This window comes from Aeromonas sp. 102P, assembly GCF_051920345.1.
Taxonomy (GTDB): domain Bacteria; phylum Pseudomonadota; class Gammaproteobacteria; order Enterobacterales; family Aeromonadaceae; genus Aeromonas; species Aeromonas veronii.
In genome coordinates this window covers 2,067,815-2,183,157 of the sequence record NZ_JBQBCZ010000001.1, presented here as the reverse complement: position 1 = coordinate 2,183,157, position 115,343 = coordinate 2,067,815, and the positions used below count along the sequence as shown (strand labels likewise).

Below are 115,343 nucleotides of genomic sequence, written 5' to 3'. Positions count from 1 at the left end.
AGTGATGTGTATCCCGACAATCTGCCTCCCGGCGAGAGCATTCACCTCGAGATCAACCGACAGAAGGCCGAAGCCATGGGACTCTCGTTCGCCAGCGTGAGCAGTACCCTGTCGGCCGCAATGGGGTCGCTCTACGTCAACGACTTCCCCAACGGCGGGCACATGCAGCAGGTCATTCTGCAGGCCGACGCGTCGGCGCGCATGCAGCTCGATGATGTGCTCGGCCTGCGGGTGCGCAATGCCAGCGGCGGCATGGTCCCCCTGCGGGAGGTGGTGACACCGGAATGGCGCGAATCGCCGCAACAGATGATGCGCTTCGATGGCTTCCCTGCCGTGCGTATTGCCGGGGGGGCTGCGCCCGGCATCTCCAGCGGAGCGGCGATGGCGGAGATGGAGCGTCTGGTGGCGCAATTGCCGCCAGGCTTCGCATTGGCCTGGACGGGACAGTCGTTGCAAGAGCGCCAGTCGGCCGAGCAGGCCCCCCTGCTGATGCTGTTGTCCGCGCTGGTGGTCTTCCTGGTGCTGGCGGCACTCTACGAGAGCTGGTCGATCCCGCTCTCGGTGATGCTGGTGGTGCCGCTGGGCCTGCTCGGTGCCGTCGCGGCCGTGATGCTGCGCGGTATGCCCAACGACGTCTTCTTTAAAGTAGGCATGATCACCATCATCGGTCTGTCGGCCAAGAATGCCATCCTCATCGTGGAGTTTGCGCGCCAGTTGCACAGAGAAGGGCGCTCACTGCTTGATGCGGCTGTCACTGCTGCCCGCCTGCGCCTGCGCCCCATTCTGATGACCTCACTGGCCTTCACCCTCGGAGTGGTGCCCTTGATGCTCGCCAGTGGCGCCAGTGCGGAGACCCAGCACGCCATCGGCACCGGCGTGTTTGGCGGCATGATCAGCGGCACCCTGCTGGCCATCTTCTTCGTACCGGTCTTTTTTGTCTTCATCATCGGGGCGCAGCAGCGCCTGCACTCCTGGCAGGCACGGCGAGCATCCAACAGCATTAATCCGGCTCGATGACCACAGATACACAGGCGGCCGGATAGTCCCTCAGCACATCACCAAAAGAAAAAGCCCAACCTGCTAAACAGGTTGGGCTTGGTATGTGGCGGAGAGACAGGGATTCGAACCCTGGGTGGCATTGCTGCCACAATTGATTTCGAGTCAATCCCGTTCGGCCACTCCGGCATCTCTCCGTGGGATGAGATTTTTACCCGAGCTGGACCGAGGATGCAATAAAAATTTCTTAGATATCAAATGGCTGAATCAGATATCTGGGAGCAGGCTCACAATGTGGCGCGTGCTGTTCGCGTTGCCAGGCCACCCTGCATCCACCCGACATTAACCCTCTCGCACACCCGGCCATTATCCATATCGTGACATTCCACCATTGCCATCAGGCGTCTATTTTTCCTGCTCGGCGCTCAAATTTATGGGTGATGCCGATTTTGGCCGGTTTCCTATGTATCCCCACATCATTGCGGGTGCGCAGCAAGCTGGTAATCATGGGCTGATTGAGGAACAATCGCGCCATTCTGGCGGCTGTGTTGATGATTTTCCGCCCCGATTGAACTGATGGATCTTCTTATGCGATTGCCGAAACTCAAGCCCCTACCCTTAACGCCCGCCCTTTCCATGCTGCTGGCAGCCATCCTGCTCTGCGCCGCGCCGGCAGAGGCCAAACGCTACCCGCTGCCACCTGCCGGGAGTCGCCTTATCGGTGAGCTGGAGGATTACATCATCCAGCAGAATGAACATCTGGAACTGGTTGGCAAAAATACGCAAATTGGATTTTTGGCGCTGCTTGAGGCAAATCCGGGTGTAGATCCCTATTTACCCAAGCCGGGCACCCGTTTGACGCTGCCCACCCAGATGCTGCTGCCTGATGTGCCTCGCGAGGGGATCGTCATCAATCTGCCCGAACTGCGCCTCTACTACTTCCCCAAAGGGAAGAATGAGGTCATCGTGCTGCCCATCGGGATTGGCGATATCGGCCGCGAGACTCCGGAGATGACCACGACGGTCATCGAGAAGAATCCCAACCCGACCTGGGTACCCGGCCCCATGGTGCGCAAATCCTGGCTGGAGCAAAAAGGGATCACCCTGCCCGCCGTGGTGCCCCCCGGCCCGGAGAATCCCCTTGGCAAGTTCGCCATGCGCCTTGGCTATGGCAAGCGCGACTACCTGATCCACGGCACCAACAAGGATTTTGGCGTTGGCCTGCGGGTAAGTGCAGGCTGCATCCGGCTGCGACCTGACGATATCGAGGCCCTGTTCAAGATTGTGCCGATCGGCACGCCGGTGCGGGTCATCAATCAACCGGTCAAGGTCGCCATCGAACCGGATGGTCGGCGCTGGCTGGAGGTACACTCCCCGCTCTCCCGCACCGAAGAAGAGCTTGAAAATGGCGCCCCGCTGGTGCTATCTCCGGCCATAGAGAGCTTTATCAGCGCACCTGACGTGATGCAGGATGAGGTGACGGCTGCGCTGGAGAGCAAAAATGGCCTGCCCCGCCCCATCAGCAGCCAACTTGTCAGTGGCTAAGTCACCAGCGCCCGAGTCGCACCGGAGTCACCTTACCTCATGAAATTCCTGCCCCTCCTATTCCTGTTGGCCTGTCACTCCTTGTGGGCCAAGGACATTCTCTGGATGAACAATGGCGATCGTCGACCGGTAACATCGAGGAGGTGACCGAACAGTCGATGCGCATCGCCCTGCCCTACAGCGGCGCGGTGACCGTCAAGCGGGAGGCCATCAAACGCTGGCGCATTGATAAAGAGGACAAACCCAAGGCAACGGCAAAGGGTGGGCTCAAGCTGTTCGAGGATGACCAGGATGAACGCAACGCCTGGCTCTGGACCGGCAGCGGCGATCTGAATGTCAAACTCAAACAGAATGACAAGCAGACCAACAACGTCAACCTCAAGTGGAAAAGCGAGCTGGCCAATCTGGACTGGCGTTACAGCTTCTCCGGTGAATATACCTATGAGACCGCTGACAACATCACCGACAGCCATGATTATCAGCTCAACCCTACGCTGGACTACTTCTTCAACCAGCAGTGGTTCTTGCGCACCTCACTCGATGCCGAATATGACATGCTGGATAAAGATCGCTATCTCTATATGGACTATGGCTCGGGGCCGGGCTACCGCTTCTGGAACGACAAACGCCGCCGACTGGAGCTGATGGCCCAAGGGGGATTAAGCCGACTCTACTTCCGTGAAGATAGCGAGGTTCCCAAGATTTTTCTGGGTGAACGGGTCATTGACTACCCCTTCGCCGGTTTTAACTGGGATTATCGCCAACCTTTCTCCCTCTGGCAGGAGAAAATGGAGCTGTTCAGCCAGGGGCGCTATCTGAAATATCTGGCACAAGCCTCCCCCTATTTCACCCGTAATCAGGATCTGAAAGGCAGCATAGGATTGCGCTACTACTTCAACGACCATCTGCGCCTCTCCTGGTCGAGTGAGCTGGATTGGGAAGATGCTGACATCCTTGTCGACACAGGCAGCCCGGAACCCCGGGAGAGCGAATTAAGACACCTGCTCAGCCTTGGCGCCAGTTTCTGAGTCAACCATACCTGAATGGTCGAATTGCCCTGAATGCTATATCGAGATTGTGCTTGTTGGCAGGTTAGCTCGCCTTTTTCAATCTGCTCGACCAACGCCAGTTTCAAAGTCAGCGAGTAATCGCGCTGTGTCCGTTTCACACCTTGTCCCATCGAGCTCTCGATTTATTGGGGGAAAAAGTGCAAACCATATTCAGGACGGGACACACGAACACTAAAAGCCTACCTCAGCCATGGCAGGCATAGCCGAATCTTCCTGCTCCCCGTCGGACTCGCCGCGGGTGCAGTCGATGATGGAGCGCTTGGGGTTGTTGGGATCGCGCAGCAGCAGGGGCGCCAACCCCTCGTCATGCTTCGGCTCGTCGCCAAACTCGCTGCCGTAGGCGTTGTGGGTCAAGCGGCGGGCATTGGCGATGGGGGTATCAACAAAGAGGGCGTGCACTTCGAAGCTGGAGGCTGGCACGATAAAGCCGACCACCGGCAAGCCGTGCAGCTCCTCGTGCACCTTGTACCAGGCAAAGCCGTCGCTCACCTTGTAGGGAGTGTAGTTGGCCAGTTGTAGATTGGCGGGCCTGCCCGTCTCATCCACATAGAGATCGGTAAATTCACAGGTCGCCAGCCCCTGCCACATCCGCTCGAATGGCGTCGCACAGCCCGTCAGTTGCAACCCGGCCAGCAGCACCAAGCCTCTCTTCCACATTCCCCGCCCCTTCTTGCAAAAATGAACCGGCGCTCAGTCAAACGCCCGCAGCCGCGCCACCAGCAGATCGATAAAGCCCGGACGATCCAGCCCCAACAATACCAGCGCATTGGCTTGTTTGCCGGAGAGACCATAACGATCCACCACCGTCATCCCCACGGTATGCTCACCCCGGGTCTCGATATCGACTCGGCACTCGACCCCGTGGAACAGCTCGGGAGCCAGCAACCAGGCAATGGTACAGGGGTCATGGAGCGGTGCACCAGCAAATCCCCACTTGGGGTCCCGATGGTAGATCATGAAAAAGTCGAGCAGCCCGGCCACGCACTGGGCCACCGGATTGGTGATGGCGCGCACCCGTTCGATATCCTCGTCCATCACCTGCGCCTCATGAGTCACATCGAGGCCGCACATGGTGATGGGGATGCCCGACTTGAAGACCATATCGGCCGCTTCCGGGTCCACATAAATATTGAATTCCGCCGCCGGCGTCCAGTTGCCAGCCCCTGCGGCGCCCCCCATCAATACGATGCGGGCAATCTTGGGTTTGAGCTCGGGATGAGCCGCCAGCAGCAGGGCGATATTGGTGAGCGGCCCGGTCGGCACCAGAGTCACGGGCTGCGGGCTCTCGCGCAGACATTTGGCCATCAGCTCGATCCCCGTCATCCCCTGCGGTGCAAAGGCGGGATCCGGCAACTTGGGGCCATCGAGGCCCGATTCGCCATGGACGTTGTCGGCGATGATAAGCTCCCGGGCCAGCGGTTTCGGTGCCCCCGCCGCCACCGGAATATCGTCCCGCCCCAGCAAGGTGAGGATGCGCAGGGCATTGTTGAGGGTCTTGTCCGGCGTCTGGTTGCCCGCGCTGGTGGTAACCGCCAGCACCTTCAGTTCAGGGCTGGCCAGCGCCAGAATGAGGGCGATGGCGTCGTCGTGGCCGGGATCACAATCAAGAATAACGGGCAGTGCCATGGGATGAGTCCTTACAACATAACAGGGAGCCATACCTTAACAAGCAAGCCTCGGATGAACTCGGGAAGGGGTCACAAAACGGGGCCTTGTTGCTGACCTGGGCGGTTTGCACGGCACACCGCCTAGCTCAACACGGCTCACTATCAAAAGTTTGCATGGCGTCATGCCGTTCATTTTCCGAGGCAGCGCACCACCCATTCGCCTGGCCGCGCCGGTTCGGGTATGATCGCCCCCCGTTTCCAGCCTGTGCCACCTATGTCCGTTATCGTCGACACCTTTATCGCCCCGCCCTGCAGTGCCGCAATCGAGACCCTGTTCGAAGATGAGCACCTGCTGCTCATCAACAAGCCGAGCGGCCTGCTGAGCCTCTCGGGCAAGAATCCGCAGAACCTCGACTCGGTTCACTATCGACTGGTACAGGATTACCCCGGCTGCACCCTGGTGCACCGCCTCGATTTTGGTACCTCAGGTCTCATGGTGGTGGCCAAAAACAAGGCCATCAATGCCCAGCTCTGCCAGCAGTTCAGTCAACGGGCGGTGAGCAAAGCCTACAATGCCCTGCTGTGCGGTCATCTGGCCAGTGATGAAGGGATTATCGACGTCCCCATCGCCAAGGATCCGGCCCTCTTTCCGCTGATGAAGATCTGCGCTGCCAGCGGCAAACCCGCCCGCTCCCGCTATCGGGTGACTGAGCGGCTAACACAGCAGATGCAGGGGCAAACCGTTCCCCTGACCCGGGTGAGGTTGGTGCCAGAGACCGGCCGCACCCATCAACTGCGCATCCACAGCCAGCTGCTGGGCCACCCCATCCTCGGCTGCGATCTCTATGGTGGCCTGCTGCCACCCGGCTGCGAACAGGCGCCGCGGCTGATGCTGCATGCCAGCGAGCTGGATTTTGCTCATCCGGTGAGCGGCGAGCCGATGCAGATCCGCTGTGCAGCGCCTTTTTAGGAGCAATAAGTAGAGACAACCAGCGCGAGTGCAACGGGATCAGTGAAAGGCGTGACGGGAGAGGAAAAGCGGCAAACGGCGGATAAAGATAGGGGCCGCGCTTTCGCAACGGCCCCCACCCCCCACTCGGTACTCTTTGTTACAAAGAGGGCTATCAGATCAGCTTGCGGGCAGCGCCCAGTACGATCTTGATGGCATCAGATTCGGTTTTCGCCATGGTCTCGGCGTTCGGGATTTCCTGCTGGGTACGGTTGACGATAACGCCAGCCACCATACCGGCACGCAGGCCCTGGCTGGAGCACATGGTCAGCAGGGTTGCAGATTCCATCTCATAGTTCAGCACGCCCATGGCTTGCCACTCTTTCATGGAACCCTGGAAACGGCTCACTACGCGGCCGGATACGGTGTCGTAACGCTCCTGACCCGGGTAGAAGGTGTCAGAGGAGGCGGTCACACCGATGTGCAGCTTGGAGCCCATCTCTTTGGCGGTGTTCACCAGTGCAGTAGTGCAGTCGAAATCGGCAACAGCCGGGAACTCCATCGGTGCGAAGTGCAGGCTGGCACCGTCGAGGCGCACGGAACCGGTGGTCACGATCACGTCACCCACGTTCAGGTGCGGCTGGATGGCGCCAGTGGTACCGATACGCAGGAAGGTGCGGATACCCAGCTGGGCCAGCTCTTCTACCGCGATGGAGGTGGACGGGCCACCGATACCGGTAGAGCAGATGATCACGGCCTTGCCGTCCATCTCGCCGCGCCAGGTAGTGAATTCACGATGGCTGGCCAGGTGCACCGGGTTATCCAACAGCTCTGCGATACGCTTCACGCGCTCGGGGTCACCGGGGACGATCGCCAGGGTGGCGCCTTGCAGATCCGCTTTCTTCAAACCCAAGTGAAATACATCAGACATATTGGACTCCTGGTTGCCCCCTGCCAGCATGGTCAGGGCACAAGTTAAGATGATTCTTTATGATACTTTCAAGCCTTTACCCCCTCTTCGGGGAGGCGCCAACTATGGTCGAAAGCGCTTTCCAATTCCTTGAAGCGCCTCACACTTCCACGCATTGACAGTGACAAACATTGCGCAAAACGTTTGCTAACTCAATGAAATAATTGACAAACGTTTTTCTGCTAATCGAGTCAGATGCGGGAAAGTCAAGCCTGGTTCAGCGCTTAATTAACGACTCGTGATCGACCCCGTAAAGTTGTAAACAAGATGCTTTTGTATCCCTTTCTAGATGGTAGCCTAACTCTCAACTACCACTTAATGGCTAACTATAGGAAGTCCATCATGGCTACATTCAAATTCTATATTCCCGCAATCAACCTGATGGGTGCCGGCTGTCTGCAAGAGGCAGCCGCCGATATCAAGGGTTACGGCTATCGCAAGGCGTTGATCGTCACCGACAAAATTCTCAACCAGATCGGCGTGGTCGCCAAGCTCACCACCCTGCTGGCTGAACATGGTATTGAAAGCGCTGTTTTCGATGAGACCAAGCCAAACCCCACTACCAGCAACGTCGAAGCGGGTCTGGCCATGATCAAGGCCAACGGCTGCGATTGTGTCATCTCGCTGGGTGGCGGCTCGCCCCACGACTGCGCCAAGGGCATCGCGCTGGTCGCCGCCAACGGTGGCAGCATCAAGGATTACGAAGGGGTGGATCGCTCCGCCAAGCCGCAGTTGCCGCTTATCGCCATCAACACCACCGCCGGTACCGCCTCCGAGATGACCCGCTTCTGCATCATCACCGACGAAGCGCGCCACGTGAAAATGGCCATCATCGACAAGCACGTTACCCCGCTGATGTCGGTCAACGACCCCGAGCTGATGCTGGCCAAGCCAGCCGGTTTGACCGCCGCCACCGGTATGGATGCCCTGACCCACGCCATCGAGGCCTATGTCTCCACCATCGCCACCCCGGTAACCGATGCCAGCGCCGTGATGGCCATCGAGCTGATTGCCAAGCACCTGCGCACCGCCGTTCACCATGGCGATGACCTGCATGCCCGCGAGCAGATGGCCTACGCCCAGTTCCTGGCCGGCATGGCCTTCAACAACGCAAGCCTGGGCTATGTGCACGCCATGGCCCACCAGCTGGGCGGTTTCTATGACCTGCCCCACGGTGTCTGCAACGCCGTGCTGCTACCCCACGTTCAGGCGTTCAACGCCCAGGTGAGCGCCGCTCGTCTGAAGGATGTCGCCCGCTACATGGGTGTTGACGTGAGCGCCATGAGCAACGAACAGGGCGCCGCCGCTGCCATTGCCGCCATCAAGCAGCTGGCGCTGGATGTGAAGATCCCGGCCGGTCTGGAGCAGCTCGGCGTCAAGGCCGATGACTTCGATACCCTGGCCAGCAACGCCCTGAAAGATGCCTGCGGTTTCACCAACCCGAAACAGGCCAGCCACGAAGAGATCGTCGCCATCTTCCGCGCGGCGATGTAACAGCAGCCGGATTGCCAGAAAGGGTCGCAGTGCGACCCTTTTTATTGGCTGATGGATCAATGGCTTTTTACTTCCGTGGAGGGAGTCGGTATGATTTGCCGAGCCAAAAAGACTGTATGGATGATCTGAACTCGATATGCGGATGAAACACCTGATTGCCGCGGCTTTGACCGCCCTCACCCTCTCCGGTTGCAGCCTGGTCTATCGTATCGATATTCCCCAGGGCAACTATGTGGAACAAAAACAGGTCGACAAACTGCGCCAGGGGATGACCCGCGAGCAGGTCAGCTATGTACTGGGGACCCCCATGCTGCGTGACGGCTTTGACCCCAACACCTGGTACTACCTCTATGAATTCCAGCCGGGCCACGGCGACAAGGAGCGCAAAGAGCTCACTGTCACCTTCGCCAACGACAGGCTGACCACAGTGACGGGTGACTTCCCGCTGCCAGCAGCCTTCAATACCCCGCTCTGATATCCCGCAAAACCGGCCTCGCGCCGGTTTTGTTTTATCCAGCCCCGCGTAATTCATCCTGCCCGTGATCCTGTCAGGGGATACAGTGTCATCTCCCCCATTGCAGCTGCTCGCAAATTGCCTGATGCTGATGAACAGCCACCATGACATCAACACCATCGAATGACACAGGGAGAATCCCCATGAGCCGGATCCTGATTGCCGGAGCCAGCGGCCTGATCGGTCGCGAACTGGTGCAGCAACTGCCTGCCGAACATGAACTGACCCTGCTCTGTCGCAAGCCGGGCAAGGAGGCGCACCAATGGCTGCCGGTCAATTTTGATGATCTGGCCAGCGTTACCCTCTCCCGCCCGGTGGATATCGCCTTCTGTGCCCTCGGCACCACCCGTAAGGAGGCAGGCTCTGCCGAGGCGTTTCGCCGGGTCGATCTCGACTATGTGGTCGCCTTTGCCGAACTGGCCCGCCGCCACGGCTGTCAGCGGCTGATCGTGGTCTCGAGCATGGGGGCCAGTGCATCGTCCCTGGCTCTCTATCCGCGTACCAAGGGAGAGATGGAGCAGGCCCTGCTGGCCCAATCCTGGCCACGGCTCGCCATCGTGCGGCCCGCCATGCTGCTCGGAGATCGCCAGCCACCGCGCCTCTCCGAGCAGATTTTTCAGACCATCTACCCGCTGTTTCGGCCGCTGCTGGTGGGCAAGCTCGCCCGCTGGCGCGCCATCGAGGCCAGTCAGGTGGCTCGCGCCATGATCGCCCTCTCGAAACTGCCCGCCGGGTGCGAGATTGTCGAGAACGAGCAGTTGCTGACCCTCTGAACCCGGCCTTCCCCACTACTTACGCACAGTGCTGCAAAAACAGAGCCGCAAAAACAGCAGGGCAAGCCAACCGGCTTGCCCTTTGTCTATCTGTTGGCGTGATACACCCCAACCACCTCTTGCCACCATTGACCGCGCTCGGCAGTCAGGGCAACCGCCCTCAACCGCGAATATGGTCGATAAAGGCGTCGATCTGCTCGCGAGTGCAGGCAGGATTCATAAAGACTGCCTTTTCCCCAGCGATATAGGAGTACTTGCCACGGGCGTCATAGTCGGAATGGGCCACCGCCTCCACCCAGTTGGTGTAGAGCCCCACCTTGCCGCGCCCCTTGAACAGGCTGCGGTGGTAGTCGGTGTTGCGCTGCAAGCGGGTCTTGTAGGCGGGATCGCTGGAGCGGGCCAGCTCGAAGGCAAACTCGGCCTCCGGGTCGCTCACCCACTCGGAGTTGTAGATCTTGAAGCCGACGCTCGGCCCCTGATTCTCCTGCGCCACCAGTTTGACGTTGCCCAGCTGGCTTAACCGGAAGCGGAAGTAATTGGCATTTTGCAGGCAGTGGGCCAGCACGGTGCGATACCCCTCGACCCCCATATAGTTGAGCGCCGCATAGGCACCGAACAGGCCGCTCGCGCCGCGGGAGCACTCGATGGTGGATTGCAGGTGGGTCTGGCCCTGAATGTCCCGCTCGAAGTAGGAGAAGTTCTCCGGGTCATTCTCCATCGCCTTGAGGTCATCCTGCTCTTTAATCATCACCAGACTGGAGGTGTAGGGCACATACCCCCACTTCTGGAAGTCGACGGTAAAGGAGTCGGCATATTTCAGCTCGGCAAAGCGCGCCACGTTGCGCTCGATCCCCGCCAGAGTGGCGCTGTTGATGGCGAGCGGATTGGCAGCAAAGTCGTAACCCAGGAAGAAGATCATCGACCAGCCGATAGCTGCATCGACGTGGATGTGCGGCTTGACCGTCACCTCGAACTGCTCGCAGAGGCGATTGCGCAGCTCGAACACGGGTTTCACCTGATCGACCCCGAAGGTATCGGTGGTGCCCATGGTGAGCATGATGGTGGGCACCACGTGCTTCAGGGCAAAACAGGCGGTCAGGGTGCGCTCGAGGTGGTCGAGATCGATGTCATTGTTCTCGCCGACCTGAATGCGGATGGTCTTGTTCTCGATATCGACCCCGAGCAGGGAGAGGTTGGTGATGTTGGAGTAGTGACCGCCCTGGGAGTTGATGATGCGGTAATCCTGATAGTGGCCTAGCCCCTTGTGCTTGGCCTCCGGCAAGGTTTTGCGAATGCCGAGCAAGTAGCCATAGAGGTTACAGAAGGTCCCCCCCTGGGTGAAGATGCCGGTGGCGCGAGCCGGGTCGTAACCCGCCAGCAGCGCAATCTGGCGCACTACCTTTTTCTCCAGCTCCTCGGCCACTCCGGCATATTCGGAGTAGACCAGATTGGGGTTGGCCAGAATGCCCAGCTGGGCGCCATAGATAGCGGGATCCGCCGACATGGTGATGACGTTCTCGACGCTGGAGGGGTTCTCCCAATCCTTCGATAGAGCAGCGGCAAACAGCAACTCGGCCATCGGCTCGCCCGGGGTGCGCATGGTGGCGGGCACCGGCATGGTCTCGCAGAGATCGGCCAGGCGGGCACGGCCATCAGGCCAGGCATTCAGGCGGGCATCGGGGGCCAGGCCACGGGCCCGAAATTCGTTGAGGGTGGCAAATCCGGGTTCGCGAAAAACGGGCCAGAGATCGGGATTGCGCGAGAAAAAGTTGGTTTTGACGGTGGCGAAACGGGCGGAGAAATCGGGATGGACGGCATTGACGCTTTCGTCTTGCAGATAAACTAAGTCACTCATTTTTATACCATTAGCACAGCAAATGTGCGGCCGTTATACCCCTGTACCAGCGGGGCCGACAGTGACAATATCTAATGGCCTACCCTACTTTTTGTCATGTATCAGCCATCACAAGGGCTGGCAAAAAGGCGCCTTTGAGGCGCCTCTTTATATTTCGTGATCTTGCTCCCATCCTGGCTGACAGCGCCCTCACTAACGGACCGCCATCAGTGCAGTGCCCCCCCTCAACGCAGGGAGGTCAACAGCCACCGGGCAAACTCCGCCAGCTCGCTCTGCTGCTGCGGGAAGGCCGCCAGCCAGGGCTGCAGGCGCGCGGAAACCGCCTCCGGTCGATAGCCACAACCCGCCAGCTCGGCCGCCAGCAGATCAAACGGAGCCGGCTCCAGAGTATCGCTAAAGAGCTGCGCCCGGGTGATGCCCCCTTTCTCCACATCAAAGTGCAGCTCCACCCCGCCCCAGCTGAACCGCTCCTCCAGCAGATGGCTGAACGCCGGAGCATGGCCATAGTTCCACTCCCAGCTGCGCTGGCGGGCGAAGGTCTCGGCAAAACCGGGCAGATCCGGCATCTGCTCGGGGGAGATATGCTCGGGCTCAACTCGCGCACCGTAATGGTGGAAGAAGGCCTCGACCAGCGCCTCGTTCACCTGTTGATGGTCGATCCCCGGCAACAGTTCGCACAGATTGGCCACCCGGCTGCGCACCGAGGTGATCCCCTTGGCCGCCAGCTTCTTGGGGTCGGGGTTGAGGTAGTTGGCAAGGCGGCCGAGATCGGCGTCCAGCAGCAGGGTGCCGTGGTGGAACCCGCGATCCAGTGTCTCCCTGTAGGCGGACCCCGATACCTTGCGCTCCCCGTCCGGGGTCGCTACCAGCAGATCGTTGCGACCGGAGGCAAACGCCTCGATCCCCAATCGCTTGAGCCCGTACAGCACGATGGCGGTGGAGACGCTCTTGTCATACTCCGGCTTGCCCGCCATGAAGGTGAAGCAGCTGTTGCCAAGGTCGTGGAACACGGCGCCACCGCCACTGCTGCGACGCGCCAGGGTCACCCCGTCCTCTTCCATGCGACGGGTGTTGCACTCCTTCCACGGGTTCTGGGCACGGCCAATCACCACGGTATTGGCATTGCGCCAGAGGAACAGCACCCGCTGGCCGGGGTCCATCTGGCGGAAGATGCACTCCTCGACGGCCAGATTGAACAGGGGATCGTGAGAGTCGGAGAGAAGCAGACGCAAGCGGGACATAAAAAGACCTTATCCGGAACTGGGGGCAGCATGATAACACTGACGGGGTACCATCACTGAGCCGTTGCACATTAACCGGTGCGCAGCAGCCGCGACACATTTGCGTCACACCTGACCGCCCCATAAAAGTATCTATTGATATAACGACACAGCTTGACGTGCAACCACGGAAAAAATGCAGTCAAGCCACAATGACAACGATAAAAACGGGAAAAAGTGGCTAGAATGCGACCACTTCGATAGGCCATATGACTCTCTTATTGGTCACATAACTTGCAAAAAAACGGCATGTATCCATCCCGTGTGATGAATGACACAAAAATGACTTTCCAACCCCCCTATACCCTATTGCAAACGCCTTTTCTCCCCTTGCAGGTGACACAAAATTGCTTGAATCTAGCCTAGACATCGCTCCCGAGAGAAACGTTGTATGACGGAGAACGCAGCCCCCCGCCAGCCCCTCAGCTGGTTTATGCCAATGCTGGTCAGTATGGTCATCGCGACCCTGACCTCTCCCCCCGTGCGAGCCGGCGAGCAGGTCATCGTCCAGTTGCCGTGGCAACACCAGTTCCAGTTTGCCGGTTACTACGCGGCCATCGCCAAAGGGTTTTATCGGGAGGCCGGTCTGCATGTCACCCTGCGCGAAGCGGACTCCCGCACCGATGTGGTCAGCGAGGTGATCTCGGGAAAGGCCCAGTTTGGCATCAGCGGCAGTGATCTGCTGCTGGATCGGACTGCCGGTCGTCCGGTGGTGGTGCTCGCCGCCCTGCTGCAGCACTCGCCGCTGGTTCTGCTCACGCTGGATCGGCCAGATATTCGCAACCCGGCCGATCTGGCCAACAAGCGACTGATGCTGGAGCCTGGCTCCAACGAGCTGCTGACCTACCTTTCCCACCATACCCGCAGCCGCAACTGGGTCACCCTTCCCTACAAACAGGGGATAGAGGCACTGCTGGTGGGCAAGGTGGATGCCATCAGCGCCTACAGCACTACCGAGCCCTTCTATCTGCAACAAAAAGGGATCCCCTATCGGGTCTTCAGCCCGCGCACCATCGACTTCGACTTCTACGGCGACAACCTGTTTACCTCCGAGAGGGAGCTGATCACCCGACAGGATCGGGTCTACGCCTTCCAGCAGGCCAGCCTCAAGGGGTGGCGCTATGCGATGGACCACCCCGAAGAGATGATCAACCTCATCATGGAGCAGTACCCGACCGGGGCTGGCCGTGAACAGCTGGAGTTCGAGGCTCGCGAAACCAGAGAGCTGATGCAGCCCGACCTTATCGAACCTGGCTACATGCAGCAGGAGCGCTGGCTGCAGATCGCCAAAACCTATCTGGAGGCGGGCATGCTCACGGTATTGCCCAACCTCGACCGCTTTATCTACGACCCGGCGCAGGAGCGGCTGCGCCAGCAACGGCAACTGCTCGACAAGAGCGTGGCGGTGGCCATGCTCATCACCTTTACCCTGATGACCCTGCTCGGCATCTTCTTGCACCTCTATCTGCGCCTGCGCCAGGAGGCGCGGGATCGCCAGCGGCTGACCCGTGAACTGGCCCAGAGCGAGCAGCACTATCGCTTCGTGGCGGAGAACAGCGCCGATGTGATCTGGACCATGGATGCAGCCAGCTTGCGCTTTCGCTACGTCAGCCCGGCCATCACGCCTCTGAGCGGCTACGAGGCCCCCGAGCTGTTTGCCCTGCCCCTCAAACAGCTGCTACCGGATGCCTCAAGGCAACTGCTGCGCGAGGAGATCTCCGCCACCCTGGAGGCCTGGCAGCGGGGGGAACATGACCAGACCCGCCGGGTCATTCGCACCCAGCTGCGCCACAAGGATGGCCATCTGGTGGCGACCGAGACCATCACCACCCTCCATGGCAACCACAATGCCCAGCCGGAGGCGATCCTCGGGGTCACCCGGGATATCACCGAGCGGGCAGCGCGAGAGGAGATGATGCGCCGCCTCGCCTTCTACGACCCCCTCACCGGGCTGCCCAATCGCCGCTTGCTGCAGCAACGGCTCAAGGAGCTGATGGAGCAGGAGACGCCCCGTCCGCTGGCATTGATGTTTATCGATCTCGATCACTTCAAGCCGATCAACGACACCTTCGGCCATGAGACCGGGGATATTCTGCTCAATATGGTGGCCGAGCGGATGAGCCACTGCGTGCGCAAACAGGATCTGGTGGCACGGCTGGGGGGCGACGAGTTCGTTATCTTGCTGCCGGAGAGTGGCGACGAAGTGCTGGCGGTGGCCGACAAGCTGCACCAGCAGCTGCGCCATCCGTTCCAGCTGGAGGGGCAGGAGCTGCTCATCTCCAGCAGTATCGGGCTGGCGCTCTATCCCGAGCACGGGGAGGATGCCAAGACGCTGATGCACCACGCCGATCAGGCCATGTATCAGGCGAAGAATCGCGGCCGCGGCCGGGTCTGCCTCTATACCGAAGGCCTTGATCCCGAGCAGGGAGCACTGCTGTGGCAACCCGGCCACGAGTGCGGTCACCCGCGCATCGATGCCGAGCATCGCCAGCTCTTCGTATTGACCAACCGGCTGCTGGAGCGGATGAAAGATCAGCACGAGGATCCGGCCCCGTTTCTGGAGAGTCTGGAGAGCCTGTTCGACATGGCCCGCCATCATTTCGCCTTTGAAGAGCAGATGCTGGCGGAGATCGACTATCAAGAACTCGTCAGCCACCGTCAGGATCACCAGCGCCTGCTCAACAAAGCAAGCCAACTGCTGCACGCTGCCAAAGCGGGGACGCTGGGCAACGACGAGCTGCTCAACTTCATCATTCAGGAGCTGGTAGTCGGCCACATGAGTCAGGCGGATCGCCGCTACTTCCCCCTATTCAGATCTGAGCGCAGCGTGCCGGTTGCGGAGGTGGTCACCTAGTCCCCCCTGTTCAGACCCGAGCGCAACGCGCCTCTTGCGGAAGGGGCGATCTAGTCACCCCGCAGGGCAACTACTGGGTCGAGACGCACAGCCCGCAGCGCAGGAGCGACCCCGGCCAATAGGCCAACCAGGGCGCTGCAACCGAGCGCCAGCAGCAGATAGAGAGGATGGAGGGTAAGCGGCAAGCCGGCCGCCAGCAGGGTGAGCAGCAGTTTTAGCCCGCCGAGCAGGGCCAGCCCCATGGCCCCGCCCAGCAGCGCCAGCACCACGGCTTCGAGCAGGAACAGCAATAAAATACGCCGCCGCGGGCAGCCCAGCGCCATCAGCAAGCCCACTTCAGGGATCCGCTCCTGCTGGGCGATGCTCATGATGCTGAAGATGCCGACCGCCCCGATCAGCAGCGAAATAATGCCGAGCCCGCCAACCGCCAGCTTGATGATGGAGAGTATCTTGTCGAGGCTGGTCAGCATGTCCTGCTGGGAGGTGAGGGTGAAATCCTCGGCGCCATGGCGGGCGATCAGCACGCGCCGGATCTGGGCGGTGATGTCGGCCTCCGTCTGCCCGGCGCGATAGATGACGTCGATCTCCTGCAGCCCCTCCTTGTTGAACAGCGCCTGGGCGTGGGCGGCGGGCAGATAGATCATGTCATCCAGATCAAAGCCGAGAAATTGCCCCTTGGGCGCCAGCACCCCGGCCACCCGAAAACGGCGATCACCAGCGCGCAATAGACTCCCAGGCGCATCGCCACCGGGAAACAGCTCAGCCGCCACCTTGGCCCCCAGCACCGCATAGGCTCGGGGCATGGCACTGTCGTCCGCGGGCAGAAAACGTCCCTGCACCAGGGTGAGTCGCCAGCCGGAGAGCGCCGCCGAGCCTGTGCCCAGAATAGCGGTACTGCGGGTCAGTCCGCGGCTGCGCACCTCCCCCTGCCCCTGCACCACAGGGAGCGCCGCCTCTACCCCTGCCAATCTGGCGAGGGCATCGGCATCCTCCAGCAGCAGGGGACGGCTGCTGGAGAGGATACCGGGGGGGCCGCCGGCAGTTTCGGTTTTGCCCGGGGTCACGGCGATCAACCGGGTGCCAAATTGGGAGAAGCTGTCGAGCAGATAGAGCCTGAGCCCCTCGCCGATGCCGGTGAGCAGGGTCACCGAGGCGATCCCGATGGCGATGCCGAGCGCCGACAGCAGGCTGCGACTGCGCCCAGCCAGCAAGGCGCGCCAGAGCCAGAATAGCAGATCAGCGGCGCGCATCAGCCACCGCTCCACTGCCCGCTGCGCAGGCTGCTGACCGGATCTTGCCGTGCCGCCCGGGAGGCGGGCAGCCAGCTAAAAAACAGCCCGGTCAGCACAGCCGCCGGTATGGTGCAGAAAGTAGCGAGCAGAGGGACCGCCGCCGGAAATCCGGGCCAAATCACTCCGGCGAGGGCAACCAGGGCATAGCCCAACACAGTGCCAAACAGCGCGCCACTGCCGCTCAACAGCAGCGCCTCCCACAAAAACAGCTGGCGGATCTGGCGACTGTCGGCCCCCAGCGCCTTGAGCAGGCCGATCTCGCCGGTGCGCTGGCGGGTGCTGATCAGCGCCAGATTCATCATCATGATGCCGGAGACCAGCAGGCTGATGGCGCCGATGCCGGCAACTGCCAGGGTGAGGGTCGAGAGAATGGTGGAGAAGGTAGCCAGCATGGCGTCACGGCGCACCACTGTCACATCGAGCACCCCATGGCGCCCCTGCATCAGCTGCTCCAGTCGCTTGACCAGCGGCGGCACCGCTTGCCCCGCCAGCGGCTGGATCAGTAGCCGAAACAGCCCCTCGGTGTTGAACAGCCGCATGGCGCTACCGACCGGGATCAGCGCCGCCTCGGCCATATCCATCCCCAGATTGCTGCTCTGGCTGGTGAAGACCCCCACCACCCGAAAGCGGCGATTGTCAAAACGCAGCCACTGTCCGACCGGATCGACCTGACCGAACAGCTCACGGGCCACCTTGGCCCCGAGCAGGACGGCCGGGCGATCCTCTGCGGCATCCCCCGGCAGCCAGCGGCCGGAGAGCAGCTCCAGCCCGTGGGTATCGCGCAGCCCGTTGCTGCTGCCAAGCAGCATGGTCTGGCGCAGCCGCGCCCCCTGTTTGGCCTCGGCAAAGCCCATCACTAGCGGCACCAGCCGCACGTTTGGCTGATGCTGGCCAAGGTAGTGCATATCATCGAGAGTGATCTGCCGCAGACTGTTGCCGGTAACCGGCGGCAGCCCGCCGGTGCTCCTTGCGGCCCGGGAACATCACCAGCAGATCCTTGCCAAGGGAGCTGAACTGGTCGGCCACATAGCGCCTCGCCCCCTCCCCCAGCGCGGTGAGCAGCAGCACCGAGGTGACGCTCAGACTCACCGCCAGGATCAACACCAGCGCTCGGGAGCGTTGACGCAGCAGGGCCACGGCGGCAAAGCGGATCACATCGGGTCGCCGCATTCAGCCACCGCCGCTATCAATGTTGATGCGGCCATCGTTCATCAGGATCCGCCTGCCCGCACGCTCACCGAGGCGCGGATCGTGGGTCACCACCACCAGCGTGATCCCCTGCTCCCGGTTGAGCCCCTCAAGCAGGGTAATAACCTCCTCCCCGGAGCGGGAGTCGAGATTGCCGGTGGGTTCGTCGGCCAGGATCAGCCGCGGCGCCATTGCCATGGCCCGGGCGATGGCTACCCGCTGACGCTGACCGCCGGAGAGTTCGGCAGGGCGGTGTCCGGCCCGGTTCTCCAGCCCCAGCTCCCCCAGCAACTGCTGACTGCGGCGATGGCGCTCGGCGGGGGCAATCCCGCACAACATCAGCGGCAGCTCGACGTTTTCACGGGCGGTGAGGCGGGAGATAAGGTGAAACGACTGGAACACAAAGCCGATACGATGGCCGCGCAGCTGGGCCAGCGCAGGTTCCGACAGGGTGGCGGTGTCCTCTCCCCCCAGCCAGTAGCGCCCCTCATCGGGCCGATCCAGCAGCCCCAGCACATTGAGCAGGGTCGATTTGCCGGAGCCCGAGGGGCCCATCACCGCCAGATACTCCCCCTCGGCAACTCGCAGAGAGACGCGATCGAGGGCGGCCACCTCGCTCCCCCCAGAGTGAAACGTCGGCTGACGGCCTCAAGGCGAATGAGATCACTCATCCGTCTGCTCCGTGGCGGCGCTGAAAGGGCCCTCCCCGACAATCTGTCCGGGCTGAGCTGCCAGCCGATCACCGGCAGCGAGCCCCTCGGCCACCTCAATCCAGTTCCAGTTCTCCACGCCCCAACGGGGCACCACCCGCACCAGCTTATCCCCTTCCAGCCGCAGCACACTGCCATCGTCGGCCCGGCTGCTGGCCGCTACCCGCAGCACATCGGTGGCGCGGGTCACCTCGACCTCAAGATCGGCGCTGTAGCCGATAAGCAGGGGCACATCGGTGGGCAGGGCCGTGAGCGCCGCCTCCACCTCGACGGTGCGGGCCTGTTTCTCCAGCTCCTTCACATAGGGGGCGATACGGGTGACGGTGGCGGCAAAATCGCGTCCGGGCATGGCGTCGAGCAGTACCCGGGCAGACTGACCCACCTTGAGGCGGGCAGCATCCACCTCATCGATGGGGGCTGAGACATAGAGACAGCGATCGTCGATGAGATCGATCACCGGGGGCATGGCTACTCCGGGCGGTGAGGGGGTCATGTATTCGCCCAGCTTGCTGTTGACCTCAGCCACCACTCCGGCAAACGGCGCCAGCAGGCGGTGCTCGCTCAAGCGGGCCTCTACCTGGGCGACCTGCGCCTCGTCGACCCGCTCCTGCTGACGGGATGCCTGACAGACATAGCGGCGGGTATCGGCCAGATTCTGGGCCTGCTCGGCGAGGGTGCGGGAGGTGAGGTTTTTGGCCAGCAAGGTGGCCAGCCGGTTGGCCTCCCGCTCGTAGTAGGCCGCCTCGCTGCAACGCTCCTCGCGCTGGGTCTTGCCAAGGGCCTGCTGGGCGCGGGCCCGGGCGAGATCGGCGTGAATGTCGTCACTCCAGAGGGTCAGCAGCAGATCTCCCTGCGCCACCCGCTCCCCAGCCTTGACGGCGATCTGCTCCACCACGCCGCCACCGGGCAGACTGAGTCCGGCCCGCTGACACGACTTGATGGTGCCAGCCCGGGTGTTGACCACGGTGACCAGCACATCCCCCCGCCCGACTTCAGCCAGCCTGATCGGCGTCGGCTGCGGTCGCCACCACCATGCCACAGCAGCCACCGCCACCACAACGCCACTTCCCCACCACAACCAACCTCTCTTCATCGCGCATCCTTTCGCTAGTGACTCCCGTCATGAGCGTCGGGAGAGCAGGGCATAATAGAGCAAGGGTATCACCACCAGGGTGAGCAAAGTGGAGACCAGGATCCCGAAAATCAGGCTGATGGCCAGTCCGTTGAAGATGGGATCATCGAGGATAAACAGAGCCCCGATCATCGCCGCCAGCGCCGTCAGCATGATGGGTTTGGCCCGCACCTGCGCCGCTTCGATCACCGCCTGCTCGAACGCCACTCCGGCGCTGCGCTGCTGCTCGATAAAGTCCACCAGCAGGATGCTATTGCGTACGATAATCCCGGCCAGGGCGATCATCCCGATCATCGAGGTGGCGGTAAACTGGGCCCCCAACAGGGCGTGGCCCGGCATCACCCCTATGATGGTGAGCGGAATGGGAGCCATGATGATGAGCGGCACCAGATAGGAGCGGAACTGGGCCACCACCAGCAGATAGATGAGGATCATCCCCACTCCGTAGGCTAGCCCCATGTCGCGGAAGGTCTCGTAGGTGATCTTCCACTCCCCGTCCCACAACAGCGCCACCTCTCCCAGTTTATCGGGCTGCTGTACGTAATATTGGGGCAGGTCGATATCGGCACCGGCGGCAAACATGCCGTAGAGCGGGCTGTCGGTATGGCCGCCCATGTCGGCCACCACCATCACCATGGGCTGCATGTTCTTGTGCATGATATAGCTGGGAGCCAGCTCATCACGGCGACTCACCAGCTCGGAGACCCGCACCAGCTGACCGCTCTGGCTGCGCACCTTGAGGGCCAGTACGCCCGCCAGATCCCGTTTGTCACCGGGAGCCAATTCGATACGGATCGGCACCGGATACTTGGCGCCGTGCCCCTGCAGCCAGCTGGCATCCTGATAACCCACCCCGCCATTGAGGGTGTTCACCAGATCCCCGAGATCGACCCCGAGCAGGGCCGCCTTGCTGCGATCCACCACCAGCCGCCACTTGGGCTGCGGGTCGGTCAGATAGATATCCACATCCACCAGATCCGCCGTGGCCACAAAACGGGCCTGTACGGCACGAGCGGCCGCTTCGCGGGCGGCCTGAGTCGGGCCATAGATCTCGGCAACGATGGGGGACCAGACCGGCGGGCCGGGCGGCACCTCAACGACTTTCAGGTTGCCCCCTGCCGCACTGGCGATGGCCTGCAGCGGCTCCCGAACCGACTGAGCAATCTGGTGACTGCTGCGATCCCGCTCATGCTTGTCCACCAGATTGACCTGAATATCCCCCACGTTGGCGCCGCTGCGGATAAAGTAGTGGCGCAACAGCCCGTTGAAATTGATGGGGGCGGCGGTGCCGGCGTAGATCTGGTAATCCTTCACCTCAGGCACTTTGGCAAGCTCTCGTCCGACCGCCAGCAGGGTGCGCTCGGTCTGCTCCAGGGTCGCCCCCTCCGGCATATCGAGCACCAGCTGAAATTCCGACTTGTTGTCAAAGGGAAGCATCTTGAGCACCACCCACTGCACCACCGGCATGGCGGTGGCGGCCCCGACCAGCAGCAACACCACCAGCCAGAGCTTGCGTCTGGCACGCTTGGCGCCATCACCAATCAGGAAAGGAGTCATCAGCCGGTGAAAAAGACCAGCCTTGGCCTCGCCGTGGGCACCGTGCACCTCACCCTTGAGCAAATGGCTCGCCAGCCAGGGGGAGAAGACAAAGGCCACCAGCAGGGAGATGAGCATCCCCATGCTGGCATTGATGGGGATGGGGCTCATGTAGGGGCCCATCAGGCCACTGACAAAGGCCATCGGCAGCAGGGCCGCGATAACGGTCAGGGTCGCCAGTATGGTCGGCCCTCCCACCTCATCCACCGCCCCCGGTATCAGATCCTTGAGCGCCCCCTTGCCCAAACCGCGATGGCGGTGGATGTTCTCCACCACGACTATGGCGTCATCCACCAGAATGCCGATGGAGAAGATCAGCGCAAACAGCGACACCCGGTTGAGGGTAAAGCCCCAGGCCCAGCTGGCAAACAGGGTCAGTGCCAGGGTGATAACGATGGCAACGCCCACCACCAGCGCCTCTCGCCAACCCATGCTCACCAGCACCAGAAGCACCACCGCTGTGGTGGCAAAAATCAGCTTGCCGATCAAGGTGTTGGATTTGGTCTCGGCGGTGACGCCGTAGTCCCGGGTCACCGTCACCTCGACCCCGGCAGGGATCAGTCGGTTCTGCAAACTTTCGACCCGCGCCTCCACCCGCTTGGCCACATCGACCGCATTCTGGCCCGGCTGCTTGCCGATGGCCAGGGTCACCGCCGGATAACTGGCCTGTCCCAGCCCCATCCGGCTGCGCTTGGTCGGGGTCTCCTGACCCAGAGAGACCTTGGCCACATCCCCCAGATAGACCGGCTTGCCGTCGTGCAGCCCCACCACCAGCTCTCTAGCCTCCTGCTCACTTTGCAGAAACTGCCCCACCTGCACCTTAATCTCACTGTTGCTCTGCTCGATAGCCTGTGTGGTGCCCACCTGATTGGCGGCCGCAAGTCGCTGGCTCAGCTCGCCCCAGCTGATGCCGTGGGCACTGAGGGCCGCCGGATCCGGCATCACCCGCAGCACGGCGCTCTGGCTGCCCAGCGTGTAGATATCGCGGGTACCGGGAATGCGCTTGAGTTCGGTCTCCAACTCATGGGCGACCCGGGTCAGCTCGGGTGCCCCCAGTTGCTTGCTCCCCTCTTTGCTCCATAAGGTCAGACTGACGATAGGGACATCATCGATCCCCCGGGGTTTTACCAGCGGCTGACCGACCCCGATCCCCTGTGGCAACCAGTCACGGTTGGAGTCGAGCTGGTTGTTGAGATCGACGATAGCCTGCTCGCGGCTCACCCCCACCTTGAACACCACCACCAGCAGGGCGCCATCGGGTTGGGAGAAAGAGTAGAGGGTATCAATTCCCTTTATCTGGGAGACCACCTGCTCGGCAGGGGTGGTGACGAGAGAGGCCACTTCAGCCGGAGTGGCTCCCGGGAAGGGAATGTAGACATCAGCGAAGGTGACATCAATCTGCGGCTCCTCCTCCTTAGGGGTCACCAGCACTGCAAACAGGCCGAGCAGCAGCCCCACCAGCGCCAGCAGCGGGGTGATAGCCGAGCCCTGAAACAGCGCAGCCAGCCGACCCGCGGGCCCCAGCCTCTCCTTGTTGCCGTTCAGCTCGCTACTCATGGGCCACCTCCTGCTGCTGCGCCCAGCCATCGGGAGCCAGCTTGTCACCGGCTTGCAGCCCGGCCAGGATCTCGCACTGCCCTTCAAAGCAATGGCCGACCCGCACCGGCGTCAGGGCCCAGCCAGCAGGCTGCTGCAGATAGACGCCGTTGAATTCCCCTTGCCGCAGCAGGGCGCGATCCGGCACCTGCAACACCTGACGCTCACCCTGCTTGAGCTGCACCTTGAGCCACATGCCGGGCAATACCCCGGCGGTTTGCGGCGGCAAGTCGAGGCGCAACCTGAAGGCGTGGCTCTGGCTGTCGGCATAATTGAAGCGGGTCAGTTTGACCGGGGGAACAAGCTTGCCATCCGGCAGCAGCACCTGCACATCCGCAGGCTCACGAGCCAGCGTCAGGGCGGATTGGGGCAACTCCACCTCCACCCGCAGTGTGTCTAGAGAGAAGCCGGAGAGCAGCGGGGTACCGGGGGCGACAGTCTCCCCCAGCTCTACCAGCCGTTTGGTCACCACTCCGGCGTAAGGGGCCAGAATGCGGGTATAACCGTAGGCCTCGCGGGCCTGAGTGAGGGCCGCATCGGCAGCGTTCACCTCGGCGCGGGCGGCGCGATCCGTCGCCTGGGCATTGTCGAGCTGGGCGCGGGTGATCACCCCCTTGGCAATCAGCGCCTGAAAACGGGCAAGCTGGCGCTCGGCTTCCACTTGCTGAGCCTGCGCCCGCGCCAGCCGCGCCTCGGCCCCCGTGACGGCGGCAAACTGCTCCTTGCCGCTGATCTCCAGCAGCGGCTGCCCCGCCTGCACCTGATCGTTCACATCCACCAGCATGCGGGAGACCCGGCCGCTGGTCTGGGCCGCCACCGTCCCCTGATTGATGGCACTGACGGTGCCATCCAGCGTCAGCCAGTCGGTCACCGCCTGTGGCGCCACTGTCAACAAGGGCTCTGGCTCCCCGTCCGCGGCAAAGGCCCGGGGGGATGTCATGGCCTGCGATGTCATCACCAACAAGGTGATCCCCAGCAACCGGATCTTTTCCATCATTACTCTCCTTCCCTGGCGTAATCTGTCACTTCACGGGATCAGGCGGTATGGGACTGGCGCACCTTATCTACTCCCCGAACTGGCGCCTTGGTCAGCACCCTGGCCAGCCCTCTGTCAAACAGCAAGATCCCGGCCACCATGGCCGCTATAAACAACATTATCATGGGCTGCCCGCTGGAAATGAGACTCAGAGCAGGCCCCGGGCAGATACCCACCAATCCCCAGCCGATGCCAAACAGCGCCGCCCCGCCGATCAGCCGGCGCTCCAGTCTGGGAGCCGGTACGGCGACGATGGGCTCCCCCAGCACACTCTGGCGACGGGGTTTCACCAGCAGAAAATAACCCGGCATAAAGACCAGCAGGGCCCCTCCCATCACGAAGGCGAGGCTGGGATCCCAGGCCCCGGCCAGATCGAGAAATCCGGTGACCCGGGCGGGATCCACCATGCCGGAGATGGCCATCCCCAGTCCAAACAACAGGCCAGCAAACAAGCTTGTCAGCAACTTCATGGCGAACAGCCTCTTACAACAGATGATGAGTAACGAAGACGGTGATAAAGCCCGCCGCCATAAAGGTCAGGGTAGCGACGATGGAGCGCAGGGAGAGCCGCCCCATGCCACAGATGCCGTGGCCGCTGGTGCAGCCATTGCCAAGACGGGTACCGACCCCGATCAGCAGACCGGCCAGTAGCACAACGGGCCAGCCGGGCAAGGTGGTGAATGCGGGCATGCTGGCCCAGCCCAAGGTCAGCGCCAACCAGGCACCCGCCCCCAGTCCCAGCAGAAACAGCACCCGCCAGGGCGCACGGTGTTGCAGCGCACCGGCCAGAATGCCGCTGATCCCGGCCACCCGGCCGTTGAACAACATCAGGATCAGGGCCGACAGCCCCGCCAGCATGCCACCGCCCAAAGAGAGCAGCCATTGGCTTTCCATCATCAAGATTCCTTATTTTCTGAGTGACAAAAATGGGTTTGCAGCGCTCCCAGCACATCGGCGGCCGCCTCACTCACCAGCGAGTAGTAGATCTGCTGGGAGACCTTGCGCGAACGGATCAGGCCGTAGCGCTTCAATACCGAAAGTTGCTGGGAAAAGGCCGACTGCCCGAGTTGGCTATGGGCCAGCAGCTCCCCGACCCCCTTCTCCCCCTCCACCAGCTGGCAGAGCACCATCAGGCGTTCGGGATGAGCCAACGCCTTGAGCAGGGAGGCGGCGGCTGTCGCATGTCTGTTCATCTCGTCGAATTGGCTCATAAGAGTAAATTAGCAATTGCTGATATTTGTTCTATTGTATAAAACAACACTAAATTAGCAACATCTAAAGTAGATAAGGAGAAGGACCATGACAGTAGATAACGGAGTCAGAATCGTCGCGGGTTGCATGTTGCTGCTCTCGCTGATCCTTACCATCTGGGTTCATCCGGGCTTTGTCTGGTTGAGTGCCTTTGTCGGGGTCAACCTGATCCAGAGCGCCTTCACCGGTTTCTGCCCGGCAGCGATGATCCTCAAACGGATAGGATTTAAATAACAGGGTCGGATGACCCAGGCTCATATGAGCGTGTAATAAACGCAGGAGGCTGAACATGGCAACGGTAATCGTCATCGGCGCGGGTCTCGGGGGCATGTCTGCCGCCTACGAACTCAAGGCCGAACTGGGCAAGCAGCATGAGGTGATCCTCATCAATGACAAGCCGGACTTTGAATTTACCCCCTCCAACCCCTGGATTGCCGTCCAGTGGCGGGAGCGCAAGGAGACCTCGATACCCATCGAACCCCATGTGAAGAAAAAGGGGATCCGCTTTATCCATGCCGCCCTGACCGAGCTGCAACCGGCGGCGCAGCAGCTCACCCTCTCCGATGGCCAGACCCTGCGTTACGACTTTCTGGCGATCTGTACCGGTCCGGCCCTAGCCTTTGACGAGGTGACGGGGGCTGGCCCCGAATCTGGTGGCACCACCAGCGTCTGTACGCTCTCCCACGCCGAAGAGTGCCGCCACAGCGTCAGTGCCCTGGTCGATGAGCCCGGCCCTGTGATTGTCGGCGCCATGCCGGGTGCCTCCTGCTTCGGCCCCGCCTACGAGTATGCGTTCATCCTCGATCGTCACCTGCGCGACAAGAAGGTGAGAAAAAATGTGCCCATGACCTTTGTCACCAGCGAGCCCTACATCGGCCATCTGGGTCTCAACAGCGTGGGCGACTCCAAGGGGATGCTGGAGAGCGAACTGCGAATGCGCGACGTGCAGTGGATCTGCAATGCCCGCACCGTGGCGGCACAAGATGGCCAGATGACGGTGGAGGAGCTGGACGATGAGGGCAACATCAAGCGCACCCACACCCTGCCCTACAAACATGCCATGATGCTGCCCGCCTTTGTCGGCATTGCGCCGCTGCGGGGCATTGAGGGGCTGGTCAATCCCCGCGGCTTTGTCATCGTCGACGAACACCAACGTAATCCCGCCTTCCCGCAGATTTACGCCGCCGGTGTCTGCATCGCCATTGCACCGCCGCACAAGACGCCGGTACCGACCGGGGTGCCCAAGACCGGCTACATGATTGAGGCGATGGTGCGCACCCTGAGCCACAACATCAAGGCGGAGCTCAGCGGCCAGCCGCCAGTGACCAAGGCAGTGTGGAATGCCATCTGTCTGGCAGACATGGGGGACACCGGTGCCGCCTTCGTCGCCATGCCGCAGATCCCGCCGCGCAACGTCGCCTGGTTCAAGAAAGGAAAGTGGGTCCATCTGGCCAAGATCGCCTTCGAGAAGTACTTTCTGCACAAGATGCAGGTGGGGGATACCGAGCCCATCTACGAAAAACTGATGCTCAAATACCTCGGCATCGACAAGACCGAATGACCCCGCAGACCCGGCCCTCGCCGGGTCTGCTTTTGGCGGCCCTGCACGGCAAAACGGGGCTTTCGATTATGTTTCAAGATGTTGCTGCGGGCAGCGCGGGGTTTACCCTGCCTGCCGCCTCGGCTATCATTCGAGCCTCTTATCAATAGCGGAGACCATCAGTGGGCAACTCATCAAGTGACAGTTGTAGACCGACCCTCATCGTCGGTACCAAGGTCGCGAGCTAGCCGCAGGTCTTTCTCTGCCGCATGCTCGCAACCCTGCGAGAAGCGGAAATCCACTCCCCTCTTCTCCCTTTTTACACTTGACGTCTGGTGACCTGTGGCCAACCGCCACGGTCGCCATGCCTGCATAGTTTCTGCTTCCCACAAGGAGGCTGCTATGCGTTTTATATCAATCAAACCGGCTGCGGATCGCGCGGTCGCAACAGGTTCTGTTGCTACCCGGGTTCACCCCCTGTTGAGCCGGCTCGGCCGTGGCATGCTGCCACGCTGGCTGGGCGGCAAACAGCGTCAACACCACTACCGGCTGCAGATCCGCTGTGAGGATCGCGCCGATATGGAGCAGGTGCTGGATATGGTGAACCACACCTTGCAACCGGCGGGGCTGCAACCGATGCAATCGATGAAGCCGGGTCGCGGCGGCGGGCGAGAGCTGGTGCTCAACCTGCAGTGCACCCCGCCCCAGCGCCGCTATCTGGTGCAGTTTGTTCATCAGGTCGGAGTAGCACATCCGGTGCGCTGGCAACTGCGCCCGCGCATCGACTGCGATCCCGAACTCAACTGACCGCACACCTGCGTTAACAACAGTGAAAGGGGCCAGCCACGCTGGCCCCGCTTGTTGCGTCCTCTCCGAGCGTCAGGGCATCTGATGATGCTCGCGCCCCGGGACGCCGCGTTTTGTTTGTCTGCTGGCCATCCGCGCAATCATCCCCTGATCCATCAGCCTCCCGGCGTTTCATCATGGATTGCGCCAAGCCAGCGCTTATCGGAAGGAGTACGCCATGAAGATGTGGCAACAAATTGACATGATCTCCCTGCTCGACACCCTGGCCAGCCTGCTGCTCGCCTTTGTGCTTGGCAGTCTGGTCGGGCTGGAGCGCCAGTACCGCCAACGTACCGCAGGCCTTCGCACCAACGTGCTGGTCGCCGTGGGAGCCGCCCTGTTCGTCAGTCTGGCCCAGCGTATCTATGACCTGCACGGCGGCAACTACAACGTGGTCCATGTGGTGGCCTATATCGTCTCCGGCATCGGCTTTCTCGGCGCCGGCGTCATCATGCGTGAATCCGGCAACATCCGCGGCATCAACACCGCGGCCACCCTGTGGGGTGTGGCAGCGGTCGGCGCCGCCTGTGGTGCAGGGCTCGCCATGGAGGCAATTCTGGGCGCCCTGTTCGTGCTGGCCGCCAACACCCTGCTGCGACCGCTGGTCAATCAGATCAACCGTCGCCCGGTGGACAATACCGACACCGAAGTCACCTACAAGGTGACGGCCCTGACCCAGCGCGAGCATCAAAAAGAGGTGCTGCACTGGCTGGAAGAGATGCTGGAGCAGGCCAACTACCCCCTGAGCGAGCTCGACATCGAGCCGTTTGGCGCGGGGGATCTGGAGATCTCGGCAGTGTTGCTGGCTACCTCCATCGATGGCGACGAGCTGGATGCCCTGATGCAAAAGCTGGCCATCCACCCCCATATCAAGCAGGTGTTCTGGCGCACCAGTACCACCGACTGAGCTGCAGGTCAGAGGAACGAGCCACCCGCCAACAGCAAAAAGCCCCGCCAGCAATGGCGGGGCTTTTTCATATGGATGGGCGAAGAGTGGCTAGCGGCGACTACGCCAGCGCACCCTGGGGGTGATCACCTGGGCGGTCTGCGCCGGGGGATTGCCCGCAATCAGTTGCTGCATCAGCTCGAAAGCGGCGAGGGCCAGCGCCGGACAATCCTGCGCCACCGAGTCGATACGCATGGGAATGCAGTCGAGCAGGTCATGATCATCGAAGGTACACAGGCGCATCCCTGTCTCCATCAGCCCCGCCTCGTTGAGGTAGCGCAGCACCCCCTCCAGCAGGGTGAAGGAGGCGGTGAAGAGCCCCCTTGGGGGCGCCCCCAGCTCGGCCACCAGCTCGGCCATCAGCTGATAACCGGAGCTCGGCTGATAGTCGCGATGACGCACCCGGGCTACATCGGCTTCAAAACCGGCGCGATGGAGCCCCAGCTCATAGCCCGCCAGCCGGTGACGACTGGGGGAGAGATCCAGCAGGCCGCCGAAGTAGTAGATCTGCTCGCCGCACTCGCTGGCCATGTCCCGCACCAACTCGGCGGTCGCCTTGCAGGCATCGGAGATCACCATGGGCAAGCGCGACTCGCCAATATGGCGGTCGAGCTGTACTACCGGCAGGCGGTCGTGGATGCGGGCATAGATGTCATCGCTGTGGCCGCTGGAGGCGACAATCAGCCCATCCACCTGACGGCTGATGAGGTTGTCCACCACCCGCTGCTCGAGGGCGGGATCATCCTCGGAGCAGGCGATCAGCAACTGGATGCCCGCCTCCCGGCAGTGAGCCTCGAGGGCGCGGGCGATGCGGGCAAAACCGAAGTTGGTGAGATCGGGGATCACCAACCCCCAGGTGTAGCTGCGGGTCTCGCGCAGGGAGCGGGCGTGAAAGCTAGGCAGGTAGTGACACTCCTCCGCCACCGCCTGAATGCGCTTGCGGGTATCGTCGGCAATCCGGTACTCCGCACTCTTCCCGTTGAGCACCAGACTGGCGGTTGCCTTGGACACCCCCGCCAGTTCGGCGATCTGGGCAATCGTGATCCGTTTCTTCTTCTCCACCTGGCCTCCCGGCTGACTAGAACCGGGCTATTGTACTAGGCACGCCGACAGCGGCCAGTGATTGAGGCAAATTTTGCAGCCATCATCGCCGTTACCTGATGAAAGTTGCGGCTTGTCCCCAGGGAAGTAGCGCGCCGACAGGCTGTGTCGCCCCTCATCGATGAAACACTCCAGACTGGAGCGATCGCACAGCACGGTGATCCGCCCGCCAGCCCATGGGCTGCTGCGGGTCTCCCACGCTCCGCTCTGCCAGTTCTGGCGCCGCAAGGTGAGGCGCCCCGGGTGCCACACCAGCTCGGCCACGGCACCGAACCAGAGGCTCCCCTCACCGCAGAGATCCAGATCGAGCCAGGCCGAGTCGATGGCCAGCCCCGGAAATTCGCCAAGCGTCCCCTCGAAACGGGTCAACTCTCCCTTCAATGCCGCGAGCTCGGCCACCGGCCGCTGGCAGAGCCACTCATCCTGCCAGAACAGCTCCCGCGGGCAGCTCATCTGGTGGAGCCAGCCGTGAGCGATCGTAGGCTGGCTCATCTCGTTCTCCTCCGGCAGCCCCAGCCAACCGAACAAGAGGCGGCGCCCCTGACTGTCTCGGGTGGTTTGCGGCGCATAGAACTCGAAGCCCCGATCCAGCTCGTGAAAAGCCCCGTGCTCGAAGCGCTCGCCGTCGAAGTTGCCCGCCAGCCAGCCGCACTGGTAGAGGTTGCGGTAATCCTCGCCTGCCGGGGCAATCCCCTGCGGGCAGCTGATCAGCACATGCTGATCCCCCAGCGGGAAGAGATCCGGGCACTCCAACATATAGCCAAACTCACCCAGCCCCCCTCGCCCGCTACCGGCGATGGGGCCCACCCGCTGCCAGCTTTGCAGGGTGTCGCCGCGATAGAGCAGCACTTCGCCCTTGTCATCCAGGGTGCGGGCCCCCAGCACCATCAGCCACTGCTGGCCGTCATGCCACACCTTGGGGTCGCGCACGTGGCCGCTGTAGCCTTCGGGCAGATCCAGCACAGGCCCCAGCTTGGCAAAACTACCCTCACAGTCGGCGCGGGCCAGACACTGATAGGCGGTACGACTGCCATCCGGGTATTTGACATTGCCGGTGTAGATAAGAGTCAGGCGCCCCTGCTCGTCGCTCACCGCCGAGCCCGAATAGCAGCCGTGGCTCTCATAGGCTTCGGTGGGCAACAGCGCCACCGGCTCGTGCTGCCAATGCAGCAGATCGGTGGAGGTGACATGGCCCCAGCCCTTGTTGCGATGCTCGCAGCCCAGCGGATTCCACTGGTAGAAAAGGTGGTAGCGCCCGTCGTGCTCGATAAAGCCGTTGGGATCGTTGAGCAGCCCCACCGGGGCTGCCAGATGCCAGCGGGGCCGATGGGGATCGGCCGCTGCCTTGAGCTGTCCGGCCAGCAGCGACCGGACAATCTGGTTAAGAAGATCGCTTTCCTTCATCACTCCACCTTGTACTTGAGCAGGTAGGAAGCGGCGAAAGCGGCGCCAAAGGCGATCACCAACCCGATGATGTAATGAATAAGGCTCATGGGCTGGACGATGGCCATGCCGGGAATACCGGTCAGCCCCACCGCCGTCATCCCCACCTTGGCCGCCACCACGTAGGCGCCGCCGCAGGCCCCGCCAAACAGACCGGCGAGGAAGGGTTTGATATAGCGCAGGTTGACACCAAAGATCGCCGCTTCCGTGATGCCCAGCAGGCACGACATGGCCGCCGGCACGGTAATGGCCTTGATCTTCACATCGCGGGTCTTGAAGTAGACCGCGAGGCAAGCCCCGCCCTGTGCCACGTTGGCCATGGCCCAGATGGGCAGCAGGAAGTTGACGCCAATTTGCGGATTGGCCAGCAATCCCGCCTCGATGGCGTGGAAGCTGTGGTGGATGCCGGTGATGACGATAAGCGAATAGGTGCCGCCGAACACCAGCCCCGCCAGCCAGCCCGCCTGCTCATAGAGGGCGCTCAGACCGAACGAGATGCCATCCCCCAGCACCCGCCCGGCGGGACCGATGAAGAGCAGCGCCACGAAGCCGGTGATGATGACGGTCAAAAACGGGGTGAGGATGAGATCCAGCGCATCCGGAATGCGCTTGCGCAGCTGTTTCTCCAGATGGGACATAAACCAGACCGCCAAGAGCACCGGGAAGACGGTGCCCTGATAGCCGATCATCGCCACATCCAGCCCGAAGAAGTCCATAGTCTTGAAGCCACCGGCCACGCCCCAGGCGTTGGTCAGCGCCGGATGGGTGAGGATGCCACCGAGGGTCGCCCCGAGATACGGATTGCCGCCAAACTCCCGCGCCGCCGTAAAGCCGATGAGGATCGGCAGTATGATAAAGGCCGCCGAGCTGAACATGTCGAGCATCACAAACAGGGCGCTGTCGGCATTGACCCAACCGTAGGTGCGCACCATGCCGAGCAGCCCCATCAGCAGACCCGAGGCGACGATGGCCGGAATGATCGGCACGAAGATGTTGGAAAGGGTTCGCGCCAGCCGCTGGGCCACGTTGAGCTTGGCCGCCGCCATGTCGGTCAGCTCCGCCTTGCTGGCGGTGCCGGTACCGGTCAGCGCCACAAACTCCGCATAGACCTTGTTGACCAGACCGGTGCCGAAGATCACCTGAATTTGGCCCGCGTTGCTAAAGCACCCCTTGACCCCCTCCAGCTTGTCGATGGCGGCCTTGTTCACCTTGCTGTCATCGGCCAGCACCAGCCGCAGCCGGGTGGCACAGTGGGCAGCGCTGACGATGTTCTCCTTGCCCCCGAGCAGGGGCACCAGATCCTTGGCTATCGCACTGATATTCATATTCTTCCTCTTATGACTCGCCACGCTGGCGAGTCCTTGTCACATGAGAGTAGGGGCTGTCGAGCCGGGCTTCTAGCCGCAGCTCAACAGCCGCTTGCGCCTGATCGCAAAAAGGCATCCAGTTCGGAGCGGGTCGGCAGCGCCGTCATGGCCCCCTTGGCGGTGGTGGCGAGCGCCCCGCAGCCGTGGGCCTGAGCCAGAATGGCGGGTAGCTCGGCCAGACTGGGCAGCGAGGTCCGCCCGGCCAGCGCCGCCAGCAGACCGGCGACGAAGGCATCTCCCGCCCCCGTGGTGTCGATGGGCGTCACTTTCTGCCCCACCCACTCCAGCAACTCGCCATCAAGGCGAGCCACTACCCCGGCCGCCCCTCTGGTCACCAGCACCAGCGCCGGGCCAGAGAGCGTCGCAAGCCCAGCGACCAATTCATCCTCGCCACTCAGCAGTTGCAGCTCCTCGATGGAGAGCTTGACCACATCCGCCTGCGCGATAGCTTCGCGCACCAGCGGCAGCATCTCGGCGGGGTTGCCCCACACCTCGGGGCGCAGGTTGGGGTCGAAGCAGACCCGCCCGCCTGCCGCCTTGATGGCCACCATGGCCTGCAGGCAGCTGGTGCGCACCGGCTCGTTGGCGAGCGCGATGGAGCAGGTGAGCAACCACTGATCGGCATCGAAGCGGGGCAACTCATCTGGGGTGAGGAACTGGTCGGCACTGGGGCGCACCATAAAGGTGAAGCTGCGCTCCCCCTCGTCATCCAGTGCCACCAGCACGGTAGAGGTGCGATGGTCAGGATCGAGCCGCAGCGCACCGATATCCACCCCCTCCCCGCGCAAGGTGTCGGCCATAAAGCGGCCGAACGGATCGGCACCGACCCGGCCGATAAAGGCCGCATCGCCACCCAGCCGTGCCACGCCAACCGCCACATTGGCGGGCGCGCCACCCGGACACTTGAGGTAGTGCAACGCCCCTTCCGGGATCAAGTCCACCACCGCATCCCCCATTACCCACACACGATTCGTCACCTTGCTACTCCACTGCTGCATCGGATCCACGGTCAAAGCCGAACTCTGTTCTGTTGGCTGGCATTATCAGCTAAACCGTTTTAGTCAACCAACAGATCTCGGCACCGGTTGCCATTTTTGTGATCGGGATAACGAACTAGAACCAGGTTTCCATCTGCACGCCAAAGTTCCACTCGCCACCGGCGGTGAAGTTGCTCTGGCCCATGGCATCGTCGCTGGCGTAGTTGTCGAGCTCGGAGGACCAGTCCATCCAACTGGCGAACACCCGCAGCTCGGGACGTTCAAAGAAACCGGCGGTCTGCGCCTTGAAGGTGGGGGCGAAGGTGAGCTTGGTGAAGTTGCCGTTCACCGCCTGGCGTCCCTTGTAGCCCTTGGGATCGAGATCCATGTATTGCCAGGCCGCCTCGTAGACCAACTCGACGTTCTGGCTCAGCACCTGCGCCACTCGGGTATTGAAGGTAAGCCAGCGGTACTCATCCCCTTTCACGTAGCGATCCTGACTCTGCTCGGCCAGCAGGGCCGGGGCAAAACGCCAGCGCGAGTTGAGATCGGTGGCGCCAAACACGGCGACCCGCACCGCATCGGCGTCCGGCAGCAGCTCGCTGTCAGAGCCCAGCCCCTTGACCTCGGCCCCCAGCCCATGACCGTACAGCACTGCCGCCTTGGCAAAACCGGGGTTGATGCCAAAGAAGCTCTCGCCGTGGTAGGCCAGCAGGGTGTGGGCCCCCTTGTCCCCCGCCTCGCTGCCCGCCCCCTTGTCATTGATGCGGGCGTCATTGTCCTTGGCCGAGAGGCCGTTCACCATCCACTGCCAATTACCGATGCGGTTGTTCATGGTGAGGATGTAGCTCTCGATATCGGAGAGACCGCTGGCGCTGATGTCGCCGTAATCGCGGCCATAGAGAGAGAAGTTGGCCTTCCAGCTGTCGGCCAGCTGCACGTCGTAGACACCGCCGCCGGTACCGGCCAGGAATACCACGTCGGAATCGAGCCAGTGGATGTCGAAGTTGTCGCGGTCAAAGCGCTTGCCCGCCCACAGCACCGCATTCTTGAAGGGGCCGTCGAAGCTCGCCAGATTGCCGATCTCGGCAAACACCTGACGGGTATTGAGGCTCGAATCACTGGCAGTCCAGTCGTTGCTGGTCTCCACCCCGTCTGCCAGCATCAGCTTGTAGCGGGCCCAGCTGCCATCCTCGAAGGTCTGGGTTTTCAGCAGGTTGGCCTCCATGTAGGTGTCATCCTCGTTGCCAAGGCGACCGACGGCCCCCCCCACCGAACCGGCTGGCGTGATGTAGGGGCCGCCGCGCCCACCATTGCCATTGCTGTTGACCAACAGGCCCGAGCGGGCATAGCCGTGAAACTCGAAGCCCTGGGCACCGACGGTCTTCTCATCCACCTTCTGGCTGCGGTTGTTGGCCACCTGAGCCTGCTCGCTGGCCGAACTCGCCTTCACTTCCGCCTGACTGGCACGGCTCTCTGCTGCCTCGGCTCTCGCTTCAGCCGCCTGTACCCGCGCCTCCAGCGCCGCCAGACGGGCCTCGATACCGCCATCCGCCGCCCACAGCGGGCTGATCATCCCCAATCCCAGCGCTACCGCCAGCGCCAACTTGCTCTTGAACATCATCATCTTCCTCACCTGTCATCTGTGGCCCGAACGGGCGCTGTTGTTATCGACAGCCAGAGCATAGCTAAACCAATTTAGCCAGCTCAATATGGCAACTAAACCGTTTCAGTAACAGTGTGAGCGGGATAACATTTGTACAGCAGGAATTGGCGGGAGTTGTGAGGAGGATCCCTCATCAGGATCCACTCAATAAGGCGGATCCTGGCGAAATGACAGGCAAAAAAGAGCCGGCACAAGGCCGGCTCTGTTTATTCGGGTCGCTGAAATCAGCTGGTCAGATCGTCGAAGAAGCGTTTCACCCCTTCGAAGAAGCCTTCCGATTTCGGCTTGTGGGTCTTGGCAGCGGCACCGCTGAAGGATTCGTCCAGCTGGCGCAACAGCTCTTTCTGCTGCTCGGTGAGGTTGACCGGCGTCTCGATCACCACCTTGCACATCAGATCCCCTACCTGACCGGAGCGTACTGACTTCACGCCCTTGCCGCGCATGCGGAACATCTTGCCGGTCTGGGTCTCCGGAGTGACCTTGAGCTTGACGCGGCCATCCAGGGTAGGCACTTCAATCTCGCCACCGAGGGCGGCGGCGGTGAAGCTGATGGGCACTTCGCAGTAGAGGTTGTTGCCGTCACGCACGAAGATCTCGTGCTCTTTGACGTGCACCTGTACGTAGAGATCCCCTGCCGGTGCCCCTGCTTCCCCCGCTTCCCCTTCGCCGGAGAGACGGATGCGATCGCCGGTATCGACGCCCGCCGGAATTTTCACCGACAGGGTCTTGGTGCGCTGGTAGCGACCTTCACCGTGGCACTTGCGGCACGGATCCTTGATGATCTTGCCGCGGCCGTGACAGTGCGGACACGCCTGCTGCACCGCGAAGAAGCCCTGACGCATCTGCACCTGGCCGGAGCCGTGGCAGGTCGGGCAGGTCTGGGCGCTGCTGCCGGTGTGGGCACCGGAGCCGTTACAGACTTCACAGTGAACCAGAGTCGGCACCTTGATCTCCTTGGAGACCCCGCGTACCGCCTCTTCCAGCGTCAGCTCCATGGTGTAACGCAGGTCGGAGCCACGGGCCGGGCCACGACGGGCACCACCACGGCCACCGCCGAAGATGTCACCGAATACGTCACCAAACATGTCGGCGAAGTCGGCACCGCCGCCAAAGCCACCGTGGCCACCGCCACCCTGGCTCGGGTCGACACCGGCATGGCCGTACTGGTCGTAACGGGCACGCAGGTTGGCATCGGTCAGGACCTCGTAGGCTTCCTTGACCTCTTTGAACTTCTCTTCGGATGCGGCATCACCCTGGTTACGATCCGGGTGATACTTCATGGCCAGGCGCTTGTACGCCTTCTTGATCTCGCGATCGTCGGCATCTTTCGCCACACCCAGTACTTCGTAGAAATCGCGCTTCGACATACTCATCCTGTGGTTACGCAGACGGGCGTTGGTTACCCAACGCCCGTGAATTCATTGACCAAGCCGATGGGCGAAGCGGACTTCGCCCATCTGGGTAGGGCTTACTTCTTGTCGTCTTTCACTTCTTCGAACTCGGCGTCGACTACGTCGTCGTCAGCCTTGGCAGAAGAGGAGGACTGACCGGCATCAGCACCGGCTGCACCCTGGGCCTGAGCCTGCTGCTGGGCAATTTCCATCAGCTTCTGGGACGCTTCCAGCAGAGCCTGCTGTTTGGCTTCGATAGCAGCCTTGTCGTCACCCTTGATGGCCGCTTCCAGCTCGCTCAGAGCAGCTTCGATCTTGGTCTTGTCGTCAGCAGGCAGGGCTTCACCGGCTTCGGTGATCTGCTTGCGTACGGAGTGGACCAGACCATCAGCCTGGTTGCGAGCCTGTACCAGCTCTTCAAACTTCTTGTCCTCGGCCGCGTTGGCTTCGGCTTCGCGTACCATGCGCTCGATCTCGTCATCAGACAGACCAGAGGAGGCCTGGATGGTGATCTTCTGCTCTTTGTTGGTCTCTTTGTCTTTCGCAGAGACGTGCAGGATACCGTTGGCATCGATGTCGAAGGTCACTTCGATCTGCGGCAGACCGCGCGGTGCCGGACGGATGCCTTCCAGGTTGAACTGGCCCAGAGACTTGTTGTCGCTGGCGCGCTTGCGCTCACCCTGCAGCACGTGAATGGTCACGGCAGACTGGTTGTCTTCTGCAGTGGAGAACACCTGAGACTTCTTGGTCGGAATGGTGGTGTTCTTCTCGATCAGCGCAGTCATCACGCTGCCCATGGTTTCGATACCCAGGGAGAGCGGGGTAACGTCCAGCAGCAGTACGTCGGTCTTGTCACCGGACAGTACGGCGCCCTGGATGGCAGCACCCATGGCCACGGCTTCGTCCGGGTTAACGTCTTTACGCGGCTCTTTGCCAAAGAACTCGGCAACGGTCTTCTGAACCAGCGGCATACGGGTCTGGCCACCAACCAGGATCACGTCGTCGATCTCGCCAACTGCCAGACCGGAGTCTTTCAGGGCAACACGAACCGGCTCCAGAGAGTCTTTCACCATGTCTTCTACCAGGGATTCCAGCTTGGCGCGGGTCACCTTGATGTTCATGTGCTTCGGACCGGTGGCATCTGCAGTGATGTACGGCAGGTTGACGTCGGTCTGCTGGGCAGAAGAGAGCTCGATCTTGGCTTTCTCGGCGGCATCTTTCAGACGCTGCAGAGCCAGCTGGTCGTTACGCAGGTCGATGCCTTGCTCACGCTTGAACTCGTCTACCAGATAGTTGATGACGCGGTTATCGAAGTCTTCACCACCCAGGTGGGTGTTACCGTTGGTCGCCAGTACTTCGAAGGTGGTTTCGCCTTCAACTTCGTCGATCTCGATGATGGAGATATCGAAAGTACCGCCACCCAGGTCATATACGGCAACCTTGCGCTCGCCCTTGACCTTGTTCACGCCGTAGGCGAAAGCTGCTGCAGTCGGTTCGTTGATGATGCGTTTTACATCCAGACCGGCGATGCGACCGGCATCCTTGGTAGCCTGACGCTGGGCGTCGTTGAAGTAGGCCGGAACAGTGATAACTGCTTCGGTTACCGGCTCACCCAGGTAGTCTTCGGCGGTCTTTTTCATCTTCTTCAGCACTTCGGCAGAGATCTGCGGCGGTGCCATTTTCTTACCCTTCACTTCAACCCAGGCGTCGCCGTTGTCAGCTTTGGCGATGGTGTACGGCATGATTTTCAGGTCACGCTGCACTTCTTCATCTTCAAAACGACGACCGATCAGACGCTTGATGGCGAACAGGGTGTTTTTCGGGTTGGTGATGGCCTGACGCTTGGCCGGCTGACCAACCAGGATCTCGCCATCATCGGCATAGGCAATGATGGACGGAGTAGTACGATCGCCTTCTGCGTTCTCGATCACGCGAGCAGTGTCGCCATCCAGAATAGCGACGCAGGAGTTGGTAGTACCCAGGTCAATACCGATGATTTTACCCATTTGACGAATCTCCAAATACTTTGAATAAACTGGCGAGGAACTCGCCTTAATGCGTTAACGGCTAGGTGGGGGCTGCCAATCTGGCTTTCAAGCTCCCGGCATCAAATTTTTTGTGCCGCCGCGGCCTTGCTACCTATATGGGGTCGCCAGACGCAGCTTCAAGCCCCAACCCTAAAAAACCACACCCTTTGTCATGGTTGCGCGGTCACGTTGAGCCGTAAAACCGGGCAAGATGAGCAGGTGCTGCACTGCGAAACAAAAAGCCCGCCATGGGGCGGGCTCGGGCACCCACAGCCAATCAGTCGACCGCTTTGGCGATCATCACCATGGCCGGACGGATCACCCGACCGTTGAGGTCATAGCCCTTCTGCATCACTGCAATGACGGTGTTCGGGGCCACATCGGCACTCGGCACCATGCTCATCGCCTGATGGGCGTTGGGGTCAAACGGCTGGTTGATCGGGTCGAGCGCCACCAGACCAAACTTGGCCACGCCGCTCTGCATGGATTTCAGGGTCAGCTCGACACCTTCGATCATCGGCTTGAGGGCTTCGTTCTCCTTGTCGGCCAGTTCGATGGCACGCTCAAGGTTGTCCAGCACCGGCAGCAGTTCGTTGGCGAACTTCTCCAAAGCAAACTTGTGCGCCTTCTCCACATCCAGCTCGGTACGACGGCGCAGGTTCTCCATCTCGGCGGCGGTACGCAGGGCGCGTTCACGCTCTTCCGCCGCTTTTTGGATGGCGGTTTCCAACTGCGCTTCCAGTTCGGCAATGCGGGCCTGCTCGGCTGTCACTTCACTGTCTACATCGGTCGGCTCGACTGGCTGGGCTTCCACTTGCTCCATCGCTTCAACCTTTTGCTCTTCGTGGTTCATGACATCTCCAATTCCGGGGTTACTTATGAGGGCCCTGACGTCTGGTTGAGCGACCGGACGACAACAGACCGACTATGTTGGCGCTATTATGGGGATGCATCCCCGGCTTTCAAGGGGTAAAGGGCAATCTGGGTTGCTGAATAGCCGCAACCGTCGGTTTATCCGGGTTGCCGCTCACCGTTTAACCAGTAGCCTCAAGGGGATAGCCACCTCCGTCACACGGGAGAGCGCCACAAGCGGAGCAAAGCACTGTATACTGGCCCGCAATACCCATCCCAGATCTGACTGACTATGGATTCTCCGTTCAAAACCATCGCCCTGATTGGCAAACCCCACCATGAGGGGGCCAACCAGACGCTGACCGGCCTGCATCAATACCTGACCGCCCGCGGCTTTCGGGTACTGGTGGAGAGCCGGGTCGCCCAGACCCTGAGCATCCTCGATGAAAACGTGATGGATCTGGTTCAGCTCGGCCAACAGGCCGATCTGGCCATCGTGGTCGGCGGCGACGGCAACATGCTGGGGGCGGCGCGGGTACTGTCGCGCTTCGATGTAGCAGTGATCGGGGTCAACCGGGGTAACCTCGGCTTTCTGACCGATCTCTCGCCGCAGGATTACCTGCTGCCACTGGAGCAGGTGCTCTCCGGCCACTACAAGAGCGAACACCGCTTCCTGCTGGAGGCCTCGGTCTATCGCCACGGCGAGCGCAAGTCGAGCAATCTGGCGGTCAACGAGGCGGTACTACACCCGGGCAAGATCGCCCATATGATCGAGTTCGAGGTCTATATCGATGGCAGCTTTATGTATAGCCAGCGCTCGGACGGCATCATTGTCGCCACTCCGACTGGCTCAACCGCCTACTCCCTGTCGGCAGGTGGCGCCATCCTCACCCCCAAGCTCAACGCCATCACGCTGGTGCCGATGTTCCCGCACACCCTCAGCAGTCGCCCCATCGTGCTCGATGCCGACAGCGAAGTACGGCTGCTGGTCTCGCCGGATAATCAGGACGATGCCATGCAGGTCAGCTGTGACGGTCAGGTGACCCTGGCGGTCCACCCAGGAGACGAGATACTCATCAAGAAGAGCCACCATCAGCTTCATCTGGTTCACCCGCTCGACTACAGCTACTTCCACGTGCTGCGCAACAAGCTCGGCTGGGGCAGCAAGCTGTTTTAATCGGCGCAGACCGACAACGGCATTGCCAGTAAGGGCGCCTGAATTGACGCCCTTCTCCTTTCTTTCATGACAAAGTTCCCTGCACTCTTATATCAGTACCGTGCGCCAATGGTCAGTACCGCATTTTCATAGCCATACCGTACTGGCGCGGCTTTCCTGTGTTAAAAATGACGGCGCCCTCTTTACTGTATATAAGACCAGTATATACTGGATGCATACACAGTAATGTTGACCTATACAGGATGAGACCATGCTGACCCAGCTGACCGTCAACAACTTCGCCATCGTCAAGTTTCTCGAACTCGATCTGCAACCGGGGATGACCTGCATCACAGGTGAGACCGGTGCCGGTAAATCCATCGCCATCGACGCTCTCGGTCTCTGCCTCGGAGAGCGGGCAGAAGCCGGCATGGTGCGACCCGATAGCGACAAAAGCGAGGTCAGCGCCCGCTTCCTGCTGGACAACAACCCGGCCGCCCGCGCCTGGCTCGCCACCAACGAACTGGAAAACGAAGGTGAGTGTATCGTGCGGCGAGTCATCTCCGCCGAGGGCCGCTCACGCAGCTATATCAACGGCGTGCCTGTCCCCCTCACCCAGCTCAAGAATCTGGGCCAGCTACTGGTCAACGTGCACGGTCAACATGCCCACCAGATGCTGCTCAAACCCGATTACCAGCTCGCTCTGCTCGACGGTTATGCCGGTCACCATCTGCTGCTCGACGAGGTGCGCCAGCACTATCAGCAGTGGCGCCAACTGCAAAACGAGCTGAACCGGCTCAAGGCCGAGCAGCAACAACGGGAGGCCCGCCGCCAGCTGATCGAGTACCAGGTGCAAGAGCTGGACGAATTTGCCCTGCAACCAGGGGAGTTCGAAGAGATAGAAGAGGAGCACCAGCGTCTCGCCAACGGCACAGAGCTGATGCAAGAGTGCGGGGCTTGCCTCGATCTGCTCTATGACAACGAAGAGACCACTATCGCAGGGCTGCTGCAATCGGCCGTCGATCGGGCCGAGGGGCTGGTCAGCATGGACAGCCGCCTCACCCCGGTACTGGAGATGCTGAACGAAGCGCTGATCGGGGTGCAGGAGAGCCACAGCGAACTTCGCAGCTACCTCGATCGGCTGGAGCTGGATCCCGAGCGTTTTAACGAGCTGGAGGCCCGCCTCTCCAAAGCCATCAATCTGGCACGCAAGCACCACGTCAAACCGGCCGATCTGGCTCAGTACCATCAGGAGCTGGCCTCGGATCTCGCCCGCCTCAACTCTGACGAAGAGCGGCTAGAGGGGATGGAAGATGAGCTGGCCGAGGCCCGTCAGGCTTTTGTCCAGGCCGCCGAAGCCCTGAGCCAGAGCCGTCAGCGCTATGCCCAGGAGCTGGGCGCCAAGGTAACCAGCAGCATGCACGAACTGGCAATGCCCGATGGCCGCTTTGCCATCGAGGTGCGCCCCGATGCCCAGAGCAGTCTGTCACCACTGGGTATAGATCGGGTGGAGTTCATGGTCACCACCAACCCGGGCCAACCGATCCAGCCGCTTGGCAAGGTGGCCTCCGGCGGTGAGCTGTCGCGCATCAGCCTCGCCATCGTGGTGATCAGCGCCCGCAAGGTCTCCACCCCGACCCTGATTTTCGACGAAGTGGATGTGGGGATCAGCGGCCCGACTGCCGCCGTGGTGGGTCGCCTGCTGCGCCAGCTCGGCGAGTCCACTCAGGTGATGGTGGTCACTCACTTGCCTCAGGTGGCAGGCAACGGCCACCAGCATATGGTGGTGAGCAAGCATACCGATGGCAAAACCACCGAAACCCGGATGGATGCACTCGACCAGAATGCCCGTCTCAATGAGCTGGCACGCCTGCTCGGTGGCGACCAGATCACCGACAACACCCTGGCCAATGCCCGCGAGCTGCTGCGCCGTTGAATCAGGCCAAAACGCCGATTTGCAGCGATGGCAACTGACAGGGCTGACCGAACATGCTGACTGCGCAGGCACGGACGAGTGCCATAGCCTGCACAGTCAGCAATAGCCAATAGCCAATAGCCAATAGCCAATAGCCAATAGCCAATAGCCAATAGCCAATAGCCAATAGCCAATAGCCAATAGCCAATAGCCAATAGCCAATAGCCAATAGCCAATAGCCAATAGCCAATAGCCAATAGCCAATAGCCAATAGCCAATTGTGAGAACAACAGACGCATCAGGATTACCGACCCAGATCAATAAAATGGCGAGTTAGGCGAAGCTGGCAGCAACATGGGCGTGGATCCGGTTGCCTTCATGTAGCGGATTTCGCATAGTGTTGCCCCCCTTTATGGGTATCCAATTGTGAGGCTTTGTCTATGATCCACGTTTTTGGTCACAAGAATCCTGATAGCGACAGTATCTGCAGTGCGCTGGTTATCACCGACTGGCTCAATGGCCAGGGCCGTCAGGCCACCCCATGGCGTCTGGGTGACCTGCGCACCGAAACCCGTTTTATTCTGGAGCAGGCTGGCGTCAGCGAACCCGAGTTGCTGACCAAAGATCTGACCGGTGAAGATGTCTGGCTGGTGGATTTCAGTGATCTGGAACAGGGCCCTGCCACACTGGCACAAGCCAATGTATTGGGTCTGGTGGATCACCACCGTCTCGGTACCCTGGTCACCCAGTCTCCGCTGGATGCCTGGATCCGGGCCGTCGGCTGCACCTGCACCATCGCCTTCGATCTGCTGAGCCAGCAAGGCACCGTAACCCGCAGCCAGGCTCGCCTGATGCTGGGCGCCATCATGAGCGACACCCTCTGTCTCACCTCGCCGACCACCACCGAGCAGGACAAGATCGCTTGTGAGCGTTTGGCACCGCTGGCAGAAGTATCGCTGGCCGAATTCGGCCAACAGTTGCTGATGGCGAAAACCGACCTGAGCGGCCTGACTCCGGCTCAACTGCTGCAGCAGGATGAGAAGGCATTCCAGGCGGAAGGTTGCAACTTCATCATGAGCCAGATCGAAGTGGGCAGCGAACAGCAGCTGGCCGAGCACCTGCCAGCCCTGCAGCAGGAGATGGCCCAGCGCGTGACGAGCGAAGGGCTCGACTTCTTCGTGCTGATGGTGACTGACCTGACGGCCGCAGCCAGCCGTATCTACTTTACGGAACACGCTAAAGTACCGGCAGAGTCCAGCTACCACCCGGGCTTTGTCAGCCGCAAGAAGCAGGGTCTGCCCTGGGTAATGGATCTGCTGGCCAAGGCCTGATCCTCCCTCGCCATCACCTATTCCAAAGCCCTGCCTCTGCGCAGGGCTTTTTCATCGCCACCGCCAGCCGCACTCCCCATCCTCTTGCTGATCATCTTGCTCACCCCTCCGGTCTCTCACGTACGCCTTCCACTGCTTATTGATAGTTAACGTCATAACTTTGCTTACATATTTGCGGCTGTTATTTATCAGGGCTTTGCTGCAGGATAATCGCCGCGCACAACCTTTTCCGTTTCCATTCAGGTGATCGATGAACATAACCCCCAAGCAGAGAACCCTGGCCATCACCATGCTGATCGCCGTGGTGCTCCTCGGCTGGCTGCTCTGGCCCAGTCAACCACCCAAGGCGATGCTGACCGCTCAGGTGACCCGCGAGGATATTGCCCAGACCGTGCTGGCCAGTGGCGTGTTGCAGGCCGTGGAGCAGGTGGATGTGGGGGCCCAGGTCTCCGGTCAGGTTACCAAGCTGGCCGTAGAGGCCGGTGATCAGGTCAAGCAGGGAGACCTGCTGGCCGAGATCGATCCCCTGATTGCCCAGAACAACCTCAAGACGGCCGAGGCGGAACTTGCCAGCAACCGCGCCCAGCTCAAGATCAAGCAAGCACAACTCAAACAGAACGAGCTCGCCTGGCGGCGCCAGCAACAGATGTTCAAGCAGGAGGCGAGCTCACGGGCCGATCTGGAGAGTGCCGAGGCACTGCTGGCGGTCACCCGCGCCGAACTGCAAAACAGCCAAGCCAATATCGACAATGCCCTGATCAAGGTTGATCGGGAATTCAGATAATAAGTGCGACACTCATGGATGAATGGCGAGAGGTGGCCAACTGCTGATTGGTGGTACCCTTCTGCTCGCCAAAGTAAAAGCAGTATCACCATGAGCTATCAGCAGTTGACCGAGGGGCAACGATACCAGTTATCGGTGCTTCGCGCACAGGGGATGTCCATCCTTGCCACCGCACGCGCCATTGGCGTTCATCGCTCCACCCTCTACCGGGAGCTGCGTCGTAACGCCGGGCCGCAGGGCTACCAGCCAGACAATGCGCATCAGCACGCCACCCACCGACGGGCCAGTGCGGCCAAATCTCGGCTATCTGCCGATGTCATCCAGTTTGTCGAGCTGACACTCGCCTGGTGGTGGAGCCCGGAGCAGATAAGCGCGGTGGGCAAGCAGATAGGCCTCATGGTGAGTCACGAGTGGATATACCGCCATGTGGCCGCCGACAAAGCCCGGGGTGGCCAGTTGTACCGCCATCTGCGCCAGGGCCACAAGCGCTACCGCAAGGGGGCGAGCAGCCTGCGTTCTCCCATCAAGGAAGCCCGCTCTATTGATGAACGGCCGGCTATCGTCGATAGCCGGGAGCGGCTCGGTGATTGGGAGGCGGACACGGTGCTGGGCAAGCAAGGCACAGGTGCACTGGTCACCCTGGTGGAGCGCAAGAGCCGGCTCTATCTGGTCAAGCGGGTCGCGAGCAAACAGGCTGGGGTGGTGCGGGATGCGATAATCGAGATGTTAACGCCCTACATCGAGCAGGTGCATACCATCACCTTTGACAACGGCGGCGAGTTTGCCGAACACAAGGCGATAGAGGAAGCGCTGGGTGCCGAGACTTACTTTGCGCACCCTTACTCTTCGTGGGAGCGCGGTCTGAACGAGAACAGCAATGGGCTGTTGAGGCAGTTTATCCCAAAGGGAACAGACCTGAGAGAGGTCACGGACGAGGATGTCAGGAGAGCGGAGCAGTGGCTCAACCTACGACCTCGGAAATGTCTCGGATTCAGGCAGCCTGTCAAGGTATTCGAAGAGTACCGTCAGGCGGCATAGGCGAGTGTCGCACTTCGAAGTTGAATTCGCGGATCGGGCCAAGACCGAGCTGGGCTACACCAAGATCCTGGCGCCGATGGATGGCACCGTCATCAGCATTGTGACCCGTCAGGGCCAGACCCTGGCGGCCAGCCAGACGGTGCCGACCGTGCTCAAGCTGGCCAACCTCGAGACCATGACGGTCAAGGCGCAGATCTCCGAAGCTGATGTCACCAAGGTCAAAGCCGGCATGCCGGTCTACTTCACCCTGATCGGCGATCCGGATACCCGCTATCAGGGTACGCTTCGCGCCGTGGAGTTAGCGCCCACCAACATCAACGATCAGGCCACCACAGGTACCACCACCAGCAATGCGGCTGTCTACTACTACGCCCTGTTCGATGTACCCAATCCCGCTCATACCCTGCGGGTAGCAATGACCACCCAGGTGACCATAGTGCTCGGCGAGCGCAAGCAGGTGCTCACTGTGCCGCAAACCGCCCTCGGCAAGTCGTTGGGTGACAACGAGTATGAAGTCACCGTGATCAAGGAAGATGAGACGACCGAAACCCGCCATATCAAGACCGGTATGAAGGATGAGATCCGCATTGAGGTGATCAGCGGGCTGAGCGAGAAGGAGGAGGTGCAGCTCAATCACGGAGCCCCCGCCGACAATGATGAGATGGCGGTGATGCTATGAGTGAGCCCCTGAACCAGCTGCCGTTGATCCAGCTGAAAGGGGTCGAGCGACGCTACCAGAGCGGCGACAGCGAAGTCACCGTGCTCCACCCTCTTGACCTCACCATCACGGCAGGAGAGATGATCGCCATTGTCGGCGCGTCCGGCTCTGGCAAGTCGACCCTGATGAACCTGTTGGGTTGTCTCGATAGCCCAAGCAGCGGCCAGTATCTGTTTCGCGGTCAGGACACCGCGACAATGGATGCGTTGGCGCTGGCCCGACTACGCTGCCACCACTTCGGCTTTATCTTTCAGCGCTACCACCTGCTGCCCCACCTCGATGCCGCCGCCAACGTGGAGATCCCCGCCGTCTATGCCGGCACCAGCCGCCCGGCTCGCCAGGCGCGCGCGCGTCAGCTGCTGGGCAGACTGGGTCTGGCCGATCGCAGCCACCATACCCCGGGCCAACTCTCTGGCGGTCAGCAGCAGCGGGTCAGTATCGCCCGGGCGCTGGCCAATGGTGGCGAAGTAATCCTCGCCGATGAACCGACCGGCGCACTGGATAGCCAGAGCGGCAAGGAGGTAATGGCGATCCTCAAGGAGCTACACGCTCAGGGCCATACCATCATTCTGGTCACCCACGATATGAACGTGGCCAGCCATGCCGACCGGATCATCACTATCAAGGATGGTCGGATTGAGCAAGATAGCGGCCCCTGCCAAACGCCCGTGTTGGCTCCAGCCACCGCCGTAGTCCCTAAAAAAATAGTGCCCACTAAAAGTGCCATAGGCCATGACTGGGATCGTTATCGGGAAGCGGGACGGATGGCGATCCATGCCATGCTCGCCCACCGGATGCGCACCTTCCTCACCATGCTCGGCATCATCATCGGCATCGCCGCCGTGGTGAGTGTGGTGGCGCTGGGGCAAGGGGCGCGCGCCAAGGTGATCGATCAGATCAATGCGATGGGCACCAACACCATCGAAATCTTCCCGGGTAAAGGATGGGGCGATGAGAAGATGGCCAGCATCCAGACCCTCAACAAGGGGGATCTCGATGCTCTGCTGGGGCAACCCTATCTTGCGGGCGCCAGCCCCGAGATCGGCAGCTCAGGCCAGTTGCGCTATCGCAACAAGACCAACAGCGGCAATGTGACCGGGGTCGGTAACGACTATTTCAAGGTGAAGGGGATGACGCTGGTCAGTGGTCGCTTACTGGAGTGGCAAGATATCCAGCAGCGTGCCGCCGTCGCCGTGGTGGACAAGAAGAGCATCACCAGCCTGCTTGGCAAGGAGGAGCCTGTCGGCAAGGTGGTACTGGTCGGCACCTTGCCGGTGCGGATTGTCGGTGTGGTCTCGCAGGAGACCGGCTTCGGCCCCACCAGCCAGTCGGTCAATATCTGGCTGCCCTACAGCGCGGTGATGAGTCGCCTCATCTCGCAGCACCACTTCAGCCAGATCACCATCCGAGTCAAGGACGGGGTACAACCGGCGCTGGCCGAGCAGGCGGTGATCGAGCTGATCACCAAGCGCCACGGGGTGAAGGATTTCTTCACCTTCAGCAGCGACAGCATCATCAAATCGGTGGAAAAAACCACCGCCACCATGACCCTGATGGTCTCGGCCATCGCAGTGATCTCGCTGATCGTCGGTGGGGTGGGCGTGATGAACATCATGCTGGTGTCGGTGGTAGAGCGCACCCGCGAGATCGGCATTCGCATGGCTGTGGGCGCCCGCCAGTCGGATATTCTGCAGCAGTTCCTGATTGAGGCTGTGATGGTGAGCCTGCTGGGGGGGATCTTCGGCGTCGGCCTCTCGCTAGGTATTGGCGCACTCTTTTCACTGCTGGTGGACTCCATCAAGATGCAGTTCTCGCTCTTCTCCATCCTGATGGCCTTTGGCTGCTCGTCACTCATCGGGATCCTGTTTGGTTACCTGCCGGCACGCAATGCGGCGCGGCTCGACCCTGTTGTCGCACTGGCGAGGGAATAACAATGCACAAACTCTCCTGGCTGGCTCTCTCTATGGCCCTCAGCGGCTGCAGTCAGCACAGCACCTATCAAAGACCCGAACTGGCGATCGCCCCCACATGGCAACAAGCAGAGGGCGCCCAACTGGCTGCGCAGGCAGGCCCCTGGTGGCGGGAATTTCATGATCCCCAGCTCGACAAACTGGTCGAGGCGGTACTGGCCGCCAACCCGGACATGCATGTGGCGGCCCTCAAGCTCAAAAGCGCCAGACTGGGCGCCGAGCAAGCCGATACCAACCTCACCCCCTCGGTCAATGGCACTATCGCAGCCAGTGGCAACAAGGATTTGAATACCGGCAAAGGCACCAACAGTCTGGGTCCCTCGCTGAGCCTCAGTTACGAAGTGGATTTGTGGGGCAAGCTCGCCTCGGTGCGAGATCAGGCAAGCTGGGAGGCGGCGGCAAGCGAGCAGGATCTCGCCAGCACCCGACTACTACTGATCGGCAATACCCTGGAGCAGTATTGGCAGCTCGGCTATCTCGGCTCTGCCATCACGCTCGGAGAACAGCAGTTAGCCAACCTGTCCCGAACCGAGCAGCTGACCCAGACCAAATACCAGGCTGGCGCCATCACTCGGCTCGATCTGGCGCAGGCACGCCAACTGTTGGCAGGAAAACAGGCTGAACTGGCCTCACTCAAGGCGCAGCGGGAGCAGGCTCGCAATGCCCTGCGTCTGTTGCTGGGCCGCAGCAGCGGGCCACTGGAGTATGCACCCGCTTCCCTTGCAAAGCAGACCATTCCTGAACTTGTGGTGGGTATTCCGGCTGATGTGCTGGCACGCCGCCCCGACGTCAAAGCGGCCGAATTGCGGCTGCGCAAGACGCTGGCAAAAGGGGACGAGATCCGCACCAGCTTCTACCCCAGCCTGACCCTGACCGGCAGCGCCAGCACCGCATCCGATAGATTGGCGCAGGTGCTGCAAAATCCGGTTGGTACGCTGGGAGCCAGCCTCGCCCTCCCCTTCCTTGAATACAACCGCACCCAGCTCGCCATCGAAAGCTCAGAGCTGGATTACCAAATCGCTGAAACCGAGTTTCGCAAACAGCTCTACACCGCACTGGTGGAGGTGGAAGACAATCTGGCCGCCCGCCACTATGGCCAGCAGCGACTCGATTATCTGCAGGAACAGCTGAGTTATGCCCGGGAGGCCGAACGACTGGCAAAGGCTCGCTTCCAGGCGGGCGCGACCGGTGTACAGGCTTGGCTTGATGAGCAGAACCGGCTGTGGGATGCCCAGCAGAGCCTGCTGGCCCAGCAAAAAGAGCAGCTCACCACCACTGCCAAAATCTATCGCGCCCTGGGTGGCAGCGATAGCGTGACTCCCCGATAGCGCTTCACCTGGCCATTCCCCACTCTGCCGGCAGAGTGGGGAATATCATCACCATAGACCGCACCGAATTCCCTCGCCCACACGGCAGCCGAACGCCATTGCTCATCATCAGAGGCAGTCATGGCAGCGCAGTCAATTACATGCATCGGCGACCCAGAATATCCCGTCTATACCTTGCGGCTATCTCTACACCTCACGCACCCTGACCGGAGATAACGGTTACCGGATATTCCATCAGCAAAGAGCTCGACTCTTGCCGAGCGGCGCCCCGTGAATCGTGAGATGCATTTCCGAAGCGCATATCTGCACGACGCATACAAATAGCGATATCACGCAGTTAATCCTGCACGACAAAATTAATCGCAAACAATGAGTGATATTGAGCAAAGCAACAGTAAAGTGAAACGACGGTAAAAAGGATACAAGCGAGGATGTAGATAACAGTGGGGAGAAGGGTCGGATTGGATAACCACGAGTAAAACGGCAAAAATAATGCCGCCCAAGGGCGGCATTATTCAATCTCTGAACCTGACGAATTAGATCAGGAAATCGTTCAGGTCTTTACCCAGTGCTACTTGAGCAGCAATGGCTTTAGGCATACGGCCTTGACCGGTCCAGGTTTTTTCCTGGCCATCTTCTTCGTACTTGTATTTAGCAGGACGCGGAGCACGCTTGCTCTTGGCAGCGCCAGTCGCAGCAGCCGGAGCTGCGGCAGTCGCCAGCAGCTCGCGAGGATCAATACCAGCCTGCTGCAGCATTTCGGTGAATTCATTCAGCTTGCGCTGACGCTCTTCCTGTTCAGCACGCTCCTGTTCAACAGAATCGGCGCGCTCTTGGTAAACCAGGTCAAACTTCTCTTTAGCTTCCAGCAGTTGCTCAAACGGCAGTTCACGAATAGCCGCACGCAGACTGCGAATGTTCAGCAGAACTTTCAGAAACTCGTTCATTATTTCCTCACAAAAAAGTCGGTTACAGGGATAACTGTTTCAGAATAGCATGGACAATTCCCAACAACATACAGTTTTTCTATATTAACGTTCTTTTTTTCTTAAATTTCACCATCAAGATCGAATGCTTGCCACTATCAATAACAAACCGGCTGGAGTGCAGCTCTTCTGGGTAGAGGGATGATTACCATCTTGTGTTCAAGAACATCGCTATTTCAAGACTCATTAATTTCCAGTTCAGCATCCAACAAATGAGCTCTGTAACCTTACTTATAAGCCTGAGCGCACATTTCTACCATACGTTCAACATCACGTGACAAGACTATGCCTATCTGTTTAGCAATGAACACGTCTAGAACCTCTCCCTTCACCCGATGATGAAGGGAATACTCCCAATTGACTATCAACCCCTTCAACGCCATCGACAAAATTACATATTAATCAATTGGTTGGAATCGCCACATGACATTTCAAATATGCCTTTCATAGCCCGTTTGACAGACGCATGCGTCCGAAAACAGACTGTTCAGATACTGGTTGTCCAGAAGGGAAAAAATAAAAAAGCCAGCCGTTTTTAAGGACTGGCTTTCTGTGTATCCAAATAGCACTATTTATTTTTGGTTATATTTTTGTCTGATTGGTCAACACCGGTAATCACTGCCTGTGAAGCAGACCCAGTTAAAAGGGGCTCGGTTGGATAGAGCTTAAGTGCTTCAGCTCGCATCGCATTGGCTTCCTCTGTACGACCCAATGCATTAAGCGCGATCACCATATTGGCGTATATGTTGACACGCGGTGTATGGCGTACGAATGCCTGCCCCCACTCCAGATAAGCTTCCAGTTCGGTCTTGTTATTTGTCTGCAAGCCCACCATCAGACGAACTGAGTTCACATCAAACTCGACTCGGGTCAACCAAGCCATGGGATTGACGATATCAAGTAGCAAGGTCGGCTCTTTATACCCACCCCGTTCATATTTGGTGACTACCCATGCGGTGTGAATTGCTGTGAGCATAAAGGGAACGACCAGCAGCGGGATAGCGATCGCCATAAATCGCAGTAACAGCCATGGGCGGCACTCCATATCCCACCATGATGAGAAACCCTGACTCGCTAGGTTGGTCTCCTCAATTTCGGTATCGATGATATAAATCAGCGTCAGCAACAGCCACCATAACACGATCGCATGGTAGAGAGGGTATTCCGTCTGGGTATGAAGCAATATTGGGGTAACCAAGGCAAGCAGCCCCATGGCATGCACCCAGCGCACACTCGCCAGACGCCATAATAATGCACCTCCCATGATCACCATGCCGACCATGGGTGCAATACCGCCCTCAACAGCCCAATAGAGAAACTCGTTGTGGGGGTGGTCAAGATTGTACTCAATCTGCACCATGGACGGATTCAGTGCTTTATCAGCCATGTAGTGATGGAGAAAAACAGATTCAAAACTGCCGTATCCCCATCCACTCCAAGGAGCCTGTGCAATCAGTTTTACCGCATAAGGCCAGTAAATAGAGCGCATACCGCCGGACTGATAGATCTCTAATCCGCGTTTTACTCCAGCCAGCCAATATTGCGATAACAGGCCAATCGCTACAGCCAAAATAACCAGACCCAATATCCGCCATAGCAAACGCTGTCGATAAAGCTGAGGCATCAGTAAGAACAGGGCTAGCAGACCGCCTAACTGCCCTACTCGGGATTGCAAAACAACGAGCAGCAGTGCTACAGATAGAATGACGCCATAGCGCAGCGCCATAAGTAATCGACCACCCTCTCTACGCAGTTCCAGCCAGATGGCAAGGGCAATCCCAGTCGCCATAAACGTCGCCATCACGTTTGGCTGTTGAAAAATCCCGTAAGGGCGATTGGCTTTGGTGTCATAGCCAATCCAGTTACCTGTCGTCAACAGGTAGAACTGCACCAGACCCAGCACGGCCTCCATCGAGATCGCAATCAGGATGAGATAGAGCAAGCGATCACGCTGCTGCCGATTAAAGCGCCATTGATAGAGTCCAAACAAAAACAGCAGACCAGCAAAAAGGCCCAGCAATCGGGGAATGGCATAATCCTTGAGTGCAAAACCTGGATAGAGCATCGGGAACAGCAGCAAGAGTGATCCTATACATAAACCCGCTTGTAATGTAGAAAAGACCAAACGCTGGCGTAACGTCACCTGCCACAATCCCAATCCAATAGCCAGCGAGGCAAACACCCATCCCCATGCGTTAAAGGGCAAATACAGCCCTGCACCACCTGGATTGTGCATAAAAAAGTGCATGCCGCACAGCCAATAAAGTACGCATAGCACCATCATGAGTCTTGTTAACATTCCCGCCCGGCTCCTTAGGCCCACCCGATATCCAGAGAAAGAGAATAAAAAAGGGGGCTAATCGCCCCCCTCTCGTTCGTTAGCAAACCCATTATGCCTCGTCGGGTCGACGAAATGCATGCTTGACCAACACAATACCCACCCCCAGCATGCCACCTAGCAGGGTGGCCAACACCACGATCAGCGGACGTTTTGGCTTGTCGCGGCTAAGAGGTTCATCTGGCGCGTCAAGATAGGAGAAAGGGCGAAATGCAATACCGTCCAAAGAGATGCTTTTTAAGCGTGCCATCTTCACCTGCAGAGATTGCAATGTGGGTTGATAAACCTCAAGGTCGATGGATTTCAGCAATGACAGCTTTTCTTCCAAACCTTTTGAACCCAGCGAAATGAGGAAACGATCTTGCGCGTTATAGTTTTCCAGTGGCGCGCTGACACCGGCCGCTTTGGCCACTTTGTTAGCCATCGCCAATTCTACTATTTCCTGTTGCAGGGTACGTTTTGTGTCCTCCTGCATGATCCGATACTCCGTGTTCATGCCATCCAACTGCAGATCACGCTGTTCAGCGAGTCGCTGTATCAACTGCTTTTGTTGCAATTTGATAATGTAGTCAATATACCCCTCCAACATTGCCAGCGACTTCTCGGAGGTGGGGGCAGCAAACTTGAGCTCAACACCCGGCGCCTCCCCCTTCTTGTCTACAGGCTGCGCCGTCACCGATTTACTCCAGTCGCGCAACCAACGCACCTGCGCCTTGCCATCCAGGCCATCGTTTTTTACCACCTCGGTGAATAAAGGGCTGGCTTTGAGATAATCACGGCGATTCTCGTAACTATTGAACTCACCAATAAACTCTTTGTAAAGATCTTCTCCGCTGGGAAAACCGACAAGACCCAATGCAGTTGCCTGCTTTGAGACTTTCCGCATCGGTGTCATGTCCTCCGGCTTAGGCGCAGCCACCACTGCCGAAGCGGACCACTGCTGGGGTGCCAACAGCGCATACGCAATACCGCCTAAAGAAAACATCAGGGTAACCAGCATAATAAGCAGCTTTTGGCGCCACAACACCAGCATCAACTCACGTAAATCGATCTCATCTGATGCCGGGGCTTGCACCCACTGGTTAGGAATAACCGGCGTTTTTTCGCTCATTTTTTCGCTCATTTTTCTTTCTCAAATATCCATATTGAAATGGCTGACAACAACTAGATAGCACTAAGGCATATCGATGAAATCGGGGGCCTGACGATCTTTATCAGATAGCAGCAAGGGAAATTGCTCAGATAACGGCCATGTTATCGCCAGTTGGGCGCTATCCCAGCGAATAGCCGCTTCATCACCCGGCAAATAATAATCGGTACACTTATAAAAAACATCTGCGCTGGCGCTGAGCACATAAAAGCCGTGAGCAAACCCCGGCGGGATCCACATCAGTTCACCCGACTGAGCATCCAGAATATGACCCACCCAATGACCATAGCTTGCCGAGGTTGGACGAATATCGACCGCCACATCAAAGATCCGGCCACTAAGCGCTTGCACCAATTTCCCTTGGGGATGAGTGCGTTGGTAATGCAGGCCGCGCAAGGTGCCGCCCAGCGAATGGCTCACATTGTCCTGGACAAACCGATGGCGACCGCAATGACCTTCAAACTCCGATTGACGAAAACACTCCCGAAAATAACCGCGCTGATCAGACCAGGTTTCGGGCGTCAATACCATTACCTCGGCCAGCGCCGTGGGGCTAAATATCATGGGGGGGATCCTGTCATTATGATTCCTTCAGGGGGAATGGTTGACATGAGTCATGCCAAAGCGAGGTGTCAGCAAACGCAGCAAATACTGACCATAATCACTTTTTGCCAGCCTCTGGGCCAACTCCTGCAACTGTTCATCCACGATCCAGCCCTGACGCCAGGCGATCTCTTCAGGGCAGGCCACTTTTAATCCCTGCCTTTTTTCCAGGGCCTGAATAAACTGCCCAGCTTCTTGCAAGCTATCTGGTGTGCCCGTATCCAGCCATGCACAACCCCGACCTAAAAAGGTGACCTTCAGTTGCCCCTGCGCCAGATAACGACGGTTGATGTCGGTGATCTCCAGCTCGCCCCGGGCCGAAGGGGTCAACTGTTTGGCAAGCTCGACGGCATGGGCATCAAAAAAATAGAGGCCAGTCACCGCATAATGGCTGGCCGGATTGGCTGGCTTCTCGGTAATTGCCAAGGCCTTGCCCTGCTCATCCAGGGTCAATACTCCGTAACGGGCCGGATCCTCGACCCGATAGGCAAACACCCTGGCCCCCTGCTCATCGGCCATCGCCTGCCGTAACTGCGCAGGCAACTCGGCACCATAAAACAGGTTATCACCCAGGATCAAACAAACAGGATCAGCGGCTAAAAAGGGCTCGGCAATCAGCAGCGCCTCTGCCACTCCCGCCGAGACCTGCTGCTCGGCATAAGAGAGCGTTAACCCCCATTGACTGCCATCCCCCAACAGTTGGCGAAAGCGTGGCAGATCGGCAGGGGTACTAATAATCAAGATCTCGCGGATCCCGGCCAGCATCAGCACCGACAAGGGGTAATAGATCATCGGTTTGTCATAGACAGGCAACAGCTGTTTGCTCACAGCCAAGGTCGCGGGATACAGCCGCGTCGCCGTGCCACCCGCCAGAATGATGCCTTTTCTCTTCGTTATTAGTGATTCGTTAGTCGTTAGTCGTTGTTCGCTATTGGTTGTTCGTTGTTCGAACATGTGTCTTAGCCTTTTATTTTTTATGCAATCCTGTGAGTAATGAACCCACCCACAAAACCTGTGCTGGCAGCGGTGAATCTTGTGACACGTAACCTAGCATCATTGCAATTTCAATTTGAGTATCAAGTTCAGATAGCGATCCACGGGCAATATCAAGAAAACGCGCAAACTCTTTACTACCACTACGCCCGGTCCCTTCAGCGATATTAGAGGGTATTGATACTGCAGCGCGGCGCATTTGACTGGTTAGACCAAACATCTCTTCACGGGGAAAACTTGCCGCGTTGTCATAAACCATCTTCACCAACTGCATAGCTTGTTGCCATGTATCTAACTGCTTGTGGGTAGCAATCATGTTGTGCGCCGCTTTTTGTTAGTCGTTAGTCGTTAGTCGTTAGTCGTTAGTCGTTAGTCGTTAGTCGTTAGTCGATTAAACAATAACCGTGAATCGTGAATCGATTAACCACTCACTTTCCCAAAATCTCATCCAACATCCGCTCTACACCGACCGTCCATTCCGGCAGCACCAGATCGAAGGTGCGCTGGAATTTGCCGGTATCCAGGCGGGAGTTATGGGGGCGTTTGGCCGGGGTAGGGAAAGCGCTGGTCGGCACGGCATTGAGTTGTGTCACCGCCAGTTCAACGCCAGCCTCTCTGGCTTTGGCAAACACCAGCTGGGCGTAGTCAAACCAGGTGGTGGTACCGGAGGCAATCAGATGGTATAGCCCGGCGACCTCGGGTTTGCACCGCGCCACGCGGAGAGCATGGGCGGTGCAATCGGCCAGCAACTCGGCGCCGGTCGGAGCGCCGAACTGGTCATTGATCACTGACATCTCGCTACGCTCTTTGCCAAAGCGCAGCATGGTCTTGGCAAAGTTGGCACCCCGAGCGGCGTAAACCCAGCTGGTGCGGAAGATCAGGTGACGGGAACAAAGCGCGGCCCCTTGCTCACCCGCAAGCTTGGTTTCGCCATAGACGTTGAGCGGGGCGGTTGCATCAGTTTCCACCCAGGGGCGCTCACCGCTGCCATCGAACACATAGTCGGTGGAGTAATGCACCAACCAGGCACCCAATGCTTCCGCTTCTTTGGCGATAGCAACCACACTGGTCGCGTTGAGCAGCTCGGCAAACTCCCGCTCGCTCTCCGCCTTGTCGACTGCGGTGTGGGCCGCGGCGTTGACAATCACGTCCGGCTTGACCAGACGTACCGTGTCAGCCACACCTGCCGGATTGCTGAAATCACCGCAATAGTCGCTGGAGTCAAAATCAACGGCAGTGATACGCCCGAGCGGCGCCAGTGCGCGCTGCAGCTCCCAGCCTACCTGGCCGTTTTTGCCAAACAGCAGAATATGCATCAGGCACGCTCCCCATCGTTCTGTTCAATCGCGGAATAGTGTTGCTCAATCCAGGATTGGTAGGCACCGCTCTTGACGTTGCTGACCCACTGCTGGTTATCCAGATACCACTGTACAGTTTTGCGAATGCCAGACTCGAAAGTTTCTTGCGGTTGCCAAGCAAGCTCGGCACTCATCTTGGTCGCATCGATGGCATAGCGGCGATCGTGGCCGGGGCGATCCGCCACATAGGTGATTTGCTCACGATAAGAGCCCGATTTTGGCACCATCTCGTCCAACAAATCGCAGATGGTGTATACCACCTCCAGATTCTGCTTCTCGTTATGACCGCCGATGTTGTAGGTCTCCCCGACCAAGCCGGTGGTCATCACCTTGTAGAGCGCACGCGCGTGATCTTCTACATAAAGCCAATCACGGATCTGGTCGCCCTTGCCATAGACCGGCAGCGGCTTGCCATCCAGCGCATTGAGGATCACCAGCGGGATCAGCTTCTCGGGGAAGTGGTAAGGACCGTAGTTGTTGGAGCAATTGGTGACGATGGTGGGCAGGCCGTAAGTACGGCGCCAGGCGCGCACCAGATGGTCGCTGGAAGCCTTGGAGGCAGAATAGGGGCTGCTGGGGGCGTAAGGAGTGGTTTCAGTAAAGAGCGGCAATGGCTCATTGGCAGCCACTTCATCCGGATGTGGCAGATCGCCAAACACCTCGTCGGTGGAGATATGGTGGAAGCGGAAGGCCGCCTTGCGTACCTCGTCCAGACCGTTCCAGTAAGCGCGAGCCGCTTCCAGCAACATATAGGTGCCAACGATATTGGTCTCGATAAAGTCAGCCGGCCCTGTGATGGAGCGGTCAACATGGCTCTCGGCGGCCAGATGCATCACAGCATCCGGCTGGTGCAAGGCAAACACCCGATCCAGCTCGGCACGATTGCAGATATCCACCTGCTCAAATGCATAACGCTCGCTTGACGATACATCGGCCAGGGATTCCAGATTGCCGGCATAGGTAAGTTTATCGAGATTGATGACTGCATCCTGAGTATCACGGATGATATGGCGCACCACAGCAGAGCCGATAAAGCCGGCACCGCCGGTCACGAGGATTTTCAACATATTCAATCTAGCATTTCCGCGATATAAGGCTGACTGACAAGACATGCTTGAAGACTACATCCTGACAAAACATTGCCCCTGATGAGGACAGAAGATTGCTTCGGCCCAAACAAGCTATTGATCCTCAACATGTTGCCCCTCTGTCCATCTATCAGTTCCATCATTCACACAAACACTGTGCATTACATAAAGCGTGCCGTTTAATGCATCGGCTGCGGGCTCTCTGAATTAAGAAAATCAATGTCCTCAACCACACTCAGGTTCGGTTCATGCGACAAAGTATTTTTTGCCTGCCATACCAGATCGCAGATCCCGTCGGTAGGATTAAAACCGGTTGGCATACTTAGCAGCAGGCTGCGGATCTGCTCATGATCGAAGCGGAAACACGCGCTATCGAGCTCGGCTAAAAACGCCCGTAGTTGTGGCCATGGCAACATCGACTCTGAGGCTTTCATAATCCGGGGATGGGCAGTGCCTTCAACCTGCTCACCAATTAGCAGCTCTTCAAACAGCTTCTCACCAGGGCGCAAGCCTGTGATCTTAACCTCGATATCACCAGTGGGGTATTTTTCGCTCTTGAGCTTCAGGCCACTCAGACGGATCATCCGGTGCGCCAAATCAATTATTTTGACAGGCTCCCCCATGTCCAGCACAAACACATCCCCCCCCTGCCCCATGGCGCCAGCCTGGATCACCAGCTGTGACGCTTCAGGAATGGTCATGAAATAACGAATGATGTCAGGGTGAGTCACAGTCAAAGGACCACCATTCCGGATCTGTTTACGAAACAGTGGCACAACAGAACCAGAAGAGCCCAGAACATTACCAAAACGCACCATGCAAAAACGGGTTTGCTGCTGTGCAGCAGCCAACGATTGCAGCACCAGTTCGGCTAATCGCTTGGTGGTACCCATAGTATTAGTGGGACGCACCGCCTTATCAGTCGAAATCAGCACAAAGGTTTCAACCTTAGCCCTGATAGCTGCCTGCGCACAATAAAGTGTGCCAAACACATTATTGCGCACCCCCTCCACCACGTTGTATTCAACCAGGGGGACATGCTTGTAAGCAGCAGCATGGTAAACCGTCTGGATTTGGAAGGTACTCATCACCGCTTGCAAGCGATGTTGCCGCTGCACCGACCCCAGCAATGGCACTATCTCAACCTGCAACCCTTCTTGCTGACTTATTTCTTGCAGCTCTTTATCAATGGCATACAGGCCATATTCAGACAGCTCAAACAACACCAGTTGCGCAGGCTTGCAACGGATGAGCTGGCGACACAATTCAGAGCCTATAGAACCGCCCGCCCCCGTTACCATCACTCGCTTGCCAGATATATTGGCATTGATCAATTCAGGGATCGGGGCAACTGCATCACGCCCCAACAAATCCTCAATACTGACCTCTTTAAGCTCATCGATATGAGCATTCCCCTCAACCAAATCTGCCATACCAGGAATAGAGAGAACCTCACATGGGCACTGTTCCAGCCGATTGATAACCGCTTGCCTGACACTACGCGAAGCACTAGGCATGGCCAACAAGATCTTTTTAATATCAAAGCGCTCGATCAACGCCTCGATTGCGTCATTACTGTAAACGTTTACCCCTTGGATCATTGTTTTAACCAACGCAGGATCATCATCGACAAACGCCACCGGCAGATACTCTCGCCCTTGATTCAACGCCAGTTGCAGCTGCCGCCCGGAAGACCCTGCACCATAAATCAGCACCGCCACCCGTTGCTGACCACTGCGCTGTACCAGCGCCCGGAAAAAAAGCCGCACACCACCGACCAGCAATACTGAAAAAGCAAAATAGATCACTGATACGGTTCGAGGAAGTTGCACCTCCATAAAAAATGCAAGCATAACCAAAGACATTGTTGAAAGTAGGACGCCAAGTGACACCGTCCACAACACCTTGAAACCGACATAGCGTAATACCGCGCGATACAGCCCCAACCGTATAAAGATTACGATGGTGATCGGCAGCAGTAACCCCAGCATTTGCCAGTGCTGCGCACTCTGCAACGGAATATTTACATCTAGCCGAACCCAATACCCCCCCCAAAAGGCCAAGGTTAGCAAGAACAGATCAGCACAGACACTGATCACCCGTTTATAAGCACGGGGGATAGCCAAGAAAGAGGTCAACATAATGGCATCATCTCGTTAATAACGATGAAGAAAATAAGGTAAAGCAACTTGGTGCAATACTATTTCGACCCAACTGCATCACCAGCACCGCTGCCGGTTACTGTCATGATAATATAACGAAAGTAGCTAGTTAAGGTGAGGGAATCGATCATCTGCCGATCTGTTTTGGCAAGCAACGCCGGGGTAGACATATCGATGTTTTGCACCTGAGCCAAACCGGTGATACCCGGCAATACCTCATACACCCCCAAGGCATCACGTTCGGCAATCAGCTCTTCCTGATTAAACAGATTAGGACGTGGACCTACCAGGCTCATCTCACCTTTAAGCACATTGATCAGTTGTGGCAGTTCATCGATTTTAGTCTTGCGTAAAAATGCCCCCAGTTTGGTAATAGAATTGGTACTCGCCAAGTGACTCGCCACAGACTGAGTATCGACTGACATGGTGCGAAACTTAATCAGGTTGAACGGCTTTTTATGTTTACCAACACGGGTTTGCACAAAAATCGGTGAGCCGGTATCAAACAGGCCGATGATGGTGACCACGAGTAATACTGGCCATAAAAAAAGCAAACCGAAAAAGGCGGCAAGGAAATCTAATAAACGGATCATTTTTTACCACTACTTTTTTTTGATTGCAGGAAGGCCTCAGCGGTTTTCTTAAAGCCATCTTGCATTGTTTGAGGAGGAGCCCAGTCAAGAGTTTCTTTTGTATGAGATATATCAACCTGTAACGAGCCAATCAATCTATCTACTACATCAGATTTGTTGAATAGTTTTCCGGCTAGTTTATAACACCAAATTGGAATAGGTAGTTGCCAAGTCGCTTTACCCAAGGAAATAGCCATTTCACGAACCATTTCAGACGTAGACACATCGTGATCATCTGAAACTAAGAAAACTTGATTCGCTGCTTTAGGATGGTCGATACACGTTATGATTAAATCGACTAAATTATCAACAGAAACTAGGCTTCGTTTGTTGTTAGTGATACAGCCGAATGGCAATGGAATACCTTTTGCAACCAATCGCATTAGTGAAGCAAAATTGGCTTTTACGCCAAAGCCATAAACAAGCGTCGGACGTATTATCACTATCTCCATACCCGTTTCTTGACCTAGAGCCAACAACTGTTCTTCTGCTTCAGATTTAGACATACCATAAGGGTCTTCAGGTAAACACTGATCAAAAGCAGTAAACGGCTCACCATTTGAAGTGGATGCACCATTTACCTTAATAGAACTTAAAAAGATGAAGCGTTTTACACCTGCTTCTGCAGCCTGACGTGCTAGGTTTAACGTACCTTCGGTGTTCACGGTGCGAAACTCAGCTAAAGGATCTGAAGATGAGTCATTCATTATGTTGACACGAGCGGCGCAATGAATAATGCAATGCACACCAGATAAGGCTTCATCCCATTGTGTATTTTTATCAATTTCTTGCACCTCAACACAAACGTCAAAATCTACTGAGTGCTTATCACGCACAGCAGACAAAACTTGATAATGGTTTATCATTGCTGCATTGAGTACATTTCCAACAAAGCCACTAGCACCTGTTAACAAAACTTTTGATTCTATTTTCATATTTCCAAAAGCTCTCTATAAATGGCCATATGTTGTTCAACGATTTTTTCGATTGCAAATACCTCTTCTGCCAATGCTCGGCCCGCTTGGCCCATTGATTTTCGTAAATTAGCATCCTGAACCAAAGTCTCAATTGCATCAGCGAGAGCGATAGCATTTTTTACAGGGACAAGAAAGCCTGTTTTTTCAGGTGTTATTGCATCTCTACACCCTGGTACATCAGTAGTCACAACCGGACGTCCACAAGCTGCTGCTTCAACCAAACTTTTTGGCAAACCCTCACGGTAAGAAGGCAAACAAATTATGTTGGCCTCACTATAATGTTTGCCGATGTTTTTTTGATAACCAAGTAGTTTCACACAACTAGAAGCAGCCCATTGATCTAATTCAGTTTGAGACACACTAGTAGGATTACCTAGATCAGGTGCTCCGATTAATTTCATCTCAACCGCAGTGTTACGCTCATTCAATATTTTAGCAGCTTCAATAAACTCAATTACTCCTTTATCCTTAAGCAAACGCGCAGCCATAACGACAACCGGAGTCCCTTCAGGTTCAGGTAGAAAAGGGTAATCCAAAAGATCAACACCAGACCCTCGAATCATTCTTACCTGATGTGTTTTTAACGTTTTTAAAGACAGAAGAATATCTCGATCGTCAGGGTTTTGAAAAATCACAGACAAACGCTTCTGATTAAATGCGAAGCGGTACATCAATATGACTAACCAACGACGTAAACGCGCAATAGCAGATTCAGCTAAAAAAACCGTACCCAAACCAGAAACTGCACTCACAACGGCTTCAACCCCTGTCAGTCGAGCTGCGATACCACCATATAGTACTGGCTTAATAGTAATAAGATGAACCAGTGACGGTTTTATCGTCTTAAATAATTTAATCAAACTAATTAGCGTTTTTAACTCATTCTGAGGATTTTGACCGCTTCTAGCAAAAGGTACAACATGATGAGTAAAACCAAGGGACTGGATAGATTGAACTTCCGGCCCCTCAGCAGTAGCCACATGAACACCATAACCCACTTTTTGAGCAGCGATAGCAATAGGTAATCTATGTGATAAAAAGAACTCTGGAGCATTGACTACAAAAAGGATATGTTGCATTTGGTTATTCAAAAGATATCAACCCACATTCTGTATATACCAAGGCATGGCTTTGGCAATACCCTCCATAATGCGGTATTCTGGCGCGTAACCTAATTTGCTAGCCGCTTTACCAATATCCGCCTGTGAATGACGAACATCGCCAGTACGGAAATCGCGATAAACTGCAGCTTTCTCATAGGGCTTACCGTTTTGGGCCAAGGCGGCCTGCAGTGCACGGTACAAATCATTCAACGTCGTGCGGTCGCCCACAGCGACGTTGTACACTTCGTTTTTGGTATCCTCAGCTGCCGTTGCCGCTAACAAGTTAGCCTGTACCGCATTTTCGATAAAGCAGAAGTCACGACTAGTTTCTCCATCACCATTGATGAAAACATCATCACCCAAGAGCATGGCGGCTGCCCATTTGGGTATAACTGCCGCATAGGCACCATTCGGATCTTGTCGCTTGCCAAACACATTAAAATACCGCAAACCTATGGCTTTAAAGCCATAGGTTTTGGCAAACACATCGGCATACAGCTCGTTTACATACTTGGTTACGGCATACGGTGACAATGGTTTACCGATATTTTCTTCAACTTTTGGCAACGCTGGGTGGTCACCATAAGTCGAACTACTAGCTGCGTAAGTAAAGCTTTTTACACCAGCATCCCGCGCCGCAACCAGCATATTCAAGAAGCCACTGATATTCGTGGCGTTAGTTGTGATTGGGTCATTAATGGAACGTGGCACAGAGCCTAAAGCCGCCTGGTGCAAAACGTAGTCCACCCCAGCACATGCCTTGTGGCAATCATCCAAATTACAGATATCACCTTCAATAAAGGTAAAACCTGCCCACTGTTCGGCTGTAACCAAACCTTTTACTTCATCCAAATTATGCTGATGACCGGTAGCAAAGTTATCCAACCCAACCACAGCCTGATTCAGCTTTAGTAATTGCTCTAATAAATTAGAACCAATAAAACCAGCAACGCCCGTAACCAACCACACTTTAGGCTGGATTGGTAATGCTTTCAGTAATTCACTGTAAACAGTCATTGTATTAATACGCTCCCTTAATGTTACAAACGCAAAAGTGTTACAGACGTAAATCAGCTGCAGAAGCCGGCAGCACATACTTAAGATCGTACAACACATGATCTGATTTGCCCAATGCACGTATTTTTTCAACACCCATTGCTGCAAACTCTTTATGGGCTACGGCCAGCACAATACCGTCATAATCTCCCACATCAGGTTCCGAAACCGGTGTAATACCGTACTCATGCTGAGCTTCTGTTGCGTTAATCCAGGGATCATAGCAATCAACGCTAACACCGTAGTCTTGCAGTTCGGCAATAATATCAACCACCTTGGTGTTACGCAGATCGGGGCAGTTTTCTTTAAAGGTTAAGCCCAACACCAACACACGCGAACCTTTAACGTGAATACGTTTATTCAGCATTGCCTTCACCAGCTGGCTAGCAACATAGGCACCCATGCCATCATTCAAGCGGCGGCCTGCCAGAATAATTTCAGGGTGATAGCCAATCGATTGAGCCTTATGGGTCAGATAGTAAGGATCTACGCCAATGCAATGACCACCGACCAAGCCAGGGCGGAAAGGTAAGAAATTCCATTTAGTACCAGCAGCTTTCAGCACTTCTTCGGTATCGATGCCGAGCTTGTTAAAAATAAGTGACAATTCGTTAATCAAGCCAATATTCACATCACGCTGAGTATTTTCAATTACCTTAGCGGCTTCCGCTACTTTAATGGAACTGGCTTTGTGTGTACCGGCCGTAATGATCGAGCGATACAGCTGATCGATGGTTTCTGCTACTTCCGGTGTAGAACCAGAGGTTACTTTCAGAATGGTAGTAACCCGGTGTTCTTTGTCGCCGGGGTTAATACGCTCTGGACTGTAACCGCAGAAGAAATCTTTGTTAAAGGTTAAGCCTGAGACCCTTTCCAACACAGGCACGCAGTCTTCCTCGGTTGCGCCAGGGTAAACAGTGGATTCATAAATAACGATATCGCCTTGCTTGAGCACTTTACCAATGGTTTCACTGGCTTTAATCAGCGGAGTAAGGTCAGGCTGTTTGTGTTCGTTAATTGGCGTTGGTACGGTCACAATGAAAACATTACATGGCTTTAAGTCATCAAGTGAGCTGCTGTAAGTCAGATGCTTGGCCTCAGCCAGATCCCGATCATCCACTTCCAATGTACTATCATGCCCCTTGCTTAATTCAGCCAAGCGAGCTGCATTAATATCAAAACCGAGAACGGGGTACTTTTTTCCAAACTCAACAGCGAGTGGCAGACCAACGTAGCCGAGACCGATAATGGCAATTTGTGTATTTTGCATAAAATTTAAACTCTAGCGGTAAAGTTAATATGGATTGAAACGTTATTAGACATCAATCAGTGAAGTATACAAATCGAAATAGCGATGACTGATCACATCCATGGTGAAATGTTCACGAATACGGTTGGCTGACGTTTGCCCTAGTACCTCTCTGTCTGTAGTAGAAAGAGATAGTATGGCATCAAGCTTATCAGCGAGTTGGCCTGGAGAGGCTGCAGGCACTACCCATTCGGGATTGTCTAACAGATAGGCAGCATCACCCACGTCCGTGGCAATACAGGGCAATCCCACAGCCATGGCTTCACCCAGTACATTGGGGAAGCCTTCGGTAACGGAGTGCAGGCAAAAAACATCACTTGCTTGCAGACAAGCAGGAACGTCATTGCGCTCACCCAAAAGATAAAAAGTATCTGCTTGCCCGGTTGCATTGATCAAGGCCATCAATTGGGAGTTAGAGTGCTCAAGGTCGCGCCCCACCAACATAAATCTAACATCACTGCGCTGTGTCGCGACCTTGCCTGCCGCCTCAATAAACGTTTTATGGTCTTTGACCGGGTTATAGCGCCCAACGGATACCACTAGCGTGCACGCTTTGCTTATGCCTAGCTCATCCCGAATGTGGGTGTCGTTACTACCTGTGGGCAACAACTTAGCAAGCTCAAACCCGTTGGGTATTACCTGCATTTTATTCGATGTATAGCCAATAGCTTCATGTACTTTCCGAGATGCATCTGCCGCACACACGATTACTCGTGGTAACCAACCTGATAATAAAGCACACAATTTACGGATAATCAGGGTAACTTTGCTTCCTCCTTTATTGATATCCGTACTACGAATACACCAAACGATTTGTCGCAATCCAATACTGCGCGCAGCAAGAGCCCCCAGCAAGTCTGCATGGTACATCCAGGTATGCACAACATCAGGCCGCAATTTTCTCAGTAACTTGCGCAATTTGAAAAATGTTACGGGGCCTTTCATGATTGAGGACATACCCAAGCAATAAACAGCAACACCTTGCTTAGTGAGCTGCTCACCCAATACGCCCATATCGGTTAGTGAAATGATGTTATGTTCAATATCTGGTCGTTCACGATGCGATTCAATCAAACGTTTAAGCATCAACTCGGCACCACCGACATTCAAGCCGATAATTATATGTGTAACTATCACTGCTTTTCTAACCACGCCTGAAACATCAAGATACCCCATAACTTGCGTGCATGATCACGCTTGCCTTGCAAATGATCAGACCAGACATGGCGAACAACTATAGAATTGAAGTAACCCTCTTGTTCTAAACGCTCTTTATTCAGCAGCGCCTCAGCCCAATCCCTTAAAGGGCCACGCAGCCATTGCCCCAAAGGCACTGAAAAACCTTTCTTGGGACGTTCAATCATTTCACGAGGTACATGACGATACAAAACCTCACGCAACACCCATTTACCGACACCACCACGTATTTTCATGTGCAAGGGTAATTTCCAGGCTAACTCCACAACCCGGTGATCCAGTAAAGGCACCCTAGTTTCCAGACTATTCGCCATTGCAGCACGATCAACTTTTACCAGAATGTCATCGATCATGTACTGACCGGCATCCATCGCCATCATCCAATGCTCAAAGCTGTCAGTTTTTGGCCACAGTTCGGTGCTATTGATCAATGTCGGATATTCTTTACCACCAATCACCAATTGCTCGGGGTGATCCCAGTGACTCATCAATACCTGATAAAACTGTTCTTTGTCTTTGGCAGGTAATACACGCAACAGCTTTTCAAGCTTATCAGGAAGTGGCAGACCAGATAACAAGCGACAAGCAATTTGCCGAAGTGGCAAAGGCAGCCGTTGTAATGTGGTCCACACCCCGGGTGCAAACTGATAAGGATTATAACCACCAAATAGCTCATCACCACCATCACCACTGAGTGCAACCGTAACATGTTGCTTTGCCATACGGCTAACCAAAAAAGTAGGTAACTGAGAACTATCGGCAAAAGGCTCGCAATAAATATCCGGTAAACGCGGTACTAAATCCAGCGCATCCTGAGCACTGACATAAAGCTCTGTGTGATCTGTACCTAAATGCTGCGCAACTTCCTTTGCATACTCGGCTTCGTTGTAGCCAGGCTCATCGAAACCAATGGCAAAAGTTCGTACAGGTTGTTTAGATTGCTGCTGCATCAAAGCGACAATAGTACTGCTATCAACCCCACCACTGAGAAATGCCCCCAAAGGTACATCAGATAGCATCTGCCCGCTTACCGCTTGGCTAAGTGTTTGCTCTAATAAATCCGTTGCTTGAGCATCCGTGCCATTGAACGGATTAGCCAAACCGCGTTCAATCGACTGATTCAGTTGCCAATATGCCTTGAGCTGAACGTCAGCACGCAGTTGCCCGTTTTTGATCTGCACATACTGGCCAGCAGGTAATTTTTCAATCCCCTTGTAAATCGTATAAGGTGCAGGAATATAGTTGTAGCGTAGCAACAGCGATAAAGCACCACGATCCACCTCTGCATTGAAATCTGTATGTGCTTTCAGGGCTTTAAGCTCAGAACCAAACAGCAACTTATCGCCACACCAGCCCCAATAAAGGGGTTTTTCACCTAAACGATCACGGGCTAGAGTTAATTGCTGCTCTTGCTTATCCCATAGCGCCAGCGCAAACATACCAACCGTCGCTTTTAACGTAGCTTCGATACCCCAGGCAATGAAACAAGCTAACAAGGTTTCTGTATCGGAATGGCCACGCCAAGAAGGTGCAAAACCTTGAGATCCAAGTTGATTACGTAAATCAAGGTGATTATAGATTTCACCATTAAAGGCAATAACAAAACGGTCACAGGCTGATGCCATAGGTTGGTGGCCTGCGGGTGATAAATCTACAATGGCCAAGCGAGTGTGGCCTAGGGCAATGCCTTGCTTTTCGTCACACCAAGCACCAGAGTCATCGGGGCCACGATGGTACAATGATGAACCAGAATTAAACATACTATAAAAACTGCCAGAATAATTTAAACACCCAAACAAGCCACACACTACACACTTCCTTTTCTGTTTGAATAATGAAGAAGAAAAACCATATAAAAGGGGAGCGCATACGCATAAAATGATATTTTAGACGCAAATAAAATCAAAATACCAACAAAACTCCAGTACCTATAAAAAAACAAGGCATAAATAAGCAAAAGCAAACAAGCGAAAAAAGCAATGCCACCAAAATTATACAAAATATAAAAAATCAAACCAGAGTCATTGTCAGCACCAGCAACAGTATAAGCAAATTCATTTACTCCAAGCCCACCAAATCCAAAAAGAAAACCTTCAAGGCTATAGAAATTAGATAGAGCTGTAGAAATATATTCAGATCGAAATCCTAGGCCCGTTTCCAAACCAAGACTAGCTCGCTCGTAAAATCTCCAGTAAAGATATGGTACAGAAAAACCAACCCCCAAACAAAGCGCAACAAACTTAAAAACAACACCAGATAACATAAAAAATGAAATAAAAATAAAAATAAAAAACACAATACCAAATGTACTTAAAGAAAACGCCAAGCTGAAAAGAGTAATATAATATACAGCCTTATTAAAACCACTATTTAATAATCCAGAATAAAGAGCTAGCATAGGTGCTATAAAACAGGCATAAGTACCAGGCTCTGAGAACAACCCTGAAGCTCTCATCAAATCAACACCCCAAGGTAACTGCCAAGTCCCACCTAAATTACGCGACTCCAAACCGAAAACAGATAAAATATTGAAATAACAGCCAAAAACATAATAAGAAACGAACTGAAAATAGAAAAAAAAACCATGTAAACAAAGAAACACTGTCAAAATACTTGGAATATCTTTTCTACTAATCAATCTTGGCAAAAAAACAAGAAGAACTATAAATGAAAAATAAACAAAAAAACGAACCGAATCAAATCCAGCGCCGAAAATCGCACCCAAAACTGAAATAAAAAACAATAGCAAAAAAAATATTAAATCTGGTAAGCATAAACCTACCCTAGGATTCCCATATAAAAAACCAACCAAAACAAAAGAAAACGCACCCAGTATCGTAAAAACAGGAACACCACCAATATAAACACTGAACAATGAAATCAAAAAAAGATTAAGTCCCTGTGCTATAACCAAGACGAATCCCCCTTATAATATATTTTTAGATTTCAACCAACCAAGTGGCAATGCGATCGGCAGTAAAACATAAAAAAGCACAGGCATAGCACTATCCCAAGCTATTTTATTTGACAAAATAGAATGACGAACATAACTAGAAATAAGCCTCAATGAATAAACAACATTGTATTTTAAATATTTTCGGTACGACACTATAACACATCGAACTGCCTCTCTTTTGTTATCAGGAAAAACAACTGTTTTTTTATACTTATTGCTGTATGAATCTGGGTTGTAAGTGTCATAAACCCTTAGTACGGTGTTAGTAAATATATAATCATGATGCATTGAAATTCTAGCCCAGCAGTAGCCATTGGTATAACCAGGCTTCATATTTTTAAAATAAAAACCCACTAACTCCGTTTTAGTAAACTGAAACAACTCGCTAGTAATTTTCTTTTTGAAACGAATATCACCTTCGTTTGCCTGAAAAGCATCATCAGGAAATTTTTCACCAATAAGCCTTCCTTTTTCATTAACACAGCGGCCACAAATGCCAGCTAGTTTTTCTTGATTTAATATATCATAATCATCAATTATTTTTTTTACATCGGCCAAAGCACTACAAACAAGCTCATCATCATGATCCAGGATACATACAAAACTACCCGTAGCCAGTAATGAAGCACTGTAGACACTCTTTGAACCAAAATGATTTTCTGCAAGGAATTCATACTTAACAACAAAAGGCGCTTCTTCAGCTAACTCAAGAATCAACTTCCGTGTTTCACCATTATCAGGCGACGCATCATCGATCAATATCCATTCAAAGTCTTTCTCTTTTTGCTTTAGCAAACTTTCGTACGTCCTACGCAAGGTTTTAACACTATTAAAACAGGGTGTAATTATTGAGAACAACATTTCAAATAGACCTCCTGCCAAAACTGGGAATCACGCGACGCCCATAAAAAACATACCAAGAAAAGTATGCCGATAATGTCAACATTGTAAAAAACACAAATATACCCAAACGCCCCCTAAAAATCGTTCCAGAGAACAATAATTTTGATAAAACCAAAAACAAAAACAATACAAAAATTGGCTTTACAACCCCTTCTACCACCCAACTAAGTGCTCTCCCTGGGATTAGCTTGTAGTGACTATAACTAACCCAAACTACAAGATAAAATAGATTTACAAACAACCAAACCAATGAAGCACCTATCGCACCAAACTCCATTGCGAAATACACAGATAACGGTACTAGCAAAAAAAGCATGATCAGATTACCCATAAGATGATATTTAAGCTCCCCATAGGCATTCTGTAAAATACTAGGAAATGCTGCTAATGATAAAAAACCACTTCCAAGAACATAAAATCTAAGAATTTCACTTGTTTTACTGGAAATAACTTCATCATTTGTCCACAGCATCAGAAATTGATTTGGATAGAAAGCAATCATAAGCGCAATAAAAAAAGGGAATACTGATATTATTTTTGCACCACTCTCATAAAGAATATAGAACTCTGCGTTCCTACCCTCTACATATAACCGTGTCAATCGTGGTTGAATGGCGCTCATAAGTGGAGCAGATAACAACATAATTCCACTGGAAACCATAACTGCAAGGATAAAGTAACCATACTCTGCCAACGGCAAAATGCCAGAAAGAATCAGCTTGTCGGTTTGTGTTACCAAAACCCATACCGATGACGTAAAGGCTATGGTTAATGCAAACTTCAGCACGGGTTTAACCGGCTGTATGCTCCAGCCGATAATATCGCTCTTTGTGATGTCAGGCTTAAGCTTGTTACTCATCAGGTACAACCCAAGCACTTCCACAATGGCCACCGCGAGTTGATGCCAGAAAAATACTGTTGGTGTAAAACCATACTGCCACATAGTGATAAATACCGCCGGAAAGCGTAGCGTAGCGATGATGGCATTTAAGCCACTCAACCACACTAAGCGTTCGGAACCGGTAATAACACCACGGAACAAGCCACCCAACCAACGCAGGGCAACACTGACGGCCATGATCTTCACGGCAACTACAACCACATTCATGCTAAGGGTTTCAACCTGAAGCCATTTGTAAGCTATGGGTTCTGCTAAGAGCCACAAAGCCGTACCACCAATGACTGCTATGCTGGCAAAAATGGTACTTAGTGCACGGAAGAGTTGTCGGTAGCGCAATGCCGACATAGAGCCACCATGATAGCGAGCCGTTTCACGTGCGATGGTTGGCGTTAAGCCTAAATCGAGCAGTGCAAACCATGCTTGCAGCATGGTAAAAAACCCCACCAAACCATAGGCTTCAGCCCCCATATATTTTATATAGAGTGGGAGAATTAAAATCCCAATGCCCGCTGCATATAGTTGGCTGGCGTAATTAGCAATTATATTCTTTTTAATAGCCATAAACCTTTAGCTCCAGCTCTTTAACGCCTCGTCCTCTATCTTTAATTCGCTTAGCTGGCACACCAGAGTATATCCCGTATTCTTTACAGCTTTTGTTGACAAAACTGAGTGCACCGATAGCGACACCTTCTTCCAGAGTTACTCCAGGCAAAACTACAGAACCAGAGCCGATAATGACATGTTTTCCGACGAAAACATCTGTATGCGTTACATGTGTAAGCTCAACCGGCACCATAGGATTTGTCATAAAGTCACCGCTATAGTCATCATTACTGCTGTAAATTGCAACGCGAGAGGATATATTTGAAAAGTCACTCAGTGATATTTTCCCTGCACCAATGAGTGAGCTATATACAGCAACATGAATATAATTGCCTATTTCTATACCACCAACACCCGCTGACAAAACACAAAAGTCGTCTATACGTACATTATTCCCAATACTAATATTTTGACAATTATAGAAGGATGCCTTATTGGATAATCTGACATTACTTCCTACTGTTCTAAATCCCATTCCTTTAATTTCAGCACTCGTAAGCAAGCCCATTAGATATCCCTGATTGTATCTACTACAAACTTAGCGGAGTCATCCATTCCAGTGTGAATCGGCAAACATAACACTTGATTAGCAGCATCTTCTGCAACACTCAAATTTTTCGCGTCAGCCGAACTGAAACCGGAGTACATTGGAAAGTGACTGATTAGCGGATAAAAATAACGACGGGCAAAAATATTGTTTTGCTTAAGTTTTTCGTACAATTCGTCACGGCTCAGTGGGTATTCTTCCGTCACCAGTACTGGAAAGTACGAATAGTTGCGTACGATTTCTGCAGTACTGATTAGAATTTTGATACCGGGAACATGTACTAAATGTTCTCTATAAAACTCATCCACAACCTGTCTAGCTGCTAACGCTATTTTAATATGCTTGAGTTGTAACAATCCAAAAGCAGCATTGACTTCGCTCATTTTTCCATTAATGCCAGCATCATTAATCGTTACCTCATCAATAATGCCAAAATTTTTAAGCTGGTTAATGTGATGCTTGGTTGCTTCATCGTGACAGATAATTGCACCGCCTTCAAAGGTATTAAACACCTTGGTGGCGTGAAAGCTGAGAACGCTTAAATCACCATGGCGCAGAATGCTACCGCCTTCGTCCTGCACACCAAAAGCATGAGCCGCATCGTACAATACCTTCAAACCATGTTTGTCAGCGATAGCCTGAATGGCCTGTACATCACAGCTATTGCCATAGCAGTGCACAGGCATAATGGCGGTGGTTTTTTCGCTGATTGCGGCTTCGATCTTAGCTGGGTCAAGATTCAGGGTTACTGGGTCTATATCCACGAAAATCGGCGTTAAGTTGTTCCACACCAAGGAGTTGGTGGTCGCAACAAACGAATACGGCGTGGTGATCACTTCACCGCTTAAGTCTAACGCCTGCAGTGCGGTTAACAGGGCATTGGTGCCGTTGTTAAACAGCACCACCTGATTTACACCCAAGTATTCTGCAAGCTCTTTCTCTAACTGCTGGTGCATCGGGCCACCATTAGTCAGCACTTTGTTTTGCCAGATCTGCTCCAGATACGGCACAAACTCCTCTATTGGAGGTAAATAAGGTTGTGTTACATAAATGGGTTTGTTACTCATACTTCACCGTTTGCAAGTGCTAACAGATATTGGCCATAGCTGTTTTTGTTCATTAATTTACCGGCTTGTTGCAACCGCTCTTTGCTCATCCACCCATTGTTGTAGGCAATCTCTTCTAGACATGCGACTTTGTAGCCTTGGCGTTTTTCAATGGTTTCTACAAATTGTGCGGCTTCGAGCATGCTTTCATGGGTTCCGGTATCAAGCCAAGCAAAACCACGACCGAGCATTTCCACATGCAAGTTACCTTGGTTAAGGTACATCTCATTTAAGGTGGTAATTTCCAGTTCACCACGGTGCGAAGGCTTAACCTGTTTGGCCTGCTTTACCACATCATTTGGGTAAAAATACAACCCAGTTACGGCGTAATGGCTCTTTGCTTTTGCTGGTTTTTCTTCAATGCTGATGGCTTTTTGGTCTTGATCAAATTCGACTACACCGAAGCGTTCGGGATCTTTAACTTGATAACCAAATACGGTGGCAGCCTCACCTATCTGTGCTTTGGTAACCGCCTTTTTCAACTTGGCGCTGAAATTTTGGCCATAAAAAATATTATCACCCAGCACCAAACATACGGCATCATTACCAATAAATTCTTCACCAATAATAAAGGCTTGAGCCAAGCCATCTGGGCTAGGTTGCACTGCATATTCCAGTGCTATTCCGAATTGGTTGCCATCACCCAGCAAGCGCTGAAACGCAGCTTGATCTTCAGGGGTGGTGATAATCAAAATTTCCCTGATACCAGCCAGCATCAATACTGACAGGGGGTAATAGATCATGGGTTTGTCGTAAACAGGAAGCAACTGCTTGGAAACCCCCATGGTAATGGGATAGAGACGGGTACCAGAACCACCAGCCAGAATAATGCCTTTCATTGATGTTTCTCCCCGTACTGCTGGTTGATCCAGGATTGGTAAGCACCGCTCTTCACGTTGCTGACCCACTGCTGGCTTTCCAGATACCACTGCACGGTTTTGCGAATGCCCGACTCGAAAGTCTCTTCTGGCTGCCAATCCAGCTCTCGGCTGATCTTGCTAGCATCGATGGCATAACGGCGATCGTGACCGGGACGATCCGCCACATAGGTGATTTGCTCACGATAAGAGCCCACCTTCGGCACCATCTCGTCTAGCAAATCGCAGATGGTGTGGACCACATCCAGATTCTGCTTCTCGTTGTGACCGCCGATGTTGTAGGTCTCCCCGACCAAGCCAGTGGTCACCACCTTGTAAAGCGCGCGAGCATGATCTTCCACATAGAGCCAATCACGGATCTGGTCACCTTTGCCGTAAACCGGCAGTGGCTTGCCATCCAGCGCATTCAAGATTACAAGCGGGATCAGCTTCTCGGGGAAGTGGTAGGGTCCATAGTTGTTGGAGCAATTTGTGACCAAGGTCGGCAAGCCGTAAGTTCGGCGCCAAGCGCGAACAAGATGGTCGCTGGAGGCCTTGGAGGCCGAATAGGGGCTGCTGGGGGCGTAAGGAGTGGTTTCGGTAAAGAGCGGCAGTGGCTTATTCCACAAGGGATGGTCGGCACTCACCTCATCCGGATGGGGCAGATCACCATATACCTCGTCTGTGGAGATATGGTGGAAGCGGAAAGCCGCTTTGCGTGTATCGTTCAATTCATTCCAGTAAGCGCGCGCCGCTTCCAGCAACATATAGGTGCCAACAATATTGGTTTCGATGAAATCGGCAGGCCCTGTGATGGAGCGATCAACATGGCTCTCGGCGGCCAGATGCATCACGGCATCCGGCTGGTGCAGGGCAAACACCCGATCCAGCTCGGCGCGATTGCAGATATCCACCAACTCAAACACATAACGCTCGCTTGACGATACATCGGCCAGGGATTCCAGATTGCCGGCATAGGTGAGTTTATCGAGATTGATAACGGAATCTTGGGTATCACGGATGATATGGCGCACCACAGCAGAGCCGATAAAACCAGCGCCACCGGTAACGAGAATTTTCATATTAATTATGCTCTTACGAGAAGCGGAGTTCAGTTAAAACGGATAGAACTAACTAATCAGGGGATAATATGACTGCTCAAAATTCATGCAGATATTAACAAAGAGGATGGCTACCGCATTGGGTTACAGCCCCCAGTTTGCTGCTTTTCACCACATTGCCCACGCTGTTGGTCATCATGTCCTCCAGCATTATTGTGTTTTTGGCGGTGTGGATAAGTTAAACAGTTGCTAATTGAAACTGCTTGCCACACCGAGTCAGCCCGATTTGATGCCGAATTCTATCCCGTTTCCCCCGAAGATGAACAGCTAAAAGTGTTTTGATAGGGGGTAAATTGAGGCCATTAAACGCACAATGCCAGTTTCATAACATCAGCTTCAAGTTGTTACTAATTTTCATCTGTTTCTCTTTTGAACAAAAAACAGGGCAACCCATGGGGTTGCCCTGCTTGATTGTCAGCCAAACCGGATCAGGCTGGCGATTTATTTAACTTTGTTCAAATTAACTAAACCTGCATGCCATCAGTCACCTTTTGACTCAACTGCTGCAGCCATGCGCGCCTCTTTGCTCTGGTGGCTGGTGAAGTAGCGCATCACCAGCACAAAGAAGAGCGGCACGAAGAAGATGGCCAGCACAGTGGCACTGATCATCCCCCCCATCACGCCGGTACCGATTGCATTACGGCTGCTGGCACCGGCGCCGGAGCTGATCACCAGCGGCAGCACCCCGAGGATAAAGGCGAGCGAGGTCATCAGGATCGGACGCAGACGCAGGCGTGCCGCCTCCACCACCGCCTCACCCAAGCCCATCCCCTTGTCGTAGAGCTCTTTGGCAAATTCCACGATCAAGATCGCGTTCTTCGCCGACAGGCCTATGGTGGTGAGCAGGCCCACCTGGAAGTAGACGTCGTTCTCTAGCCCGCGAAGGGTGGCAGCCACAATGGCCCCCAGAACCCCGAGCGGTACTACCAGCATCACCGAGAACGGAATGCTCCAGCTCTCGTAGAGAGCCGCCAGACAGAGGAACACCACCAACAAGGAGATGGCGTAGAGCGCAGGTGCCTGTGAACCGGCCTGACGCTCCTGGAAGGAGAGCCCGGTCCACTCGATGCCCACCCCTTCCGGTAGCTGTTTCACCATCTGCTCGATGGCGGCCATCGCATCACCGGTACTCTTGCCGGGCGCCGCCTCACCGACGATCTCCATCGCAGGTACGCCGTTGTAACGCTCCAGACGCGGCGAGCCAAAGCTCCACTCGGTGCTGGCAAAGGCAGAGAAGGGCACCATCTGACCCGCACTGTTGCGCACATACCAGAGTTTCAGATCTTCCGGGTTCATCCGGAAGGGGGCATCCGCCTGCATGTAGACCTTCTTGATCCGGCCACGGTCAACGAAATCATTGACGTAGGACGAGCCCCAAGCGGTAGCCAGGGTGTTGTTGATATCCGCGATGGATAGCCCCTGCGCCAGCGCCTTCTCGTAGTCGATCTTGATATCGAGCTGCGGCGTATCTTCCATCCCGTTCGGACGCACTCGCACCAGAGTGGGATCCTGCGCCGCCATGCCGAGCAGCTGGTTGCGTGCCGCCATCAGCTTGTCGTGACCGATACCGCCGCGATCCTGCAGGAAGAAGTCAAAACCGGTCGCCGTACCCAGCTCCGGGATCGGAGGCAGGTTAAAGGCGAACACTTGCGCCTCCTTGATGCTGAACAGATAGCCCATGGCGCGGCCGATGATGGCATTGGCGCTGCGATCCGGGCTCTTGCGCTCGCTCCAGTCCTTGAGCTTGATAAAGGCCATACCCGCGTTCTGGCCACTACCGGCGAAGCTGAAGCCGGATACGGTCAGCACAGAATCGACATTATCCTTCTCGTTTTTCAGGAAGTAGTCGCGCATGTCCGCCAGCACCACCTCGGTACGCTGCTTGGTGGCCCCCACCGGCAGTTGCACCATGGACATGATGACCCCCTGATCCTCTTCCGGCAGGAAGGAGGTGGGCATCCGCATAAAGAGCACTGCCAGTACCGCCAGCATGGCGCCGTAGATCAGGCTGTAGCGCACACCCTGCTTGATAACCTTGCGCACGCCGCTCTGATAGCGATTGGTACCCGCATCAAAGGCGCGGTTGAACCAGCCAAAGAAGCCGCGCTTGGCCCCAAACTCGCCATGTTTCATCGGCTTGAGCAGGGTGGCACAGAGCGCCGGAGTCAGGATCAGCGCCACCAGCACCGACAGCACCATGGCCGAGACGATGGTCAATGAGAACTGGCGATAGATGGCGCCGGTCGAGCCGCCGAAGAAGGCCATCGGCACGAACACGGCGGAGAGCACCAGGGCAATCCCCACCAGCGCGCCAGTGATCTGGGTCATCGACTTGCGGGTCGCTTCCAGCGGGGAGAGATCCTCCTCGCTCATCAGCCGCTCCACGTTCTCCACCACCACGATGGCGTCATCCACCAGCAGGCCGATGGCCAGCACCATACCGAACATGGTGAGGGTGTTGATGGAGAAGCCGAACGCCGCCATCACCCCGAAGGTACCGAGCAGCACCACAGGCACCGCAATGGTCGGGATCAGGGTGGCGCGGAAGTTCTGCAGGAACAGATACATGACGCAGAACACCAGGAAGATCGCCTCGATCAGGGTCTGCACCACCTCCTCGATGGAGATCTTCACAAACGGCGTGGTGTCGTAGGGGTAGACGATCTCCATGTTGGCCGGGAAGTAATCCGACAGTTCATTGAGCTTGGCACGCACCTTCTCGGCGGTATCCAGCGCGTTGGCGCCGGTCGCCAGCTTGATGGCGACTGCAGCGGTAGACTGACCGTTGTAGAGCGCATCGGCGTCATAGCTTTCGCCCGCCAGCTCGACCCGGGCCACATCTTTCAGCCGCACCTTGGAGCCATCCTGATTCACCCGCAGCAGGATATCGTTGAACTGCTCCACGGTAGAGAGACGAGTCTGCCCCATGATAGTCGCAGTGAACTGCTGATCTTCCACCGACGGAGTACCACCCAGCTTGCCGAACGCGACCTGGGCGTTCTGCGCCTTGATGGCTGCCTGCACATCCCCCGGGGTCATCTGCACCCGGTTGAGCTTGTTGGGATCGAGCCAGACCCGCATGGAGTACTGGCTGCCGAACAAGGTGATGTCCCCTACCCCGTCCAGACGACTCAGAGGCTCCTTGATGTTGGAGACCACATAATCCGCCAGATCGTCGTTGTTCATAGAGCCATCGCTAGAGATGAAGGCTGCGACCATCAGGAAGCTGCTGGAGGTCTTCTGTACCCGGATCCCCTGCTGCTGCACCTCTTGCGGCAGCAGCGACATCGCTTGCTGCAGCTTGTTCTGCACCTGCACCTGGGCAATATCGGGATCGGTCCCCGGCTGGAAGGTGAGGGTCACCGACACCCGCCCCGCGGAGTCAGACTGGGAGGACATGTAGAGCAGGTGATCCAGCCCGGTCATGTTCTGTTCGATGATCTGGGTCACCGAGTCTTCCACCGTTTTGGCGGATGCGCCCGGATAGCTGGCAGAAATACCGACAGCGGGTGGCGCAATGCTTGGATACTGGGCGACCGGCAACTTGATGATGGCCAGGCTGCCCGCCAGCATGATCACCAGCGCGATCACCCAGGCAAAAATGGGTCTGTCTATAAAAAATCGAGCCATGAAGCGACTACTCCATCCTACTTGTTGGCCGGGGTGTTGGACGCAGCTTGAGCAGACGCTGCATCAGCACCCTGCTCGGCGGGATTGACCACGGCGCCCGGTCGTACTTTCTGCAAGCCAGCCACGATCACCCGCTCGCCGGAGGTGAGCCCTGACTCCACCACCCAGTTGCTGCCGACGACCCGGCTCAGCTGCACGTTGCGCAGCTCCACCTTGTTGTCAGCGGTTACCACCATCACGGTGGCGCCACCATTGGGGGTGCGAGTCACCGCAGTTTGCGGCACCAGCAGCCCTTGCGCCCGCTCACCCTCTTGCAGGGTGGCGCGCATAAACATGCCGGGCAGCAGCAGCTGATGAGGGTTGGGCACAATCACCCGCAGGGTCACCATGCCGGAGGTCTCGTCTACGGTCACATCGGAGAACTGCAGCGAGCCCTCTTCGCCGTAAGTGGAGCCATCTTCCAGCTGGAAGGTCACCTTGGCCCCTTTCTGCTCGTCCTGGGTCAGCTTGCCCTCGGCGACCAGTCGCTTGAGGCGCAGCAGATCGGCGGTGGACTGACGCACATCCACATACATGGGATCAAGCTGCTGAATGGCAGTCAAGCTATCAGCCTGCTGGGCAGTCACCAGCGCCCCCTCGGTCACCGCGGATTTACCGATACGACCGCTGATGGGGGCTGTGATGCGGGTGTAACCGAGATTGATCTCGGCAGTACGCAAAGCCGCCTTGCTCGCCATGATCTCCGCCTGCGCCTGCTTCCAGCTGGCGTCGGCGTCGTCATAGTCCTGACGGCTGATGGATTTGACCTTGAGCAGCTCCTGATAGCGCTGCGCCTTGAGGCGGGCACTCTGCTCGTTAGCCTCGGCCTTGGCCAGATTGGCCTTGGCGCTGGCAACCGCCGCCTGATAGACAGCCGGATCGATCTGATAGAGCAGATCGCCCGCCTTCACATCGCTCCCCTCGGTAAAGAGGCGTTTGAGGATGATGCCGCTCACCTGCGGACGCACTTCGGCCACCCGCAACGGGGCACTGCGACCGGTCAACTCGGTGGTCAACATCAGCGGACCGCTCTGCAGGGTCACCACGTTGACCGCCGCGGGGGGCATGTCGCCCTGTCCCTGGGGTGCGCCCCCCTTGTCACCACAACCTGCCAGCAAGCCTGTAGCCAGCAAGGCAAGACCAACTGAACGAGCAAGAATATGTTTATGCATGAAACACCTGAGCCTTTGCCAGTCAATGAACAATCAGGGCCACACGGGCCCTGTTGGTAAATAGTCGAAAGATGAGGCAATATACATACATTCATAAATGTATGTAAGTGACTTTTTGCTTGCATGAGGCACAAATTTCGATGGCCAGACGAACCAAAGAAGAGGCGCAGCAAACCCGCTGCCACATCATGAGCACGGCGCTGGATCTGTTCTGCTCTCAGGGCCTGACCAAGACCAGCCTGACCGACATCGCCAGGGCGGCAGACCTGACCCGCGGGGCCATCTATTGGCACTTCAAGAACAAGGATGAACTCTTCATTTCGCTCTGGCAGGAGCTCTGCAGCCCCCTCGCCCACCAGCTCGATGCTTGCCTCAATCCAGATGAGCCGGATCCGCTGGGGCAACTGCGCCTCTTCTTCGAAGGGGTGCTCCACAGCTTCATTCACAATCCGGCCCAGCGGCAGATGTTCACCATCCTGTTCAATCTCGAATCGCTGGAGGGGGAAGCCATCTCACTGCGCGAACATATCCGCAGCCAGTCCGCCAACTTCTTTCGGGACCTGGAGACCACCCTGGCCAACGCGGTACAGCGGGGCCAACTGCCCGCCAACCTCAACCTGCAGCGCGCCGCTACCCTGCTCCACTGCACCCTGGATGGCTACATCATCAACTGGCTCCACTTTCCGGGGCGGATCGACCTGCAGGGCGAATCCGCCTTCCTGATAGAGAGCATGTTCACCATGCTGGCCCAGCCCCACGGGCCTGCCTGCGGCCGCTAACCGGCTCCGGCAACTTCCTCACATTCAAATCGGGGCCTGACCGCGCGCTTTGGCAGTCAGGCCCCGATTTGTTACCCTGTGCGCCCCCTGCTTGAGGTAACCCCTGTGCCACACTCTGACGCCACCCCCGCCTCCCGGCCATTTAACGACCAGCATGCCCGCGCTCGGGCTGCCTTTGTGGTGCGCCTTAAACCCGGTGCTCACCTGCTCAATGGTCAGTGCGGTATAGGGGAGGATCTGTGCTGGCTGCGTGCAGAAGGGTATGTGGTCACCGCCTGTGAAGCTGTGCTGACTGACGCCAAAGTCGCCTCGCAGCAATCCGGACAAGCGGTGCGGGTCTGCCCGCTGGTGAAGATGTACTCGGTGCTCCCTTACGATGGCATCTGGTTAAGCCGCCCTCTTGATAGCGACGCGGCCACCCTTGTCCCCCTGTTGCAACAGCTGGCGACCCTGCTCAAAGCGGGCGCCCCGCTCTGTTTCCCCCTACAGCCAAGCGGCGAAATGAGCCACGACCAGCAGCTCCCGCATCTTCAGCAAATCGTCACCACATCCGGGATAGCACTGCAACTGGCGCCGATGGAAGCCGTATCAGCCAGTACGTCAGATTCCTCAAGTCAACACGCCACCCAGTACGTCATGTTGCTGCGTGGCGATCATCAGGCCACCTAATGGGCTAATTCATCACGGATTTTCCCGTTCAACACCAAGCCGACAGCTAGTCGGCGATCCTGGCTTTCGACAATATTTAACTCGGCGTTAACGCAGAAAAGGCAGACATAACACGGCTTACGTGTTAAAAAGTGTGATTAATATCAAATTTTAATAACAAAACAGACAATACAACCAACTCCGGATTTCCTTATGAAACTTGTCCTGAAACTCATTGCTGGCATCCTTGCCGGTCTCTTGCTCGGTCTCTACGCCCCTGAGTGGGTGGCGCGCGTGCTGTTTACGGCCAAGACAGTGATAGGTCAGCTGATCACCTTCACCATTCCGCTCATCATTCTGTTCTTTATCATGAGCGGCATCGCCAGCCTGCCGAAAAACTCCGGCAAGCTGCTGGGCAAAACCGTGGCCCTCTCCTACTGCTCCACCATTCTGGCGGGGCTGTTCGCCTTTACCGTGGCGAGCCACCTTATCCCGCAGTTCACCACCGCCGCCGAGCCCACCACGGCCACGGCTATCAAGCTTGCCTCCTACGTCAATCTGGAGATCCCGCCGCTGTTTGGCGTGATGTCGGCACTGGCCGCCGCCTTCGTGTTCGGCATCGGCATCAGCGCCACCCAGGCCACCGATCTGCGCCGGGTCGCCGATCAGGGTCGTGACATCATCGACCGCCTGCTGGCCACGGTGATCATTCCGCTGCTGCCGTTCTACATCGCCGGCGTCTTTGTCGAGATGACGGTAGAAGGCACCGTATTCGCTACCCTGAAAACCTTCGGCGTGGTGCTGGTGATGGCCATCCTGATGCACTGGATCTGGCTATCCGTGCTGTTCGTTGGTACCGGTCTGGCCCTTGGCCGCTCACCGGCCCAGCTCATCAAGAACATGCTGCCCGCCTACTTCACCGCGCTGGGGACCATGTCGAGCGCCGCCACCATTCCGGTCGCTCTGCAATCGAGCAAGAACAACGGGGTGAGCGACGGCATCGCCAACTTCACTGTGCCCCTGTGCGCCACCATTCACCTCTGTGGCTCCACCATTACCCTGGTCACCTGCGCCACCGCGGTGATGTTCCTCTCCGAGCATCTGGCCATTCCGGGCATCGAGACCATGCTCCCCTTCATCATGATGCTGGGGGTGATCATGATCGCCGCACCGGGCGCGCCGGGTGGTGGCGTGATGTCGGCGCTGGGCCTGCTCACCTCCATGCTCGGTTTCGGTGAAGCCTCCATCGCCCTGATGATCGCCCTCTATCTGGCGCAAGACAGCTTCGGCACCGCCTGCAACGTCACCGGTGACGGCGTGATTGCCCTGTGGGCGGATCGCTTCGCCAACGGTAGCGAGAGCGCAGCCCCCGTGGCCGAGGCCGAACAGGCGTAAGCGCGTCGGGAAGGCAACCGCCATCCTCTGCAAAACCGCAGGCCCGAACCATGTTCGGGCCTGCGTCGTTTCTGCCACCTTCACAGTGTTTGTGCGTATCCCTCCTCCCCTCTTTACCCCCCCTCTGCCGTAAACAGCACTCGCGCTGCCCGCTGCATCAGACAAAATTATTGGCATATGCCACATATGAGCGTATAAATGGCTTATGCCAATTAGGAGCCACCATGCCAAGACCCAAGATTGCCCGCCAGATCTGTGGCCGCCCCGCCAACAGCTGCTTCAAACCCAACGGCCGCCCCATGCATCAGCTGGAACAGGTCACGCTGGCCCCTGACGAGTTCGAGGCACTGCGCCTCGTCGACCTTCAAGGAATGCAGCAGCAGGAGGCCGCCCTGGTGATGGGGGTTTCCCGCCAGACCCTGGCTAATATCCTGAAAAAAGGGCGCTACAAGGTGGTGGAGTGTCTGAGTCTGGGCAAGGCATTGATGATGCAACCCGCCGAGCCCGACCACCCAACCAGTGGAGAAGAGCCGACATGAATGCTGTCACAACCATGACCACCAACCCCTGCAACAGCGCCCTGATGCTGAGTCAGGGGTTGCTGGCTGGCCACTTTACCCGTGCCGAGCAGCTGCAAATTCTTAACCCCGAAGGGAACGTTATCGCCACCCTGCCCAATCCGGCCGCCGCCGAAGGCTGCCACGGCAAGCAAGCGCTGCTCGACGCCCTCGCCCATCATCAGGTAGGTCAGGTGGTGGTGCGCAATATCGGCGAGCGAATGCTGGGGCGCCTGCTGGCGGCCAATATCCGGGTGCTGCAGTGCCGCGCTGCCCGCCTGCCGCTGCCCGCGCTGCTGGCCCCCGCCAATCTGCAACCTCTTACCGAGGCCAGTCAGGGCCGTCCATCTCGCCGTCATCAGAGCAAGGCGACTATCCGTGCCATCCAGCCCGTCGGCACAGGCCACAGCCATGCGAATTGTCACGGTGGTTGCAACAGTGGCTCCGATCACTGTTGCGCCAGTAGTGGCAATCAGGCAGAGATCTCACGACAAGGCCATACTTGTTGCCACGGCAGTGAAGGCGCCAACCAGCAGGGCGGTTGCTGCCATCATCACTGATGCCATCGCCGTGCATGTCATCATCAAGGAGAAGAGATCATGTCCATCTGGTTGTTGAGCCTGCTCGCCTCGTTCGTGTTGATCCTGGCCATGGGCACCATCATCTGGTGGCGCCAATACCAGCTTGCCCAGAAGCGGGAAGATAAAGAGGTACGCCCCTGCGGCTGCTCCAGCGCCTGCGCGGATCACCTCTATCAGATCAGCGAGCCGACGCCCAAGCCATAACGTGCTGCGGGCGACGAGCCAAAACACAGCGACCATCCAATCTGACAAATACAAAGGGGACGCTCGCTGGCGTCCCCTTCTCTTGCTCTGCATCGTTGGCCCTCTTGCTTGTCCCTTAATCCCCCTTGCGCTGGCTTTGCCTCCCCCATCTCACTCAGCCGGTTTCGCCTCGTCCGTCTCCGGTGTAGTGGCCGGATCCTGATACTGCTGATAGATGGCATAAAACTCGGCCTTGTTGTGCAGGGCTGCGGCGACGCAGGCGGGATCAAACTGGCTGCCGGCATGCTCCTCCAGATAGGCAAACGCCGTCTCGAACGGCCATGCCTTCTTGTAGGGGCGCTCGCTGGTCAGGGCATCAAACACATCGGCGACCGTCACGATGCGCGCCGCCAGCGGGATCGCCTCCCCTGCCAGCCCCAGCGGATAGCCGGTGCCGTCAAAGCGTTCGTGATGGCTGGCGATGATATTGGTCAGCATGTCGGTGTGGTGAATACCGTCGAGGCCGAACTCGTTGATCATCAGGCTGATCATCTCCCGCCCCTTGCCGGGGTGGATCTTCATGATCTCGAACTCTTCCGGCGTCAGCTTGCCCGGCTTGAGCAAAATAGCGTCCGGCACCGCGATCTTGCCGATGTCGTGCAGCTCGGAGAAGAGGTAGATAAACTCCACCTCCTCATCGCTCAACCCGCAAGTCGGGGCCAGCGTCTTGGCAATCAGCCGGGAGTAGGCAGACATCCGGTGCAGATGGTTGGCGGTCTCCTCATCCCGATAACGGCTGAACTCCCGCGCCGTGGTCAGCGCGCCGCCAAGGGTCTGGATGGAGAAAAACTCCACCGCAATGATGGCCGAGAGCGCCTGGGCATAGGCCGACAGCTCGCTGCGGATCGGCTCCTCGAAATATCCCGGCTCCATGGCATCGCAAAACAGAAAGCCAAACAGCTTGCTGTTGAACAGCAGCGGCTCGGTATAGCTGGAGGCATAACCTGCCTCCAGCACCTTGCGGCTGTGCTCCGACGCAGAGCCACGCAGGGCATCCAGATTGCCGAGTACCCGGGGCTGCTTGTGCTCCGCCAGATAACTCAGGGAGGGGACATCGCTCAGCTTCACCTCATATTGCACCAGCGGCGAAGGCCCCTCGGTGCTGTGGGCAAAGGTCTTGAGCTGATCGGTATGGGGATCGTAAATCGCGATGGCCACCCGACTCAGCTTGTCAAAGCGCTGCCTGAGCGTGGCATGTACACTCTGCATTTTTTCGCCAAATGAACTTTCCATCGCCATCTCCAACGGGACCCCGTGATGGAAGTATAGTGACTCCCTTTGACGCTCTCCCCGCCACAGCGTCAAAATTGACAGAAAAATCAACAAAGCAGCTTCCCCACAACAAGCCTGCATGGCAGAGGCAATAGCCCTACCAAGGGCGCGCCATCAACGACTGCTGGTACAGCCCAATCTTGCCTGGTCGGAGATATTGTTCGGTTCTGCCATGCTGGCTGTATAGTTTTTGGTTAACCATTCCGGTAAAATCCGCGCCCTTAAAGAAGAGCCACCTAAGAGTGATTGAGCGATGTCCAACACAAAACAGGCCCCCAAAGTAGGATTCGTCTCCTTGGGTTGCCCCAAAAACCTGGTCGATTCAGAACGCATCCTGACCCAGCTGCGTACCGAAGGGTACGACGTGGTGCCCAGCTATGACGATGCCGAGCTGGTTGTCGTCAACACCTGTGGCTTTATCGACAGTGCCGTGCAGGAGTCGCTCGAAGCGATCGGCGAAGCGCTGGCCGAGAACGGCAAGGTGATCGTCACCGGCTGCCTTGGCGCCAAAGAGAATCAGATCCGCGAGATCCACCCCAAGGTGCTCGAGATCACCGGCCCCCACGCCTATGAAGAGGTACTGGGCCACGTCCACAAATATGTGGAGAAGCCGCAGCACAACCCCTTCACCAGTCTGGTACCGGCCCACGGCGTCAAGCTGACCCCGCGCCACTACGCCTATCTGAAGATTTCCGAAGGGTGCAACCACCGCTGCACCTTCTGCATCATCCCCTCCATGCGCGGGGATCTGGTGAGCCGCCCCATCGGCGACGTGCTGGCCGAAGCCAAGCGCCTGAAAGAGGCTGGCGTGAAGGAGCTGCTGGTGATCTCCCAGGACACCTCCGCCTACGGCGTCGATGTGAAGCACCGCACCGGTTTCTACGACGGCATGCCGGTCAAGACCAGCATGGTCGCCCTGTGCGAAGAGCTGGCCAAGCTCGATATCTGGGTACGTCTGCACTACGTCTACCCCTACCCGCATGTGGATGATGTCATCCCGCTGATGCGCGATGGCAAGATCCTGCCCTACCTTGATATTCCGTTGCAGCACGCCAGCCCGCGCATCCTCAAACTGATGAAGCGTCCGGGTTCAGTCGAGCGTACGCTGGAGCGGATCCAGAAGTGGCGCGAGCTCTGCCCGCAGATCACCCTGCGCTCCACCTTTATCGTCGGCTTCCCGGGCGAGACCGAGGAAGATTTCCAGATGCTGCTGGACTTTATCGACAAGGCGGAGCTGGATCGCGTCGGCTGCTTCAAATACAGCCCGGTCGAAGGGGCGCTGGCCAACGAGCTGCCGGATCCGGTACCGGAAGAGATTCAGGAAGAGCGCTTCCAGCGCTTTATGGAGCTGCAACAGCAGGTCTCCATCCGCAAGCTGGCCCGCAAAGTGGGTCAGGAGATGACCGTTATCATCGACGAAGTGGACGAAGAGGGTGCCACTGGCCGCTCCTTCGCCGATGCGCCGGAGATCGACGGTCTGGTCTACCTCAACGGCGAAACCGGCCTCAAGCCGGGGGACATGGTCAAGGTGCGGATCGACGAATCCGACGAATATGACCTGTGGGCCAGCCTGATCAGCTAATTGAGGCCTTACCAGCCAAATGAAAAAAGCGCCTGCGGGCGCTTTTTTATTGGTTCAATGTCGCAGGCAAAACCGCTGGCCTAGCTCAAATCATGGAGCGCCTTGCCAAGAGGCGGCGTGAGGCGCAAGTCAGAGAAGCACACCGCCAACCCCTGCCGCTCCGGCGTGCAGCACATCACCCCGATAAAGCAGCGCTCGCTTGGCGGGAACGGAGCGAGGCGCAGCAGCGGCCACACCTTGCCATCGGTGGAGTATTGCAAACGCAGGCAATCGGCCAGCCGGGTCAGCCGCAACCAGAAGCGGCGCGGATTGCCGGTGAAGATGCCGGTGGCCCAGTCAGAACGCGGATTGGTCAGCACGCTGCCGATCATCGGCTGGGCATCGTTGTACTCGATCCCCGCTTTCAGCCAGTGCGCCTCGTCTTGCAGCAGCATCAGCCCCGCCTGATCGTAGAGGGTGGTGAACTCCCCCTCGACGCAGACCTGAAAGGTAAACTCACCCGCCACCTCGCAGCCATAGACATGGCCGCTGTGGCGCTCGAAGCCATACCAGGTGCTGCGCCAAAAATCGGTCTGCTGGTCCGTTACCACCTGCAAACCGCCCTCGGTCTTGTGCCACTGGGCCGGTTCATTGAGCCAGCGCCACTGCGTCCCTTCCATCATCTCGTTCAACTCCTGTTGTCTCGCCAACTTGCCAGCCACGACCCGCTTACTTGCCCTGCTTGAAGAGGATGGCGGTGAAGTGGCTCTCTTTGGTGCGCGGGAAGTAGCGATCCTTGTAGCACTGCTTCTCACTGCTCTCGCAATGCACCCCGTTGCTCAGGGTGTAGCTGCCAAGGTCGGCGCCCTGCAGGTTCTTCTGCAAACGGCTGGCCGCCTGCTCTCCGAGATGGGCGCGGGTCAGGCCGATGGAGATCCCCTGCGGGTCGGCGCAATAGCCGCCTTTCTTGTCGCACACCACCTTGGCGGCGGGCGAGAACACGGCCGGAGCCGCGTGAACGCCCCCGATTAGCAGCAGCGCCACCAGCGCAGCCGAGCGTTTGAACATTTTGCTACCTTGATAAACCTTGCAAATCAGGGCGTTAATTTATCACTCCGCCCCCGTGATGGCCAATTGCCAGCCGCCCTATCCGCCGGTTGCAGTGCAAAGCCCAAACCGAGGGTTGGCGCCAAGCGGGCCGCCACCGCAGCAGGGCTAGCTTATCGGGGGGCGAACATGTGTAATAGCCGCCTGTATACGTCAGTCAAAGAGTCCGCCATGCAACTCAAACCCCTTCTTAAGGGGCGCTTTCAGCCCCACTGGCAGGCCAGCCATGACCTCATCGAACAGGTGGTCATCTCCTGCATCACGGAGCGGCGTCTGATCCCCGAGGGGGAGCCACTGATGCGTCAGGGGGAGCAATTGCGGGATCTGGTGCTGGTGCCAAGCGGCCGCATCGCCATGGGCCACACCGCCATGAATGGCCGCCGCTTTCAGCTCGGCACCCTGGAGTGCGACAACCAGCTCTTTGGCGAGATGGAGTTCTTCACCGGCTACCGCTGCCAGCTCGACATCATCGCCGAGGAGCCGCTGGAAGTGGCCCGCATCGACGGCGAGCAGCTGGAACAGGCGCTGGTCGCCCACCCCAAGGTGGCGCTCTTCTTTGCCACCGCCATTGCCATCGACTATCAGGACACGGTAGATATCTTCACCTGCCGCATGCTCTACCCCATCAGCTACAACATCGCCCTCGACCTCTATCACAGCCACTGCCACGACAACCCGGTGAGCGGCTTTCGCAAGGGGTATCAGGAGGCGGAACGCTTCGGCACGACCGACCGGGTCTACCGGCGGGCGGTGAAAGAGCTGATGGACAAGGGACTGGTGGAGCGCGGTGAGGAGGGGTTGCAGATCCGCGATCTGGCGGGGCTCAGGGCCTTTCTGGAGCAACCTTAAGTCGCAGGCATCAGTTGCCGGTTAAAGACAAAAAAGAGGGGCGGTTTATACCGCCCCTCCTGCCGTTTACTCTCCCGCTCAGGCCAGACAAGGCTGCGGCCGGGCCATGCGCAGCGATGCCACCAGCATGGCGAGGATCACGCCGTAGATAAGCGGGATGGCGTACATCACCGCCTGCAAGCCGATCACCTGCTCCAGCAGGGCGCTGATGGCCGGGCTGAACATGGCCCCCGCGCTGCCGCTGATGAGGATGTAGGAGACGTTCTTGCTCGATGCCTGCCGTACAAACGACACCCCGTAGGCGATAAAGGCGTTGTAAAGCGCGGCGCAGACAAAGCCGTAACCATAGGTGAGGTAAGGCAGCTGGCTCAGGTTGTCGGTGGTGACGATAAGTGCCGTCATCCCCATCGCCAGGGTGATGATCACCAGGAGGAAGGTGCGGATCGCAATGCGGGTCACAATGGCGGTCGAGACCAGCGCGCCAAGCAGGGCCGCCGTCCAGTACTGGGTGATGATATTTCCCGCCTCCTCGAAGGGGATGCCGAACTTGTTCTTCACGAACATGGGCGCCCAGGTGAGGAAGGTGTAGAGCGCCAGCATGCCGAGAAAAAGCCCCAGCCCGCCGCTGATGATGCCGAGGTTCCACTCCGAATGCTCGTTGCCGGCGCTCTCGCCGCCCGCCTCGCAACTGCGGAAGTTGGTCAGCACTGCCACCAGCATGGTCGCCAGCGCCACCACACCCACCGCCAGATAGCTCCAGCTCCACGCCATGGCGTGAGTCAGGGTGTAGGTAGTGATAAGCGGGAAGACCACCCCGGCCACGTTGAAGGTGGCATCCTGCACCACCAGCATGGTGCTCTGCATCCGCGCCTGCCAGACGCTCACCACCAGAGTCCCTGCAATGCAGAGCCCCACCCCGCCGCACAGGCCAATCACCGTCATGGCCGCCATCACCACATAGAGCGAGCCGGTCAGATGGAGCGAGGCCGCCGCCAACGCGATCAGGCCGTAGCAGAGCAGCGTCATCCGCTTGAGGCCCACCTTCTCGATAAGGAAGAAGGCGGCAATGGTGCCCGCCAGCGCCCCGCCGTTGAGCAGGGAGAAGATGGAGGCCACCTGATTGACGTCGGCGCCGAACTTGGCAGCGATGGGGTCGATCAGCATGCCGAACTGGGTCGCAAAACCGGCCATCACGAAGTTGGCCAGGAAGCTGATGGCAGTGAGGGAGAGCTTATTGTTCATATTGGATCTCTCTTGGGGTCAGGGTGCGTGCAGGGTTGGGCGGGCCGCGGCGCTTACAGCGCGGTGTGCAGCGCCAGTTCGATCATCTGGTTGAAGGAGAGTTGCCGCTCCTCGGCAGTAGTCTCTTCACCGGTCAGGCAGTGGTCGGAGACAGTCAGGATGGCGAGCGCCTCGATCCCCTGCTGATGGGCCAGCCCGTAGAGACCGGCCACCTCCATGTCGATGCCGAGCACGCCGAACTTCTCCAGCGCCGGAATGAGGTTTTCGTCCGGATCGTAATAGAGATCGCCGGTGAAGATATTGCCCACCTTGACCGGAATCGCCTTCTCCTGCGCCTTGGTAAAGGCCTTGTGCAGCAGGGCGAAGTCGGCCGAGGTCGCCATCTGGTAGCCGGCGCTGCGCTTGGCATTGGTCGGGGAGTCGGTGCCTGCCGCCTGCGCCAGAATGACGTCACGCATCTGCACGTGGCGCTGGGTCGCTCCCAGACTGCCGATGCGGATGATCCGCTTGACCCCGAAGTCGTTCACCAGCTCGTGGGCGTAGAGCACCATGGAGGGGATCCCCATGCCGTGGCCCATCACCGAGATGCGCTGACCGTTGTAATAGCCGGTGTAGCCCAGCATATTGCGCACATTGGTCACCTCGCGCGCATCGGTCAGAAAGGTCTCGGCGATATAGCGGGCCCGCAGCGGATCCCCGGCATGATGACGGTCTCGGCGAAATCGCCCGGGTTGGCATTGATATGAGCGGTCATTATTGTTGTGCTCCAGTTTGACTCGTGTGGATGAGGGCATCCTAGCCCCCGCCCCCTCGCCCCTTGCAGGACAAAAGTCCTGTTGCCCCGATCGAGATCCCAGTTCCGGCAACTTCTCCAGGGCCGCCCCGCTTGCCCCCCTTCACCGCCGCTTGTTGGCTCTTAATCAGCCCAGCCCTTGCTGCAAGCTCGCATCACCCGCTTAGCGATAACGCCCCTGCGCCCCAAAAAGCGCGGGGGGCCTGATGGCCCCCCGCAAACACACCGGATGAGAAAATGCCTTACTTGGCGGCGCTATCCTTCACGCACTTCTGGACAAAGCTGTTCTTGGCCGCGCCAGCCAGCTTTTTGTTGGCCGCCGGATCCATCGCCAGACTCGCCAAACCCAATAAAATCAAGGGCCATGCGGGTCAACTTGCCAACCGTGACAACACCGAACAAGAACAATAAGTCACCAACTAGTAACAATTCAGTCATTTTGGCTGGTATGGCCAGAGTCAAATAGCTTAACATACTCAAAGGATGCCTATTAATCAGTGATGGGCTATCACCCTCGCTGGTCAATGAAGCAAGTTGGAAGCTGTAATCCACGGGCGGTAGCGTGGGTTTTAAACAGTGATTGCTGCATTTCGTAGGTTGGCGCTGAGCCCAGCGAAGCCCAACACGCGAGCCCTCGGTTAGTTGCTTCCCATTTTATGCAACCGAACAAACCTGATATTTACCCCCGATACCAGAAAGGAGAACCATGCGCTATCGCCGAGCAACAACCAGCGGGGCATGTTGGTTCTTCACCGTCAACCTGGCTGACCGCAAGCAGAATCTGCTGGTACGTCATATCGACCTGCTGCGCGAAGTGATCCGCCACGTCAAACAGCAACACCCCTTCGAGATCATTGCCATGGTGGTGATGCCGGATCATCTCCATGCCATTTGGCAACTACCACCAGATGACAGTGACTATCCCATGCGCTGGTCTCTGATCAAGGCAGGCTTTTCACGATGCATTGCCAAAACAGAGCGGATACGGGAGAGCCGACTCAAAAAACGGGAACGAGGTATCTGGCAACGACGTTATTGGGAACATCTGATCCGGGATGACAAGGATCTGCAAGCCCATGTCGATTACATCCACTTCAATCCGGTCAAACATGGTTATTGTGCCAAATCGGTTGATTGGCCTTACTCCTCCATCCATCGCCATATCGCCGCAGGATGGATAGGGCCAGAGTGGGCCATTGATAGTGACTCGGGTCGGGAATAATCGGCTTGGAATGTGTTGTAGGTTGGTGCTGAGCGCAGCGAAGCCCAACAAACGGGAGATATGATTTCCCAAATAAGATCATTTTTGACCATATAGAATCGATAACCAAAATCAAATCTAGCTTTCTCGGTAAACGTTGGGCTTCACTTCGTTCAGCACCAACCTACGAGGGTTAGCCCAACATACGTGATGTAATCCACGGGCGGTAGCGTGAGACCTAGCCGATACAACATCACATGAATGACCAAAACAGTTCGAAGCAAAGCCACAACAATAATTCATTTGGAATATATTTTTCGAGAAACACCAAGCGTAACTTATACCTATTAAATTTAATACTGGAGTAAAAATGGTAAAGTCAATGAGGCTCAGAAATTTACGAAGCTTTCCTAATGAAGAGAGTATTGATTATATTGACTTAAAACCAATCACCGTCCTTGTGGGGAAAAATAGTAGTGGTAAAAGTAGTTTTATTAGAACTCTCCCACTTTTAAGACAATCTGTTGAAGCAAAAACAACTGGTCCAATACTATGGTATGGTTCATACGTTGATTTTGGAGCTTATTCAGAAGTAATTAAGAATAACTCTGAAGAGGACGTTATATTTTTCGATTTCAAAATTGATCTAACATCCATATCTAGAAGACAATTTCACTCATATGGATATTACTATAATTATGAGTTTTTTGGAAAGGACGAAAGTATTATACCTACTTGCGTAGAGTTAGGTGTATCTCATTTTAAAAATGAAACTTTTGCAAAACGTCTAAAAATAGAAATTGAAGGGCTTGAGTTTAACTTGGAGTTTGAAGAAAAAGAGAAGTGTTCGCTTATGATTAAAGGGGATGAAACACTATCTTTTGATAAATTAAATTATTCAAAAAACAACTATTTTATACCTAGATTAGGAACTATTGAAAAATATGAAAGAATGGTTCAAGGGTCTAGTGTAAAGTTCATAAAATTTAATGACTCCTATGTGTATAGTGTTATAACCAAAGGTTACATGGATAAGCTTCGTCCATTTTTCCATAGAAACACACAAGACGACACCATAATTAACGGAATAAGTAAAATAGGCGTCTGCAGAAGAACGGAAGTGGAGAATAGACTTCATCTTGCATTTCCAGAAAATAAGGTTTTTAGAGAAAACCTTAGAAACGAGAAAAACAAAAAAACAATATGCGAACTATTTTTTAAAGCATCGTTATATAGCTCGTTAAATGAAATAATTGAACGTATTAACTTGGAGCTTGAAAACTCATTCAAAAGCATAAGATATATTGCACCGCTACGAGCAACTGCGGAAAGATATTATAGACATCAGGATTTGCAGGTAGATGAAATAGACCATACAGGTTCAAACCTTGCTATGCTATTAAAATCACTTCCAGATCATGAAAAGAGGAATTTTTCTAGCTGGACATTGGAACATTTTGGTTTTTCCGTAAGAGCTGATGAGCAAGGTCTTCATTATGCAATAATGATTAAAACAGAGAATGATAGCAAAGAATATAACATAAATGATATGGGGTTTGGTTTCTCTCAAATTCTTCCCATTGTCGCTTCCATTTGGGTTGAAATTTATAGAAAAAGACATGTAAAAAACTCGAATAAACACATGATATTTGCAATAGAGCAACCAGAACTACACTTACATCCTGAGTATCAGGCAAGATTGGCCATCTTATTTGCAAAGGTAATTAGTTTTGCATCAAAAAATGACATAAATATAAAAATCATTTTTGAAACCCATAGTAAGACAATGATTGATGCACTTGGCGATTGTGTTGAGGATAAAATAATTCCTCACGAGGATATTAATATCGTTGTCTTTAATAAAGATAGCAACAATGATACCAGAGCTAAATTTTCTAACTTCTCAGAAGATGGATTTCTAGTTTCATGGCCAACTGGTTTTTTTGCTGGAAGGTAATGGCATGCTAATTGAAATTATTAACTTAGACGTATTAGCTGTCAACCCAGAAGATGATGAAAAAATATCAGCAATAAACCATTTAATGCATTCGCATGGCTATAGGCATCATATTGTTATTGCATCCAAAAAAATGATGCGAGACCTACTAGCTTCTGAGTATCTGTATGGTTTATCCCGAACCCATGCATCTGAAATATATGAGTCACTGAGCGAGTATTACAGCTATCTCACTAACATAAAATTCGTATTAAAAGTGGACTTTAGCTACGATGGTGATCCTATATATTCTGTATCACCAAATAATGTCAACGTAATGAGTGTGAGTTACAAATATTTCTCAGACCATACTAACTTGTGTTCAGCGAAAATGTTAGCAGAAGATATGTCTGACTATGAATTTTATAGTGAGATTGCTCGTTCAAGCTTAAATGGAACAAGTTTGAACTTACCGTTCAAACTTGATTTTAGAAATGGTGGTGGTAGCCAAATAAAAAAGAACTATTTGCACCTAAAAAGCAATGATGCGGTATGCTTATGCATCGTCGATACAGATAAAAAGCATCCAATGGGAAAAGAAGGCTCTACCTCAGCATCTTTCTCAACTTCCGAGAGAGTATTTAATTGCTCAGCATATGCAAAAATACTTGATGCACATGAGATAGAAAGTTTTATTCCGGAGTCGGTAATGGAGGATGTGATTGCGACAGAGGCAAACAATGAGGCGCGGATTGATTCATTAGACACATTAGCAAGACTCAATGCTATTGATAATAGAGTTAGACTATATTTCGACCATAAAAATGGACTTTCACTAAAAACTGCTATCAATCTAGACCGTACACATGGTGATTTTTGGCTACCAATTTTGGCTAACTTACCAAATTTTGCAGATAAAGACTGTTTAAACAACAAGTCATGCACTGAATGCAATGCTTGCCCCAAAATCCCTGGATATGGAGAAAACATACTTACAAGGTCTGTCGAACGCTTAAAAATAATGACCCCCCAAAAAAAAGCAGAGCATGTATCTCCCCAGTTAAATGAATACTGGTCAGACATAAAAGATTACGTTGTTTCATGGGGATGTCATCCGATAGGAAGAGTATCAAGAAGCTAAGGACGATAGAAAGTTCTTCAACAAAAGGACTTTTTCGACACCAGATAACTATTCCCCACGCTCTGAAAGAGGGTAGGGATCGTAAGTTATCCGGCTTATCGAGCAGCAGATCGAACTTGAGTCATCTTCTCCAATACAGAACATAAAAAATCCCCCGTTACCGGGGGATTTTTATTTCTATCGGTTATCTCAGCTTAGCGGCTTAACCCACCAAAAACGCCCTTAACCGGGCAAACTCCGCTGGCAAATTCACGGAGAGCAGCGGCAGCTCGGCGTGTTTGGCCAGCGGGCCGGGTAGCGGCACATCCAGATGCAGGATCTCATCCACCGACTCCTTGAACTTGGCGGGATGGGCGGTGCAGAGAAAGACCCCCACTTCATCCTCGGCCAGCTGTTCCCCCAGCAGATCCCAGGCAATGGCGCCGTGGGGTTCGCAGAGGTAATCCAGCTGGTGCAGGCGTTTGAGCGCATCGCGGGTCTGGGCGTCGTCACGCATGCCTGACCCTAAGGTCTCCAGCGCCCAGCCCTTGCGGCGGCACAGCTCTTCTACCCGCGGCCAGTTATTGGGGCGGCTGACATCCATGGCGTTGGAGAGGGTTGCCACTGTCTGGTGCGGCTCCCACTGGCCGGTTTTGAGGTAGCGCGGCACGGTATCGTTGGCGTTGGTGGCGGCGATAAAGCGCTTCACCGGCAGCCCCAACGCCTTGGCAATCAAACCTGCGGTGAGGTTGCCAAAGTTGCCGGACGGCACGCTGATGACCGCCTTGGCGCGATCGGCTTTCGGCAGCTGGGCCACCGCCTCGAAGTAGTAGCAAACCTGCGCCAGCAGACGGCTGATATTGATGGAGTTGGCGGAGTTGAGGCCAATGGCCTTTTTCAGCGCCTCGTCGTCAAAGGCCTGTTTTACCAGCGCCTGACAGGCATCGAAGTCGCCATCGATGGCGATGGTGCGGATATTGCCGCCAAGGGTGCAAAAGAGCTTCTCCTGCAGCGGGCTGATCTTGCCCTTGGGATAGAGGATCACCACTTCAATCCCCTCCAGCCCGTAGAAGGCGTGGGCCACGGCGGCGCCGGTGTCGCCGGAGGTGGCGGTGAGGATAGTGATCTTGTCATTTGTTCTGAACGCCGCGAGGCACTGAGCCATAAAGCGGCCGCCGAAATCCTTGAACGCCAGGGTCGGGCCGTGGAACAGTTCGAGGGCATAAGTGCCATCCTTGAGTTTCACCAGCGGCGCCGGGAAGGTGAAGGCGGCATTGACAAGCTCGCTCACCTTGGCGGCGGGCACTTCGTCCCCCAACAGGTGGCTCAGGATGCGGGCAGAGCGTTCGGCCAGCGGCAGATCCAGCAGGGCATCCACATCGGCGAGCGGTTCGAGTTGTTCGGGGAAGAAGAGCCCCTGTTCGCGACCCAAGCCCTGACGCACCGCCTGCGCAAAGCTCACCTGTTCGCTGTTGTCCTTGATGTTGTAGAGATTCATAGCTCGCTTCCTGTTACCCGTGCCCCGGCCATGTCCAGTTTGCAGACCCGGGCAAATCCATCTTCGTTCTGCACGAAATGTGCTTCCATCCAATCCTTCATCCGCTCGGCCTGCGCCAGATCCTTCATCACCACAAATACGGTGGGGCCGGAGCCGGAGATGCCGGTGGCCAGCGCCCCGTTCTGGGCGGCCTGGGCCCGCACCTCGGCAAAGCCTTCGATCAGCGCCGCGCGGTAGGGCTCGGCAATCACGTCTTTCAATACGCTGGCGGCCAATCCCTCCTGCCCGGTGTAGCTGGCGTGGACAAAGGCAGCCAGGCGGCGACCGTAGGTGAGGCAATCCTGACGGCGATATTGGGCCGGCAGAATGGCGCGGGCGGCAGCGGTAGAGACCACGGTACCCGGGTAGCAGACCACCCAGTACCACTGATCGAACACCGGAATACCCTGACTGATAACGCCGTGCTCTTCCAGCACCAGCTGCATGCCGCCGAGATAACAGGGGGCCACGTTGTCGTAGTGGACGGAGCCGGAGATCTTGCCTTCCATCTCACCCATCAGCAGCAGCATGTCGTGCTCGTCGAGAGGCGCGCCGTGAAAGGCGTTGAGCCCTTCAAGGGCCGCCACCACGCTGCAGGCACTCGACCCCAGACCCGAGCCGACCGGCAGGTTCTTCTCCAGCACCATTTCGAGGGGCTTGAGTTTCAGGCCGCGCTTCTCCAGCGCCTCGCCATAGGCGACCCAGCAGTCATGGAGGATATTCTTTTTCGGATCATCCGGCAGCTTGTGGGCGTAGCGGCCCACGGATGAGAGGGCGAACGGCACGTCAGCCGCTTTTACCTGCACCCGATCGCCGAGCAGAGAGCCATCCACGGGGGCGAGCGCCGCCCCCAGTACATCGAATCCCACGCTCAAGTTGGCGCTGGAGGCGGGCGCGTAGGCGACCACGCTACTGCTCTGGTACATGTCTGAACTCATGCTTATAGCTCCTGCTTCCAGTTCTGGGTGCGCAGCACGTCGGCAAAGACGCCCGCCGCGGTCACTTCGGTACCGGCGCCGTAGCCACGCAGCACCAGCGGGATCGGCTGGTAGTAGGTGGAGAAGAAGGCGAGCGCGTTCTCCCCGTCTTTGACCTTGAACAGCGGCTCGTCACCACCGACCGCCTTGATGGCGACCTTGCACTTGCCACCCTCGATGGAGCCCACATAGCGCAACACCTTACCTTCACGCTGGGCGGCGGCGAACTGGTCGCGGAACCAGCCGTCCGCTTCGGGCAGGCGGGCCATAAAGGCTTCCACGTCGCCGCTCACATCAAAGCCCGGCGGCAGCGCCTGCTCCACTTCCACATCGGAGAGCTCCAGCGCCATGCCCGCCTCGCGAGCCAGAATGAGCAGCTTGCGCGCCACATCCATGCCGTTGAGATCGTCGCGGGGATCCGGCTCGGTAAAGCCGTTACTGCGGGCAATCTTGGTGGCTTCAGAGAAGGCCATCCCTTCATCCAGCTTGCCGAAGATAAAGGAGAGTGAACCGGACAGAATGCCGTCGAAGGCACGCAGCTTGTCACCAGCCTTGATAAGGTTCTGCAGGTTCTCGATAACCGGCAGGCCAGCACCCACGTTGGTCTCGTACAGGAACTTGCGGCGAGTCTGGCGGGCAGTGCGGCGCAGCGCCTTGTAGTAATCGAGCGAGCCGGTGTTGGCCTTCTTGTTCGGAGTGACCACATGGAAACCGGCGGCGAGGAAGTCGGCATACTGGACGGCCACCGCCTCGGAGGAGGTGCAGTCGACGATCACCGGGTTGATGATGTGGCTATCTTCCACCAGCTTTTTCACCCCTTCCAGCGAGAAGCTGTCGCGGGCTTCCACCAGTTGTTCACGCCAGTTGGCGAGGTTCAGGCCATCCTTGTTGATCGCCATCTGGCGGCTGTTGGCGATGCCGACCACGCGAAGGCCAGTGCCCTGCTCGGCCAGTACCGGTTGCTGGCGGGCAATCTGATCAACCAGTGCCGCACCGACGCCGCCAACCCCGACCACAAAGAGATCGATAAACTGCTGGCTGCCAAAGAAGTTCTGGTGGCACGCCTTGATGGCTTCCGCCACCTTGCGATCCCGCACCACCGCCGAGATGGAGCGCTCGCTGGAGCCCTGCGCGATGGCGACGATATTGATGGAGGCTTGCGCCAGCGAGGTGAAGAAGCGGGCCGCCATCCCTTTGCTGGTGCGCATGCCGTCACCGATGAGGGAGATGATGGCCAGATCGCTGATGATATCCAGCGGCTCTAGCAGCTGGTTTTTGAATTCGAGCTCGAACTCGCGCTCCAGCACCTTGCGGGTCTTCTCCTGGTCGTAGCTGTGGATACAGAAGCTGACGCTGTACTCGGAAGATGACTGGGTGATCAGCACGATACTGACCCCGGCGCGGGAGACGGCGGAGAAGATGCGACCGGCCATGCCGACCATCCCCTTCATGCCGGGGCCGGAGACGTTGAACATGCACATGCCGGAGAGATCCGAGATGGCCTTCACTTTCAGGTCATCGTCGCCGCTCTCGGGGCCGATCAGGGTGCCCGGCCCCTGCGGATTGAAGCTGTTCTTGATGAGGCAGGGAATGTGGAACTGGGCCACCGGCGCGATGGTTTTCGGGTGCAGCACCTTGGCGCCGAAGTAGGAGAGCTCCATCGCCTCCTTGTAGGAGAGAGTTTTCAGCAGGTAGGCATCCGGCACCAGACGGGGGTCGCAGCTGTAGCAACCCTCGACGTCAGTCCAGATCTCGCAGCACTCGGCATCGACGCAGGCAGCCAGCACGGCGGCGGAGTAGTCGGAGCCGTTACGGCCCAGCAGCACGGTCTCGCCCTTATCGCTGCCGCCGGTAAAGCCCGGCATCAGGTAAAGACAGTCGCTACGCAGCCCCTTGGCGGCAAAGCGCAGGCGGGAGGCTTCGATATCGACGTGGGCTTCCAGATAGCCGCCGTCGGTGACCAGCAGCTCTTCCGGTACGATCAGCTCCAGATCCAGACCGCGCACCCGCAGCAGTTCGTGCATAAAGGCGATGGAGAGGTTCTCGCCACGGCTCAGAATGCGCGCCTGCACGTTGTCCGGGCAGAGTCCCAGCAGACGGATGCCCTGCATCAGGCGCTCAACCTGATCCAGCTCGGCGGTGAGACGGGCCAGCAGCGCCTTGTCATCGAGCGCCGGATAGGCCGCCTTCAACCCGGCCAGCAGTCGGGAGAAGATACCGTTGACTTCAAACAGGGTGGAACTGGCATCCATGCCGCGACTGGTCTGCTCCACCAGCGCCACCAGATGATTGGTCACCTTGGCAGGTGCAGAGAGCACCAGGGCTACCTGAGATTGGCCGTGGGTGTTGACCGCGATATCGGCCACCCGTAAAAAACGCTCTGCATCGGCCAGTGAAGACCCGCCAAATTTCAACACTCTCATCGCTTTCTCTCCCTGTAAATCTATGAAATTCAATCTAAAAACCAATCCAACAAAAAGGCCCGTACTGGGTGGGTACGGGCCTTTTCTGATTTCTGTGCTTGTTCGTCAGCGCATCAACCGGCCCCAGTGCCACCTGTGGTGGTACCGGTAATAATGGTGGTGGTGATGACGTTGGTGAATAACTGCATGACGAACACTCGTTGACGAAGCTGGCTTTTAGCAATACCGCGGCGGGCGCTGGGCTGTCAACTTAAACCTCTTTGCCAAGTTTGCGCGCAAGGTCTTTGCAGAGCAGGTGGAGCATGTTCAAATCCCGCTGCGGCAGCATGGGCACCCGGTCCATCACCCATTGATGCAGTTTTTCATCCTGCGAAACTCCGAGTTCACCCAGCAATTCTGCTGTTTTGCATTTAAGCACCCGAACCTGCCCGGCGTTATCAAAATTTTCTGCTACCGCAGCGCCGCCGTCGGCGTTCAGCTCATCCATCAGCTGACTCATCTCATAGGCGTAGAGCATGATCGCCTGCCCCAGATTGAGGGAGGGGTAGCTTACCTTGAGGGGCAGATAGCTGATGAGATCGACCTCGGCCAGCTGCTCGTTGGAGAGCCCCGACTCCTCGCAGCCAAAGACGATGGCCACCTTGTTGAGTGAAGGCTTGCTGCGGATCTGCTCGCGGATCTCCCCCGGCGTGAGGTAGTGCTGGTAGCGACCGCGCTCACGGGCAGTGGTGGCGATCACCAGATCCATGTCCGCCAGCGCCTCGGGCAGGGTATCGAACGCTTCGGCCTGAGTCAGGATCTCCTGAGCGCCGTGGGCCACCCAGCTCGCCTCCTCCTCTTCGTGTACCCGACTCGCCACCAGTCGCATGGCATCGAATCCCATGGTTTTCATGGCGCGGGCAGCTGCCCCCACGTTCGCAGGTCGGGCAGGTGCCACCAGGACAAAATAGAGCTTCATCGGGTTTCCTCACAGGCCGGACGGCCTCTCAAACAGACAGCAAAAAGTCGCTAAACCATCACCAAAACAGGGGCGCAATCTACCGTTTATCCCCGAAAATTGCCACTTGAACAGACGTTTGAATGTTGCGATAGTGGCCTGACGTGTGAACAAATTACACCCAATCCTTCGCGCTATCGGCCCGACAGATCACAAGGAAGAGAGAGATGCAGCAGCCATTGGAACAGGCCGTCGCCGAGACTATCTTGCAACGCTTCGAGTCGTTTTACAGCCGGTTTCTCGAGATAACCCAGGGCAGCAAGAGCCGCTTCGAGAACAGTGACTGGCTGGGGGTGCAGCTCGCCGGGCGCGAGCGAATTCGCCTCTATGACCACCATGTGGGGGCCACCGCCAGCTCCATCCGCCAGATGATGGGGGAGCACCACGCCACTCAGGAGCTGCTCAAACGGGTCAAAAGTGCCTTCAGCGATCTGCTGCCCCGCTGTGACAACTTTGAGGTGGCGGAGTCCTTCTTCAACTCCGTCTATCGGCGGATCTTTCGCCATCGCAATATCCGCGACGAGAACCTCTATATCCACCCCTTTGTCAGCCGTGGCGAAAAACCGGACCTGAGCGCCCTGCTGCGGATCTATCGCACCGATCTCGCCCATCTGCCGCAGACCTTGAGCCAGCTGCTCGGCGATTACAGCTTCACCCTCCCCTACGAGGACAAGCAGCGGGATATTGTCGACATCCACCGCCATCTTGCGGAGAACGGCCCACAAATCCTCCATGACGAGCCGTTTGCCATCGAGCTCCTCAAAGAGGTGTTCTACCGCAACAAGGGGGCCTATCTGGTGGGACTGATCCGGGCCCGGGATCAGGTCTTCCCCTTTATCCTGCCCCTGCTCAGCACCGGCCACAGCATCTATGTGGACACCGTCATCTTCGAGCCGGATCTCGCCTCCATCGTCTTTGGCTTCGCCCGCGCCTATTTCATGGTTTATGCCCGCGAACCAGCACTGTTTGTCGCCTTCCTGCGCCAGATCATGCCCCACAAGCCCGATTACGAGATCTACAACGCCATCGGTTGCCAGAAGCATGGCAAGACCGAGCTCTATCGCCACTACCGCCACCATCTGGCCCAGAGCCGGGATCAGTTCATCATTGCGCCGGGCATCAAGGGGATGGTGATGAGCGTGTTCACCCTCCCCTCCTACGATGTGGTGTTCAAGGTGATAAAAGACGAGTTCACTCCCCCGAAGGATGTGAGCCACGAGCAGGTGAAGGCAAAATACCGGCTGGTTAAACAGCACGATCGGGTGGGTCGGATGGCCGATACCCAGGAGTTCACCAACTTCGAGTTTCCGCTGGATCGCATCTCGCCCGAACTGCTGGCAGAACTCAAGACGGTGGCGCCGTCGGCCCTCACCATCACGGACGACAAGCTGGTGATCAAGCACCTCTACACCGAGCGCAAGATGATCCCCCTCAACCTCTATCTGGACAAGGCGGACGAGCAGCAGACCCGGCTCGCGCTGGAGGAGTACGGCAACGCCATCAAGCAGCTGGCGGCGGCCAACATCTTCCCGGGGGACATGCTGTTCAAGAACTTCGGCGTCACCCGCCACGGCCGGGTGGTGTTCTACGACTACGACGAGATCTGCTACATGACGGAGTGCAACTTCCGCCAGATCCCGCCGCCGCGCTACCCCGAGGATGAGTGGAGCGCCGAGCCCTGGTACTCGGTGGCCCCCAACGACATCTTCCCCGAGGAGTTCGCCACCTTCCTGCTGCAAAAGCCGCAGGTGCGCGAGATCATGTTGCAACTGCACAAGGAGATGTTCGACGCCAACTACTGGAAGATGCTGCAGAGCAACATCAAGGTGGGGGTGTTCGAGGATGTCTACCCCTACCGGCGCAAGAAGCGCTTCAAATACCAGCGCGGCGGCTGATCCCCCAGCGCCCGCGCACATCGCAGCAACGAAAACGGGGTGGCCAGTGCCACCCCGTTTTGCTGACCGCTTTGCGCCTTAACTGCCGCGACGGCGGATCACCCCCTCCTGCATGGTGCTCGCCACCAGCATGCCGTCACGGGTGAAGAACTGGCCACGTACCAGACCGCGACCGCTGCTGGCGCTCGGGCTGTCTACCACGTAGAGCAGCCAGTCGTCGAAGCGGAAATCCCGGTGGAACCACATGGAGTGATCGATGGTGGCCACCTGCATATCCGGCTCCCAGTACGACACCCCGTGGGGCTGCAACGAGGTGAGCAGGAAGTTGAAGTCGGAGGCGTAGGCCAGCAGGTATTTGTGCACCCGCAGATCGTCCGGCATCTGGCCATTGGCCTTGAACCAGACGTGGCGCACCGGATCCTGCACCGTCGGCCGAATAGGGTCGACCAGGGTCACAGGGCGCATCTCGATGGGCTGCTCGCAGAGGATCTTGTCCCGCAGGGAGGCCGGGATCAGGTTCTCGTAGGGGCGAACCAGCTCCAGCTCGCTCTTGAGCTCCTCCGGCGGAGTGATACCGGTGGGCATCTGCGCCTGATGCTCGAAGCCATCGGCCGGCACCTGAAACGAGGCGTTGAGATAGAAGATGGGCTTGCCGCCCTGAATCGCCTTGACCCGGCGGGTGGAGACGGTCTGGCCGTCACGGATATTCTCCACGTCATAGACGATGGGACGGGTCACATCCCCCGGACGCAGGAAGTAGGAGTGAAAACTGTGAACCTGACGGCCGGTCTCGACCGTCTGCTTGGCGGCTGACAAGGCCTGCCCCATTACCTGTCCGCCAAACACGGCCCGCAGACCGAGATCCTGGCTCTGGCCCCGAAACAGGCCCTCCTCGATTTTTTCCAGCGCCAGCAACGCCAGCAGCTCATCAAGTACCTTGCTCATCGTTCACTCCTCTGTCAGAGCCGCACAGGCTAACAAGCTCACCGGAGCAGAGCAACCGCCACAGCCCCTTCCGCCCGCCAAAGGGAACTTCAAGGGCCATACACCGCGACCAGCAGCATTTATCGAGTCTGTTTTTTCCGTGCCGAAACCGCTACGCTGTCAGCAATCGATAGAGGTGAGGTCACCCGCCATGCACATCCGTTATCCGGTCACGCCCTCTGCCACTTATCGCCCCCGCTCGTCCCTTCGCCTTCTTGCCACCCTGTTTGCTCTTTCGCTGCTCCCGGCCGCCACGGTGCAGAGTGCGGTAATTATCACCGGCGAATTACCCCCCTACTCTTCGGCGACGCTGGCCAATGGCGGCGAGCTGGCGAGCAAGGTGCTCACCACCCTCAAAGCGGCAGGCCACCCGGATCTGCGGGTCTCCTACCAGCCCTGGCCGAGGGGGCTTAAAAACATCGAGCTGGGCAACGCCATCGCCGCCTTCCCCTTTACCTGGACCAACGAGCGCAGCAACACCCTGCTGTTCAGTACCCCCATCGCCTTTGATATCCAGTCCTGGTACACCACGCCCGACAAGAAGGGACTGGAATCCCCGCCCTGGCAGCAGAAAACCGCCTGCGTGCCCAAGGGGTGGTTCTCCGATGCTATCGAGCGGGTGACCATCGAGCAGAAGCTGATCGTCAGAACCACCAACCGCCTCAACCAGTGTGTCGAACTGCTGAAAAAGGGCAAAGTCGATCTGGTGCCCATCAACGACACCTCGAAAAAGAACCTCTCGGAGGAGGACAACGCCGCCCTCTACCGCCTCTCGTTGTTTCGCCAGAACGTCACCTTCTATCTGGTCACCGCCCGCAATGAAGAGGGAGAGATGTTTATCCGCGACTTCAACAAAGAGTGGATGACACCGGCCAACTGAGGAGTGTGAGAGCAATCATTGCCATATGACCGGAGCCAGCCGGCAGCTGGAGGTCACCCGCTAGAGATGAAAAAGGCCCGCACCAGTTGGTGCGGGCCTTTGCTTGGCCGACTGCGCACTTGAACAGCGTGCAGTACGCAACGGGTTGTCGGCTTACTTGCTGCCGGTACCGGAGTTGCGGGTAGAGGCTTGCGGCTTGCGACGGGCGGTGGTGGCGCGAGCGCGCGGCTCTTTGCCCTGTATCTCATCGAAGCCCTGTTTACCGGCAAAGAGCCCGGTCTGCTCTCTACGCCTCTGCCAAAAAAGTGGGTGTCCCAGATTTCACAGGCGGCTGGCGTTGATATAGCCAGAACCGGTCATGGTGCTAAAGGTAAAGCTGCCCTCGGCCGCGATGCTGCTCTGCTTGCTCTGGTAGTGGTCGTTATCCTGCTGGCTGGTCAAGGTCAGGTTGCGGCCGATATCAGCCTTGACCTTGTCACCACTGACCTGCGCCCCCAGCAGGGTGGCATCCCGCCCTGATGTGAGGGTCAGGGTATCGCCCGCGGTGAGGATGGTCTCGGTATAGCGGCCCGAGTTGCCCAACTCTTTGCCCTTGGCGGCATTCATGTTGGCAAACACGCTGAGTTCGGTGCCCTCTTCGCGAACGCCCGATTACGCTGCGCTAATCGAGCCGATGGCCCTGCCCCCCCCCCTTTCACCTATTTCCAATTACGATTCATTAATCGAGCAAGCGGCCCTGAACATCATATATAAATTCAACACTCAGCTTCATTCTCTCTACAGCCAGACTAATTTCACAGCCTGACCAAATGCCTATGCCAGCAGTTAGTTCATTGGTGATAAAATATTTTCTAAGTTCCACCAATAATTCTGTCAAATCTCCCACGGCGCGACCATCAGGATCAAACCAGTTTAGCTTACCTGTATCATCAATATAATCAAACTCGTATTTACCTCCATCACCTTCAGGAAAAACCTCTGCTCTGACAACTATTGTTTTCGCATCTAATGGCCCAGCGTCGACTAAGAGCTGCCCAATTTTTTGATATATTTCTTGATCTGTCATTAGATACCACCTGGAGAGTTTTTAAAATCAATAATTGCTGGACGATCACAAAACGATTAGGACACCCACCTTTTGTAGCAAGCCACTATCGAACTGCTTGCAGGCATTATAAGGGTGTATGCATTCGAACTGATGCATGTAAAACTCGGCTGGCAGGAGAAATTTTCAGGTTTAGAAAGCAACAGCCCCTGCACAGCCATTTATTGGACTATGTGCAATACCCGGAGCTATCAGCAGGGTGGATGCAAAGCTATCACAGCCTTGGTTGATGGCATCGTCGCTGGCCACAGTGGCGGGCAAACTGCTGACATTGATATCTGTCTCCCACCACTCTGATCCCTTGTCGCCTGAACAGCGTCACCTGCTTCAACCAGCGAACAGCATCGAGTCCCAATCGTTCCAGAATGGGTCCAAATTGGGCCGGAATATGACCCCGCTTGTCGGGCCGAATAGCACGACCAGTCCAATCAACCAGCATCAGGTAGTCGCTGAAGGCATAAGGCAGCTCTTCAGGCTTACCCTGGCGGGCAAACGGCAGCAAAAGTGGTGGCAAAACCTCAGTAGTAGCAGGCGCGTCAAGGCGCTGTTTGATACTGGTGTATTCACTCTGCTCTGGCCGATCGGTCAACGCAGCTCGTATCGGATTGAGGTCAACATACGCCATACAGGCCAACAAGGCGGATTCGGTGAGCAAAGCCTGACTCTTGAAGCGCCCCTCCCAGAAATGGCCCCTGCAACCATCTTCCTGATTGGCCTGACGGGCCAGATTTTCATTGAGTAGCCGAATAAACCAACTTATGGAGTGAAGCCGCTCCCGCCATTGGGCCAGCAATTGCTGCACGACAGCCAGCTCAGGCTCGATCAACATCTCCCCCTGATACCAGCGCCTGACCAAATGCGGCCACTGGAATAGCGCCGCCCAGCGCTCAGCCACCTCCCGCTCACTCCAGTTGGCTGCGGTATCGGGCTCCACCTTGAGCACCAGATGATAATGATTGCTCATCACCGCATAAGCACAAATGCCAATTGCAAACAGCCGCGATAGTTGCCCCAACTTGTCGACCACCCACTGACGCCGATGCTCATAACTCTGGCCAGAATGGGCATCGTCACCACACAGAAAGGCTCGCCGCACACAGCGGCTGACCACATGGTAGTAAGGCGTATCCTGCAAGCTGATTTGACGTGAACGGGCAATGGTCATGGCACATCCCTCAACGGTGACCTCTTAAGTCAAGAACAGCCCTACGCCACTGTCAAAAAGGTGGGTGTCCCGGATTTCCTTCATAATAATTTCGTTATTGATTGAAATTTAATTTCACCTGTTCACCATGTCTATAAGACATAATTAATGATCTCCAATCCTCACCTCTAGAAATAGAATTCTCTTTAAGTTTAAGTATTATCCCAAACACTTCAGCATTATTAATATCCCTCTTTGCATCAGTAGTTACCACCCCTTCATTCTCCACAGTTAACACGGCATCTATATATCCATCGCCAATATCAACCTTATAAGAGAAAAAATCATACCCATCAACAATCCCTTCATCAAGAATTGTAAAAAGCCTGTTGGCCAAAGCAAAGTCTTCAGTTATCATTTTGATATACCCGGCGGTTTTCCGGCCTCATTTAAAAAGGTTCTTTCAGTAACAACACCATCGATTTTAAATGTCACTGTCAAAGCTGTCGGTCTAACTGACCCAGGGTTGTCTCTCACAAAAACCACCTTAGTCTGGCCCACAGCTTTACTCGGATCATCAAGTGCTCGTTTTATTTCATTTTCATAGAAAACCTTATATGCAGAATTGTTAAAATTCTTATCCTGAGGAAATAAATTATAACTATCGCATGTTCCACCCTGGCTACAGGCTTGAACATGTCCCCCGACATCACTATCAAGCCCCTGCTTTCCAGCAGCAGTTTGCCTAGAGTCTCGCGGCATCTTAACATTAGTAGGAGTAAATGTTAATTCCTCTACATAGCCATGAGAGTTAGTCTTAAAGGCATTACCGTTATCAAGCTCATATCTTGTATTAGGTTCCCTTGCAGAAGGGATATTCAATATATCATACTCCTTCGTTCCTTTTACGGCGCCAGAGCTATTAACCCTCACTACTTTATAGTTTTCAGAAGATAGATTTTTATCAGTGTGTCCCTTGGGGTTTATATTACCAACATGAGATCCCCCCCCAGAAGTTTTTATCTTGTTAGCTATAGCATAACCTATGCTTGCTGTTCCTCCTTTTAATACAGCAGAGCCACCTAGGCTATCAATAAGTTCTTTACTTTGCAGAGCAAGCTTGACCGATTCTGGTAATGCTTGATACAGAGCCTCTGCACTTGCCTGATTCTCAGCAACGACAAATTGTTGCAGTTGAGTTATTTCACTCTCACTCAGCTTAGAAATAAATGTGAAACGTTTGAGCCCTTCGACGATCCTCCGACCATCATCATTTTCTGCCTGTGCGGCATAAACACAACCGAGATTATGTGAACACTCTTTATTCGTGATCTCAGAACGTTGCTTATCACTCAGCTTTTTATATTTTTCATAAATAGGTTGCTTATCAGCCCCCGTTTTCTCTGCCTCCTCAAGCTCTCGTAACATGTTTAAAGCATCTTTGCCTGTCAGCAGATTATTCTCCACCACCGTCTTGCCGGTCTGGGCTCCGGCCAAGGCGCTGGCGGTGCTGTCTCCGGTCAAACCACCCGCCAATCCTGCCGCCAGAGTGGCCAAGGTAGAGACGGTCTCCTTCTCCCCCTCTGTCAACTGGCTGGCATCTTTGTGGTAAAGCTGGGTGGCCATCATACCCACCAGTTCGCCAGTGGCGGCGCCGGTTGCACCGACCATGGCGTTTTTGTTCTGGGCGGCGGCCAACGCTCCTTGTACCAGCGCGTGGGCCATCACACGGGACGGACCGTCATCAGTTTGCTGTTTGACCATTTGTGCAAGGTAGGGTGCCGCAGCCCCTGCGGCGGCCTGACTCAGGTCGCCCCCCGCCAAGCCTTGCAGTGCAGCGGTCGCGGCCTGCATGCCACGCTGGAAGTTGCTGCCTATCCCCCATTTTTCCTGCAGCGCCTTGTACTCTTTGCTGTTGGCGTACTCGGGGTCATCCTTGGCCTTCTGATTGGCTTTATCCAGATGATGGCTGACCACCATCTGGGTCGCCTGCTGCCCCACCTCGCCGATAAGCTGAGCCTCTTGCATCCGCTCAAGCTCTTTTTGCTTGTCGAAGATAGGAGAGAGACCGTTGGCCGCCTGGGTCGGGTCCCGGTGCAGGGTCACCAGATCCTGCTGCTGAGCCTTGCCGTCGCGGATATCTATGGTCCCGCCACTGATCGAGGCAAAGGAGGTCGAACTGGCGCTGCCACTGCTGTTGCTACCACCGAGCGACCCCATGGCTGCAATGCTGGAAAAACCCTTGGTGCTATCACCACTGCCACTGATCCCCACGCTCTGGCTCTCGACCTTGTAGTCGGCACGGTTGACCAGATCACTCCAACCCAGCGTGCCGGTCGAGAGCCGGTTTTTGCTCTCGTCTGCACTGCCGGCCAGCACGGCGCCGTTGAGCTGAGTGTGTTCACCCACCTGGATGGCGAAACCCTGCTTACCGGCGAAGATGCCGGTCTGCTCCATCACGCTCTCAAAGTCGCTGCGTATCTTCTGACGGCTGGCGTTGATATAGCCGGACCCCGTCATGGGACCAATTGTGAAGCTGCCACCGGCGGCGATGCTGCTCTGCTTGCTCTGGTAGTGGTCGTTATCCTGCTGGCTGGTCAGGGTCAGGTTGCGGCCGATATCGGCCGTTACCTTGTCACCACTGACCTGCGCGCCCAGCAGGGTGGCATCCCTCCCTGATTTAAGGGTCAGGGTATCGCCCGCGGTGAGGGTGGTTTCGGTATAACGATCAGAATCCCCGTTTTCCTTACCTTTGGCTGCATTCATGTTGGCGAAGATGCTGATCCCCGCGCTCCCCTGGGTGAACCCGAAGCTGATGCCGGCATTCCAGCCACTGCTGCTGTTGCTGCCGCGGGTGTCACTGCTGTTGACTGCTGATTGCAGCACCAGATCGCGCGCGGCACCCAGTGTCACATTATGCCCCTTGATGCTGCTGCCGATCATGACCAGATCGCCGGCACTGTTGGCGGCATCTCCCCTGGCCAGTATGGTCGCATCCCCACCAGCATTGAGCTCCGAGGTCAGGGCATTGGTTTCGCTACTTTGGTTATTGGATTGGCTGCGCTGGCTTCCCACCGAGATAGCAATCCCGACAAAGGAGGGGTCGGGTACACCGCCCGCATCAGCCATTGCCTGCATACCCTGCCAGGCCTGATAACCATTCATGGCAGCCTTGGTTCCCTGCAAGGCGACCAGTCGATCGTTGCTGCTCTCCTTGCTGGCCTTGACGGTGTCATAGGCACTCTGTACTGCCGTGACGGCGCCACCGGTCAAGGCCACTGTAAGCCCGCCGCTCTTGCTCTTGACCTCCTCCTTGCGGGTGACCTGCTGCTCGGCCGAGGAAATGGTGACATCTTTGCCCACCAGCAGCAGATCCTTGCCAGCGATGATGTCGCTGCCGCTGACCTGCAGCCGGTTGCCAGCTTGCAGCGTGACATCCCCTTGCACACTGCCAACGGTTGACCCCTCTCTGATCAGCGTGGTGCCCACCATGTCGCTGCTCTGCTGTTGCTTGCCGATGGTAAAGCCAATCCCGCCACTGCCCATCAGGCCAGAGCGCTTGGTTTCACGGAAATGGAGCTCGCGATTGAGCAGATCCACGGTATCAATGTTCAGGTCACGCCCGGCCAGCAGTGTTGCACCGAGATCCCCGACTACGTTACTACCCTTGACTGCCAGATCCTGTTGCGCCTTGAGCAACACATACTGGCCTCCCAGCTCGGTAGCCTGAGCCATGTGCTGCTCGCTGATATCGTGGGTAGTGGTGGTCTTCTTGCTAAAAGCCTTCTTCTTGCTCTCCCTGGTGTAGGATTCGCGATAATCCATCGCATCACCGGCTTCAAGCAGCAGATCGCGACCAGCCGTCACAGCGAGCTCACCTTCTGCCTGAACATTGGCCGCACGCATCGCGATATCGCTGCCCGCGCCCAGGGCGATGTTATCGGCATTCAGATTGACCCCAACCTCCTCACGCTGCCGGGCACTATCGTAACCGTTACGACGGGTGGTGTACTGGCTGGCTTCGTTATTGGCGGTCTTGAGCATGAGCTCATTGCCGGCAGTCAGAGAAGCATCCCCTTTGGCAGTGAGGGAAGAGGCCGAGATAGTAAGATCGCGATCTGCCGACAGGCGCAGAGCCCGGCCAGCATCAAGGGAGCTCATCAACTGCTCGACTCGGGAGAAACGGCTATTGCCCTCTTCCCACTTGCGTCTATCTTCCAGACTGCCAATGGTGATATCCCGCCCTGCATTGAGGGTCATATCCAGCCCAGCCAGCAGGTTACTGGCCGATAGCGAAATATCCTGCCCTGCCTGCAGCAGCAGGTTACCCGCAGATTCAATGCGGGCGATATCGCCGATATCGGTGCGGCTAAAGCGAGTCTGATCGCTCAATACATCGGAGAGAATGCCGTTGACATCCACATGGCGCTGGGCCGTCCGGGTTTCATTGCGCACCGAGCCATCCAGCGATGCAATGGCGACCTCCCCACCCTTGATAAGGCTTTGGTTGAGTATATCCCCTTTGGCGAGCAGCTCAAGCCGACCGCCAGCCTGGATTTGGCCTTGGTTGACCAGGGTAGTGCCGCTCTTGAGCGAGAGTGTGCCATCGGCCAACAGAGTGCCGCTGTTGTTGATGCCACCAGCAGTGAGATCGATATTGGCAGCCGTAATTATGCTACCGGAGAGATGGCGCTTGTCGGCCTCGGTCAGATAGAGCTTGGGCGCGAGCACGATTTTGCCCTGATACCAGACCGGCTCCCACCACACCATGCTGCGCCCCAGCTGGGCAACCTGAGCGGCACTTAACGTTACCCCCGGGGTCAGACCCAGATCACGGCGGTTTTGCGCCGCGTTATCAACCAGCCAGCGCATCTGGGCTAAATCCGAACCCATCTCGCCATTGATAAAGCGGCGGCCAGTTTGCGCCAGCACCGCATCGCGGATAACGCGGGTATCGAAAGCAGCATCGCCGAGCAGCTTGATATCTTTTTCCGGCGCAAAATTTACCTGCCCGAAGAAGTAACTGGAGCCGAGGAATTTGTCGACCTGGGTCAGAGTCGGGCTGGTTTCAATCTGTGGCTGGGTCGCCAGCGCAGGGATCGTTTGCTGGCCGGTTTGCACCGGGCCAGGCGCCGTTACTGCCACGGCCGAGACCACCGGCGCTTGCCAACCCGGTTGCAAGCTCTGTTGCCACTGACCTGCTGTGGTGACATGACCACTGTTTGACAGTGTCATTCCGCTTGGCAACTGCAGATCAGGGGCGTTGATCCCGCCACTTGTACGGCCCGGCAGCCCCCAATCAGTACCATTACCTGTTACCTGGGCAACGCCGCCACTGCCCGATACAGTATCGAAGGAGAGCGGTCCAGCCCCCTGCAACTGCTGCTGAAGCGCAGCATCAATGCGATCCATCATACCGTTACCGGCCTGACCCAGATTGGCCAGCAGCGGATTGACTTCAATCAGGTAGGGACTGTCGCTATTGCCGTTAATGGTAAAGAGCCCCTTGTCGCCGTTGGGCAACTGGAAGTCAGGCAAGGGCACGCCGTTGTCCGGGCCGACGGGTTTTAGCACCTGCGACAGATATTGGGCATCACCCTGCAAGCTGGGGGCGGCACCCGCACCCTGTGCCTGCGGCAAGGAAACGGAGGGGCGTTGGGTGGTGCTACTGACCGGGCCAGCATGGGCTTTGATCGTGACGTTATCGATCATCCCGGCAACGGTGCCGGTTAAATTACCACCAGCCGATATGGTTGATTTTACATCATTACTTTCAGTGTTAGACGTGATTATATCGACCAAATCAAAAAAGTATGAGTAACTATAATCTCTTTGTTCATGCACAACCATTTTTGTTTCTTTATAAATCGCAGATACATCCCCAAAAGAGTATGATTTATTGTAAATATTACCGACATGAAAAGTCATGTCTGTACCACTATAAATGCTGCTAGCATCGTTATTCAGGGATGTGGCATGTATACTTATGGCCTTTCTTGCATTAATAACTGACTGCGAAGAAGCACTCTTAATTTTCCCTCCAGACCCCACAGGAATTATTATAGTGTAAACGCTTTTGTTGTTACCGCGCTCAAAATTGTTAATGGTCTGCCCTGTACTTACATCCACCAGATCGTCAGGGGCACATCCCATACAAGAATAATACTCGCTTAATGCCACAGGGACTTTTCCCTTTAGCTCACCAATTTTACTTTCAGTTATTTCAAAAACAGCTCTTCTGTTCGTCACATTGTTCGCATACAAAAAAACATCTCCCTCTGCCGACTCAATAACACCAGAGGAATTTATCAAGCTACCATTTTTTATTTTAAACCCAGCATTTTGTTCAGCAATAATTGCACCGTATTCATTTGTAATATTGCTATTTGCCGTGAGGGCTTGGCTGCCGCCGCTATATACAGTCCCGCCATTAAACAGCGACTCACCCTGCCACCCCAGGTCACCCTGGCTGGCCAGCATACCGGTATTGCGCAGCTCACCCTGCGTATTGAGCGTCAGCCCTTGCCCACTCTGCACGCTGCCGCTGTTCTCCAGCCGCTGGGCACCCAGTTGCATGACACCATTGCTCACCAACGCACCGCGGTTATTAAGCTGACCGGTGACTCCCGCATTGAAACGCTGCCCTGCCCCCCACTGCCCCTGATGTTGCCAGTCCCCCTGCACCTGCAGGTCCAACGACCCCTTGGCGCTGAGGATGCCCTGGCTGGTCAGCGATGAACCCACCTTGAGTGCCAGGTCCCCGCCAGAGAGCCATTCACCGATGCCCGTTACCCGACCCGCATCCAGCGTCGCCTTCTGCCCCGCCAGAATCTTGCCCGGTGCATACAGCTCGCCGCTGCGCAGGGTCAGCTGTTGTCCGAACAGGGTGCCGCTGTTGGCCAGCCGCGCCAGTGGCGAGGCCTCCAGTAAATTGGCACTGATGAGGCCACTGTTGTCGAGCTGGCTGCCCTTGAGTAAGAGTTGGCCGGCCGAGGAGAGCTCACCGGCGTTGGTCAGCGTTGTGGCAGCGATGTCCCCCACATGCTGGCCGCGCAGAACAGCCCCCTGGCTGTTATCCAGTTGCCGGGTCGTCAGGTTCAGCGTGCCGCCCTGTACCCGCCCCCGGTTGAGCAGGGTGTCATGGGTCAGTGTCAGGGTATTGCCCAGCAAGGCACCACGATTGTCGAGCTGGCGACTGCTGATGGTGAGGCCATCCCCCTGCAGGG

General features: G+C 56.4%; 92 protein-coding genes, 1 tRNA gene and 7 pseudogenes (2 of these 100 running past the window's edge). 33 read left to right on the top strand and 67 right to left on the bottom strand.

From position 1 onward, the window contains the following. A pseudogene (locus ACTG1K_RS10435) lies at positions 1-1,017 on the top strand (efflux RND transporter permease subunit) (its annotated part extends 471 nt beyond the left edge of the window); the annotation flags it as partial. A gap of 86 nt (positions 1,018-1,103) precedes the next feature. Here the strand turns inward: ACTG1K_RS10435 and ACTG1K_RS10430 are convergent. After that, positions 1,104-1,193 (bottom strand) — tRNA-Ser (locus ACTG1K_RS10430). Between the two features lie 439 nt (positions 1,194-1,632). Between ACTG1K_RS10430 and ACTG1K_RS10425 the strand changes: the two genes are divergently transcribed. Together ACTG1K_RS10425 and ACTG1K_RS10420 are read left to right on the top strand one after the other, a co-directional pair. Next, a complete protein-coding gene (locus ACTG1K_RS10425) occupies positions 1,633-2,541 on the top strand; it encodes a L,D-transpeptidase family protein (protein WP_232489899.1) in 909 nt (302 codons plus the stop codon). 39 nt (positions 2,542-2,580) lie between these two features. Further along, positions 2,581-3,569, top strand: a pseudogene (locus tag ACTG1K_RS10420) (DUF481 domain-containing protein). 2 nt (positions 3,570-3,571) lie between these two features. On the opposite strand, the pseudogene ACTG1K_RS10415 reads toward ACTG1K_RS10420, so the two are convergent. The 3 genes and pseudogenes from ACTG1K_RS10415 to rihA all read right to left on the bottom strand — a co-directional run. Continuing rightward, positions 3,572-3,721: pseudogene (locus ACTG1K_RS10415) on the bottom strand (IS3 family transposase); the annotation flags it as partial. Positions 3,722-3,782: 61 nt separating this feature from the next. Beyond that, entirely contained in the window at positions 3,783-4,268 is a 486-nt protein-coding gene (locus ACTG1K_RS10410) for a hypothetical protein (RefSeq protein ID WP_440005254.1), read from the bottom strand. A gap of 33 nt (positions 4,269-4,301) precedes the next feature. After that, complete coding sequence (gene rihA / locus ACTG1K_RS10405) at positions 4,302-5,237, bottom strand: pyrimidine-specific ribonucleoside hydrolase RihA (RefSeq protein ID WP_440005252.1); 936 nt, start codon at positions 5,235-5,237, stop codon at positions 4,302-4,304. Between the two features lie 222 nt (positions 5,238-5,459). Here rihA and ACTG1K_RS10400 point away from each other — a divergent pair, with 222 nt between their 5' ends. Continuing rightward, entirely contained in the window at positions 5,460-6,188 is a 729-nt protein-coding gene (locus ACTG1K_RS10400; protein WP_440005250.1) for an RluA family pseudouridine synthase, read from the top strand. Positions 6,189-6,342: 154 nt separating this feature from the next. Here the strand turns inward: ACTG1K_RS10400 and udp are convergent, their stop codons facing one another. Continuing rightward, a complete protein-coding gene (gene udp / locus ACTG1K_RS10395) occupies positions 6,343-7,098 on the bottom strand; it encodes a uridine phosphorylase (RefSeq protein ID WP_005337975.1) in 756 nt (251 codons plus the stop codon). A gap of 381 nt (positions 7,099-7,479) precedes the next feature. On the opposite strand from udp, the gene yiaY reads away from it, so the two are divergent. The 3 genes from yiaY (at position 7,480) to ACTG1K_RS10380 (ending at position 9,918) form a co-directional block, all read left to right on the top strand. Beyond that, the gene (gene yiaY / locus ACTG1K_RS10390; protein WP_201936862.1) at positions 7,480-8,631 is read left to right on the top strand and encodes an L-threonine dehydrogenase; all 1,152 of its coding nucleotides are present in this window, start codon (positions 7,480-7,482) and stop codon (positions 8,629-8,631) included. A gap of 136 nt (positions 8,632-8,767) precedes the next feature. Next, a complete protein-coding gene (gene bamE, locus ACTG1K_RS10385) occupies positions 8,768-9,106 on the top strand; it encodes an outer membrane protein assembly factor BamE (RefSeq protein ID WP_005337980.1) in 339 nt (112 codons plus the stop codon). A 182-nt stretch (positions 9,107-9,288) separates the two neighbouring features. Beyond that, positions 9,289-9,918: an NAD(P)H-binding protein gene (locus ACTG1K_RS10380; protein ID WP_201936865.1), complete on the top strand. Its 630-nt coding sequence runs from the start codon at positions 9,289-9,291 to the stop codon at positions 9,916-9,918. Positions 9,919-10,078: 160 nt separating this feature from the next. On the opposite strand, the gene ACTG1K_RS10375 is transcribed toward ACTG1K_RS10380, so the two are convergent. Both ACTG1K_RS10375 and ACTG1K_RS10370 read right to left on the bottom strand, forming a co-directional pair. After that, complete coding sequence (locus ACTG1K_RS10375; RefSeq protein WP_440005248.1) at positions 10,079-11,773, bottom strand: pyridoxal phosphate-dependent decarboxylase family protein; 1,695 nt, start codon at positions 11,771-11,773, stop codon at positions 10,079-10,081. A gap of 224 nt (positions 11,774-11,997) precedes the next feature. Beyond that, positions 11,998-13,014, bottom strand: coding sequence for a lipoate--protein ligase A (locus ACTG1K_RS10370; protein ID WP_440005246.1), 1,017 nt, complete (start codon positions 13,012-13,014; stop codon positions 11,998-12,000). A 430-nt stretch (positions 13,015-13,444) separates the two neighbouring features. On the opposite strand from ACTG1K_RS10370, the gene ACTG1K_RS10365 reads away from it, so the two are divergent. Then, entirely contained in the window at positions 13,445-15,907 is a 2,463-nt protein-coding gene (locus ACTG1K_RS10365; protein ID WP_440005244.1) for a diguanylate cyclase domain-containing protein, read from the top strand. A 50-nt stretch (positions 15,908-15,957) separates the two neighbouring features. Here ACTG1K_RS10365 and ACTG1K_RS10360 read toward each other — a convergent pair whose 3' ends face one another. The 10 genes from ACTG1K_RS10360 to ACTG1K_RS10315 are packed head-to-tail and all read right to left on the bottom strand — an operon-like array spanning position 15,958 to position 25,668. Further along, positions 15,958-17,157, bottom strand: a complete 1,200-nt coding sequence (locus ACTG1K_RS10360; protein ID WP_043818601.1) for an ABC transporter permease — start codon at positions 17,155-17,157, stop codon at positions 15,958-15,960. Further along, a complete protein-coding gene (locus ACTG1K_RS10355) occupies positions 17,157-18,104 on the bottom strand; it encodes an ABC transporter permease (RefSeq protein ID WP_440005242.1) in 948 nt (315 codons plus the stop codon). Before ACTG1K_RS10355 ends, ACTG1K_RS10360 begins: the two co-directional genes overlap by 1 nt. A 1-nt stretch (position 18,105) precedes the next feature. Beyond that, positions 18,106-18,369 (bottom strand): ABC transporter permease, encoded by a 264-nt coding sequence (locus tag ACTG1K_RS10350; protein ID WP_440005241.1) that lies wholly within the window; start codon positions 18,367-18,369, stop codon positions 18,106-18,108. Next, on the bottom strand, positions 18,370-18,999 hold the full coding sequence (locus ACTG1K_RS10345) for an ABC transporter ATP-binding protein (RefSeq protein WP_439997314.1): 630 nt from the start codon (positions 18,997-18,999) through the stop codon (positions 18,370-18,372). It lies immediately after the preceding gene. Positions 19,000-19,050: 51 nt separating this feature from the next. Continuing rightward, complete coding sequence (locus tag ACTG1K_RS10340) at positions 19,051-20,190, bottom strand: efflux RND transporter periplasmic adaptor subunit (RefSeq protein WP_440005240.1); 1,140 nt, start codon at positions 20,188-20,190, stop codon at positions 19,051-19,053. Between the two features lie 27 nt (positions 20,191-20,217). Next, positions 20,218-23,382 carry an efflux RND transporter permease subunit gene (locus ACTG1K_RS10335; protein ID WP_440005239.1) on the bottom strand — a complete coding sequence of 1,055 codons (3,165 nt, stop codon included), beginning with the start codon at positions 23,380-23,382 and terminating at the stop codon, positions 20,218-20,220. Then, a complete protein-coding gene (locus ACTG1K_RS10330) occupies positions 23,375-24,415 on the bottom strand; it encodes an efflux RND transporter periplasmic adaptor subunit (protein ID WP_440006817.1) in 1,041 nt (346 codons plus the stop codon). The genes ACTG1K_RS10335 and ACTG1K_RS10330 overlap by 8 nt, the downstream gene beginning before the upstream one ends. A 41-nt stretch (positions 24,416-24,456) precedes the next feature. Beyond that, positions 24,457-24,927 (bottom strand): YeeE/YedE family protein, encoded by a 471-nt coding sequence (locus tag ACTG1K_RS10325; protein ID WP_164461814.1) that lies wholly within the window; start codon positions 24,925-24,927, stop codon positions 24,457-24,459. Positions 24,928-24,940: 13 nt separating this feature from the next. Then, positions 24,941-25,354, bottom strand: a complete 414-nt coding sequence (locus tag ACTG1K_RS10320) for a YeeE/YedE family protein (RefSeq protein WP_164461816.1) — start codon at positions 25,352-25,354, stop codon at positions 24,941-24,943. Beyond that, entirely contained in the window at positions 25,354-25,668 is a 315-nt protein-coding gene (locus tag ACTG1K_RS10315) for an ArsR/SmtB family transcription factor (RefSeq protein ID WP_005338008.1), read from the bottom strand. Before ACTG1K_RS10315 ends, ACTG1K_RS10320 begins: the two co-directional genes overlap by 1 nt. An 88-nt stretch (positions 25,669-25,756) precedes the next feature. On the opposite strand from ACTG1K_RS10315, the gene ACTG1K_RS10310 reads away from it, so the two are divergent. The 4 genes from ACTG1K_RS10310 to ACTG1K_RS10295 all read left to right on the top strand — a co-directional run bounded on the left by ACTG1K_RS10310 (position 25,757) and on the right by ACTG1K_RS10295 (position 29,001). Then, positions 25,757-25,942: a YgaP family membrane protein gene (locus ACTG1K_RS10310; RefSeq protein ID WP_440005238.1), complete on the top strand. Its 186-nt coding sequence runs from the start codon at positions 25,757-25,759 to the stop codon at positions 25,940-25,942. A gap of 55 nt (positions 25,943-25,997) precedes the next feature. After that, a complete protein-coding gene (locus tag ACTG1K_RS10305) occupies positions 25,998-27,269 on the top strand; it encodes an NAD(P)/FAD-dependent oxidoreductase (protein ID WP_204418556.1) in 1,272 nt (423 codons plus the stop codon). Positions 27,270-27,650: 381 nt separating this feature from the next. Then, on the top strand, positions 27,651-28,055 hold the full coding sequence (locus ACTG1K_RS10300; RefSeq protein ID WP_042080320.1) for a hypothetical protein: 405 nt from the start codon (positions 27,651-27,653) through the stop codon (positions 28,053-28,055). A 217-nt stretch (positions 28,056-28,272) separates the two neighbouring features. Further along, the gene (locus ACTG1K_RS10295; RefSeq protein WP_064336900.1) at positions 28,273-29,001 is read left to right on the top strand and encodes an MgtC/SapB family protein; all 729 of its coding nucleotides are present in this window, start codon (positions 28,273-28,275) and stop codon (positions 28,999-29,001) included. A 90-nt stretch (positions 29,002-29,091) separates the two neighbouring features. On the opposite strand, the gene ACTG1K_RS10290 is transcribed toward ACTG1K_RS10295, so the two are convergent. The 8 genes from ACTG1K_RS10290 to grpE form a co-directional block, all read right to left on the bottom strand. Further along, positions 29,092-30,102: a substrate-binding domain-containing protein gene (locus ACTG1K_RS10290; RefSeq protein ID WP_362784169.1), complete on the bottom strand. Its 1,011-nt coding sequence runs from the start codon at positions 30,100-30,102 to the stop codon at positions 29,092-29,094. Between the two features lie 27 nt (positions 30,103-30,129). Next, a complete protein-coding gene (locus ACTG1K_RS10285) occupies positions 30,130-31,545 on the bottom strand; it encodes a glycoside hydrolase family 32 protein (protein WP_440005237.1) in 1,416 nt (471 codons plus the stop codon). Continuing rightward, complete coding sequence (locus ACTG1K_RS10280; protein ID WP_042657031.1) at positions 31,545-32,909, bottom strand: sucrose-specific PTS transporter subunit IIBC; 1,365 nt, start codon at positions 32,907-32,909, stop codon at positions 31,545-31,547. Before ACTG1K_RS10280 ends, ACTG1K_RS10285 begins: the two co-directional genes overlap by 1 nt. 83 nt (positions 32,910-32,992) lie before the next feature. Next, complete coding sequence (locus tag ACTG1K_RS10275; protein ID WP_236370047.1) at positions 32,993-33,949, bottom strand: aminoimidazole riboside kinase; 957 nt, start codon at positions 33,947-33,949, stop codon at positions 32,993-32,995. Between the two features lie 115 nt (positions 33,950-34,064). Further along, positions 34,065-35,555 carry a carbohydrate porin gene (locus ACTG1K_RS10270; protein WP_440005236.1) on the bottom strand — a complete coding sequence of 497 codons (1,491 nt, stop codon included), beginning with the start codon at positions 35,553-35,555 and terminating at the stop codon, positions 34,065-34,067. A gap of 263 nt (positions 35,556-35,818) precedes the next feature. After that, positions 35,819-36,961, bottom strand: a complete 1,143-nt coding sequence (gene dnaJ / locus ACTG1K_RS10265) for a molecular chaperone DnaJ (protein ID WP_005338032.1) — start codon at positions 36,959-36,961, stop codon at positions 35,819-35,821. Positions 36,962-37,062: 101 nt separating this feature from the next. Next, the gene (gene dnaK / locus ACTG1K_RS10260) at positions 37,063-38,991 is read right to left on the bottom strand and encodes a molecular chaperone DnaK (RefSeq protein WP_440005235.1); all 1,929 of its coding nucleotides are present in this window, start codon (positions 38,989-38,991) and stop codon (positions 37,063-37,065) included. 298 nt (positions 38,992-39,289) lie between these two features. Next, positions 39,290-39,865, bottom strand: a complete 576-nt coding sequence (grpE, locus tag ACTG1K_RS10255; RefSeq protein WP_005338036.1) for a nucleotide exchange factor GrpE — start codon at positions 39,863-39,865, stop codon at positions 39,290-39,292. Positions 39,866-40,156: 291 nt separating this feature from the next. Between grpE and nadK the strand changes: the two genes are divergently transcribed. Together nadK and recN are read left to right on the top strand one after the other, a co-directional pair. Continuing rightward, on the top strand, positions 40,157-41,041 hold the full coding sequence (gene nadK, locus ACTG1K_RS10250; RefSeq protein WP_005338038.1) for an NAD(+) kinase: 885 nt from the start codon (positions 40,157-40,159) through the stop codon (positions 41,039-41,041). A 250-nt stretch (positions 41,042-41,291) separates the two neighbouring features. Further along, entirely contained in the window at positions 41,292-42,956 is a 1,665-nt protein-coding gene (recN, locus tag ACTG1K_RS10245; RefSeq protein ID WP_150388746.1) for a DNA repair protein RecN, read from the top strand. Between the two features lies 1 nt (position 42,957). Here recN and ACTG1K_RS10240 read toward each other — a convergent pair whose 3' ends face one another. After that, a complete protein-coding gene (locus tag ACTG1K_RS10240) occupies positions 42,958-43,206 on the bottom strand; it encodes a hypothetical protein (RefSeq protein ID WP_440005234.1) in 249 nt (82 codons plus the stop codon). Positions 43,207-43,375: 169 nt separating this feature from the next. Here ACTG1K_RS10240 and ACTG1K_RS10235 point away from each other — a divergent pair, with 169 nt between their 5' ends. The 6 genes and pseudogenes from ACTG1K_RS10235 to ACTG1K_RS10210 all read left to right on the top strand — a co-directional run bounded on the left by ACTG1K_RS10235 (position 43,376) and on the right by ACTG1K_RS10210 (position 50,104). Further along, the gene (locus ACTG1K_RS10235; protein ID WP_368174226.1) at positions 43,376-44,266 is read left to right on the top strand and encodes a manganese-dependent inorganic pyrophosphatase; all 891 of its coding nucleotides are present in this window, start codon (positions 43,376-43,378) and stop codon (positions 44,264-44,266) included. Between the two features lie 250 nt (positions 44,267-44,516). Continuing rightward, positions 44,517-45,038 (top strand): annotated as a pseudogene (locus tag ACTG1K_RS10230) (biotin/lipoyl-binding protein); the annotation flags it as partial. Between the two features lie 102 nt (positions 45,039-45,140). Beyond that, entirely contained in the window at positions 45,141-46,088 is a 948-nt protein-coding gene (locus tag ACTG1K_RS10225; RefSeq protein ID WP_019706001.1) for an IS30-like element ISAs2 family transposase, read from the top strand. Between the two features lie 31 nt (positions 46,089-46,119). Further along, a pseudogene (locus ACTG1K_RS10220) lies at positions 46,120-46,767 on the top strand (HlyD family efflux transporter periplasmic adaptor subunit); the annotation flags it as partial. Further along, positions 46,764-48,737: a MacB family efflux pump subunit gene (locus ACTG1K_RS10215; protein ID WP_421285770.1), complete on the top strand. Its 1,974-nt coding sequence runs from the start codon at positions 46,764-46,766 to the stop codon at positions 48,735-48,737. The pseudogene ACTG1K_RS10220 and the gene ACTG1K_RS10215, both read left to right, overlap by 4 nt. A 2-nt stretch (positions 48,738-48,739) precedes the next feature. Beyond that, positions 48,740-50,104, top strand: coding sequence for an efflux transporter outer membrane subunit (locus ACTG1K_RS10210; protein ID WP_440005233.1), 1,365 nt, complete (start codon positions 48,740-48,742; stop codon positions 50,102-50,104). Between the two features lie 536 nt (positions 50,105-50,640). Here ACTG1K_RS10210 and ACTG1K_RS10205 read toward each other — a convergent pair. From ACTG1K_RS10205 to ACTG1K_RS10085, 25 genes are all read right to left on the bottom strand, one after another. After that, on the bottom strand, positions 50,641-51,051 hold the full coding sequence (locus tag ACTG1K_RS10205; protein WP_005344269.1) for an H-NS family histone-like protein: 411 nt from the start codon (positions 51,049-51,051) through the stop codon (positions 50,641-50,643). 607 nt (positions 51,052-51,658) lie between these two features. Continuing rightward, entirely contained in the window at positions 51,659-53,389 is a 1,731-nt protein-coding gene (locus ACTG1K_RS10200) for a Wzy polymerase domain-containing protein (protein WP_440005232.1), read from the bottom strand. A 91-nt stretch (positions 53,390-53,480) separates the two neighbouring features. Next, entirely contained in the window at positions 53,481-54,539 is a 1,059-nt protein-coding gene (locus ACTG1K_RS10195; protein ID WP_182962904.1) for an LPS O-antigen chain length determinant protein WzzB, read from the bottom strand. Between the two features lie 63 nt (positions 54,540-54,602). Continuing rightward, positions 54,603-55,142: a dTDP-4-dehydrorhamnose 3,5-epimerase gene (gene rfbC / locus ACTG1K_RS10190; RefSeq protein WP_103250568.1), complete on the bottom strand. Its 540-nt coding sequence runs from the start codon at positions 55,140-55,142 to the stop codon at positions 54,603-54,605. A gap of 27 nt (positions 55,143-55,169) precedes the next feature. Then, a complete protein-coding gene (gene rfbA, locus ACTG1K_RS10185; RefSeq protein WP_335820671.1) occupies positions 55,170-56,078 on the bottom strand; it encodes a glucose-1-phosphate thymidylyltransferase RfbA in 909 nt (302 codons plus the stop codon). A 70-nt stretch (positions 56,079-56,148) separates the two neighbouring features. Beyond that, positions 56,149-56,490 carry a four helix bundle protein gene (locus ACTG1K_RS10180; protein WP_103250567.1) on the bottom strand — a complete coding sequence of 114 codons (342 nt, stop codon included), beginning with the start codon at positions 56,488-56,490 and terminating at the stop codon, positions 56,149-56,151. A 112-nt stretch (positions 56,491-56,602) separates the two neighbouring features. Next, a complete protein-coding gene (gene rfbD, locus ACTG1K_RS10175; RefSeq protein WP_440005231.1) occupies positions 56,603-57,490 on the bottom strand; it encodes a dTDP-4-dehydrorhamnose reductase in 888 nt (295 codons plus the stop codon). Next, positions 57,490-58,596, bottom strand: coding sequence for a dTDP-glucose 4,6-dehydratase (gene rfbB, locus ACTG1K_RS10170; protein WP_440006814.1), 1,107 nt, complete (start codon positions 58,594-58,596; stop codon positions 57,490-57,492). The genes rfbD and rfbB (ACTG1K_RS10170) overlap by 1 nt, the downstream gene beginning before the upstream one ends. Before the next feature lie 203 nt (positions 58,597-58,799). Then, on the bottom strand, positions 58,800-60,761 hold the full coding sequence (locus ACTG1K_RS10165) for a polysaccharide biosynthesis protein (RefSeq protein ID WP_440005230.1): 1,962 nt from the start codon (positions 60,759-60,761) through the stop codon (positions 58,800-58,802). A 59-nt stretch (positions 60,762-60,820) separates the two neighbouring features. Continuing rightward, positions 60,821-61,375 carry a sugar transferase gene (locus ACTG1K_RS10160; protein ID WP_440005229.1) on the bottom strand — a complete coding sequence of 185 codons (555 nt, stop codon included), beginning with the start codon at positions 61,373-61,375 and terminating at the stop codon, positions 60,821-60,823. Then, on the bottom strand, positions 61,372-62,349 hold the full coding sequence (locus ACTG1K_RS10155) for a UDP-glucose 4-epimerase family protein (protein ID WP_440005228.1): 978 nt from the start codon (positions 62,347-62,349) through the stop codon (positions 61,372-61,374). The genes ACTG1K_RS10160 and ACTG1K_RS10155 overlap by 4 nt, the downstream gene beginning before the upstream one ends. Further along, complete coding sequence (locus tag ACTG1K_RS10150; RefSeq protein WP_440005227.1) at positions 62,346-63,470, bottom strand: glycosyltransferase family 4 protein; 1,125 nt, start codon at positions 63,468-63,470, stop codon at positions 62,346-62,348. Before ACTG1K_RS10150 ends, ACTG1K_RS10155 begins: the two co-directional genes overlap by 4 nt. Positions 63,471-63,488: 18 nt before the next feature. Further along, complete coding sequence (locus tag ACTG1K_RS10145; RefSeq protein ID WP_440005226.1) at positions 63,489-64,511, bottom strand: NAD-dependent epimerase/dehydratase family protein; 1,023 nt, start codon at positions 64,509-64,511, stop codon at positions 63,489-63,491. Positions 64,512-64,551: 40 nt separating this feature from the next. Then, on the bottom strand, positions 64,552-65,820 hold the full coding sequence (tviB, locus tag ACTG1K_RS10140; protein WP_201909514.1) for a Vi polysaccharide biosynthesis UDP-N-acetylglucosamine C-6 dehydrogenase TviB: 1,269 nt from the start codon (positions 65,818-65,820) through the stop codon (positions 64,552-64,554). A gap of 45 nt (positions 65,821-65,865) precedes the next feature. Then, on the bottom strand, positions 65,866-67,035 hold the full coding sequence (locus tag ACTG1K_RS10135) for a glycosyltransferase family 4 protein (protein WP_440005225.1): 1,170 nt from the start codon (positions 67,033-67,035) through the stop codon (positions 65,866-65,868). Further along, on the bottom strand, positions 66,993-68,864 hold the full coding sequence (gene asnB, locus ACTG1K_RS10130) for an asparagine synthase (glutamine-hydrolyzing) (RefSeq protein ID WP_440005224.1): 1,872 nt from the start codon (positions 68,862-68,864) through the stop codon (positions 66,993-66,995). Before asnB ends, ACTG1K_RS10135 begins: the two co-directional genes overlap by 43 nt. After that, positions 68,864-69,970: a hypothetical protein gene (locus ACTG1K_RS10125; RefSeq protein ID WP_440005223.1), complete on the bottom strand. Its 1,107-nt coding sequence runs from the start codon at positions 69,968-69,970 to the stop codon at positions 68,864-68,866. Before ACTG1K_RS10125 ends, asnB begins: the two co-directional genes overlap by 1 nt. Positions 69,971-69,982: 12 nt before the next feature. After that, a complete protein-coding gene (locus tag ACTG1K_RS10120) occupies positions 69,983-70,873 on the bottom strand; it encodes a glycosyltransferase family 2 protein (protein ID WP_440005222.1) in 891 nt (296 codons plus the stop codon). Between the two features lies 1 nt (position 70,874). Beyond that, a complete protein-coding gene (locus tag ACTG1K_RS10115; protein WP_440005221.1) occupies positions 70,875-72,377 on the bottom strand; it encodes an oligosaccharide flippase family protein in 1,503 nt (500 codons plus the stop codon). After that, entirely contained in the window at positions 72,367-72,927 is a 561-nt protein-coding gene (locus ACTG1K_RS10110) for an acyltransferase (RefSeq protein WP_440005220.1), read from the bottom strand. The genes ACTG1K_RS10115 and ACTG1K_RS10110 overlap by 11 nt, the downstream gene beginning before the upstream one ends. Beyond that, positions 72,927-74,033, bottom strand: a complete 1,107-nt coding sequence (locus ACTG1K_RS10105) for a DegT/DnrJ/EryC1/StrS family aminotransferase (RefSeq protein ID WP_440005219.1) — start codon at positions 74,031-74,033, stop codon at positions 72,927-72,929. The genes ACTG1K_RS10110 and ACTG1K_RS10105 overlap by 1 nt, the downstream gene beginning before the upstream one ends. Next, entirely contained in the window at positions 74,030-74,911 is an 882-nt protein-coding gene (rfbA, locus tag ACTG1K_RS10100; RefSeq protein WP_440005218.1) for a glucose-1-phosphate thymidylyltransferase RfbA, read from the bottom strand. The genes ACTG1K_RS10105 and rfbA (ACTG1K_RS10100) overlap by 4 nt, the downstream gene beginning before the upstream one ends. Further along, a complete protein-coding gene (gene rfbB / locus ACTG1K_RS10095) occupies positions 74,908-76,011 on the bottom strand; it encodes a dTDP-glucose 4,6-dehydratase (protein WP_440005217.1) in 1,104 nt (367 codons plus the stop codon). Before rfbB (ACTG1K_RS10095) ends, rfbA (ACTG1K_RS10100) begins: the two co-directional genes overlap by 4 nt. A gap of 519 nt (positions 76,012-76,530) precedes the next feature. Beyond that, the gene (locus tag ACTG1K_RS10090; protein WP_076492306.1) at positions 76,531-79,680 is read right to left on the bottom strand and encodes an efflux RND transporter permease subunit; all 3,150 of its coding nucleotides are present in this window, start codon (positions 79,678-79,680) and stop codon (positions 76,531-76,533) included. A 17-nt stretch (positions 79,681-79,697) separates the two neighbouring features. Further along, the gene (locus ACTG1K_RS10085; protein ID WP_440005216.1) at positions 79,698-80,891 is read right to left on the bottom strand and encodes an efflux RND transporter periplasmic adaptor subunit; all 1,194 of its coding nucleotides are present in this window, start codon (positions 80,889-80,891) and stop codon (positions 79,698-79,700) included. 140 nt (positions 80,892-81,031) lie between these two features. Between ACTG1K_RS10085 and ACTG1K_RS10080 the strand changes: the two genes are divergently transcribed. From ACTG1K_RS10080 to ACTG1K_RS10055, 6 genes are all read left to right on the top strand, one after another. Beyond that, the gene (locus tag ACTG1K_RS10080) at positions 81,032-81,670 is read left to right on the top strand and encodes a TetR family transcriptional regulator (RefSeq protein WP_440005215.1); all 639 of its coding nucleotides are present in this window, start codon (positions 81,032-81,034) and stop codon (positions 81,668-81,670) included. Between the two features lie 105 nt (positions 81,671-81,775). Further along, positions 81,776-82,339 carry a hypothetical protein gene (locus ACTG1K_RS10075; RefSeq protein ID WP_429034435.1) on the top strand — a complete coding sequence of 188 codons (564 nt, stop codon included), beginning with the start codon at positions 81,776-81,778 and terminating at the stop codon, positions 82,337-82,339. A gap of 192 nt (positions 82,340-82,531) precedes the next feature. Then, complete coding sequence (locus tag ACTG1K_RS10070) at positions 82,532-83,713, top strand: dicarboxylate/amino acid:cation symporter (protein WP_440005214.1); 1,182 nt, start codon at positions 82,532-82,534, stop codon at positions 83,711-83,713. A gap of 224 nt (positions 83,714-83,937) precedes the next feature. Beyond that, positions 83,938-84,252 (top strand): DUF134 domain-containing protein, encoded by a 315-nt coding sequence (locus tag ACTG1K_RS10065; protein ID WP_005338107.1) that lies wholly within the window; start codon positions 83,938-83,940, stop codon positions 84,250-84,252. After that, a complete protein-coding gene (locus tag ACTG1K_RS10060) occupies positions 84,249-84,830 on the top strand; it encodes a NifB/NifX family molybdenum-iron cluster-binding protein (protein ID WP_335827569.1) in 582 nt (193 codons plus the stop codon). Before ACTG1K_RS10065 ends, ACTG1K_RS10060 begins: the two co-directional genes overlap by 4 nt. A 39-nt stretch (positions 84,831-84,869) precedes the next feature. Next, on the top strand, positions 84,870-85,055 hold the full coding sequence (locus tag ACTG1K_RS10055) for a hypothetical protein (RefSeq protein ID WP_335830248.1): 186 nt from the start codon (positions 84,870-84,872) through the stop codon (positions 85,053-85,055). A 150-nt stretch (positions 85,056-85,205) separates the two neighbouring features. Here ACTG1K_RS10055 and ACTG1K_RS10050 read toward each other — a convergent pair whose 3' ends face one another. Continuing rightward, positions 85,206-86,327 (bottom strand): HD-GYP domain-containing protein, encoded by a 1,122-nt coding sequence (locus ACTG1K_RS10050; RefSeq protein WP_440005213.1) that lies wholly within the window; start codon positions 86,325-86,327, stop codon positions 85,206-85,208. Positions 86,328-86,619: 292 nt separating this feature from the next. Between ACTG1K_RS10050 and rimO the strand changes: the two genes are divergently transcribed. Continuing rightward, on the top strand, positions 86,620-87,948 hold the full coding sequence (gene rimO, locus ACTG1K_RS10045; protein ID WP_440005212.1) for a 30S ribosomal protein S12 methylthiotransferase RimO: 1,329 nt from the start codon (positions 86,620-86,622) through the stop codon (positions 87,946-87,948). 80 nt (positions 87,949-88,028) lie between these two features. Here rimO and ACTG1K_RS10040 read toward each other — a convergent pair whose 3' ends face one another. After that, positions 88,029-88,610, bottom strand: coding sequence for a DUF1349 domain-containing protein (locus ACTG1K_RS10040; protein ID WP_440005211.1), 582 nt, complete (start codon positions 88,608-88,610; stop codon positions 88,029-88,031). Positions 88,611-88,656: 46 nt separating this feature from the next. Continuing rightward, positions 88,657-88,995: a YcgJ family protein gene (locus tag ACTG1K_RS10035; RefSeq protein WP_071911895.1), complete on the bottom strand. Its 339-nt coding sequence runs from the start codon at positions 88,993-88,995 to the stop codon at positions 88,657-88,659. 210 nt (positions 88,996-89,205) lie between these two features. Here ACTG1K_RS10035 and ACTG1K_RS10030 point away from each other — a divergent pair, with 210 nt between their 5' ends. Beyond that, positions 89,206-89,883, top strand: coding sequence for a Crp/Fnr family transcriptional regulator (locus tag ACTG1K_RS10030; protein WP_215807564.1), 678 nt, complete (start codon positions 89,206-89,208; stop codon positions 89,881-89,883). Between the two features lie 78 nt (positions 89,884-89,961). Here ACTG1K_RS10030 and tsgA read toward each other — a convergent pair whose 3' ends face one another. From tsgA to ACTG1K_RS10015, 3 genes and pseudogenes are all read right to left on the bottom strand, one after another. Beyond that, positions 89,962-91,125, bottom strand: coding sequence for an MFS transporter TsgA (tsgA, locus tag ACTG1K_RS10025; protein ID WP_244089487.1), 1,164 nt, complete (start codon positions 91,123-91,125; stop codon positions 89,962-89,964). Positions 91,126-91,178: 53 nt separating this feature from the next. Then, a pseudogene (deoD, locus tag ACTG1K_RS10020) lies at positions 91,179-91,879 on the bottom strand (purine-nucleoside phosphorylase). 294 nt (positions 91,880-92,173) lie between these two features. After that, positions 92,174-92,470 carry a hypothetical protein gene (locus ACTG1K_RS10015; protein WP_440006848.1) on the bottom strand — a complete coding sequence of 99 codons (297 nt, stop codon included), beginning with the start codon at positions 92,468-92,470 and terminating at the stop codon, positions 92,174-92,176. Positions 92,471-92,624: 154 nt separating this feature from the next. Between ACTG1K_RS10015 and ACTG1K_RS10010 the strand changes: the two genes are divergently transcribed. From ACTG1K_RS10010 to ACTG1K_RS10000, 3 genes are all read left to right on the top strand, one after another. Continuing rightward, positions 92,625-93,140, top strand: coding sequence for an REP-associated tyrosine transposase (locus ACTG1K_RS10010; protein WP_440005210.1), 516 nt, complete (start codon positions 92,625-92,627; stop codon positions 93,138-93,140). 349 nt (positions 93,141-93,489) lie between these two features. Then, a complete protein-coding gene (locus tag ACTG1K_RS10005) occupies positions 93,490-95,076 on the top strand; it encodes an AAA family ATPase (RefSeq protein ID WP_440005209.1) in 1,587 nt (528 codons plus the stop codon). A gap of 4 nt (positions 95,077-95,080) precedes the next feature. Next, entirely contained in the window at positions 95,081-96,196 is a 1,116-nt protein-coding gene (locus ACTG1K_RS10000) for a hypothetical protein (RefSeq protein ID WP_440005208.1), read from the top strand. Between the two features lie 202 nt (positions 96,197-96,398). On the opposite strand, the gene thrC is transcribed toward ACTG1K_RS10000, so the two are convergent. From thrC to ACTG1K_RS09980, 4 genes are all read right to left on the bottom strand, one after another. Next, complete coding sequence (gene thrC / locus ACTG1K_RS09995; RefSeq protein WP_331485188.1) at positions 96,399-97,673, bottom strand: threonine synthase; 1,275 nt, start codon at positions 97,671-97,673, stop codon at positions 96,399-96,401. Then, on the bottom strand, positions 97,670-98,650 hold the full coding sequence (thrB, locus tag ACTG1K_RS09990; RefSeq protein ID WP_005359151.1) for a homoserine kinase: 981 nt from the start codon (positions 98,648-98,650) through the stop codon (positions 97,670-97,672). The genes thrC and thrB overlap by 4 nt, the downstream gene beginning before the upstream one ends. Positions 98,651-98,652: 2 nt before the next feature. After that, positions 98,653-101,112 (bottom strand): bifunctional aspartate kinase/homoserine dehydrogenase I, encoded by a 2,460-nt coding sequence (gene thrA / locus ACTG1K_RS09985; protein ID WP_440005207.1) that lies wholly within the window; start codon positions 101,110-101,112, stop codon positions 98,653-98,655. A 250-nt stretch (positions 101,113-101,362) separates the two neighbouring features. Continuing rightward, positions 101,363-102,070 carry a tRNA/rRNA methyltransferase gene (locus tag ACTG1K_RS09980; protein WP_113738842.1) on the bottom strand — a complete coding sequence of 236 codons (708 nt, stop codon included), beginning with the start codon at positions 102,068-102,070 and terminating at the stop codon, positions 101,363-101,365. Between the two features lie 206 nt (positions 102,071-102,276). On the opposite strand from ACTG1K_RS09980, the gene aceK reads away from it, so the two are divergent. Further along, positions 102,277-104,004, top strand: coding sequence for a bifunctional isocitrate dehydrogenase kinase/phosphatase (aceK, locus tag ACTG1K_RS09975; RefSeq protein WP_258720911.1), 1,728 nt, complete (start codon positions 102,277-102,279; stop codon positions 104,002-104,004). A 78-nt stretch (positions 104,005-104,082) separates the two neighbouring features. Here aceK and tesB read toward each other — a convergent pair whose 3' ends face one another. Continuing rightward, entirely contained in the window at positions 104,083-104,949 is an 867-nt protein-coding gene (tesB, locus tag ACTG1K_RS09970) for an acyl-CoA thioesterase II (RefSeq protein WP_019445657.1), read from the bottom strand. Positions 104,950-105,139: 190 nt separating this feature from the next. Here tesB and ACTG1K_RS09965 point away from each other — a divergent pair, with 190 nt between their 5' ends. Then, on the top strand, positions 105,140-105,868 hold the full coding sequence (locus tag ACTG1K_RS09965) for a transporter substrate-binding domain-containing protein (RefSeq protein ID WP_005338123.1): 729 nt from the start codon (positions 105,140-105,142) through the stop codon (positions 105,866-105,868). A 321-nt stretch (positions 105,869-106,189) separates the two neighbouring features. Here ACTG1K_RS09965 and ACTG1K_RS09960 read toward each other — a convergent pair. The 5 genes and pseudogenes from ACTG1K_RS09960 to ACTG1K_RS09940 all read right to left on the bottom strand — a co-directional run. Next, positions 106,190-106,495: pseudogene (locus ACTG1K_RS09960) on the bottom strand (hemagglutinin repeat-containing protein); the annotation flags it as partial. Positions 106,496-106,586: 91 nt separating this feature from the next. Continuing rightward, positions 106,587-106,934, bottom strand: a complete 348-nt coding sequence (locus ACTG1K_RS09955; protein ID WP_421294571.1) for a hypothetical protein — start codon at positions 106,932-106,934, stop codon at positions 106,587-106,589. A 253-nt stretch (positions 106,935-107,187) separates the two neighbouring features. Further along, entirely contained in the window at positions 107,188-108,138 is a 951-nt protein-coding gene (locus ACTG1K_RS09950) for a transposase (RefSeq protein ID WP_440005206.1), read from the bottom strand. A 94-nt stretch (positions 108,139-108,232) separates the two neighbouring features. Continuing rightward, positions 108,233-108,535, bottom strand: a complete 303-nt coding sequence (locus ACTG1K_RS09945; protein ID WP_440005205.1) for a hypothetical protein — start codon at positions 108,533-108,535, stop codon at positions 108,233-108,235. Then, positions 108,532-115,343, bottom strand: the 3' portion of a protein-coding gene (locus tag ACTG1K_RS09940) for a two-partner secretion domain-containing protein (protein WP_440005204.1). 6,028 nt of this gene lie beyond the right edge of the window; only the last 6,812 of its 12,840 coding nucleotides appear in the window; the start codon falls outside the window, past its right edge; the stop codon is at positions 108,532-108,534. The genes ACTG1K_RS09945 and ACTG1K_RS09940 overlap by 4 nt, the downstream gene beginning before the upstream one ends.

What these genes read in the sequence shown, in the direction of transcription:
- ACTG1K_RS10425 (WP_232489899.1), top strand. Translation starts at nt 1,633, where the DNA reads ATGCTGCTGGCAGCCATCCTGCTCTGCGCCGCGCCGGCAGAGGCCAAA.
- ACTG1K_RS10410 (WP_440005254.1), bottom strand. Translation starts at nt 4,268, where the DNA reads ATGTGGAAGAGAGGCTTGGTGCTGCTGGCCGGGTTGCAACTGACGGGC.
- rihA (WP_440005252.1), bottom strand. Translation starts at nt 5,237, where the DNA reads ATGGCACTGCCCGTTATTCTTGATTGTGATCCCGGCCACGACGACGCC.
- ACTG1K_RS10400 (WP_440005250.1), top strand. Translation starts at nt 5,460, where the DNA reads ATGATCGCCCCCCGTTTCCAGCCTGTGCCACCTATGTCCGTTATCGTC.
- udp (WP_005337975.1), bottom strand. Translation starts at nt 7,098, where the DNA reads ATGTCTGATGTATTTCACTTGGGTTTGAAGAAAGCGGATCTGCAAGGC.
- yiaY (WP_201936862.1), top strand. Translation starts at nt 7,480, where the DNA reads ATGGCTACATTCAAATTCTATATTCCCGCAATCAACCTGATGGGTGCC.
- bamE (WP_005337980.1), top strand. Translation starts at nt 8,768, where the DNA reads ATGCGGATGAAACACCTGATTGCCGCGGCTTTGACCGCCCTCACCCTC.
- ACTG1K_RS10380 (WP_201936865.1), top strand. Translation starts at nt 9,289, where the DNA reads ATGAGCCGGATCCTGATTGCCGGAGCCAGCGGCCTGATCGGTCGCGAA.
- ACTG1K_RS10375 (WP_440005248.1), bottom strand. Translation starts at nt 11,773, where the DNA reads ATGAGTGACTTAGTTTATCTGCAAGACGAAAGCGTCAATGCCGTCCAT.
- ACTG1K_RS10370 (WP_440005246.1), bottom strand. Translation starts at nt 13,014, where the DNA reads ATGTCCCGCTTGCGTCTGCTTCTCTCCGACTCTCACGATCCCCTGTTC.
- ACTG1K_RS10365 (WP_440005244.1), top strand. Translation starts at nt 13,445, where the DNA reads ATGACGGAGAACGCAGCCCCCCGCCAGCCCCTCAGCTGGTTTATGCCA.
- ACTG1K_RS10360 (WP_043818601.1), bottom strand. Translation starts at nt 17,157, where the DNA reads ATGCGCGCCGCTGATCTGCTATTCTGGCTCTGGCGCGCCTTGCTGGCT.
- ACTG1K_RS10355 (WP_440005242.1), bottom strand. Translation starts at nt 18,104, where the DNA reads ATGCACTACCTTGGCCAGCATCAGCCAAACGTGCGGCTGGTGCCGCTA.
- ACTG1K_RS10350 (WP_440005241.1), bottom strand. Translation starts at nt 18,369, where the DNA reads ATGCGGCGACCCGATGTGATCCGCTTTGCCGCCGTGGCCCTGCTGCGT.
- ACTG1K_RS10340 (WP_440005240.1), bottom strand. Translation starts at nt 20,190, where the DNA reads ATGAAGAGAGGTTGGTTGTGGTGGGGAAGTGGCGTTGTGGTGGCGGTG.
- ACTG1K_RS10335 (WP_440005239.1), bottom strand. Translation starts at nt 23,382, where the DNA reads ATGAGTAGCGAGCTGAACGGCAACAAGGAGAGGCTGGGGCCCGCGGGT.
- ACTG1K_RS10330 (WP_440006817.1), bottom strand. Translation starts at nt 24,415, where the DNA reads ATGGAAAAGATCCGGTTGCTGGGGATCACCTTGTTGGTGATGACATCG.
- ACTG1K_RS10325 (WP_164461814.1), bottom strand. Translation starts at nt 24,927, where the DNA reads ATGAAGTTGCTGACAAGCTTGTTTGCTGGCCTGTTGTTTGGACTGGGG.
- ACTG1K_RS10320 (WP_164461816.1), bottom strand. Translation starts at nt 25,354, where the DNA reads ATGATGGAAAGCCAATGGCTGCTCTCTTTGGGCGGTGGCATGCTGGCG.
- ACTG1K_RS10315 (WP_005338008.1), bottom strand. Translation starts at nt 25,668, where the DNA reads ATGAGCCAATTCGACGAGATGAACAGACATGCGACAGCCGCCGCCTCC.
- ACTG1K_RS10310 (WP_440005238.1), top strand. Translation starts at nt 25,757, where the DNA reads ATGACAGTAGATAACGGAGTCAGAATCGTCGCGGGTTGCATGTTGCTG.
- ACTG1K_RS10305 (WP_204418556.1), top strand. Translation starts at nt 25,998, where the DNA reads ATGGCAACGGTAATCGTCATCGGCGCGGGTCTCGGGGGCATGTCTGCC.
- ACTG1K_RS10300 (WP_042080320.1), top strand. Translation starts at nt 27,651, where the DNA reads ATGCGTTTTATATCAATCAAACCGGCTGCGGATCGCGCGGTCGCAACA.
- ACTG1K_RS10295 (WP_064336900.1), top strand. Translation starts at nt 28,273, where the DNA reads ATGAAGATGTGGCAACAAATTGACATGATCTCCCTGCTCGACACCCTG.
- ACTG1K_RS10285 (WP_440005237.1), bottom strand. Translation starts at nt 31,545, where the DNA reads ATGAAGGAAAGCGATCTTCTTAACCAGATTGTCCGGTCGCTGCTGGCC.
- ACTG1K_RS10280 (WP_042657031.1), bottom strand. Translation starts at nt 32,909, where the DNA reads ATGAATATCAGTGCGATAGCCAAGGATCTGGTGCCCCTGCTCGGGGGC.
- ACTG1K_RS10275 (WP_236370047.1), bottom strand. Translation starts at nt 33,949, where the DNA reads ATGCAGCAGTGGAGTAGCAAGGTGACGAATCGTGTGTGGGTAATGGGG.
- ACTG1K_RS10270 (WP_440005236.1), bottom strand. Translation starts at nt 35,555, where the DNA reads ATGATGATGTTCAAGAGCAAGTTGGCGCTGGCGGTAGCGCTGGGATTG.
- dnaJ (WP_005338032.1), bottom strand. Translation starts at nt 36,961, where the DNA reads ATGTCGAAGCGCGATTTCTACGAAGTACTGGGTGTGGCGAAAGATGCC.
- dnaK (WP_440005235.1), bottom strand. Translation starts at nt 38,991, where the DNA reads ATGGGTAAAATCATCGGTATTGACCTGGGTACTACCAACTCCTGCGTC.
- grpE (WP_005338036.1), bottom strand. Translation starts at nt 39,865, where the DNA reads ATGAACCACGAAGAGCAAAAGGTTGAAGCGATGGAGCAAGTGGAAGCC.
- nadK (WP_005338038.1), top strand. Translation starts at nt 40,157, where the DNA reads ATGGATTCTCCGTTCAAAACCATCGCCCTGATTGGCAAACCCCACCAT.
- recN (WP_150388746.1), top strand. Translation starts at nt 41,292, where the DNA reads ATGCTGACCCAGCTGACCGTCAACAACTTCGCCATCGTCAAGTTTCTC.
- ACTG1K_RS10235 (WP_368174226.1), top strand. Translation starts at nt 43,376, where the DNA reads ATGATCCACGTTTTTGGTCACAAGAATCCTGATAGCGACAGTATCTGC.
- ACTG1K_RS10225 (WP_019706001.1), top strand. Translation starts at nt 45,141, where the DNA reads ATGAGCTATCAGCAGTTGACCGAGGGGCAACGATACCAGTTATCGGTG.
- ACTG1K_RS10215 (WP_421285770.1), top strand. Translation starts at nt 46,764, where the DNA reads ATGAGTGAGCCCCTGAACCAGCTGCCGTTGATCCAGCTGAAAGGGGTC.
- ACTG1K_RS10210 (WP_440005233.1), top strand. Translation starts at nt 48,740, where the DNA reads ATGCACAAACTCTCCTGGCTGGCTCTCTCTATGGCCCTCAGCGGCTGC.
- ACTG1K_RS10205 (WP_005344269.1), bottom strand. Translation starts at nt 51,051, where the DNA reads ATGAACGAGTTTCTGAAAGTTCTGCTGAACATTCGCAGTCTGCGTGCG.
- ACTG1K_RS10200 (WP_440005232.1), bottom strand. Translation starts at nt 53,389, where the DNA reads ATGTTAACAAGACTCATGATGGTGCTATGCGTACTTTATTGGCTGTGC.
- ACTG1K_RS10195 (WP_182962904.1), bottom strand. Translation starts at nt 54,539, where the DNA reads ATGAGCGAAAAAACGCCGGTTATTCCTAACCAGTGGGTGCAAGCCCCG.
- rfbC (WP_103250568.1), bottom strand. Translation starts at nt 55,142, where the DNA reads ATGATATTTAGCCCCACGGCGCTGGCCGAGGTAATGGTATTGACGCCC.
- ACTG1K_RS10180 (WP_103250567.1), bottom strand. Translation starts at nt 56,490, where the DNA reads ATGATTGCTACCCACAAGCAGTTAGATACATGGCAACAAGCTATGCAG.
- rfbD (WP_440005231.1), bottom strand. Translation starts at nt 57,490, where the DNA reads ATGCATATTCTGCTGTTTGGCAAAAACGGCCAGGTAGGCTGGGAGCTG.
- ACTG1K_RS10165 (WP_440005230.1), bottom strand. Translation starts at nt 60,761, where the DNA reads ATGTTGACCTCTTTCTTGGCTATCCCCCGTGCTTATAAACGGGTGATC.
- ACTG1K_RS10160 (WP_440005229.1), bottom strand. Translation starts at nt 61,375, where the DNA reads ATGATCCGTTTATTAGATTTCCTTGCCGCCTTTTTCGGTTTGCTTTTT.
- ACTG1K_RS10155 (WP_440005228.1), bottom strand. Translation starts at nt 62,349, where the DNA reads ATGAAAATAGAATCAAAAGTTTTGTTAACAGGTGCTAGTGGCTTTGTT.
- ACTG1K_RS10150 (WP_440005227.1), bottom strand. Translation starts at nt 63,470, where the DNA reads ATGCAACATATCCTTTTTGTAGTCAATGCTCCAGAGTTCTTTTTATCA.
- ACTG1K_RS10145 (WP_440005226.1), bottom strand. Translation starts at nt 64,511, where the DNA reads ATGACTGTTTACAGTGAATTACTGAAAGCATTACCAATCCAGCCTAAA.
- tviB (WP_201909514.1), bottom strand. Translation starts at nt 65,820, where the DNA reads ATGCAAAATACACAAATTGCCATTATCGGTCTCGGCTACGTTGGTCTG.
- ACTG1K_RS10135 (WP_440005225.1), bottom strand. Translation starts at nt 67,035, where the DNA reads ATGGGGTATCTTGATGTTTCAGGCGTGGTTAGAAAAGCAGTGATAGTT.
- ACTG1K_RS10120 (WP_440005222.1), bottom strand. Translation starts at nt 70,873, where the DNA reads ATGTTGTTCTCAATAATTACACCCTGTTTTAATAGTGTTAAAACCTTG.
- ACTG1K_RS10115 (WP_440005221.1), bottom strand. Translation starts at nt 72,377, where the DNA reads ATGGCTATTAAAAAGAATATAATTGCTAATTACGCCAGCCAACTATAT.
- ACTG1K_RS10110 (WP_440005220.1), bottom strand. Translation starts at nt 72,927, where the DNA reads ATGGGCTTGCTTACGAGTGCTGAAATTAAAGGAATGGGATTTAGAACA.
- ACTG1K_RS10105 (WP_440005219.1), bottom strand. Translation starts at nt 74,033, where the DNA reads ATGAGTAACAAACCCATTTATGTAACACAACCTTATTTACCTCCAATA.
- rfbA (WP_440005218.1), bottom strand. Translation starts at nt 74,911, where the DNA reads ATGAAAGGCATTATTCTGGCTGGTGGTTCTGGTACCCGTCTCTATCCC.
- rfbB (WP_440005217.1), bottom strand. Translation starts at nt 76,011, where the DNA reads ATGAAAATTCTCGTTACCGGTGGCGCTGGTTTTATCGGCTCTGCTGTG.
- ACTG1K_RS10090 (WP_076492306.1), bottom strand. Translation starts at nt 79,680, where the DNA reads ATGGCTCGATTTTTTATAGACAGACCCATTTTTGCCTGGGTGATCGCG.
- ACTG1K_RS10085 (WP_440005216.1), bottom strand. Translation starts at nt 80,891, where the DNA reads ATGCATAAACATATTCTTGCTCGTTCAGTTGGTCTTGCCTTGCTGGCT.
- ACTG1K_RS10080 (WP_440005215.1), top strand. Translation starts at nt 81,032, where the DNA reads ATGGCCAGACGAACCAAAGAAGAGGCGCAGCAAACCCGCTGCCACATC.
- ACTG1K_RS10070 (WP_440005214.1), top strand. Translation starts at nt 82,532, where the DNA reads ATGAAACTTGTCCTGAAACTCATTGCTGGCATCCTTGCCGGTCTCTTG.
- ACTG1K_RS10065 (WP_005338107.1), top strand. Translation starts at nt 83,938, where the DNA reads ATGCCAAGACCCAAGATTGCCCGCCAGATCTGTGGCCGCCCCGCCAAC.
- ACTG1K_RS10060 (WP_335827569.1), top strand. Translation starts at nt 84,249, where the DNA reads ATGAATGCTGTCACAACCATGACCACCAACCCCTGCAACAGCGCCCTG.
- ACTG1K_RS10055 (WP_335830248.1), top strand. Translation starts at nt 84,870, where the DNA reads ATGTCCATCTGGTTGTTGAGCCTGCTCGCCTCGTTCGTGTTGATCCTG.
- ACTG1K_RS10050 (WP_440005213.1), bottom strand. Translation starts at nt 86,327, where the DNA reads ATGGAAAGTTCATTTGGCGAAAAAATGCAGAGTGTACATGCCACGCTC.
- rimO (WP_440005212.1), top strand. Translation starts at nt 86,620, where the DNA reads ATGTCCAACACAAAACAGGCCCCCAAAGTAGGATTCGTCTCCTTGGGT.
- ACTG1K_RS10040 (WP_440005211.1), bottom strand. Translation starts at nt 88,610, where the DNA reads ATGATGGAAGGGACGCAGTGGCGCTGGCTCAATGAACCGGCCCAGTGG.
- ACTG1K_RS10035 (WP_071911895.1), bottom strand. Translation starts at nt 88,995, where the DNA reads ATGTTCAAACGCTCGGCTGCGCTGGTGGCGCTGCTGCTAATCGGGGGC.
- ACTG1K_RS10030 (WP_215807564.1), top strand. Translation starts at nt 89,206, where the DNA reads ATGCAACTCAAACCCCTTCTTAAGGGGCGCTTTCAGCCCCACTGGCAG.
- tsgA (WP_244089487.1), bottom strand. Translation starts at nt 91,125, where the DNA reads ATGAACAATAAGCTCTCCCTCACTGCCATCAGCTTCCTGGCCAACTTC.
- ACTG1K_RS10010 (WP_440005210.1), top strand. Translation starts at nt 92,625, where the DNA reads ATGCGCTATCGCCGAGCAACAACCAGCGGGGCATGTTGGTTCTTCACC.
- ACTG1K_RS10005 (WP_440005209.1), top strand. Translation starts at nt 93,490, where the DNA reads ATGGTAAAGTCAATGAGGCTCAGAAATTTACGAAGCTTTCCTAATGAA.
- ACTG1K_RS10000 (WP_440005208.1), top strand. Translation starts at nt 95,081, where the DNA reads ATGCTAATTGAAATTATTAACTTAGACGTATTAGCTGTCAACCCAGAA.
- thrC (WP_331485188.1), bottom strand. Translation starts at nt 97,673, where the DNA reads ATGAATCTCTACAACATCAAGGACAACAGCGAACAGGTGAGCTTTGCG.
- thrB (WP_005359151.1), bottom strand. Translation starts at nt 98,650, where the DNA reads ATGAGTTCAGACATGTACCAGAGCAGTAGCGTGGTCGCCTACGCGCCC.
- thrA (WP_440005207.1), bottom strand. Translation starts at nt 101,112, where the DNA reads ATGAGAGTGTTGAAATTTGGCGGGTCTTCACTGGCCGATGCAGAGCGT.
- ACTG1K_RS09980 (WP_113738842.1), bottom strand. Translation starts at nt 102,070, where the DNA reads ATGAAGCTCTATTTTGTCCTGGTGGCACCTGCCCGACCTGCGAACGTG.
- aceK (WP_258720911.1), top strand. Translation starts at nt 102,277, where the DNA reads ATGCAGCAGCCATTGGAACAGGCCGTCGCCGAGACTATCTTGCAACGC.
- tesB (WP_019445657.1), bottom strand. Translation starts at nt 104,949, where the DNA reads ATGAGCAAGGTACTTGATGAGCTGCTGGCGTTGCTGGCGCTGGAAAAA.
- ACTG1K_RS09965 (WP_005338123.1), top strand. Translation starts at nt 105,140, where the DNA reads ATGCACATCCGTTATCCGGTCACGCCCTCTGCCACTTATCGCCCCCGC.
- ACTG1K_RS09955 (WP_421294571.1), bottom strand. Translation starts at nt 106,934, where the DNA reads ATGACAGATCAAGAAATATATCAAAAAATTGGGCAGCTCTTAGTCGAC.
- ACTG1K_RS09950 (WP_440005206.1), bottom strand. Translation starts at nt 108,138, where the DNA reads ATGACCATTGCCCGTTCACGTCAAATCAGCTTGCAGGATACGCCTTAC.
- ACTG1K_RS09945 (WP_440005205.1), bottom strand. Translation starts at nt 108,535, where the DNA reads ATGATAACTGAAGACTTTGCTTTGGCCAACAGGCTTTTTACAATTCTT.